Source organism: Achromobacter sp. T5-5, assembly GCF_055397965.1.
Genome location: NZ_AP027919.1, coordinates 4,399,653 through 4,510,219, shown reverse-complemented (window position 1 = coordinate 4,510,219; position 110,567 = coordinate 4,399,653). Strand labels below are relative to the sequence as shown.

Here is a 110,567-nt window from a genome sequence, read left to right as displayed (position 1 = left end):
GCGCCCGATGCGCCGGGGCTGGATCTGCTGTCGGTCTTCGTCGGATCCGAGGGCATGCTGGGCGTGGTGACCGAAGTCACCGTCAAGCTGATCCCCAAGCCCGCCTGCGCGCAGGTCGTCATGGCCAGCTTTTCCAGCGTCGAGGCGGCCGGCAACGCGGTCACGCAGGTGATCGCGGCGGGCATGATCCCGGCCGGCCTGGAAATGATGGACCGCCGCGCCACGCACATGGTCGAACCTTTCGTGCGCGCGGGCTACGACATGGATGCGCAGGCCATCCTGCTGTGCGAATCGGATGGCACGCCTGAAGAGGTGGCGCATGAAATCGCGCGCATGGAAGCGGTATTCCGCGACGCCGGCGCCACGCGTTGCCAGGTGTCCACCTCCGAGGCCGAACGCCTGAAATTCTGGGCGGGGCGCAAGAATGCGTTTCCCGCCGCCGGGCGCGTGTCGCCCGATTACTACTGCATGGACGGCACCATACCGCGCCGCCATCTGGCGCGCGTGCTGGGCGCCATCGAGCAAATGGAAGACGAATTCGGCCTGCGATGCGCCAATGTCTTTCATGCCGGCGACGGCAATCTGCATCCGCTGATCCTGTTCGATTCGAATAAGCCGGACGAGGTGGAGCGCGCTGAGAAATTCGGCGCCGCCATTCTCGAGCTGTGCGTGCAGGTGGGAGGAACCGTGACTGGAGAGCACGGTGTGGGAATGGAGAAGATAAATCAAATGTGCGTGCAATTCTCTCGCGAAGAACTCGACGCGTTTCTGGCGGTAAAGCGGGCCTTCGATCCGCCGTGCCTGCTCAATCCTGAAAAAGTCATCCCAACGCTGGCCCGCTGCGCCGAATACGGCAAGATGCACGTCCATGCGGGAGAACTGCGCTTCCCCGATCTCGCCCGTTTCTAGGACGCTTTCCTTATGGATTTTGTCCTGTCGGAATTGTGCGACCAGGTCATGACGGCGCGTGCCGGACACAAACCCCTGTTCGTGATGGGCGGTGGCAGCAAGCGCTTCTATGGCAATTACCGGCCGGTGCGGCCGCAGGATGGCCACTGTCTGCTGGACATGACGCCTTACCGCGGCATCGTCAGCTACCACCCGTCCGAACTCGTGGTGACCGTGCGCGCCGGCACGCCGCTGGCCGAACTGGAGGCCGCGCTTGCCGAGCACGGCCAGATGCTGGCGTTCGAACCGCCGCATTTCGCGCCGTCGGCGACGGTGGGCGGATGTGTGGCCGCCGGACTTTCGGGGCCACGCCGCATGAGCGCCGGCGCCTTGAAAGACTTCGTGCTGGGCGCGCAGTTGCTGGATTCGGAAGGCCGCATCCTGTCGTTCGGCGGCGAGGTCATGAAGAACGTGGCCGGCTACGACGTGTCCCGCCTGCTGGCCGGGTCGCATGGCATCTTCGGCGCCATCCTCGAGGTGTCGCTCAAGGTCGTGCCCAGGCCGATGGAAGAAATCACGCTGGCGCTGTCCGCCACGCAGCCGCAGGCGCTTGCCAACTTTGCCTTCTGGCGGGGCAAGCCGCTGCCCATCTCGGCCACGAGCTGGACCGGGGAGGGCGATGGCGGTGAAGGGATGACGAGGGTGCGCCTGTCGGGCGCGCCGCCGGCGCTGGCGAGCGCGCAGGCGCTGATCGGCGGCGACGTCCTGGCGCCCGACGCCGCCGCGGCATGGTGGCAGTCGCTGCGCGAGCAGACCGATGCTTTCTTCGCACCGGACCGCCCCTTGTGGCGCCTCGCCCTGCCGCCCACCACCCCCGACCTGGAGTTGGGGCCGACGCTGCTGGAGTGGGGCGGCGGCCAGCGGTGGCTGTCCGGCCCGCACGATGCGGCAGCGCTGCGCGCGACCGCGGCCCGGCACGGCGGCCACGCGACGCTGTTCCGGCCCGCCGGCGCCACGCCGCCCGCCGATGGCGTGTTTCATCCGCTCGCGCCGGGCGTCGGCGCGATCACCCGCCGGCTCAAGCAGGAGCTCGATCCCGCGGGTCTCTTCAATCCTGGCCGCCTGGTCCTGGAGCTATAGGGCATCATGCAAACCAATCTGGCATCCTGGGCGAGCGGCACCGAACTGGGCGAAGAAGCGGACGCCATCCTGCGCCGCTGCGTGCACTGCGGCTTCTGCACCGCCACCTGTCCAACCTACCAGGTCCTGGGCGACGAGCTGGACAGTCCGCGCGGACGCATCTATCTCATCAAGCAGGTGCTGGAGGGCAAGGAGCCCACGCAGTCCACGCAGCAGCACCTGGACCGCTGCCTCACCTGCCGCAATTGCGAGACCACCTGCCCCTCGGGCGTGGAATACGGGCACCTCGTCGATATCGGGCGCAAGATCGTGGACGAGCGGGTGGAGCGGTCATGGGCGGACAAGACCAAACGCACGCTGCTGCGCCGGACGATGCTCTCGCCCCTGTTTGCGCCGGCCATGCGCCTGGGCCAGAGCCTGCGCGGCATGCTGCCGCAGGCGCTCAAGCGCAAGGTGCCGGAACGCCGCGACGCCGGCCCGCTGCCGCAGGTGGCGCGGCATGAGCGCCAGGTGCTGATGCTGACCGGATGCGTGCAGCCAGCCATGATGCCCACCATCGACGCCGCCACCATCCGCGTGCTGGATGCCGTCGGCATCGGAGCGCGCCTGGCGCCGGGCGCGGGCTGCTGCGGCGCAGTGAGTTTCCACCTGGATGCGCAGGACGAGGCCCTGGCGCAGATGCGCGCCAACGTCGATGCGTGGTGGCCGCTGGTGCAGGACGCCAAAGTCGAGGCCATCGTCATGAATGCGTCGGGCTGCGGCGCGATGGTCAAGGAATATGCGCACCACCTGCGCCATGATCCGGCCTATGCGCAAAAAGCCGCCGACATCGTGGCGCTGGTCAAGGACGTGGCCGAGATCGTCGCGCCGCATGCCGGGTTGCTGCGCGCGCGACTGCCGGCTGGCACCCGGGCAGCATTCCATCCGCCTTGCACCCTGCAGCACTGGCAGGGGTTGAGGCCGCTGTCGGAGCAACTGCTGGCCGACCTGGGATTCGACCTGCAGCCGTTCGCGGACAAGCATTTGTGCTGCGGATCGGCGGGCGCGTATTCGGTGTTGAACCCGGACATCGCGATGGAACTGCGTGACCGCAAGCTGGGCGCCATTGCGGCAGCAAGCCCGGATGTGATCCTGTCGGCCAACATCGGATGCATCGGCCATCTGCAAAGCGGCACCGAAACGCCGGTGCGCCATTGGGTCGAGGTGGTGGACGAACAGTTGCGCAAGGCTGCGCAGCCCTAGGGCCGCGCAGCGCCTGGCTTGCCGGCTATTCGACGGCCTTCACCATGTCTTCCAGCACCTTCTTGGCGTCGCCGAAGACCATCATCGTGCGGTCCATGTAGAACAGTTCGTTGTCCAGCCCGGCATAGCCCGAGGCCATGGAACGCTTGTTCACGATGACCGTGCGCGCCTTGTAGGCTTCCAGGATGGGCATGCCGGCGATGGGCGACTTGGGATCGTTCTTGGCGGCGGGATTGACCACGTCGTTCGCGCCCAGCACCAGCACGACGTCGGTCTGTCCGAACTCGCTGTTGATGTCTTCCATTTCGAAGACCTGGTCGTAGGGCACTTCGGCCTCGGCCAGCAGCACGTTCATGTGGCCGGGCATGCGGCCGGCGACCGGGTGGATCGCGTATTTGACGGTCACGCCGCGGGCGGTGAGCTTTTCGGCCAGTTCCTTCAGGGCGTGCTGCGCGCGGGCCACGGCCAGGCCGTAGCCCGGCACGATGGTCACGCTTTCGGCGTTGGTCATGAGGAACGCCGCATCGTCGGGGCTGCCTGACTTGACGCTGCGCTGCTGGGCGTCTCCCGCCGCGGCGCCGCCGCCCGACTGCCCGCCGAAACCGCCCAGGATCACGTTGAAGAACGACCGGTTCATGGCCTTGCACATGATGTAGGACAGGATCGCGCCTGAAGAGCCCACCAGCGAACCGGCGATGATCAGCATGGGGTTGTTCAGCGAAAAGCCGATGCCCGCCGCCGCCCAGCCGGAGTAGCTGTTCAGCATCGACACCACCACCGGCATGTCCGCGCCGCCGATCGGAATGATGATCAGCACGCCCAGCACGAAGGCGATGAGGGTCATGATGATGAAGGGCGTCCATTCCTGCGTGAGCATGAACCAGAAGCCGCACCCCAGCATCAGCAGCGCCAGCGCCAGGTTCAGCAGGTGCTGGCCGGTGAACACCACGGGCGCGCCCTGGAAGAGCCGGAACTTGTACTTGCCCGACAGCTTGCCGAAGGCGATGACCGAACCCGAGAACGTGATGGCGCCCACGAAGGTGCCGATGAAGAGCTCGAACCGGTTGCCGGTCGGGATGGCCATGCCGGCGGGCGCGATGCCGAAGGCGTGGGGTTCGGCCACGACGGCCACCGCGATCGCGACCGCCGCCAGGCCGATCATGCTGTGCATGAAGGCGACGAGTTCCGGCATCTTGGTCATTTCGACGCGCTTGGCCATCAGCGTGCCGACCGAGCCGCCCACCAGCAGTCCCAGCACCACCCAGCCCAGCCCGATCGTGGCCGTGCCGCTGCGCGCCAGGCCGATGATGAGCGCGGCGGTGGTCAGCACGGCGATCGCCATGCCAGCCATGCCGAAGGCATTGCCCAGGCGCGAGGTGGTGGGGTGGGACAGGCCCTTGAGCGCCTGGATGAAGCAGACCGAAGCGACGAGATAAAGCAGGGTGACGAGGTTCAGCGAGATCATTTCGCTTCCTCCTTGCCCGGCTTGCGGTCCTTTTTCTTGAACATTTCGAGCATGCGCCGCGTGACGAGGAAGCCACCGAACACGTTGACGGCGGCCAGGGCCACGGCAAAGACGCCCATGCCGCGCGCGAGTCCGCCTTCGGTCAGCGCGGCGGCCAGCATCGCGCCCACGATGATGATCGCGGAAATGGCGTTGGTCACCGCCATGAGGGGCGTGTGCAGCGCGGGCGTGACGTTCCAGACGACGTGGTAGCCGACATAGATGGCCAGCACGAAGATGATGAGGTTCATCAGGGTGGGGTTGATCGCTTCCATGGTCACGTCCTCCGCATCACATTGCCGCCTTCGCACATCAGGCAGGCGGCCACGATTTCATCGTCGCGCTGGATCGCCAGCGCGCCGTCCGCATTGATGATGAGCTTCAGGAAATCCAGGATGTTGCGCGCATAGAGCGCCGAAGCGTCGGTGGCGACCAGGCCGGGCAGGTTGGTCAGCCCGATGATGGTCACGCCGTGCTTGTCGACGATTCGGCCTTTTTCGGACAGCGGGCAGTTGCCGCCGCGTTCGACGGCCAGGTCCACCAGCACCGAGCCCGGCTTCATGGCCGCGACGGTCTCCTCGGAGACCAGCGTGGGGGCGGGGCGGCCGGGGATCAGCGCGGTCGAGATGACGATGTCGGCCTGCTTGCAGCGCTCGGACACCAGCGCGGCCTGGCGGGCCATCCATCCGGGCGGCATGGCCCGGGCGTACCCGCCCGTGCCTTGCGCGATCTCGCGTTCTTCGTCGGTTTCGAACGGCACGTCGATGAATTTGGCGCCCAGGGATTCGACCTGTTCGCGCGCGGCGGGGCGCACGTCGGAGGCCTCGACCACCGCGCCCAGCCGCTTGGCCGTGGCGATGGCCTGCAGGCCGGCCACGCCCGTGCCCAGCACGACCACGCGGGCGGCCTTCAGGGTGCCGGCGGCGGTCATCATCATGGGGATCAGGCGGCCGTAGTGATGGGCGGCCAGCAGCACGGCCTTGTAGCCGGCCAGGTTGGCCTGCGATGACAGCACGTCCAGGCTTTGGGCGCGGGTGATGCGGGGGGCGGCCTCCAGCGCGAAGCCGGTCAGGCCGGCGGCGGCCAACTGCGCCAGGCCTTCCTCGTCGAAGGGATCGAGCATGCCCACCACCACGGCGCCCGGCTTCATGTGGGGCAGTTCATCGGGCGAGGGCGCGCGAACCTTCATGACGAGTTCGGCGCCCAGGGCCTCCTGGGCGGAACCGAGCGTGGCGCCCGCGGCGACGTAGGCGTCGTCGAGATAGCGGGCGGCGCTGCCTGCCCCGCGCTCCACGACCACTGTGTGCTTGCCGCCCACATACTTCTTGACGGTCTCCGGTGTTGCTGCGACACGGGTTTCCCCGTCTCGGGTTTCCTTGGGTATCCCGATGTGCATCGACGCCTCTCCTCAGAAGGTTCGCCGTAGTTATACACGGAATGTGCGTTCTCACGCTCCCCTCGTTTGGTCCGCTTGTGCGCGGGCAAAAAAAACCCCATGGCGAACCATGGGGTGCGGGTCTTGCAACCCGAATGCTCCGGCCAGTCAGACCACGTCGCCGGCCGGCACCAGCGCGCAGACGTCCGGCGTCAAACCGTCTGTGCGCGAGTCCAGAGGATCAGCGCGGCGGTGAGGTCGCGCAGATCGGCCTTCAGGCGGCCGTAGTTCTCGCTGGGACGAAGCGACACTTCGTCCATGTACAGCTTGCGGTTGATTTCGATCTGCAGGCTGTGGCGGCCTTCTTGCGGGCGGCCGAAGGCGCGGACCAGTTCCACGCCCTTGTAGGGGTCGTTCACCGTGACGTCATAGCCGCGTTCGCGCAGCCAGGCCGCGATGAATTCGCGGAAGGCCGGGTCGCTGGTGCTGCCGTCGCGGTCGCCCAACACGAAGTCGGGGTGGACCAGGCCGGGGCGGTCGGTGGCGAATTCGCCGGCCACGCTGGGCATGGAGTGGCAGTTGATGTGCCAGACCTTGCCGAACTTGCGGTGTGCGTTGTCCAGCACCTGGCCGAGCGCGGCGTGGTAGGGCTTCCAGCAGGCGTCGATGCGGTGGCGCACTTCCTGGACCGTCAGCTTGCGGTCGTACAGGGGCGTGCCGTCATCGAGCATGCGCCAGATCAGGCCCTTGCCCAGCTTGACCTTGGGCGAGGCGTTCAGCGCGTCGGGCCACGCCTCGTCCAGCAGCAGTTCGTCGATTTCGTCGGGCGCGCGGTTGGCGTCGATGTAGGCGCGCGGAAAGGCCGCGGCAATCATCGGCACGCCCATCTCGATGGCGTCGCCCCACAAGTCGTCAACCCAGGTGTCCTCGGCGGTGCGCAATGCGCCAAAGTCCACCGCGGCAGCGAAATCGGGGGGGTAGGCGGTGCCGCTGTGCGGGGAGTCCAGCACAAGGGGAGCCGAAATTTCCGAATCGGGGTATTGCTGCGGAAGGTCGAGGCGGTAGGACAGGGGTTGGGTAATTCGCATAAGGGGGTACTGCGTTCGTGAATCGGAGGTCCCCGCGCGCCAGGACGCGCGGGGACCGAAGACCGGTTAGTCGATCTTCACGTTGGCTTCTTTGGCGATGCGCTTGTTCTTGGCGATTTCAGCCGAGATCTGCGCGCCGAATTCGGCCGAGGTGTTGGCGGCCGGCGAGGCGCCCAGGGCAGCCAGGCGCGACTTGACGTCTTCTTCGGCGCTGACCTTCTGGACGGCGGCGTTCAGCTTGGCCAGCACGGGGGCGGGCAGCTTGGCCGGAGCGACCAGGCCGAACCAGGACGCGTCGTTGACGGCCGGCAGGCCGGCTTCGGCGAACGTGGGCACGTCGGGCAGGGCGGCCACGCGCTTGGGCGAGGCGACGGCCATGGCGATCAGGCGGCCGGACTGGACGTGCGGCAGCGTGGAGGGCAGGTTGTCATACATGACGTCGACCTGGCCAGCCAGCGCGTCGTTCAGCGCCGGGCCCACGCCGCGGTACGGCACGTGCATCAGGTCGGTGCCCGACGCCATCTTGAACAGTTCGCCCATCATGTGCGAGACCGAGCCGTTGCCGGCCGACGCGTACGTCAGCTTGCCCGGCTGGCTCTTGGCCAGCGTGATGAATTCGGCGATGTTCTTGGCCTGGACCTTCGGGTTGATGGTCATGATGTTCGGCACGGCAGCCAGGTTCGAGATGGGCGTGAAGTCCTTCTCGCCATCGAACGGCAGGTTCGGGTAGATGGCCGGATTGATGCCGTGCGTGCTGACGGTGGCGATACCCAGGGTATAGCCGTCCGGCGCGCTGCTGGCAACGAACGCGCTGCCGATCGAGCCGCCGGCGCCGCCGCGGTTTTCCACGACGACGGTCTGGCCCAGTTCCTTGCCGAGCTTGTCGGCGAACAGGCGGCCGACGATGTCGGTGGTGCCGCCCGGCGGGAAGGGGACGATTAGGCGGATGGGCTTGCTGGGATACGCGTCTTCAGCGTGCGCGATACCCGAGGTCAGCGGCGTGGCCAGCGTCGCGGCGGCGACACACAGGCCCAGTACTACATTACGGCGTTGCATGGATTCCCCTACTAATGAATGGAAAGCGGTTGCGCAAAGGCAGTCGCAAACGCAACGATTCTTTCCTGGCGGCCGGGTTTGCGCAAACGAAAGTTTCTCCGTAAGCTATGACTTTTTTTCATACCTCTTTTTCGGCCAGCCTCGATTGGCGTTACTTTTATGTAACGTTTGCGTCTCGCGCAGGCCGTCGTCAGGCCCGCAGGGCAGGGAGCCCCACCTTCAGTGGGGACTACAGATGAGGCGTTTCTGTCCCTCTTTAACCGATCTTCAAGCCTTCGAGGTGGCCGCCCGCCATAGCAGTTTCACCCGCGCTGCCCAGGAGCTTTGCGTAACGCAGGGCGCCGTGAGTAAACAGGTGAAACATTTGGAGGAGTTCGTCGGGGTAGAACTATTCCTGCGGATCAGGCAAGGCCTGGTCCTCACCGAAGCCGGCCGCAGTTATCTCACGAAGATCCAGGCAGGGCTCGGCCAGATCGAGGCGGCCACGGTCGAGCTGATCGCGCACCAGGGGCGAGGGGGCACGCTGAATCTCACGTGTATGCCGACCTTCGGGGCGCGCTGGCTGATTCCGCGGCTGACCGCGTTCATGCGCCTGCGCCCCGATATCCATGTCGAATTCCTGCCGCATCGGCAGGGCTACGATTTTTCCACGCCGGAGCTGGATGCCGCGGTGCGGTTTGGCGAGGGCCTCTGGCCCGGCAGCGGCGCGGACTACATCGTCGGCCGCGAAATCCTGCCCGTCTGCAGCCCGCGCCTGATCCCGGGCGGCTGCAAGTCGCCCGAAGACCTGCTGGCGTATCCGCTGTTGCACCATACCTCGGCCCTGGAGGGCTGGCGCGACTGGTTCGAGCAGGCCGGCTGCGATACGCGGCGCAGCCTGGAGGGCGCGCGCTTTGACCAATACGCGCTGCTGTCGCAGGCCGCGGCGGCGGGGTTCGGGGTGGCGCTGATTCCGCGCTGCCTCATCGAGGACGAGCTGCGGGACGGCAAGCTGGCCATTGCCATTCAGTTGCCGATCCGGGCGCGCATGGGCTATTACCTGTGCTACCCCGAGCAAAAGGCCAACCTCCCCACCTTGCAGGCCTTCCGCGCCTGGCTGATGGAAGTGTCGCGGGCCGCCGAGCCGCAGCCGCGGGAAGACACCGTGTCCGATCTAAAATAGCCGCATCATGAGTCAAACATCCACCAAGAAAGGCCGCGTTGTCGTCGGCATGTCCGGCGGGGTCGATTCTTCGGTCACCGCCTGGCTGCTCAAGCAACAGGGCTACGAGGTCGTCGGCCTGTTCATGAAGAACTGGGAAGACGACGACGATTCCGAATACTGCTCCACCCGCCAGGATCTCCTGGACGCCGCCAGCGTGGCCGACCTGGTCGGCGTGGAGTTCGAGTTCGTCAACTTCGCCGCCGAATACAAGGACCGCGTGTTCGCGGAATTCCTGCGCGAGTACTCCGCGGGCCGCACGCCCAACCCGGACGTCCTGTGCAACGCCGAGATCAAATTCAAGGCCTTCCTGGACCATGCCATGGCGCTGGGCGCGGAGCATATCGCGACGGGGCACTACGCCCGCGTGCGCGAAGTGCCCGCCGAGGGCGGCGGCACGCAGTTCCAGCTGCTCAAGGCGCGGGACGGCTCCAAGGACCAAAGCTATTTCCTGCACCGCCTGAACCAGGCGCAGCTTTCGCGCACGCTGTTTCCCCTGGGCGAGATCCACAAGACCGAGGTGCGGCGCATCGCGCACGAAATCGGCCTGCACAATGCCGCCAAGAAGGATTCCACGGGCATCTGCTTCATTGGCGAACGCCCGTTCCGGGAATTCCTGAACCGTTACCTGCCCACCGAGCCCGGCCCCATCCTGACCCCCGAAGGGCAGCAGGTGGGGCGCCACGAAGGACTGTCCTTCTACACGCTGGGGCAGCGCAAGGGCCTGGGCGTTGGCGGCGTCAAGGGACGCCAGCGGGAAGACGGCACGGCCGAGGCCTGGTACGTGGCGCGCAAGGACCTGGCGCGCAACGTGCTGTACGTGGTGCAGGGGCACGATCATCCGTGGCTGCTGTCCGGCAGCCTCACGGCGCAGGACGCGAGCTGGGTGGCGGGCCATCCGCCGGCCCCGGGCGCCTACGGCGCCAAGACGCGCTACCGGCAGGCCGACGCGGCGTGCCGCCTGGGCAACGCCGCGGATGGCGCGTTTTCGCTGGAATTCACCGAGCCGCAGTGGGCGGTGACGCCCGGCCAGTCGGCCGTGCTATACGATGGCGAGGTTTGCCTGGGCGGCGGCATCATTCTCTAGGATGCGCCGCCGCTCGTAACCAAGGCCCCCCGGGCGCGATGCCCGAGGGGCCTTGTTCATGACAATGTTCATCACAATAAAAGAGAGGAGATGGCTGTGGATGTGACGATGGTGATATGCCTGCTGGCGCTGGGCGGCGTGGTCGGGTTTGCCGCGGGCTTGCTGGGCATCGGCGGCGGGATGCTGCTGGTTCCGTTCTTGACGATGCTGTTCACCTGGCAGCGCATGCCGGCCGACCTGGTGGTGCATGCCGCGATCGCCACGTCCATGACGTCGATCCTGTTCACCTCCATCTCCAGCGTCCGCGCCCACCAGCAGCGGGGCACCATCAAGTGGGGCATTGTGGCGGCCATGGCGCCGGGCATCATCGTCGGCGGGCTGCTGTCGGGCGGCGCGGTGTTCGCGGCGCTCAGCACGCTGTGGCTGTCGCTGTTCTTTGCCCTCTTTGTGGGGTATTCCGGCTGGAGCATGCTGCGCAACAAGAAGCCCAAGCCCACGCGCCAGATGCCGGGCGTCGTCGGCACCAGCGCGGCCGGAGCGGGCATCGGCTTCCTGTCGGGCCTGGTCGGGGCCGGCGGCGGCTTCCTGTCGGTGCCGTTCATGGTCTGGTGCAACGTGGCCCTGCACAACGCGGTGTCGACCTCGGCGGCGCTGGGCTTTCCCATCGCGCTGGCCAACAGCGTGGGCTATATCGTCTCGGGCCTCAATGAAGCCGAAACCTATCCCGGAATGCTCGGATTCATCTACTGGCCGGCGCTGCTGGCGCTGGTGTGCACCAGTGTCCTGACCGCGCCGCTGGGCGCGCGCATGGCCCATCGCCTGCCCGTGCAGACGCTCAAGCGCGTATTCGCCGCGCTGCTGTTCGCGCTGGCCGCGTACATGCTGTTCAAGGCCTGGCAGACCTGGGCAGCTTGATCGGGATAAGGAAAACCGGCCGCGGAGAGCGGCCGGCGCAGCGCACGCCCGGTCAGGCCGGGCGCTTCTGGAGGCCCGTCAGGCCGTCTTGGGTACCGTGTCGATGAACGACTGGCGCTGGGACAGCTTGTCGTACAGGCGGGCCAGATTGGGTTGGCCGGTGCGCCAGTCCAGGGTGGCAAAGCGCAGGTCCAGGTAGCCCAGGGCACAGCCGACGGCGATGTCCGCCAGGCTGTAGTTGATGCCCATGCAATGGGCGTTTTCACCCAGGCTCTTGTTCATGGCGTCCAGGCTGGCGTGGATCTTGCCGTGCTGGCGTTCGATCCATTCGGGGCTGCGCTGGGCCTCGGGGCGCTGGTTTTCCTTGACGATGGTCACGCACGCGTCCAGGACGCCGTCTGCGATGGCTTCCCAGCACTTGACGGCCGCGCGGTCGCGTCCCGGCTGGGGAATCAGCCGGGCGACGGGAGACAGGGTGTCCAGGTATTCGACGATGACGCGCGAGTCGAACAGGGCGCCGCCATCTTCCATGACCAGGCAGGGCACCTTGCCCAGCGGGTTGTACGTTTGGATCTGCGTGTCGGCGGACCAGACGTTTTCGAGTTCAAGCCGGTAGTCCAGCTTTTTCTCGGCCATGACGATGCGCACTTTGCGCACGTAGGGACTGGTAAGCGAGCCGATCAGTTTCATGGAGTCACAAGCGGAGTCGGAAAGCGGCCGAAGTATAGCAGGCCGCATGACGGTCGGAATTGTCCGCAGGCCGGAATCTTCGTCAGTTTGCCACAATGTGGGGCTGGCTCGGATGATAAAATCGTCGGGTTTTCCCATCCGTAGCTTTTTCTCTCCCAGACCATGCAAATCGCCGATCAGCTGAGCCAACTCAATGCCCTTTCGCCACTGGATGGCCGCTACGCTTCACGGGGCGACGCGCTGCGCGGTCTGCTGTCCGAGGCCGGCTTCATGGCGCACCGCGTGGAAGTCGAGGTCGCCTGGCTCGTCGCCCTGTCCGACGCCGGCCTGCCCGAGCTGCCCGCCTTCTCCGAAGGCGCCCGCGCCCGCCTGGCCCAACTGGTCGCCAATTTCTCCGAAGCGGACGCCGGCCGCATCAAGGACATCGAGCGCGTCACCAATCATGACGTGAAGGCCGTCGAATACTGGCTGAAGGAAAAGGTCGCCGATGACGCCGAACTGGCCCGCGCGGCCGAGTTCATCCACTTCGCCTGCACTTCTGAGGACATCAACAACACGTCGCACGCGCTGATGCTGTCGCGCGCCCGCGACCAGGTCGTGGTGCCGCGCCTGCGCGAAGTGGCCGCCAAGCTGAATGAACTGGCCGTGGCCAACGCCGATCAGCCGCTGCTGTCGCGCACGCACGGCCAGCCGGCCAGCCCCACCACGCTGGGCAAGGAATTCGCCAACGTGGCCGCGCGCCTGAACCGCGCCATCGCCGCCGTCGAGGCCGTCGAGCCGCTCGCCAAGCTCAATGGCGCGACGGGCAACTACAACGCCCACCTGTCCGCCTATCCCGAGATCGGCTGGCCCGAATTCAGCAAACGCGTGCTGGCCGGCCTGGGCCTCACCCAGAACCGCCACACCATCCAGATCGAACCGCACGACTGGATGTCGGCCCTGTTCGACGCAATCACCCGCGCCAACATCATCATCCTGGATCTGGACCGCGACATCTGGGGCTATGTGGCGCTGGGCTACTTCAAGCAGCGCCTGAAGGAAGGCGAGGTCGGCTCGTCGACCATGCCCCACAAGGTCAACCCGATCGACTTCGAAAACTCCGAAGGCAACCTGGGCCTGGCCAACGCCGTGCTGCGCCACCTGGCCGACAAGCTGCCCATCTCCCGTTGGCAGCGCGACCTGACCGATTCCACCGTCCTGCGCAACCTGGGCGTGGGCCTGGGCTACTGCCTGGTGGCGTGGGATGCCTGCATGCGCGGCCTGGGCAAGCTGGAAGTCAACGCGGCCGCCATCGACGCCGACATCGACGCCTGCTGGGAAGTGCTGGCCGAGCCGGTGCAGACCGTCATGCGCCGCTATGGCCTGCCGCAGCCGTACGAACAGCTCAAGGCCTTGACGCGCGGCAAGGGCATCACCGAAGAGGCTCTGCGAGAATTCATCCAGGGCCTGGCGCTGCCTGAAGAGCCGAAGGCCCGCCTGCTGGCGATGACCCCGCGCTCCTACATCGGCCTGGCAGCCGAGCTGGCCCGGGCGGTATAGTCGCCATGCCGCGCGCGCCATGCGCGCGGCGTTCACGTTGTACCTACGGGAGAAAGCAATGAAGAAGTTGTCCACGCTTGCTGCGCTGGCCTGTATGACGGTGGGTCCGCTGCTCGCGACGTCCGCCTCCGCGCAGTTTGCCAAGCCCGAAGATGCGGTCAAGTACCGCCAGTCGGCGCTCTCGCTCATCGCCTCGCATTTCGGCCGCATGGCGCCGGTGGTCAAGGGCCAGGCGCCCTACGACGCCGCGCAGATCAAGGCGAACGTCGAGGTGCTGAAGACGCTCTCGGCATTGCCCTGGACGGCTTTCGGTCCGGGCACGGAAGGCGGCGACGCCCGTCCGGAGATCTGGAGCGATGCCGCGGGCTTCAAGCAGAAGCAGCAGGCGTTCCAGGACAACATCGTGAAGCTGTCGGCCGCGGCCGATGCCGGCGATCTGGACAAGCTGCGCGCCGCGTTCGGCGACGTGGGCGCAAGCTGCAAGGCCTGCCACGACGCGTATCGCAAAAAGAAGTAAGCAAGGCTGAGGCTGCGCGCCTCGCGTCTTCCAAAGAACAAGCCCCGCACTGAAAGACCTCGAAGTCGGATTCAAGTCCGGCGTTCGGGGCGGTTCAGGCGGGGCTGTTTCTTGCGCGCTCGCGACGGCGCGTATGTGAGAAAGGTCTGCGAGAAAGGTCTACGAGAAAGGTCTACGAGAAAGACATGTCCGATACGATCTCCAGAGACCGTATCCACAGCACCAGGCCGGTGACGCAGGCGCCCAGCACCAGGGCGCGCAGCCAGACGGCCAGCCCGTCTTGCGTGGGCGGCGTGCCCGGAGGAATGTCCTTGGCGTCGACGTTGCCGGTGATGATGGCGCGCACCAGCCGTTTGCGTCGCACGACGGCATACCAGGCCACGGCCAGCACATGCAGCGCGACAAGGCCGATGATGACCCACTCGTTGAGTTTGTGCCACGAGGTCATGGCGCTGGCGGTGGCTTCCGACACGTATCCGAACAGCGGGCCCTGCGTCATGATGTCGTCGGTGGTGAAAAGGCCGCTGACCGCCTGGAAGCCCACGACCAGCAACAGCGCCATCACGGACAGGGCTCCCAGTGGATTGTGGCCGGCTGGCGCCGCCGCGCCCTTGAGGTAGCGGGCGATCGACGATGGGCCTCGCACGAAGTGCGCGAACCGGACGTAGCGCGGGCCGACAAAGCCCCACAGCAGGCGAAAGAGGATCAGGCCCAGCGCCGTACAGCCAAAGCGCACGTGCCAGTCCATGTACAGGCCGCCCAGCTTCACGCTGACGAACGCGCCGACGATACAGACGACGAGGGCCCAATGAAAGAGTCGAGTGGGAAGGTCCCAGATGCGGACCGCGAGACGATTGTTCTGCATGTCGATATCGCCAGGGCTGGAATTGCCGCGACTTTAGCACGCACAAAAGCAAACCGCCGCGTATGAAACGCGGCGGTCTTGACCCAGCTCAGCGAGCGTTGCGGCGCACCGGTTCGATGCGATGAACGTGTTCGTGGCGGAAGCGGATGCGCTGGCCGGGCGCCTTTTGCGCGGCCGCACCGCACGGCACCACTTCGGTCGTGTAGGTGGTCGTGCCGTTGATCGGCGCATTGAAAATGACGGTTGCGCGGATCTCGGGGCCGTTGGCCGGCTTCAGGTAGACGATGTCGCCGATATGGATGGGCATGTCGTCGAGCTGGGTGTGGGCCGGGCGCTGGATCAGGTCGGTGGTGGTGAAACGAGTATTCATGTTGTGTTCTCTTTAGGTTCTAGTTATTGGAAAAGCTGCGTATTGCCAAGTGGGGCGCAAGGCGGCGTTGAGGCCGGGCATTTGCACCTGTGCCGTGCCCGCCGGGTTGTATTGGACAGGCATTACATGACACTAACGCATTGTTGCCGCCATCTCTTTGCGCATTCTCATGTTTCTGCGCGTCGTTTCGATGGCGTGATGCGGCGGTGATGCCATCTTCCAGTCCTGGATGGCATCGGTTCGGGTCCGCGTGGCTTGGATGTACAAGACTTCCGCTTGCGCGATTGCCTGCGCGGTTGCTTGCGCGTTTGTCTGCGCCCGTGCGGCCCGAGATCATGCAGAGCGGCTAGGCTCTTGCATTCGCGGTCATTGCCCGCGATATGTGTTGCTGCTTCCGATAGGGCAGCTTTGGGATGATTGCGGTGGCTTCAGGCCGATCCGGAACTGACGGGTCGGCTAAGGCGGTGCTGCGACCTGGCCCTGCGTTTGCGTTTTTCGCTTGTTTTTCGCTATATACGTCGCAATGACGCAGGGGCTTACAGGCGTTGGCTGGAACGGCGGGAGTGATCCCGCTTCGGTTCCGGTGTGCTCCCAGATGGGTAGGGTCTGGGAAGACGTTGGTGACTGTACGGTGTTGCCCGTACAGCGGTATTCTTACGTTGGTCTTTGCAGCCGGTTGTTTTAAGCCGCAAGATTTAAGCCGCAAGAGCCAACTGACGATAATATCCGGAGTTGCCCGATTTTGCAAGCGGTTTCTGTGCAAAGGGCATAAGCGGGGCGTGCCGTACTCTCAGTGCGCTGCGGGACGGGCCTGACGCTGGGCCTCGATGATGAGCCCTTCAAGGCGCGGCGACATGCGCAGCGCCACCTGGGCAGCCGTCGAGCCGTCGGGTTGCGGGGCGGTTTCCAGGGCGAGTTCGATGCGCTCGTTGTCGAACGCTTCCGGCGCGGCCTCGATTTCCACATAGCGGTCGAGCAGGGCGTCGACGGCCTTCTGGGCGTCCGCCAGGGCTTCGTCCGACAGCTTGCCATTGCCCAGGTACTGATTGACCACGCGCGCCAGGTCGTTCATGAAAAGGAGCAGGGCATTCGCGCCGCGGCAGTCCGGATGCGTGAAACCCCAGGCCTGGGAGGAAGCGTTCTGATTCATGTCGTCAGCCAAAATGCGATGTTGCGGGCGGCCGCCGGCCGCCGGATCCGTGATTTTAGAGGAAGCCGGCGTCGATCCGTCGCGCGGGCGCGAGGGCCCGCTCCCCTGTGTCAACTCGCTTCGATGGCAACAAAATCCGCCCCTCGGGATGCGGGGACGGCCCATGCCGGATAATCTGCCGGAAATGCCCGCCGCGGCGGGCGCCGGAATCTGCAAAATCGGAGTGCGAAAGGATGCGCATGGTCTTGGTTCGCGCGTGCGTGACAGGCATGGCGGTGGTCTCGTTGCTGTTGATGACGGCCTGCGTAAATAAAGAGCCGCAGGAGCGCGCCGCGTTCATACAGTTGCTGCAGGCCCGGATGAACAACGTGACGCTGGTGCCGATCGGCATGCTGAGCAAATCCGAAAAGGAAGCCATCGGCGATTACGACGACGCCTACGAGGTGATCACGGACTTCCAGGACGCGATGGCCAAGGCGGCCTCGCCGCTGCGCGAGGTGCTGGCGGTCGAGACGATCCGCTCCGTGGGCGAGATCGTGGAGCGCAGGGCCAGCTTCGAGGCCGCCCGCAAGACCTTGGCCGACGCCGCCGCGCAGGTCCAGGAGGCGCGCGGCAAGGCTGACCGGGCGCGCACGGACCTGGCCCTGCCCGCCGACCTGGCGCCGGTGTACGACGGGGTCTACGACGAAGCCGTGAGTGCGCCGGCTGCCGAGTTGATGGATGCGGCGGCCAAAATGGATTCGGTCGCGCGCGACGCGCTGGGCATCGCCGACCTCGTGGCGGCCAACGCCGCGGACATCCTGCTCGTGGACGGGCAGGCGCGCGTCGCCAAGCCCACGCTGCAGCAGGAATTGAACTTGCGCCTGCAGGGATTGAACGCGCAGTCCGATGCGCTGGAGGCGGCGCGCGCGACCCTCCTGCAGGCGGCCGGCGCAGGCCCGGCGGCGCCATAGCCATGCGACAGACCCCTCGCGACCCGAGCGCCGCCCGGCCGCGCTTTGTACAATGCGGCTCTTGCGGCGATTGCCGTGCCTTGGACGGACTATGAGCCAATCTTCCGGCGTGCACTACAAAACCTTTCTGCTTCTGCTGGTGGCGGTCACCATCGCGTTCGGATGGTTGTTGTGGCCTTTCTATGGTGCCGTTTTCTGGGGCTCCATTCTCGCCATTCTCTTCGCTCCCTTGCAGCGCCGCCTGGTGATGCGCGTCGGGGGACGGCGCAATCTGGCTGCGCTCATCACCTTGCTGCTGGTGCTGCTGCTGGTGATTCTTCCGCTGGTCGTGATCAGCGGATCGCTGGTGACCGAAGGCGCCAATCTCTATCAAAGCATCAAGTCCGGCCAGATCAACTTCGGGGCCTACTTCCAGCAGGCCATGGAGGCGTTGCCGCCGTCGGTGCATGCCTTGCTGTCACGCTTCGACCTGGCCGACATTCCGAGCCTGCAGGAAAAGCTGAGCGCCGGCGCGATGCAGGCCAGCCAGTTTCTGGCGACCCAGGCATTGAGCATCGGACAGGACACGTTCCAGTTCGTGGTCAGCTTCGGCATCATGATGTACCTGCTGTTCTTCCTGTTGCGCGACGGGCCGCAGTTGTCCGCGCGGCTGCGTCGCGCCGTGCCCCTGAGCGACGGCCACAAGCAGCACCTGTTCCGCAAGTTCACGACCGTGGTGCGCGCCACCGTCAAGGGCAACGTCGCGGTGGCGGCGGCGCAGGGCGCGCTGGGCGGCATCATCTTTTCCATTCTCTCGATCCAGGGCGCGCTGCTGTGGGGCGTGATCATGGCCTTCCTGTCGCTGCTGCCGGCGATCGGCGCGGGCCTGATCTGGGCGCCGGTGGCGATCTATTTCCTGCTGACGGGCGCCGTGGTCAAGGGCGCCGTGCTGATCGCCTTTGGCGTGCTGGTCATCGGGATGGTCGACAATGTCCTGCGGCCCATCCTGGTGGGCAAGGACACCAAGATGCCTGACTACGTCGTGCTGATCTCCACGCTGGGCGGCATGGCCCTGTTCGGCCTGAACGGCTTTGTGATCGGTCCGCTGATCGCTGCGCTGTTCATGGCGAGCTGGGATCTGTTTTCGTCCGCGACAAGCGACGCGGCGGTTGTCCCCGAGGCAAGCGCATCCGTGACGGATGGCGCTGCGGCCGGCGGCCCTGTGGCAGGCACGCCGGCGGCTGCCCGACGGGCCCGTCCCGAATAGCCTCGCCGGGCTCCCCGGGAGCGCCTGGCCGGGTGTATGGTGTAGCAGCGCCGGCGGCTTTGCCGCCGGCCGTTCGTGTCAACCTCGCCAACCAGGAGCGCATGGAATATGGAATGGAAACTGCATCGGTCGGGCTGGATCGAAGAGCGCAATTTCGACATCGAATTCGCGGAAACACCCGAGGGCTACCACGTCCGTGCGCGGGTCTTCGGCTTTCCTGTGCTTGAAGACACCAAGCACGTGTTTCCCAACGAGGCGCTGGCTGAAAAAGGGGCGTTGACGCTCCTCAAGAGCCAGTTCGCGGGGACGCCGGACCTTGAAGACAGCTAGCGCGGAAAAAACGGGGAAATCAGCAGGCACGGCGGCAGGTTCGGGACGCGCAGCCCCGGCGGCGCGCCGCGCCCCGGCTGACGGCGACGAACCCGGTGGCGCGCGCCCGCGCCAGCCGCGCCGCTATTCCATGAAGACGGGCCTGCTGGTGCTTGTCTTTGCCTGCATCACCCCGGCGCTGATCGTGGCGACCGTTGCCGTCTACGAAAGCTACGTCGTACAGAAGGACCGGATCTACCGCGACACGATCTTCCTGGCGCGCAATCTCACGGCCATCCTCGACCGCGAGCTCACCGGCGTCGAGGCTGGCCTGCAGATGCTCGCCTCGTCTCCCGACCTGGTGGGCGGGGACCTGGAGGGATTTCATCGGCGCGCGCGCGACGCCGTGCGATTCCAGATCGCCGACAGCTACGTCCTGACCGACAAGGAAGGACGCCAGATCCTCAACACGCGGGTGCCCTATGGCGCGGCCTTGCCGGCGGGCAGTGCCCCCAAGGAACTGCTGCGCGTCTTCCAGTCGCGTGCCCCGGTGCTCACCGGCCTGTTTGTCGGCGGCCTCACCAAAAGGCCCACCATTGCGCTGGGCGTGCCCGTGCTGCGCGACGAAGAAGTGGTCTATAGCCTGAATGTAGCGCTGTCGCCCGAGAGCATCGCCGACGTGCTGGGCCGGCGTGCGCTGCCCGAGGGCTGGGTGGCGGCGGTGCTGGACGAGTCCGGCACCATCGTCGCGCGGACCCGGGACACGTCCCGGTTCGTGGGCCAAAAGGCGGTGCCCGCGCTGGCACGCGCCATGCAGCAGGATAGCGAGGGTTCGCTCGAAACCATCACCAAGGAGGACTCACCGGTCTACACGGCGTTCAGCCGGTCGTCGCTGTCGGGCTGGACGGTCGTGGCCGGCGCGCCCACGCAATTGTTGACCACGGGCCTGTACCGCTCCATTGCGTGGATCGCGCTGGGCACGCTGTGTGTGTTCGGCCTGGGATTGTGGTTGGCGCTGCGGCTGGCAAGCCGGCTGACGTCGGCTGTGCACGGGCTGGTCGCGCCCGCCGTGGCGCTGGGCGAGGGCCGCACGGTGGAACTGCCGGCCACACGCGTGAAGGAAGCCCAGGAAGTCGGGGCGGCCATGTTGCAGGCGTCGCGCATGCTGGCGCGCGCGCAGCACCTGGCGCACTACGATCCCCTGACCGGCCTGTGCAACCGGGTGTTGTTCGGCGAACTGGTGATGCGGGAACTGGCGGTGGCGCAGCGCAGCGGCGACGCGTTCTCGATCCTGGCAATCGATCTGGACGGCTTCAAGGCGGTGAACGACATGCACGGCCACGCCGCGGGCGATACGGTGCTCAAGGAGGCGGCAGACCGCATGGCGAGCGCCATCCGGGTGTCCGACGTGGCGGCAAGATTGGGGGGCGACGAGTTCGCGGTGCTGCTGCTGGGCGCCAGCGGAGAGCATGCGCGGCATGTGGCCGAGGCCCTTGTCGAGAGCCTGTCGCTGCCGTATCCGGGCGTCCGCGTCGCCGTATCGGCAAGCATAGGCATCGCCGAGTATCCGCGATCGGGCACGACCATGATGCAGCTCCTGGAGCGCGCGGACGTGTTGCTGTATCGGGCCAAGGGCCTGGGCAAGCGGCGGGTGGCCCTGGACCCCTGAGGCCGGGCCTCGCCGCGCGCCCGTCAGATGTCGTGGCGCGGCGGCGGCAGGGCGGTCAGGACTTCACCCGACCTCAGGCGGTAGCGCCTGTCGTCCAGCGCAATCACATGGTCTCCCTCGGAAGTCCTGAGGATGTAGCGCGAACCGGCGCGCGGCGCGGCGCCGGCCTCGGGCTCGTCCGCCTGCAAAAACACTTCGATGCGGTAGAGACGGCCCGAATCCGTGCTTGCCAGTACGTCGCTCATCCTGCGTATTGAAATGGCCATGCAGCTTATTCTCCATTCGGTTTTCGCTAAACTTGCCGCCTTGGCGCCGCGCCGGCCTGCGGGCGGGCAGGTGCGGCGGGCAGGTGTGGCAAGCAATTGGAAACGGTAATGCAATGGACTCCTGGCCGTAACGCGGCCACTACCCTGGGTTTGCTGGCGGTGCTGCTGTGGGGCACTGTCGTCGGCCTGATTCGCGGCGTCAGTGAAAATTTTGGACCGATAGGCGGCGCCGCGCTGATTTATACGGTGGGTGCGGCGTTGCTGGTGTTGTTGCTCGGCTTTCCCAAGCTGCGCGCATTTCCCCGGTCTTATCTCGTGGTGGGCAGCGTGCTGTTCGTCGCCTATGAGATATGCCTCTCGCTGTCGCTGGGTTTCGCGGTCGATCGTGGGCAAGCCATCGAACTGGGCATCGTCAATTACCTCTGGCCGTGTTTGACGGTGATATTTGCCATGCTCATCAACGGCCAGCGGGCAAGCGTGTGGGTGGCGCCGGGCATCTTGTTGTCGGTCTGCGGCATCGTGTGGGTCGTGGGTGGATCCGGCGGCCTGTCGTTCGAACGCACCGCCGCCAATGTGTCGAGCAATCCTTTGAGTTATGGCCTGGCCTTCAGCGGCGCCATCATCTGGGCCGTGTACTGCAACGTGACGAAGCGTTTTGCTGATGGCAAAAATGGCGTCGCGCTGTTTTTCATGCTGACCGCCGCGGTCCTGTGGATCAAGTACCTGCTCAGCGCGGAACCCTCGCTGGTGTTCACGGCGCCCGCCACCCTCGAACTATGCGTGGCCGGGGGCGCGATGGCCGCCGGCTATGCGTTCTGGAACGTGGGGATACTGCGAGGCAACCTCACCCTGCTGGCCACGGCGTCATACTTCACCCCGGTTTTCTCCACCTTCTTCGCCGCCGTGTGGCTGTCGACGCCGCTCACCCTGTCGTTCTGGCAGGGCGTGGCTATGGTCACCGCCGGCTCGCTGGTGTGCTGGGCGGCGACGCGCGGCAGGCCGGCCCGCAACGGTTAGTCCGGGCCTGGCCTTCAGAAGGGGGATTACTCGATGAGCATCGTCAGGGCGACCGCGAATCCCAACGGGACCAGCAGCAACGATGCAAAGGTGGAACTGACGATCGCCGCCGATATCTTCAGCCAGGGCTCGGGCCCTGCGCTGCGTATCGTTTGAATCACCAACGCGACGATACCCATAACCATCAAACAGCTCATGAAAACTGCCAAGTAAGTCATGTTGTCTCCGTCCTCGCCTGATTAAAGGGATGCGGCGCCGCTGAGCGGTCTCTCTGTTTGTGTCGATTGTGCGCCTGTATTTGCGGACTGCACCCTAGGGTTTTCCTGCTGCGGCAAGCGCTTTGTGGCGTATTTGCCTCGGGGTCTGCAGCATGAAAAACATGTGCGGGCGCAGCATTTTCGGCGAGGCGGGAGCGGCTCGCGACGGCGGGGCGGATTGCGCTACGATGGCGTCATCGAAATACCGAAAAGGCCGCAAGATGACGCAAGAATTGCGTCCCGGCACGCGCGCCACCCTGCAGGTCCGCCAGCTTTCTCCCGGCGAATTCGCCTGGATCATCACGCTGCTCGATCCTGAATCGGGAAATGTGCGCAGCACCAATTACTCCGACAAGCGCTACGCCAGCCTGGACGAGGCCTCGGCCGCGGGCAAGTCTGCCGTCATGGCATTCCTGGGCGGCGAGGCGCCGCAGCCGTCCGCTGCGCAAGGCGGGGGACGGCGCAAGGACTGACGCGCCGCGCGTTTGTGACCAGGGCAGATGCCCAAGGCCGCTCAACGTTGCACGACACGGGCAGGGCGCCGGGAACGCGGTTTGCTGAAGCTCAGGCAAGGCGCATGAGCGCCGCTTGAGGAGATGCAACCATGTCCCAATTCCCGCACCGCGAACCCGGCCAGCCGGGCGATCTTCAACCCGACGATCCGGCTCTGCCCGGCAATCCGCCCGAGGACGATCCGCTTCCGGATCCGGGCCGTCCCACGGACAACCCCGACGTCATTGATCCCACGCCGCCCGCGCCGGATCCTCGCGCCCCGGGCACCATCGACCTGGCCTGATTGCGGCCTGCGTCGCGCGATCCCGATTCCATCATCGAAACAAGGAGGTTTCCATGCGCTCCATCTTGCTGTGGCTGCTAGGCGTGCCCATCCCCATCATCATCCTGCTGGCATTGTTCTGGCACTAACCGCTGACTCGTTATCCGCCGCGTTCATGCGGTTGCATAAGACTATGAACAAGGATCGATCATGGAAAATTCGTCTTCATTGAGCCAACCCTACGCCGACGGCCTGCCTGTCCGCGAATCGGCCATTTCGGCTGTTTCGTGGGCGGCGGTCTTCGCCGGCGCGGTGATCGCCGCCGCGCTTTCGCTCGCGCTCTTCGCCGGGGGCACGGGTCTGGGCTTCCTGTCGGTGTCGCCGTGGGGCGATGAGGGCATGTCGGCCCCGGCCATCGGCATTGGCATCATCGTCTGGATGCTGTTCACCCAGATCGTTTCCTACGGCATCGGCGGCTACGTCGCCGGACGCCTGCGGACCAAATGGGTCGACGTGCACTCGGACGAAGTCTACTTCCGCGACACCGCGCACGGCTTTCTGGTGTGGGCCCTGAGCGCGATCGTCAGCGCAGCGCTGCTGGGCTCTGCCCTGGCATCCATGGCGTCAGGTGTGGCCAAGGCTGGCGCCTCGGTGGCGGCCACGGCAGGCACGGCTGCCACGGCCGCTGCGGCGGCCGGGGCGAGCGGGGGCGGCATGGAACGCGCCACCGACTATCTGACCGACAGCCTGCTGCGCTCGGATCGTCCGGAGGCAACGGCGGATCCCGAGGCGGCGCGCGCCGAAGTCGGCCGTATCGTGGCGATGAGCGTCACGCGCGGCGACATGACGCCCGAGGACCGCGACTACGTCGTGAAGGTGGTTGCGGCGCAGGCGGGCGTGGAACCCGCGGTGGCGCAACGCCGCGTCGATCAGGCCATCCAGAACGCCAAGAAGGCGGCCGAGGACGCCAAGCAGAAAGCCAAGGAAGCGGCCGACACCGCCCGCAAGGCTGCCGCGGCGTTCGCGTTGTGGGGCTTTGCGTCGATGCTGATCGGCGCGTTCGTGGCCAGTCTGGCGGCAACCTGGGGCGGTCGTCGCCGGGATGCGGTGTATCGGGTTTGATATCCGGCTCTGATATCCGGGGTTGATGTCCGGCGTTGATATCCCGGAGTTGATATCCAGGAGTTGAAATGCAAAAGGCCCCTGCAGCCACCCTCCAGTTTTGAACTGCCCAATTTACTGGGGAAGGTCACCATGAAAACCCCCCGAAGGTTGGATTTCGTCCAACTTTCGGGGGGGGCAGTTCAACCGGGCCTTGAAATTCATGGTGGCGCATCCCTGATTCGAACAGGGGACCTGCGGATCATGATTCAGTTCTATTGAACCGCATTAGGACATCATTGCCTTGGCAATCAAAGACTTAGGGCGTCCTGTCTTCGCTATGGTTACGCTTTGTTCCGCTATGGTGTTGACGCTATGTTGACAGCCTGATTGCCATTGAAGATCTCCGCTTCTCCATGCGGAGCCGGGATTGACGCTGTCTCAGACAGCACTGATCGACTCCGGGTGGGCGTTTCGTGACATTTGTCACTCTGTCAAAGATGGGGTGTACAAATGGACGAACAATCGAGCATTAGCGTCGTGCTCACGCCGGTGCAACTCGCGGCAATTCTGGAAGGCGATTCGATCAGCAGTGAATCGACACTCTCAAATCGGCTTTGGGGTGGTCTGACGCTTGTTGCGGGCGTAGCGGAAATGGTCGGCGGTGCAGCCCTGTGCGCAGTGCCGGAACCGACCGGTGCGACAAAGGTTGGTTGTGTGGTTCTGGGCGGCCACGGAATTGATACCGCGTCAACCGGTCTGCAAAAGGTTTGGACTGGACGCGAGATCCGAACGCTTACGGATCGCGGTTTTGCCGAACTCGCTGGCAGACTCGGTGCCACACCTGGTTCGGGTCGGGCGCTTGGCCTGGCTGCCGAGGTTGGAGTGCCGGTGGGGTTCGCGGGTGCTATCAAAGCCGCCCGCGTATCGAGCATCGTTGCCGGGCGGATCTCTCTATCCAGGCATGAAGCGGTGGTAACCGGTGGGATTGGAGGTCACACACTTGCCAAGCATGTCGGTAAAACAAAGGAGTTTCTTGAGGCCCGTCTGCGTGCGAACCCAAAACTGGCAGCAGCGTCGACCTTTCATTCGGTCGCGGATGCGGAGCATGCAATAAACACGCTTATGCGTCGGGAGACAGCGCGCGTGGAGACGTGGGCATCTCTGACATCTGGCAGCAAAAAGCTAACTTTGTACGGGAGAGTGGCCGGCGATATCGGATTTGTGCTTAACCGCGGCGCTAAAGAAGTGGTCAGAGGAACGGAGCTTGTGATCGTCCTGAAAAGACAAATCTACAATGGCATGCCGTACTTCATCTTAACCGCCTATTTGGACTGATTCTATGATCGTTTCTCGTGGTCAGTATCCCGAACTCGAGCAGTTCATGGGTGGCTGGTTTCATCAAGATTGGGGTGACAATGGCGAAACCATCGAAGAAGTTGTTCGAGATTACAAGGACGGGTCCAGCGCGGAGCAAGTTCGCAAGGTGTGTTTGGAAATGAACGCCTTTGTGGCCAACTACGGTGCCGATTCTGACGAGGCCTTCCGAAAGCTATGGAGATCTGTGGACCCAATGCTCTTGGGGCACACCGCCGCGTCCTTCTTCGAAGAGGTCAAGCGGATTCTCGCCTGCTGATAGCCCGTTGGGGGCTACGCTTCGGCTAAATTTGGCGGCCCACAAGAACCCTCCGATGCGGACTGTTGACGGTGTCAAGGTCCTATCGCGTGCTTGCACGCAATTTCTATCTCATAGCTAAATGAGGTCTTTGCTGCTCGTGTTGGTGCTCGGCATCACGCTGTGCGCGCGTTCGGATGCGCCGAGAGGGCGATGGGAAGTCGTTGAACGCGTCCGCGCCAAGTACATACAGCCATGCACCGCTGTTGACATTCGGTTGAAAGATGGCAGACCAAAAACAAAAACGCCACCTGTAAGGGTGGCGTTTTTGTCCTGATTTCTCAGAGAATTCTTTGGTGGCGCATCCCTGATTCGAACAGGGGACCTGCGGATTATGATTCCGTCGCTCTAACCGGCTGAGCTAATGCGCCATCCTTTTCTCGCTGGTCAGTTTGCGCTGCAAGTGCTGATCAACGAAGAACGAAATTCTAGCACGAAGTTTTTTGCGAGTGCAAGCGGCCGGGCTTGGATTTTTTTGGGCGCCTTGACTCGCACCTTTCTGCGTGCAGGCGCGGCTTCCCGAACGCTCCGTCAGGCGTCGCGCGCAAGACGGATGCCGGAAAACTGCCAGCGCGCCTCGGGAGGGAAAAAGTTGCGGTAGCTGGCGCGGATGTGGTCTCGCGGCGTGGCGCAGGAGCCCCCTCGGAGCACGAACTGGTTGCACATGAATTTGCCGTTGTATTCGCCCACGGCGCCGGCGCTGGGTTGGAAGCCCGGATACGCGTCGTAGGCGCTCGAGGTCCACTCCCAGGCATCGCCGAAGAGTTGCACCGGACCGCCCTGGCCATCGCGCGCGGGGGCGGGGCGCGGGGCCAGGTGGCCGTTTTCCAGCATGTTGGCGCGCGCGGAGAATGTGCCGTCCGGCAACTGGCGCGCGGCGTGTTCCCATTCGGCTTCGCGTGGCAGGCGCGCGCCCGCCCAGCGCGCGTACGCGTCGGCTTCGAAATAGCTGACGTGGGTGACGGGCGCCTGCAGGTCGGGGTCCTGCATGCCGCGCAGGGTGAAGATGCGCCATGCGTCGCGGTCGCCCTCCCAGTAGAGCGGGGCGCGCCAGCCCTGCGCGCAGACCATGTCCCATCCCAGCGATAGCCACAGTTCGGGCCGCTGGTATCCGCCATCCTGCATGAAGGCCAGGTACTCATGCTGTGTCACCAGGCGGTCGGACAGTTGAAAGGGCGTCAGCAGCACGTCGTGGGCCGGTCCTTCGTTGTCAAAGGCAAAGCCGTGGCCGTCGTGGCCGATGCGCGTGATGCCTCCTTCGTAGCGGGTCCAGCCCGCGGGCGTGGCCGGTGGCATCGCGGGCGGACCCGGCGCCACGTAGGCCGGCTTGAGCGGATTGGCCGACAGCATGTGCTTGAGGTCGGTCAGGATCAGTTCCTGGTGCTGTTGCTCGTGATTCAGGCCCAGTTCGAGCAGCGCATCGAAATCCGGATCATTGCCGCCCAGCCGCGAGATCAGCGCGTGCATCGCGTCGTCCACATGCTGGCGGTACTGCAGCACTTCGGACAGCGGCGGTCGCGACAGCAGGCCGCGTTGCGGCCGGGGATGCTTGGCGCCGACGGCGTTGTAGTAGGAGTTGAACAGCATCCGGTACTGCGGATGAAATGGCGGGCGGGCAGCATCGAAGCGCGCCAGCAGGAAGGTTTCAAAGAACCACGTGGTGTGCGCCAGATGCCATTTGACGGGGCTGCAGTCCGGCATGGATTGCACCTGGCAATCTTCCGGACTCAGCGGGGCCGCCAGGGCCGTGGTGGTGGCGCGCACAGCGTCGTACCGGTCGTGTTGTCCGGCCTGTCCGCTGGCGTAAGGCCCGAGGGCGGGGTGGGTCAGCAGGCATGCGGGGTCCATGTCGATCCTCAAGATGCGGGGTGGGCGGTCGCGCGTCAGGCGCGGGCGCTGAAAACGGAAAACCAGCCGCGGGTGTCGGACCAATGCGCGACATCGCGAAAGCCCGCGCGGTGGAGCAGGTCGCTGAATGCCTGCGGGGTGAACTTGTAGGAGTTTTCCGTGTGGATGCGCTCGCCGCGCTTGAATTCCCGGTGGCCGCCGGGCCAGGTGACGTGCAGCGCGCGCTGGGCTTCGAGATGCATTTCGACGCGCGAGCGTTCGCTGTTGAAGACGGCTACATGCCGCCAGTCCTCGACATTGAAATCGCTGTCGAGCACCGCGTTGACGTGGCGCAGCAGATTCAGGTTGAACGCCGCCGTCAGGTGCAGGGCGTCGTCGTAGGCCGGTTCCAGCACACTCCGGGGCTTGACGCGGTCCACGCCCACCAACAGTCCTCCGCCGGGACAGGCCTCGCGGATCCGGCACAGCATGGCATAGGCGTCATCCGGGCCCAGGTTGCCAATGCTCGACCCTGGGTAGAAGCACAGCCGCTGCTCGGCGGGAACGTCGGCGGGCAATGCGAGTTCGTGGGAGAAGTCCTGTCCCACCGCCGTGATCCGCAGGTCGGGATACGACAATTGCAGCCGGCGCACGGCCGTCTGCAGATAATCGGCCGAGATGTCGACCGGCACATAGTGACTGGGCCGCAGGCTGGGAAAAAGCCGCTCGGCCTTGACGCAGTCGCCCGCGCCCAGGTCGATCATCGCCTGCACCGGCCCGATGTGGCGCGCGATATCGGCCCCGTGACGCTGAAAGATTTCATCTTCGCAGCGGGTGGGGTAGTACTCGGGCAGTTGCGTGATGGCCGTGAAGAGCGATGAGCCGAGCGCGTCGTAAAGGAACTTGGGATCGATGTGCGCGGGTCGGTCCAGCAGCCCGTCATGCAGTTCGATCTGTTCGGCGCTGGGATGCTGCGGCTCGGACGCGAGGAATTCAGGGGCGGCGGCGGCAAAAAGTGCAGAAGGAGAAACCATGCGTTCAGTTCCTTTTGGGGCGGTTGAAGCGCATTGAGAAGACCTATTGTGGCGGTTGAGGGGGTTTGCGTGTCAAGCGCCAAGCCTCTGAATGCAATGGACTTTTACGAAATCGAAATCAGGTTTTGCGGAGAACGGCGAGGGATGCGGCGCGACCCCGCCCAGGTGCCGCCCCTTGCGATCAGCAAGTTTCGCTCCGCTGAAATATCGGTTTACGGCTGGTTGCGAAAGCTCGGGCAGTGCCGGCCGATGGTGTGGACAATGGGGCTTCGGCCATGCGGAAGTCGTTTCCGCGGCCCATGGCGATGCTGCGTTGCATCAGGCGATGCGGGCGCTAGCCGGGGCGGCCCCAAAAATAAAGGAGCTACCATGAATCGAAAGCACCAGCGCGCTGAAATGGCTTTGCATCGTGAACGTGTGAATGACAGCTTGCACGAGCTGCTCGCCGGTACGGAAGACCTTCTGCGTTCGACGGCTTCGTACACGGGCTCCGAAATCGATGCGGCGCGTTCGCGCCTGAAGCGCCAGCTTGCAGAGGCGCGTGAGTCCGCCGGCCTGTGGGAAGGCGCTGCCCGCGAGCGCGCACGTCGCGCCACGGCCTACGCGGACGAATACGTGCATGAGCATGCCTGGAAGTCGGTCGGCGTGGCGGCCCTGGTGGGCGCCGTGCTTGGCTGCATCCTCGTGGCGGGCAATCGACGCTAACGCTGCATCATGAGTCCATGTCCGGCCTTGAGCCGGGTTGGGCCGCGCAGTGGCTGGCGGACGATGGCGTCCGGTGCGTGCCGATGGGCGCGCACGGCCCTGCTCGTGTGCGTCGCATCCGCGCTGGCCGCCTGTGCCAGCGTGCCGGACACGCAGGAGCGCAAGGCGCGCGCGGCGCAGGCGGGCCTGTCCGCCGACGCCGCGCAGGACAGCTATCGCCGCGGGCAAGGCATTGCGGCGGACCCGCAGACCCCGAAGGATGATTTTCTCGCCCGTCACCTGGCGGTAGAACAGGCCGTCAGCGGCGCGCCGCTGGTGAAAGGCAACCGCGTGCGCCTGCTGGCGGATGGGCCCAGCACGTACAAGGCGATGCTCCAGTCCATCGGCCAGGCGCGCCGGTATGTCCACATGGAAACGTACATCTTCGACGACGACGCCGAAGGGGCGCGCTTTGCCGAGGCGCTGATGGCGGCTCGCGAGCGGGGCGCCGAGGTCTCGTTGATGGTCGATGCCGTGGGCACGATCAAGACGCCCGATGAGCTGTTCCAGCGCATGCGCGATGCCGGCATCCAGGTGGCGGTCTTCAATCCCGTCAATCCGGCGCGGGCGCGCGCCGGCTGGTCGCCGAACCAGCGCAATCACCGCAAGGTGCTGGTCGTGGATGGCAAGGTGGGATACCTGGGCGGCATCAACGTCAGCAGCGTGTACGAATCGTCGTCGCTGTCGGGCGGCGGTGGTTCCGGCGTGGGGTCCGGCTCAGGCGGCGGCTCGGGCGATGACAAGGCCGGCGACCCGCCCAAGGACGCGGAATCCGCGCCGTGGCGCGATACGCACCTGCGCATCGAAGGCCCGGCCGTGGCGCAGCTTGAACAGGTGCTGCAGGCGGGCTGGGCCTCGCAGGCGAAGGAGCCGATCAAGTGGGGCGACTCGCATGTCGCGCCGCCCGTCGGCGACACCACCGTGCGTATCCTCGCCAACCAGCCCGACCGCAGCGATGGCTACACGGTGTACCTCACGCTGATGTCCGCCTTCGAAAGCGCGCAGAAGTCCATCCACATCACGATGGCGTACTTCGTGCCGGACCCGGCCTTCATCGAGGTGCTCGAGTCCGCGGCGCGGCGCGGCGTGGATGTGGTGCTGGTGCTGCCGGGCTTCAGCGATTCGTCGCTGGTGTTCCACGCGGGGCGCTCGCACTACACCGATCTGCTGCGCGCCGGCGTCAAGATCTACGAGCGGCGCGACGCGCTGCTGCATGCGAAGACGGCGGTGGTCGACGGCGTCTGGTCCACCGTGGGCTCCAGCAACATGGATTGGCGCAGCTTCGCGCTGAACTATGAGGTCAATGCGGTCGTGCTGGGCCCCGAGTTTGCGGCCGAGATGGAGGCGCTGTTCCAGCGCGACGTGGCCGATGCCGTCCAGATCACGCCCGAGGCCTGGAAAGAGCGCGGCCTGGACGACCGCTTCATGGAGTCTTTCTCGCGCATTTTCGAGCGCTGGCTGTAGGCGCAGTCGCGCGCGGCGTCATGAGGTGCCCGCGGCGGCGGCCTGCGCCGCGTGTTCCCGCGCCAGGGCGGTGGTGATGTCATGGGTGGGCTGGAACGAATGCGCCTGCGCCATGGCCCAGCCCGCGCGGAACACCTGGTGCCGGAACTCGCCGCGCAAGAGTTCGCCGGGCGCCAGTTCGGGGAACAGGGCCGACAGCAGGCGGATTTCGCTGGGCGAGATGCGGCGCGCGATATGGTGCGGACGCAACTGGCCGGGGTGCGTCAATCCCGCCGCCGCCAGCAGTTCGGCCAGCGCATGCAGTGTGTTCTTGTGGAAGTTGGCCACCCGCTGCGACTTGTCCGGCACGACCAGCGCGCGTTGCCGCAGCGGGTCCTGCGTGGTCACGCCGGTGGGACACTTGCCGGTATGGCACGCCTGGGCCTGGATGCAGCCGATGGCGAACATGAACCCGCGCGCCGCGTTGCACCAGTCCGCGCCCATCGCCATCACGCGGGCCATGTCGAAGGCGGTGATGATCTTGCCCGACGCGCCCAGCTTGATGCGGTCCCGCAGGTTCACGCCGATCAGCGTGTTGTGGACCAGCCGCAGGGCTTCGCGCAGCGGCGTGCCCACGTGATCCACGAACTCGACCGGCGCCGCCCCGGTGCCGCCTTCCGCGCCATCGACCACGATGAAGTCCGGCGTGATGCCGGTTTCCAGCATGGCTTTGACGATGGCGAACCATTCCCAGGGATGCCCGACGCAGAATTTGAAGCCGATCGGCTTGCCCCCCGACAGTTCGCGCAGGCGCGCCACGAATTTCATCAGCCCGATGGGGCTGTCGAATGCCGAGTGGCTGGCGGGGGAGTTGCAGTCCTGCCAGGGCGCCACGCCGCGCGCCTCGGCGATCTCCAGCGTGACCTTGCCTGCGGGCAGGATGCCGCCGTGGCCGGGCTTGGCGCCTTGCGACAGCTTGATCTCGATCATCTTGACCTGCGGCGTACAGGCATTGCGCACGAACGCCTCTTCGGAGAACGCGCCCTGCTCGTCGCGGCAGCCGAAGTAGCCCGAGCCGATGTTCCACACCAGGCTGCCGCCGGGCTGGCGATGGTAGCGGCTGATGCCGCCTTCGCCGGTGTCATGGGCAAAGTCGCCTTGCCGCGCCCCTTCGTTCAATGCCAGCACGGCGTTGGCCGACAAGGCGCCAAAGCTCATGGCCGAGATGTTGAACACCGACATGGAATAGGGCTGCGTGCAGTCGGGGCCGCCCACGGTGACGCGAAAGTCGGTGTCGTTGATATGCGAGGGCGACATCGAATGATTGATCCATTCGTAGCGGTCGCCGTAGACGTCTTCCTGGGTGCCGAAAGGGCGCTTGTCGATTTCCCGCTTGGCGCGCTGGTAGACGATGGAGCGCTGGGCGCGCGAAAAGGGCGCGGCCTCGGTGTCGTCTTCCAGGAAATACTGGCGGATCTCGGGGCGGATGAACTCGAACAGGAAGCGCAGGTTGCCCAGCACCGGATAGTTGCGGCGGATGGCGTGGCGCGGTTGGATCAGGTCATACACGCCGAGCGCGCCCAGCAGCGCCAGCGGCACGGCGGCCGCGAGCCACCACAAGGACGCCGTCGCGGCCAATAGCGCGGTGACCGCCGCGCCGGCCAGGGTCAACAGAAAGGCCGCGTAGCGGCCGGCTATCCAGTTCATGTCCATCTCCGTTTCGGAATGGAGCAACCATACACCAGGGCAGCCGTAGGGCGGATGAATGAAACGCCGAGTGCGCGGGCGGCCGCGCGGCCGTCGCGCCGGTCCGCTGTGGGCCGAAAATGGCGTATTCACAGGGTTTGCGGACAGACGAAAAAATGGCCTCCGGGATCGGAGGCCATTTTCTGGAACAGTGTTTCTCAGCAGCTGGACGCTGAAGGCGTCTTTTCGACGGCCAGGCCGAAGATCGGGCGCAGGCGCACGCCCAGCGCGCTGCCCGCGAACGCGGCCGGCAGCCACAGCCAGGCGTGCAGGCTGCCCGACAGGATGCCGCTGAAGTAGGCGCCGATGTTGCAGCCGAATGCGAGGCGCGCGCCATAGCCGAGCAGCAGGCCGCCGGTGACCGCGCCGGCGAGCGAACGTGCCGGCACCTTCCAGACGGGGGCGAACTTGCCCGCTGCGCTGGCGGCGGCAAGCGCGCCCAGCATCAGGCCAATGTCCATGACGGTCGTGACGTCCTGGCGCAGCGGCGCGGCGAGCGACGGCTGCTTGGCCCAATAGGCCCAGGAGGCCACGTCGCCGCCCAACGCGTCCAGCGTCTTGGCGCCCCACAGCGCGAACGCGGACGTGATGCCCCACGGGCGTCCGGCCAGCGCCAGCGTGGCGAAATTCAGCGCCACCAGCGCCACGCCGCCCCAGATGAGCGGCCAGGGACCCTGCAGCAGCGAGACCGGGCGCGCGGTGCGCGACGCGAACGAAATCACGTGGCCATGACGGCGCTTTTCCAGCACGGTCGCGACCCAGGCGATCAGGGCAAAGACCGCCAGGTTGGCGATGAGAGCGGGCGCGAGGCCCCAGGTCTTGATGAGCGAGGTGGGCGCCAGCGCCGGCAGGTTGGACCACCAGCCGAAATGGGCCGTGGCGATGACCGAGCCCACGATGAAGAACAGCAGCGTCACCACCATGCGGGTGTTGCCACCCCCCACGGCGAAGAGCGTGCCCGACGCGCAGCCCCCGCCCAGTTGCATGCCGATGCCAAAGAGGAATGCGCCCAACACGACCGATACGCCGGGGGGCGACACAAAGCCGTTCACCGGCTGGCCGAACAAGGTGCCGGCGGCGAGGAACGGGAAGAAGAGCAGCACGCCCACGCCCAGCATCAGCATCTGCGCGCGCAGGCCCGCGCCGCGGCGATCCGACACGAACACGCGCCAGGCCTGCGTGAAGCCGAAGGAAGCGTGGTACAGCGTGACGCCGAGCAGCGCGCCGACCACCCACAGCGCGCCTTGGCGCCAGCTTACGGTCTGGTTGAGGTACAGCGCGCCCGCCAGCACCAGCAGCGCCGCAATCCAGAGCGGCTTGCGGTTGATCTGGATGGGGGGCAGGGCCGAGGGCAAGGGCAGGGAGGAGGCGTTGGCGCTCATGGGAATCCCGAAGATCAAAACGTAAATGCAAACGGGTGCGCAGTCGCACCCGTGGAAATAGCCGTCAGTCTAGACCGGCTGGCAAATCTCTCAAACCACAGATTCGTGCTTGATTAATAACTTGAAGTTATATGAATGCATGAAGCGTAGCCGGCCGTTCCGACGCGAAGCGATGACGCGCGCGCGTCCGGCATGGGTCCGGCATGCGCTGGGGTCAGGAGACGGGATGGGCGCTGATCCAGGCCACGAGCAAACTGACCGTCAGCACCGAAGCGACAGTGCTCACGAGGATGGCGCGCGAGGTGGTGCGGGCATCGCGCCCATACATCTTGGCCAGCATGAACGGGCCGGTGCCGATGGGCAATGCGCTCATCAGCACGGCGGTCCAGGCCCACAACGCGGGCATGGAGAAAACATAAAAGGCCAGCACCGCCGTGGCGGCCGGCTGCAACAGCAGCTTGCCCAGCACGAGGCGCAGCACGCCGGGGCCGGCGCTGGCCGTTTCCGTCTGCGCAAGAAAGAGGCCGATGGTGACCAGCGCGCACGGACTGGCCGAAGCGCCCAGCAGGGCAACATAGCGGTCCACGCCATCCGGCAGTGCCACGCCGGTGGCCGCCCAGGCCAGCCCCAGCACCGGCGCGGCAAGCAGCGGATTGCGCGCCAGCGCGCGTCCCACCTTGAGCAGCGTGGCGGGCAGGTTGGGCGTCTGCTGGCGGTCGAACTCGATGAGCGCGATGGCAAATCCGAAGAGCACGCTGGCGGTGAGCAGCGTGGTGAAGGTGGCGGGCGCGAGGCTGTCCGCGCCCAACAGCGCGAGGCACAGGGGGATGCCCATGTAGCCGGCGTTTGCGTAGGACGCTGCCAGGCCTTCTATGCTGCGGTCGGTCAGCGTGTGCGGCCCTCGCTTGCGCGGCAGGAAAGACGCCAGGAACGTGATGGCGATGCCGCCCGCGAAGGCGCCCACGAATCCCCAGTGCGCCATGTGCGCCAGGTCCACCTGCGTCATCGCCCGAAACAGCAGCGCGGGCAGGGACAGGTAGACCACATACCGGTTCAGGGCGTCGGTCGCGTGGGTGCCCAGGATGCGCCAGCGCGCGGCCAGCCAACCGGTCAGTATCAGCGCAAAGACTGGCAGGGCGGCGGTGACGACGGCGTTCATGGGCGGGGGCGCGAGGTCGGAAAGGCGCTCATTCTACTTGGCCGCGCCGCGCGCCCTGCGCGTGACGAGCAGAATGCCCAGCGCCGCCAGTCCCATCCCCGGCCAGGCGAGTGCCGGGATCGGCTCGCCCAGGATCAGCAGTGCAATGACCGCCGTGCAGGGCGGCACCAGGAAGAACAGCGCGGACACGCGCGAGGCTTCCCCGTGGCGGATCATGGTGAGCAGCAGGGTGATCGCGACCAGCGAATTGCCCACCACCAGATAGGCCAGGGAGGCAAGCAGGGGTGCGGTCCATTCGATGTGCATCGGTTCCAGCCAGAACGCCAGCGGCGCGGAGACGGCAAGCCCGACGCTGTATTGCGCCAGGTTGGACGCGACCGGATGAATCTGCGTGCCGAATCGCTTTTCGTACAGCGTGCCTCCCGTGATGCAGAGCAGGGCGCCCACCGCGAACAGCAGTCCCCACGGCGCCAGCACATCGATCGAGGCCTTGGCCACGATGACGAGCGCGGCGCCGGCCACGCCCAGCGCCAGCCCGGCCCAACGCCGGGCATCGACGCGCTCATGCGCGATGGCAGGCGCCAGCAGGCCGATCAGGATGGGCTGCAGGGATGTGATTAGGGCCAGTCCGCCGGCGGACATCCCCTGCTTGAGCGACAGGTAGGTAAAGCAGAAGTAGCCTGCCTGCAACAGCAGGCCCACCATCGCCAGGTGCCCCCACGTGCGCGGGTTGCTGGGCAGCGGCGGGCGCAGCGCAAGCAACAGCGGCGCCAGGATGAGAACGACGCAGGCATAGCGCAAGGCCAGGAACGTCAGCGGATCCGCGTAGGCCAGGCCCACCTTGAGCACCACGAAGCCGCTGGACCACAGCGCGAGAAAGAGCGCGGGCGCGGCCTTCAACCAGGCGGGAGGAGCGGCAGGCGTCATGGCGGAACCTGGGCGGCAAGGGCAAGCCGCGATCGTACCCCTTTTCGCGCCGCCTTCATCCCTGCGAGAATGCGGCGTAGGATTTCGTTATTCATTTGCTGCAACGTAGGGGAAGGACATGTCGGCCAATAAACAAGCAACGGTGCGTATCGCCCTGGGTACGTGGGATCGCCTGCGCGAGGACGCGTATTCCGTGCGTCATGCGGTGTTCGTGGTCGAGCAGAAGGTGCCGCCCGAAGTCGAGTTGGACGACGACGACGCGGTGTCCGTGCATGCTGTGGCCTACGGGCCCGACGGCACGCCCATGGGCACGGGACGCCTGCTGCCCGACGGCCATATCGGCCGAATGGCCGTTCACAAGCGCGCGCGCGGGATGGGCGTGGGCGGCCAGTTGCTGGATGCGCTGATCGGCCAGGGTCACGGCGATGGCCATCGCATGCTGGTGCTGCACGCGCAGACGCATGCCGCCGGTTTTTATGAAGCGCATGGCTTCAAGGCCGAGGGCGAGGAATTCGTCGAGGCCGGCATCCCGCACGTGGTGATGACGCGCACCCTGGAGTAGGGCGCTTAGGCTTTACGGTCGCCTTCCAGCCGGTTTGCCCGCCGGCCGTTCTGCGCCGCTGCGGGCAATCGGCCGGGGATCGATTATTGCGCATCGATCATTGCGCATCGATCAAAAAGCAAAACCCGAAAAAGCAAAAACCCCGAACGCTTTCGCGTACGGGGTTTTTCTTTGGCGCATCACGACAGGTACCTCGTGATGTATTAATTGGTGCCCAGGAGAGGACTCGAACCTCCACACCTTGCGGCACATGGACCTGAACCATGCGCGTCTACCAATTCCGCCACCTGGGCGCTGTTGCTTCACAGAGCTGGTTGCTTTCGCTTCCGGTTCGTGTTCAGCAGCAGAGGAACGAGATTATGCATACTTTTTTTGAAGTGTGCAAGTCGTGCTGCATTTTTTTCACTTTTTTTTTGCGTTGCCGCTTTCGATATAGTGTCGCCCATGTCCCGAGCCCTCTGCACCCGTTGCCTGCGTCCGCTGTCGCATTGCCTTTGCGCCTTGATTCCTTCGTTGTCCTGTCGCACGAGCGTGGTGGTTCTGCAGCATCCCAGCGAAGCGCGCCACGCGTTGAATACGGCGCGGCTGGCCGTGCTGGGTCTTGCGGGCGCTCGCCGCGTGGTGGGCGAATATTTTTCCGAGGCCGATTGGGCGGCGCCCGGTCACGCGCCGCGCCTGCTGTTTCCCGGGGAGGGCGCCGATGTGCTGACGCCGGGCTACGGGCAGGACATGGACGTTCCCGTCCGGCTGATCGTGCCCGACGGAACGTGGGGGCATGCGCGCAAGCTGTTGCATATCAATCCCGCGCTTGCCGCGCTGCCGCGCGTGATGCTGCCGCCGGGCCTGGCCACGCGCTACCGGGTGCGCCATGCGGATGTGCCGGGCGCGTTGTCCACCATCGAGGCCGTGACGCATGCGCTGAACGCCATCGAGGCGCCGCGCAATTTCGATGCGCTGCTCGCGCCGTTCGAGGCGCTCATCGACGGGCAGATCAACGGCATGGGCGCCGATCTTTATGCCCGGCATCACCTCAATCGCAAAGTGCCCTGGCGATAATGTCCATACCGGGTGCGTATCCCGAGGCCCCGTCCCGTGCCCCAAATTCGGGCCCCAAATTCGGGCGCGCAAAGCAAAAGCCCCGGAAACCTTTCGATTTCCGGGGCCTTCAGCCTTTGCAATCAAATCAGTAAATACTGATTCGATTTGAATTCCGTGGTGCCCAGGAGAGGACTCGAACCTCCACACCTTGCGGCACATGGACCTGAACCATGCGCGTCTACCAATTCCGCCACCTGGGCACTGAAAGATACTGTCAGAAGTCTGTGCTACCCTGCCTTCCGTTGCATCGTTCAATTCAACTTTTGAACTAAACCATGCGTCAGGATGCAGTTGGTTTTACAATGCGGCTTTATCAGCGCTTTATCAGCATCTCTGACCCGCACTTCTGACCATTTCTGCTTCAGTGTTCAGCCTTGGGCGAACCACAGAAGCTGCGCATTATATACGGAAAATTTAGCTTTGGCAAAACGATCGAATAACGAATCGAATAACAACAGATCAACTCCCTTGCCCGAAGCGCCGCCGGACTTCGATCCTGATGTTCCGTCCCGTGAAGCCATTCTGACGGCGCTGCGCGCCGCCGGTTCGCCCTTGTCTCCGGTTGAGCTGGCCGAGCGCATGGGCATCGAGCGACCCGCGACGATGGTGGGATTCGAGCGCCGGCTGGGCGCCATGGAGCGCGACGGCCAGTTGATGCCCAACCGCAAGGGGGTGCTGCTGCTCGCGACCAAGCTCGACTTCGTGGCGGGCAAGGTGCTGGGTCACCGCGACGGCTTCGGCTTTCTGCTGCGCGACGACGGCGGGCCCGATCTGTTCCTGTCGCCGCGCGAAATGCTCAAGGTGCTGCATGGCGACCGCGTGCTGGTCAAGCCGACGGGCGAATACCGGGGCAAGCCGGAAGGCACCATCGTCGAAGTCATCGAGCGCCGCACCAACAAGCTGGTCGGACGGTTCCTGCACGAGCATGGTCTGTCCATCGTCGTGCCCGAGGACCAGCGTATCAAGCATGACATCCTCATTCCCCCCAGCGACACCAACGGCGCCCAGCACGGGCAGGTGGTCGCGGTGGAAATCATGGAGCAGCCCACCCGCCATACGCAGCCGCTGGGCCGCGTGGCCGAGGTGCTGGGCGAGATTGACGATCCCGGCATGGAAATCGAGATCGCCGTGCGCAAGTTCGACGTGCCGGTCGATTTCAGCGAAGCCGCCTTGAAGCAGGCGGCGCGCCTGCCCGACTCCGTCCGCAAGTCGGATCTGAAAGACCGCGTGGACCTGCGCGACGTGCCGCTCATCACCATCGACGGCGAAGACGCGCGCGACTTCGACGATGCGGTGTATTGCGAGCCGGTCGAGCTGGGCTCGGGGCAGCGCAAGCGTCCCGGCTGGCGCCTGCTGGTGGCCATTGCCGACGTCAGTCATTATGTGCGGCCGGGCGATGCGCTGGACGACGACGCGATCGAGCGCGGCACCAGCGTGTACTTTCCGCGCCGGGTCATTCCCATGCTGCCGGAGTCGTTGTCCAACGGCCTGTGCTCGCTGAATCCGGACGTCGACCGCCTGGTGCTGGTCTGCGACATGGTCATTCCGGCCAGCGGCGCGAAGGCCGGCACGGTCACTGCCTACCAGTTCTACAACGCGGTCATGCATTCGCATGCCCGCACGACCTACACGAATATCTGGGCCGCCCTGCAGCAGCCGGGCGGTCCGGCGGCGCATGCCATGCAGAGCGTCATGCCTCAGATCCAGCATCTGTATGAGCTGTTCCAGTTGCTGGCGCAGGGCCGCAAGAAGCGGGGCGCCATCGATTTCGACACGGTCGAAACCAAGATCGTGTGCAACGAGCTGGGACGCATCGAACAGATCGTCCCGTCCGTGCGCAACGACGCCCACAAGCTGATCGAAGAGTGCATGCTGGCCGCCAACACGTGCGCGGCCGACTTCATGGTGCGCAGCAAGCATCCCGGCCTGTACCGCATCCATGAGGGGCCGACGCCGGAACGCCTGCAGTCGCTGCGCGAATTCCTGCGCACCATGGGCTTGTCCCTGGGCGGAGGCGAATCGCCGACGGCCAAGGACTACGGGGATTTCCTCGATTCCGTGCGCGGGCGTCCCGACTACCCGCTGCTGCAGACCATGTGCCTGCGCTCCATGCAGCAGGCCGTGTACAGCCCCGACAACATGGGCCACTTCGGCCTGTCCTATCCGGGCTACAGCCACTTCACCTCGCCGATCCGCCGTTATCCCGACCTGCTCACGCATCGCGTGATCAAGGCCTTGCTGGCGGGGCAGCGGTACGTGCCCAGCCTGGACGACCACGCCGTGGTCATTGGCCGCACGCAGCGCGAACACGAGCACGCCATCTGGGAAAAGATGGGCCTGGTGCTGTCGGCCAGCGAACGCCGCGCGGACGAGGCGTCGCGGGACGTCGAGGCCTGGCTCAAGTGCTGGTTCGTCAAGGAGCGCGTGGGCGAGGACTTCAGCGGCACCGTCACCGGCGTGGCCAGCTTCGGCATCTTCGTCACGCTGGATACGCTGCACGTCGAAGGCCTGGTGCACGTCTCCGAGCTGGGCGGCGAGTACTTTCAGTTCAACGACGCCCTGCACGAACTGCGCGGCGAGCGCACGGGCATGCGCTACCGCCTGACCGACAAGGTGCAGGTGCAGGTGTCCCGCGTGGACCTGGAGGCTCGCCGCATCGAGTTCCGGCTGGTGCAGGGCACGAGCTTTGACGCGCTGCGCAAGGCGGCGGCCCGTGGGCCGGATGAGCCGATGCGCCGGGTCAAGAAGGCTGCGTCGCCCAAGCCTGCCGGCTTGAAGGGACAGACCGCCAAGGAAAGGCGCGCCGAAGCCAAGAAGGCCAGCAAGCCACCCAAGGCCGCCAAACGGGCCGCGCCCGCCAAGAAGGCCACGCGCAGCCGCCACTGACGCGCCGACGGGCGCCGTCTGAACCTCAAGGCCGGGCCGTCGTTTGGCGGCGCGGCCTTAAGGGGTAACATTGCGTTTATTGCCGGTCTGTCCGGTGGCCCGCCCCCTCTGGGGCGGGTATTCGTTTATCTAAAGGTATTGTTTTATGGCGTCGACCCAAGTCCTGGCCGGGTTTCACGCGGTCGTTGCGCGGCTGCGCCACGCGCCCGAGTCGATCAAGGAAATCTACGTCGAGGCCTCGCGCCGCGACAAGCGCATGCAGACATTCATCGAGCAGGCGGAAAAGGCGGGTTGCCGCCTGCATCCCGTGCCGATGGAGCGCCTGGACGGCCTGTCGCGCGGCACCCGCCATCAAGGCGTCGTGGCGCTGGCCGATGAGCGCCAGCTCGCGGTCGATGTGGACGAAGTGCTTGATGTGGTGGAGGGGCCGCCGCTCCTGCTGATCCTTGACGGCGTGACCGATCCGCACAATCTGGGCGCCTGCCTGCGCACGGCGGATGCGGCGGGCGTGCACGCGGTCATCGCGCCGCGCGACCGGGCGGTCGGCCTGAACGCCACCGTGCAGCGCGTCGCCTGCGGCGCGGCGGACACCGTGCCCTATCTGATGGTGACCAACCTGGCTCGCACGATGCGCGGTCTGAAGGACCGCGGCGTGTGGCTCGTCGGGACGGACGACCAGGCCGCCGACAGCATGCACAAGATCGACGCGCGCCAGCCGATGGCATGGGTCATGGGGGCCGAAGGCGAGGGCATGCGCCGCCTGACGCGCGAAACCTGCGACCAGCTCGTCAACATTCCCATGCTGGGTTCGGTGGAAAGCCTGAACGTCAGCGTCGCCAGCGCCGTCTGCCTGTACGAGACCGTGCGCCAGCGTCAATCCTGATCCTGCCTGCCTTGTAGGTTCCCTTTTCTTGCGTCAGCTCATCATGCACCAGAACGGCTTTACCACCACGATTCTCCATTCCGACCGCAATCAATCCGTCGAGCACGGAGCGGTGCACAAGCCGATGCATCCGTCGTCCGAGTTCGCGTACGACGACGCGCGCGAGCTGGCCGCCGTGTTCCAGGGCAAGGCGGGCTTCACCTACGCGCGCCAGGGCACGCCGACCACGACCGCGCTGGAAGCCAAGATCACGCAGATGGAAGGCGGCAAGGGCACGGTCAGCTTCTCGACCGGCATGGCCGCGCTGGCGGCGATCTTCACCACGCTGCTGCGCCGTGGCGATCATCTGGTGTCCAGCCAGTTCGTGTTCGGCAATACCAACAGCCTGTTCGGCACGCTGCAGGACCTTGGCGTGGAAATCACCTTCGTCGACGCGACGGACTCGGCGCAGGTGCGCGCCGCCATCCAGTCCAATACGCGCATGGTTTTTACCGAAACCATCGCCAACCCGGGCACGCAGGTCGCCGATCTGGCCGTGATTGGCGAGATCTGCCGCGAAAAGGGGCTGGTCTATGTGGTGGACAACACGCTGACTTCGCCCTGGATGTTCCGGCCCGCGACCGTTGGCGCATCGCTCGTGATGAATTCGCTGTCCAAGTACATCGGCGGCCACGGCAACGCGTTGGGCGGCGCGGTCACCGATACCGGGCTGTTTGACTGGGCCGGCAGCGGCAACATCCACGAACCCTATCGCAAGGGGCCGTCGACCGGCTGGGGTCTCACGCAGATCAAGAAAAAGGGACTGCGCGACATGGGCGGAACGCTGGCGGCGGAGCCCGCCCACCGCATCGCGGTCGGCGCCGAGACCCTGGCCCTGCGCATGGCCCGGCACTGCGCCAACGCGCTGGCGCTGGCGCGTTTTCTCGAAGAGCATCCCGGCGTGGCGAAGGTGCATTATCCGGGGCTGGCAAGCCACGCGCAGCACGCGCGCGCCGCGGCGCTGTTCGGATCGCGCTTCGGCGGCCTGCTTGGTGTCGAGCTCGCGGACGGCGTGGATTGTTTCGATTTCCTCAATCGCCTGCGCGTCGTGCTGATGGCGACGCACCTGGGCGACACGCGCAGCCTGGCGTTGCCCGCGGCCCATACCATCTATTACGAGATGGGCGCCGAACGCCGCAAGCAGATGGGCATTGCCGACAGCCTGATCCGCGTTTCGGTGGGCATCGAAGACGAAGCGGATTTGCTGTTTGATTTCGATCAGGCGCTCAATGGGTGCCTGAAGGGATAATTCGGCAGACGCGACTTGTGCAAAGGTCGCGCCGGCAACGCAATCGGGTCGGAACCCATGCTTATACAGATCGCAGAAATTTTTACGCCCGAGGAAGCGGCAGCCATCCGCCAGCGGCTGGATGCTGCCGATTGGGTCGACGGCAAGGTGACGGCGGGCCACCAGTCGGCCGAGGTCAAGCGCAATCGGCAATTGCCGGAGCAGCATCCGCTGGCTCAGGAGCTGGGCGCGCTGATCCTGCAGCGCTTGTCGGCGAACAATCTCTTCATGTCGGCCGCCTTGCCCCGCAAGATTTTCCCGCCGCTCTTTAACCGCTACGAAGGCGGTGAAGCCTTCGGCTATCACGTGGACAATGCCGTGCGGGGTATCGCCGGCACGGCGGAGCGCGTGCGCACGGACCTGTCCGCGACGCTGTTCTTTTCGGATCCGGACAGCTATGACGGCGGCGAGCTCGTCATCGACGACACCTATGGTCCGCGCGCCGTGAAGCTGCCGGCCGGGCACATGGTCCTGTATCCGGGCACCAGCCTGCACAAGGTCAACCCCGTGACGCGCGGAGCGCGCGTGAGTTCGTTCTTCTGGATGCAGAGCCTGGTGCGCGAAGACAGCCAGCGCGCGCTGCTGCTGGACATGGACGTGGCCATACAGCGCTTGAACCAGGATGTGGCGGGGCATGCGTCGATCGTGCAGCTCACCGGCATTTATCACAATCTGCTGCGCCGATGGGCGGACGTTTGATGAAGCCTAAAGTGTTTTTTCGGGGTGTCGCGCAAACCCCGAAATGCGCGTTTTTGTTTATTGCGAAAACGCCTAAAAGCTAGTATTGACGCGGGTTGCCGTGAGGTTTTCGCTTGACAGCCGCTCTACGCCAAGGCCTAATACACGTCTGCGTCGCTGACGGTTTGCAGGCATTGGTCCAGCAAAACCTAGGCGGCGCAGCAGTTTAAAAGTTGTGCTTTGCAGCGCAAGAAAAAAGTTTATCCACTGTCTGTTCGTCGTTTGCCTGGTCTCGCGTCCATTTGTGGCATCCATCCTGACGGCCATGAACTCCGCCCCCGGCAGACTCCACACCTTGTGAGGGGTACACCTGCATGAACAAAACCGAACTCATCGATCACATCGCCAGCAAGGCCGATATCTCCAAGGCTGCTGCCGGCCGTTCGCTCGACGCCCTGATCGGTGCCGTGAAGACCACGCTGAAGAAGGGCGGTACGGTCACGCTGGTTGGTTTCGGCACGTTTGCCGTGTCGGCTCGCGCCGCGCGCACTGGCCGTAACCCGCGCACCGGCGAAACCATCAAGATCAAGAAGGCCAAGGTGCCGAAGTTCCGTCCGGGCAAGGCCCTGAAGGATGCCGTCAACTGATGAACGGCAGGCGATCGCAAGGCGCTGCGCGCCGCGATTTGCCCACTAGTACGCGGTCCGGTATACTCCGGCCCGCGTATTGCTTTTGAGTACCCCGATTGGCAGTTGTCATGCACGGTTTTCCTGTCAGGAAATTTGCGCGGCAGCTGCACCGAAAGGGTGCTTAGCTCAGTTGGTAGAGCGGCGCCTTTACACGGCGTAGGTCACAGGTTCGACCCCTGTAGCACCCACCAGAAGCACAACATATCGGTTCGGCCGGCACATCGTGCGACAGACCCGAACGCACATCGAACCCGCACACGACATCGTGGCGGGTTTTTTGTTTTCCGAAGCGGGCAGCGGCGGGATGGAGCCTCAGGCAAATCCCCTTTGCCTCGGGCGCATCGCGCCTTGGTGCAGGCTTTTTCGTAAGCGTTCCATTGATTCCGCTTTGATCCGGATCAGAAATGGTACGCTGTTCCAGACGAAATACAACGTGCGAATCATTCGCATTTGAGATACTATGACGGGCTTGTACCGGTCAGCCGGCGGCGCCATCGTGTGCGCGTCGATTCTCTGGCTGGCCGGAAAGTCACTGCACCCTGGCTGATTCATGCCTAGTCTTCAACCCGGTTGGAATTCTTCTTCGCGGTCTTCTTTTGGTATACGCGCAGGCGCTGGCCTGGCGGTCGTCGCATTGCATGCGGCGGTGATCGGCGCCATTTTCCTGGCGCCGGAAAGTCGTCCTGAATTGGAGGAACCCGAGGCGATCATGGTGAGCGTGGTGGATGCTCCCGTGCCCCAGATCGCCAAAGCCGAACCCATTCCCGAAGTGCAGCAGCCCGTGGTCGAAACGCCGCCCGAGCCTGAGCCCGAGATCGAACCCGAGCCGGAACCCGAGCCCGAGCCGGAATTGAAGCCCGAGCCCGAGCCGGAACCCGAGATCGAACCTGAGCCGGTGGTTGAAAAGCCGCCGATGCCTGCGCCCAAGCCGCCTCCGCCCAAGCCGAAACCCAAGCCCAAGCCCAAGCCTCAGCCCAAGAAGGAAGTGAAGCCTGAGCCCAAGCCGGAACCGCCGCCTCAGCAGACGCCGCCCAGCGGCGCGCCGGAAGGCACGCAGGCGCCTCAGGGCCCGCAGCAGGGGCCGCCGCCCGATCAGCCCGTGCTGGTCTCGAGCATCGAGTTCCAGGGCGCGCGTCCGATGCCCAACTACCCGATGGCGTCGCGCCGCATGCGGGAGGAGGGCCGGGTCGTGGTGCTGGTGGAAATCAATACCCAGGGCCTGGTCGAGCGGGCAACCATCGACGCGTCGTCGGGTTTTCCGCGCCTGGACGAATCGGCATTGGCAGCCGCCCGCAAAGGCCGTTTCAAGCCCTATACCCGCAATGGCGTGGCCTATCCCGCCAAAGCAAAAATTCCGTTCGATTTCGTCATGAGGAACTGAGATGTCCAACGCACTGCATAGCGCCACCCTGGTGGCGCAGGCGACCACCAGCCCGGCCGCGCCGGCTGCCGCGGCCGCGCCCGCAGCCCAGCAAGCCGCCACGACCGGCGGCGACGTCGCCCAGCAAGCCGCGGGCGCCGTCCAGCAGGCCGCTGGCGCCGTCCAGCAATCGGCGGACGTGCTGCACAGCGCCGCCTCGTCGCTGCCCGCAGCGCCGGCTCCGGCGCCCGACATGGGTTTTCTGCACTTTGTCGCCCAGAGCGACTTCGTGGGCAAGAGCCTGTTCGTCATCCTGATCCTGATGTCGCTGGTGACGTGGTACCTCATCCTGGTCAAGGCCGGCAGCAATGTCAGCATGCGCAAGCGTTCGGCCGACTTCCTGAACAAGTTCTGGAACGCCAGCTCGCTGGAACAGGTCGAGCACGAAATCAACACGCACGGCGCGCGCGATCCGTTCTCGCACCTGGCCAGCCATGCCATGCATGCGCAGGCGCACCACAACAAATTCGGCGCGACCAAGCTGGAAGAGTCGGGCAGCAACTCCGATTTCGTCACGCGCACCATGCGCAAGGTGATCGACGAGGAAACCGCCAAGCTGGAAAACGGCCTGACCGTGCTGGCCTCCGTGGGTTCGACGGCGCCGTTCGTCGGCCTGTTCGGTACGGTCTGGGGCGTGTACCACGCGCTGGTCGGCATCGGCATGGCCGATGGCATGACCATCAACCGCATCGCGGGTCCGGTGGGCGAGGCCCTGATCATGACGGGCCTGGGCCTGGCGGTGGCCATTCCCGCCGTGCTGGCGTACAACATGTTTGTGCGCAACAACCGCGTGTACCTGTCGCGCCTGGATGCGTTTGCGCATGATCTGTTTGCGTTCCTGACCACGGGTCAGCAAGTTGCGCTGTCTGATGGCAAGGTGCGCGCGCTGCGTCGCCAGAACGGCCACGCGGTTCAACGCGGGAGCGAATAATGGCCTTTGGCAGCTTCGAGGGTAAAGGGTCCGGAAGCCATGCGGTGTCCGAGATCAACATGGTGCCCCTGATCGACGTCATGCTGGTGCTGCTGGTGATCTTCATCATCACGGCGCCGCTGCTGGCGCATTCGATCAAGATCAACATGCCCCAGGTGGCCGCCGAGCAGATCGAGGAAGAGCCCAAGACCGTGGACCTGGCCATCGACGCCAGCGGCGCGCTGTTCTGGGACGAGAAGCCGGTCAATATCGACGACCTGCCGAACCGCTTCAAGTCGATCGCCGGTACCAAGCCGCAGCCCGAGATCCGCATCCGCGCGGATCAGAACACCCGTTACGAAACGCTGGCCAAGGTCATGGCCTCGGCCCGCCGCTCGGGCATGACGCGCATCGGTTTCGTCACGACGCCACCGTCCACCAGCGCTCCCGCACCGGGCGCCCCGGCTCCCGCCGCGGCACCGTCCGGCGGGTGAACGAATCCAGGCAGGGGGCGCATTTCGCGCCCCTTTTTTTTTGGATCGCGCTAGAATCGCGGCATGCGAGTTCTGGTAATCGAAGACGACACCACCCTGGGCCATGCGCTCCAGGAATTTCTGGCCGACCAGGGGTATGCGGTCGACTGGCTGACTGACGGCGACCGGGTCCTGGGCGCGTTGGCGGGCCAGCCCTACGACTTGATGCTGCTGGACCTCAACCTTCCCGGCATGAGCGGCCTGGATGTGCTGCGTCAGCTGCGCCAGGACGGCAACCAGGTTCCCGTGCTCATTCTCACCGCCCGCGATGGCATCGAAGACCGCGTCGCCGGTCTGGACGCCGGCGCGGACGACTACGTCACCAAGCCTTTCGAACTGCCCGAGCTGGCTGCCCGCGTCCGCGCGTTCGGCCGCCGCCGCGCCGGCCAGGCCCAGCCCCTGATCGAAGTGGGGCCGCTGGTGTTCGACACCGTCGGCCGCGAAGTCCGCGCCAATGGCCAGCGCCTGTCGCTGTCGGTGCGCGAGCTCTCCGTCCTTGAAATGCTGATGGCCCGCGTGGGTCGCGTCGTGACCAAGCGCCAGATCGTGAACTCCCTGTCTGCGTGGGACGCGGACTTCAGCGAAAACGCGGTCGAAGTCTACGTGTACCGACTGCGCAAGCGCCTGGAAGGCACGGGCGCCAGCATCCAGACGGTACGCGGCTTTGGCTACATGCTGGATGTGGAAACGGCCTGACGGGCCGGCTGCGGCCGCCTTGCTCCGGCCGCACGCATCCATTCGCCCTAGCGAAGGCGTTGCGCCATGACGCAGGAACGCATCCCTCAACCGTCCCCGGCTTCGCGCCCCTTGCTCCCCTCCCGTTCGCTTGCCCGGCATCTGGTGATCCACCTGATGCCCCCGATCCTGCTGCTCGTCCTGCTGGACCTGGCGGCCACCTGGGTCATCACCCACAAGATCGACATGTCGCTCTGGATGCTGGAAGACTTCTTCTGGCTGATGGTGGTGGGGCAGGTGGCGTTGATCGGCCTGTTCACCTGGGTGGTGGTGCAGGGCGTGCGATCCGGGCTGCGGTCCGTGAATCATCTATCCGAAGAGATCCGGCAGCGCTCCATCGACGACATGCAGCCGCTGGAGGTGGCGGGCGTGCCGGTCGAGATCGAGCCGCTGGTCACCCACACCAATGACCTGCTGCTGCGGCTGGATGCGTCCCTGGCCGCGCAGCGGCGCTTCATCGGCCATGCGGCCCACCAGTTGCGCACGCCGTTGTCGGGCCTGCGGCTTGAATCCGAGCTCATGCTGGCGCGTCCCTTGCCCGATGACGTCCGGGCCCGCGCCGAGCGCATCAAGGCCGTCAGCGACCGCATGATCCGGCTGGGCCAGCAGCTTCTGGTGCTGGCCCGCGCCGATCCCAATGCCCGTCCCCAGGACAGCTTCGTGCGCGTCGACCTGTGCGAATGGGTGCGGGCGCATGGCGCCGAGTGGTTCCCGCGCGTGCGCGAGGCGCACTACGAGCTGGACCTGGTGGCGCCCGAGCGGCCCATCTGGATCGACGCCGACCCTTTGCTGCTCGCCGAACTGCTGGGCAACCTGATCGACAATGCGCTGCGCTATGGCAACCCCACGGGGCGCATCACGCTCATCGTGGGCGCCAATCCTCCTTCACTGACCGTCGAAGACGACGGCCCCGGCATTCCGCCCGAAGAGCGCGACCGCGTGTTCGAGGCGTTTTACCGGTCGCCCACCGCGACGGCAGGCGGCTCTGGACTGGGGCTGGCCATCGTGCGGGAGATCGCGCACGCGCACGGCGCCTGGTGGAAGCTCACGAGCCGGCCCGATTTTTCCGGGACACGCCTGTCCGTCGTATTCCCCGGCCCCCGCAAAGGGGCCCAACTCACTCGCCAAGAACCCGCATCATGAGCCAAGGCACGGTCAGCACACCTATTTCGCCCACAGGCGCGGCAGGCGCGGCAGGCGGGGCGCACGCGCCGTCATCGCGTGCCGCGCTGATCCTGGGCGCCCTGGGCGTGGTTTACGGGGACATCGGGACCAGCCCCCTGTACACGCTGCGCGCCTGCCTGACCGGCCTGAGCGTGCATACAGACCTCGAGCCGGCGCATCTGCTGGGCGTGCTGTCCATCCTGTTCTGGATGCTGATGGTGGTGGTGTCCTTCAAATACGTCACCCTGGTGCTGCGGGCGGACAACCGCGGCGAGGGCGGCACGCTGGCGCTGCTGGAGCTGGCCGTGCGCGCGCGCGAGGGCAAGCTGCGCTGGGTGTTGATCGTGCTGGGCATTTTCGGCGCGGCGCTCTTCTACGGCGACAGCATGATCACGCCCGCCATTTCGGTGCTGTCGGCGCTGGAAGGCATCGGCATCGTGTCGCACACGCTGGATCACTGGGTCGTGCCGATCGCGCTGGTGGTCCTGATCGCACTGTTTGCGATCCAGTCGCACGGCACGGGCGCGATGGGCAAGCTGTTCGGTCCGGTGATGTTTCTGTGGTTCGCCACCCTGGCCGCGCTGGGCGGCTGGCAGATCTGGCAGACGCCCGAGGTGCTGGCCGCGCTGAACCCGATGTGGGGCCTGCGCTTCATCGTCGAATTTCCGTGGATCAGTTTCGTGCTGCTGGGCGCGGTGGTGCTGGCGCTGACCGGCGCCGAGGCGCTCTACGCGGACATGGGGCACTTTGGCCGGCCGGCAATCCGCGGCGCCTGGTTCAGCATGGTGCTGCCCGCGCTGACGCTGTGCTATTTCGGCCAGGGCGCGCTGCTGCTGCGCGACCCCACCGCCATCCGCAATCCGTTCTTCCTGATGGCCCCCGAATGGGGACTGGTGCCGCTGGTGGCGCTTGCCACCGTCGCGACCATCGTGGCCTCGCAGGCCGTGATCTCCGGGGCCTATTCCGTGACGCGCCAGGCCGTGCAGCTCGGCTTCTGGCCGCGCATGCAGATCCTGCATACGTCGGCCGTCGAAAAAGGCCAGATCTATCTGCCGCAGGTCAACGCGCTGCTGCTGTGCGCGGTGCTGGTCCTGGTGGTGTGGTTCCGCAACTCCGACAACCTGGCGGCCGCCTACGGCTTTGCGGTGACGGGCACGATGCTCACGACGTCGGTGCTGGCCTTCGCGGTGCTTCCGCGCGGCACGACCGGCGTCAAGCGCATGATGTGGTTCCTGGTGCTGGGCCTGCTGTTGGTGCTGGACGTGCTGCTGTTTTCCGCCAACGTCTTCAAGATCCACGAGGGCGGCTGGTTGCCGCTGGTGGTGGCGATCGTGGTGTTCACGCTGATGATGACGTGGCGCCGCGGCCGTCGCCTGCTGTCCGACATGCAGCAACGCGATCGGCAGCCGCTCAAGGAATTCATGGCGCAGCTCGAGGAATACCCGCCGTCGCGCGTACCGGGCACGGCCATCTTCATGACGATGAATTCGGGCAATGTGCCGCCGGCGCTGCTGCACAACCTGAAGCACAACAAGGTGCTGCACGACCACGTGCTGTTCCTGACGATCCTGGTTGCCGATGTGCCGTACATCGCGCCGGAAGAGCGTTTCGAGGTCACCAAGCTCAGTGCGTCGAGCTGGACGGCGACGGTCAATTACGGCTTCAAGGAAGACCCGGACGTGCCGGAGGCGCTGCGCCTGATCGCCGAGGCCTATCCCGAGCTGGACCTGGAACCGATGCGCACGTCGTTCTTCCTGTCGCGCCAGACGGTGGTGGCGGCCAGGAAGCCCGCGCTGTGGCGGTGGCGGCGCGTGGTGTTTTCGTTCATGGCGCGCAATTCCACGCGCAGCACGAAGTTCTTCAAGATCCCGGCGAACCGTGTCGTGGAAATGGGGATGCAGGTGGAGCTGTAGGCGCCTCGCGTCTGAACCAGCCGTCTGAACCGGGCGGCGCGGGCGGTGCAGGGCGAAAAAAAACCCTCGGCTTTTGAACTGACCCCCGAAAGTTGGACTTTGATCCATCCTTCGGGGGTTTTTTGCATGGCAAAGTACGACGAGCAGTTCAAACTGGACGCTGTCCGGCGGTATCTGTCTGAACAGCATAGTTATGCGGAAGTGGCGCGGGAGGTCGGCGTGGACTATGCGTTGCTGCGGCGATGGGTGGCTGTCTACCAACTGCATGGACGGGCTGGTTTAGTCAGGCCGCGCAAGCGGTATTCGGCGCAATTCAAATTTGAGGTGTTGAAGCGCATCGAGCAGGACGGCTTGTCGGACAGGCAGGCTGTGGCGGTTTACAACTTGGGCGATTCCGGGACCATCGGCAAATGGCGTCGTGGGTATGATGAGGGCGGAATGGGCGCATTGGAGCCCAGACGTCGAGATAGCCCCGCCATGCCACACAAGTATCCACCCGAGCCAACAGCCAAGGACATGACAGAGAAGCAGTTGCGCGAAGAGAACGCGTACCTGCGAGCGGAGCTCGATTACCTAAAAAAACTCGATGCCTTGATCCAAGCGGAACGGACCGAAGCGCTGGTGAAAAAGCGCAAATGGTCCAAGGGTTGAGGCATCGTCATCCGCTGGCGCTATTGCTGAGAGCAGCCAAGCTGTCGCGCAGCACGTTCTATTACCACCTGAAGGCGCTTGGCGCCGTGGACCCGTACGCCGAGCTCAAGCAGCGCATCGACGCGGTCTATGCGCAACACAAGGGCCGCTATGGTTACCGCCGGATCACGGCGGTGCTGCGCCAGGCAGGTGAGCTGGTGAATCACAAGACGGTGCAGAAGCTGATGCAGGCGCTGGGCTTGAAGTCGCTCGTGCGCGCCAAGAAGTACCGGTCCTACCGAGGTCAGTCGCATCATGTGGCGGCCAACGTGTTGGCGCGTCGCTTCGAGGCCGAGCGTCCGAACGAGAAGTGGGTCACCGACGTGACCGAGTTCAACGTGCGTGGCGAGAAGCTGTACCTGTCGCCGGTGATGGACCTGTACAACGGCGAGATCGTGGCCTACGAGACCGCTCTGCGGCCGGTGTTCAAGCTCGTGGGCAGCATGCTGAAGAAGGCGCTGGCGCGGCTGCGGCCGACGGAGCGCCCCGTGCTGCACTCCGACCAGGGCTGGCAATACCAGCAGCCCATCTACCGGCGCATGCTGGCCGCCCGGTCCGTCACGCAGAGCATGTCACGCAAGGGCAACTGCCTGGACAATGCCGCCATGGAAAGCTTCTTCGGCACGCTCAAAGCAGAGTTCTTCCACCTCAACCGCTTCGAGAGCATCGAGCAGTTGCAGGCCGGCATCCGGCAGTACATCCATTACTACAATCACAACCGCATCAAGCTCAAGCTAAAAGGCCTGAGCCCGGTGCAATACCGAGCTCAGGCCTTCGGGCTTTAGTTGACCGTCCAACTTCTGGGGGTCAGTTCATTTTTGCCGAGGGTTTTTGTTTGGCTTTGAAGAATCACTTCTTCTTGGCGGCGTCCTTCAGTTGGGGCAGCGACGTGCCGCTGGAGGCCAGCAGGCCGGTCTTGACGTACGTGAACAGCTTTTCGCGCGTGTCGACGATGTCGAGGTTGCGCATGGTGAGCTGGCCGATGCGGTCCGCCGGGGTGAAGGGGGCGTTTTCCACCTTTTCCATGGACAGGCGCTCGGGCGCGTACGTGAGGTTGGGCGACACGGTGTTCAGCAGCGAATAATCGTTGCCGCGGCGCAGTTCGATGGTGACTTCGCCGGTCACGGCGCGGGCGACCCAGCGCTGGGCGGTTTCGCGCAGCATGATGGCTTGCGGGTCGAACCAGCGGCCCTGGTACAGCAGGCGGCCCAGCTTGCGGCCGTTTTCGCGGTATTGCTCGATGGTGTCTTCGTTGTGGATGCCGGTGACCAGGCGCTCGTAGGCAATGAAGAGCAGGGCCAGGCCCGGGGCTTCGTAGATGCCGCGGCTCTTGGCTTCGATGATGCGGTTTTCGATCTGGTCGCTCATGCCCAGGCCGTGGCGGCCGCCGATGCGGTTGGCTTCGAGCATCAGTTCGACCGGGTCGGCGTATTCGACGCCGTTCAGGGCGACGGGCTGGCCCTCTTCGAAGCGCACGGTGACTTCCTCGGCCTTGACGGCGACGTCATCGCGCCAGAACGCCACGCCCATGATGGGCTTGACGATGCGGATGCCGGAGTTCAGTTGCTCCAGGTCCTTGGCTTCGTGGGTGGCGCCCAGCAGGTTCGAGTCGGTGGAGTAGGCCTTTTCCGCCGACATCTTGTAGTCGAAACCGGCCTGGCGCATGTATTCGGACATTTCCGAACGGCCGCCCAGCTCGTCGATGAAGCGCTGGTCCAGCCAGGGCTTGTAGATCTTGAGTTCCGGGTTGGTGAGCAGGCCGTAGCGGTAGAAGCGCTCGATGTCGTTGCCCTTGAAGGTGCTGCCGTCGCCCCAGATGTTGACGTTGTCTTCCTTCATGGCGGCGACCAGCATCGTGCCGGTGACGGCGCGGCCGATGGGCGTCGTGTTGAAGTACGTGATGCCGGCGGTCGAGATGTGGAACGCGCCGGATTGCAGGGCGGCGATGCCTTCGGCCACGAGCTGTGCGCGGCAGTCGATGAGGCGGGCGTTTTCGGCGCCGTAGGCCATGGCCTTGCGCGGGATTTCGTCGTAGTCGGACTCGTCGGGCTGGCCCAGGTTGGCGGTGTAGGCGTAGGGAATGGCGCCATTGTTGCGCATCCAGAGGAGCGCCGCGCTGGTGTCCAGGCCGCCGGAAAAGGCGATGCCGACTTTCTGGCCGGTGGGCAGGTTCGGGAGGATAGTGGTCATTGTTTGAGGTGAGACGCCAACAGGACTTTGACAGCAACGAGCCGCCAAACAAGAAAAGTAGCCCGCCATTTTAACTCTTTTGAGGGGGGCTGGCCGCGCGGGGCGATCGTCCGGAGCCGCCCGCCTGGCGCTATCCGCCCGGCGCGAACAGGTCGGCAAGGCGCAGGCCGCGGATCAACTGGCCCGTGGCCGCCGCCAGCCGGGTAGCCGGCCGGTGGCGGGCGCTGGCCAGCACCAGGTTGTTGGTGATCGTGGGCGAACCGATATCGCACAGGGACAGTTCATGTTCGGCGGCCGGGCGGCGCGCCGCCGAACGCGGAAGAATGGCGTAGGCATCGCCCTGCGCGGCAAGTTCGACGATGGTCTGGACGGCGTCGACCTCGGCCGCGACCTTGAGCCGCACGCCCTGCGCGCGGCAGACGCTTTCGACCAGGGTGCGGATGGCGTTGGGCAGGCTGGGCAGCACCAGGGGATAGTCGCCCAGGCGCGCAACCGGCACGCGGGCGGGCAGGGGCGGCACATGCCCCGCGGCGGCGGCCAGCACCAGGTCTTCGCGGAACAGGGATTCGTAGGCCAGTTGCGGGGAGGGCGCCGGATCGTAGAGCAGCGCCAGATCCACCCGGCCGGCGAGCAGCCATTCGCGTACCTGGGCGCTCAGGCCCTCGGCCACGGCGATGGAGGCGTCGGGAAAGGCCTGGCGGAAGGCCTGGACGAGCGGCGGGGTGAGGACCCGCGCAATGCGCGGCGGCAGGCCGATCACGACCTTGCCCGTGGGCGTTTCGCGCAGCGTTTGCAGGTCTTCCTTGGCGCGTTCGGCCAGGGTCAGCAGGGCGCGGGCATGTTCCAGGAAACGCAGGCCGGCTTCGGTGGGTTCGGCGCCGCGGCCATTGCGGTAAAGCAGGTGCTGGCCCAGTTCCAGTTCCAGCAGCCGCACCTGGCGGCTGAGCGTGGGCTGGGCGACGTCGAGCATTTCCGCGGCGCGCGAGAAGCTGCGGCGTTCGGCCACGCGCACGAAGTATTCAATCTGCTTGAGGTCCATCGGATATGTAGTTTTTCAATATCAGAAATATAAGGTATAGCATTGTTCGCCTGGCGGCAATCCGGGACCATGGCGCTTTCCATGCAGGAAGCCCCCGTGCCCGATTGCCGTCCTCCGCTCGCCTCGCCCTCCCGTCCCCGCCACGCGCTGCCGCCGGGCGCGTGCGACGCGCATTGCCATGTCTTTGGGCCCGGCGACGTGTTTCCGTACGCGCAAGGGCGGTCCTATACGCCGCCGGACGCGTCGTTCGCCAGCATGGCGGCGTTGCATGCCCATCTGGGCATCGAGCGCGCGGTCGTGGTGCAGGCCAATTGCCATGGCTCGGACCATCGCGCCTTGCTGGACGCGCTGGCGCGCAGTGAAGCGCGGTACCGCGGCGTTGCGCTGCTGGGCGGCGATGCCACCGCGGCCAGCGTCCGGGCGCTGCATGACGGCGGCGTGCGGGCGGCGCGCTTCAATTTCGTGCCGCATCTGGGCGGCGCGCCCGACCCGGCCGTGTTCGACCACGTGGTCGCGCTGATCGCGCCGCTGGGATGGCATCTGTGCCTGCACGTGGACGGCGCGATGCTGCCCGAACTGCTGCCGCGGCTCTTGACGCTGCCGGTGCCGTTCGTCGTGGACCACATGGGGCGGTTGAAGGCGGCGGATGGGCTGGACTCGCCTGCGATGCGGGCGTTGCTCAGCCTGGCCGACGTGGGCAAGGCCTGGGTCAAGGTGTCGGGCATCGACCGCATCGCATCCGGCCAGCGTCCGTTCGCGGAAGGTATTCCCTTCGTGCGCGCGTTGGTCGAGGCCATGCCGGATCGCACCCTGTGGGGCACGGACTGGCCGCACCCGAACGTGGCGGGCGACATGCCGGACGATGGCGAACTGGTCGACACGTTTTTCGAGGCATGCCCGGACGCCGGGCTGCGCCAGCGCGTGCTGGTGGACAACCCGGCACGGCTGTATGGATTTCAGTAGCAGGCAATGACCGCGGAACAGGGGCCTGGAAGCCCCAGCCGCAAGAACATCCCAATCAACGAGGAGACACCATGTTCAAGAAAATCATCTCGGCCGCCGCGCTGAGCCTGGCCGCCGTGGGTGCGGTTCACGCCGAGGGCCCCGTGCGCCTGATCATCGCGTTTCCGCCGGGCGGTCCGGTGGACCTGGTGGGCCGCGTGCTGGCCGAGCAACTGGGCAAGGAGCTCAAGCAGAACGTCATCGTCGAGAACAAGGCCGGCGCCAACGGCAACATCGCGGCCGCCTACGTGGCCAAGGCGCCCGCCGACGGCTCGGTGCTGTTCCTGACCAGCGTCGGCGCCGTGGCGATCAGCCCTGCGCTCTACAAGGACCTGCCCTACGATCCGGCACGCGACTTCGCGCCCGTGTCGCGCGTGGTCAACAACGCCACGGTGTTCGTGGTGAATCCCTCCAACCCCGCCACCGATGCCGCGGACTTCGTGAAGCGGTCGCAGTCGGCGTCGCAATCGGTGGCCATCGGCTCGTCGGGCATCGGCAGCATTCCGCATCTGACGCTGGAAATGTTTGCCGATTCCAGCAAGGCCAAGGTGCTGCATGTGCCCTACAAGGGCGCGGCGCCCGTCATCAATGACGTCATGGGCAACCAGGTCGCGGGCTTCTTTGGCGATGTGCCGGGACTGATCGGCCATATCCAGGGCGGCAAGCTCAAGCCGCTGGGCCTGGCCGCGCCGAAGCGCCATCCGCTGCTGCCTGACGTGAAGACGCTGGCCGAGCAGGGCATTGCCGGCGTGGAATCCAACAACTGGTACGGCATCGTCGCGCCCGCGGCCACGCCGGCCGCCACGGTGGACAAGCTGAATCAGGCCGTGCGCGCCGCGCTGGCCAACGAGGCCGTGCGCGCCCGCCTGGAAAAGTTCGGCGCCGAGGCCGCGCCCAGCACGCCGCAGGAGCTGGCGGCGCTCATCGCATCGGACCGCGAGAAGTGGGCCGCCCTGATCCAGCGCAAGAACATCCGTCCGGAGTGACCATGAGCGCTTGTCGAGTCGAACCCGTCGTGCCGGGCACGCGCCCGGAGCTGGCCCCGATGGAGGCGCGCATCGCCGCCGCGCGGGGCCGCATTTCGCCCCTGTACCAGGTGCTGCTGAACAGCCCGGCCGTGGTGGAAGGATGGGAAGCCATGCTGACCGCGATCCGCCAGAAGACGTCGCTGCAGCCTCGGCTGCGCGAGCTCATCATCCTGCGCGTCGCTACGCTGAACAACGCGCCGTACGAATTCGAGGCGCACGTGCCGCACGCGCTGGCGGGCGGCATGCCGCAATCGGTCATCGACGTGCTGCGCGGCAATCCGGCGCCGGACCGGGTGCCGGGCCTGGAACCGGGCGAGGCCGAGGTGCTGGCCCTGACCGACGCGATGACCCGCGACATCGAGGTGCCGGATGCGGTGTTTGCGCCCCTGCGTGCGCGATACGATGATGCGCAGCTGGTGGAGCTGACGGCGACCGTGGGCGCCTACAACATGGTGTCGCGCTTCCTGGTCGCCTTGCGCGTCGGGCATTGAAAGGAGAGCTGACTGTGCAGGAAACCCTATTGCTGGTGTCGCTGGGCGAGCGCCTCGACGAAGCACGCGCCAAGGAATTGGCGGATCGCCTGACGCACGGGCTGTCGACCGCCCGCGTCACGGCCTTTGCGGCGCAGGAAGCCGACGAGACCTATGTCTATGTGCGCGGCGGCGGCGATGTGCTGTCCGCGGTCCGGGACCGCCTTGCGGCCCAGGCGCCGGGCGCGCGTGGGCGCGTGCTGCACCTTACGCTGGATCTGGCCGGCGCGTCGGCGGGACAGGACGCGCCGTGGCATTACATCGTCGAAACCGATGTGGCGCCGGAGGCGGAGGCCGACCTGAACGCCTGGTACGACCAGGAGCACCTGCCCGGCCTGGCCTCGGTGCCGGGCACCGTGCGCGCGCAGCGCTACGAATGCCGCGATGAATCGCCGCGCTATCTGGCCTGCTACGACCTGCATACGCAGGAAACCTTCGGCAGTCCGCCATGGCTGGCAGTGCGCGCGACCGACTGGAGCAGCCGCGTGCGGCCGTCGTTCCGCAACACGCGGCGCACGATGTTCAGGAAGATCCTGTAGCCGCCTGAAGCTGGCTGCAGCCGCCGGCAGCCGGCAGCCGCTGATGCGGCGCGAAACGAAGGGGCCCGGGCATCGCGCGATGCCCGGGCCCCTTTTTCCTTGGGGAATGGCCTTAGTCGACCTGTCCCAGCAGCAGGAATTCCATCAGCGCCTTTTGGACGTGCAGGCGGTTTTCGGCTTCGTCCCAGACCACACTCTGGGGGCCGTCGATGACTTCGCCGGTGACCTCTTCGCCGCGGTGGGCGGGCAGGCAGTGCATGAAGACGGCTTGCGGGTCGGCCGCGGCCATCATTTCGGCGTCCACGCACCAGTCGGCGAAGGCCGCGCGGCGCTCTTCGTTTTCGGCTTCGTAGCCCATGCTGGTCCAGACGTCGGTGGTGACCAGGTGCGCGCCCTTGCACGCTTCCATGGGGTCCTTGAACTGGCGCAGCACCTTGTCGGACGGCGTGCCGATGCGGGCGGCTTCGAGTTCGTAGCCGGCCGGCGTGGACACGTGCAGCGTGAAGCCGAGCATTTCGGCCGCGTGCAGCCAGGTGTAGGCCATGTTGTTGGCGTCGCCCACCCAGGCCACCGTCTTGCCGGCGATGGGGCCGCGGTGCTCGATGTAGGTGAAGATGTCCGCCAGGATCTGGCAGGGGTGGAATTCGTTGGTCAGGCCGTTGATCACGGGCACGCGCGAGTGCGAGGCGAAGCGCTCGATGCGCGTCTGCTCGAAGGTGCGGATCATGACGATGTCGACCATGCGCGAGATGACGCGCGCGGTGTCCTCGATGGGCTCGGAGCGGCCCAGTTGCGAATCGTTGGAGGTCAGGTTGATGACCGAACCGCCCATCTGGTACATGCCGGCCTCGAAGGACACGCGGGTTCGCGTGCTGGCCTTTTCGAACACCATCGCCAGCGTGCGGTCATGCAGCGGCATATGGGGCTCATAGCGTTTGAACTTTTCCTTGATCAGCCGCGCGCGGTCCAGCACGTAGGCGATCTCGGCGGACGAGAAGTCCTTGAACTGGAGAAAGTGCCGCAGCGGGCCGTTTTGAGTCGTGGGAGGAGTCATGGTGATGTCGCAGGTCATTGGGCCCGGCCGGGCTCGTGGCCCGGAAGGGACGTTGATTATGGTTTTTCGGCCAGGAACTGTTGGATGAGCGGAACCAGGATGGCGACGATGCGGTCGGCCTCGTCCCGGGTCAGGATCAGCGGCGGCAGCATGCGGATGACGCGGTCGCGCGTGACGTTGATGAGCAGGCCGGCCTCCAGGGCGCGTAGCGCCAGGACGCCGCAGGGGCGGGCCAGTTCGATGCCCAGCATCAGGCCGCGGCCGCGGACCTCGGTGACGCCGGGCGTGCCGGCCAGCGCACTGGCCAGGCGGTCTTGCAGGTGAGCGCCCACGGTGCGGGCGTTCTCCAGGAGATTTTCCGATTCCAGCGCGTCCAGCACGGCGAGGCCCGCGGCGCACACCATGGGGCCGCCGCCGAAGGTGGTGCCATGGCTGCCCGGGGTGAAAACCCCGGCGGCGGGGCCGGCGGCCAGCATCGCGCCGATGGGAACCCCGCCCGCCAGGCCTTTGGCCAGCGTCATGACGTCAGGGCGGATGTCGGCCCATTGGTGCGCGAACCACTTGCCCGTGCGGCCGATGCCGGACTGGACTTCGTCGATCATCAGCAGCCAGCTGCGCTCGGTGCACAGGCGGCGCAGTGCCTGCAGGTAGGCGATGTCGGACGGGCGGATGCCGCCTTCGCCCTGCAGGACTTCGAGCAGGACCGCGGCGGTGCGGGGCTCGGCATCGCCAGCCTCGCGCACCGCATCCAGGTCGTTGTACGGGACCTGGATGAACCCGCTGGGCAGGGGCTCGAAGCCCTTGCGCGCCTTGTCGCTGCCGGTGGCCGCCAGCGTGGCCAGCGTGCGGCCATGCCAGGACGAGTCCATGGTGATGATGTGGGCGTGCCTGTTGCCGTGCTGGTAGGCGTAGTAGCGGGCCAGCTTGATGGCCGCTTCGTTGGCTTCGGAGCCGCTGTTGTTGAACGCGACTTCCTGCATGTCCGAGAGTTCCGCCAGCCGGGCGGCCAGCGCCGTCTGCTGGGGGATTTCGTAGATGTTCGAGGTGTGGATGACGCGCGCGGCCTGCTCGGCGATGGCGGCGACCAGCTTCGGGTGGGCATGGCCCAGGCACGAGACGCCGATGCCGGCCAGGGCATCCAGGTACTTCCGGCCGTCCGCGTCCCACAGCCATACGCCCTGGCCGTGCGTGAACGAAACCGGCAGCCGGGCATAGATGTTGGCCAGAGGCGAGCTCATCGCGGATCCTCCTGGGTGAATGGCGTCGAAAGCATGCCCGCTTTCAAGGGGCCGATTCAAGGCGAATCGCGTTTCGAAAGAGGGCAAAGGATCAATCATATACAATTCGCGGCGCGGGGCGGATGTTTGATCACGCCGAAGATCCGGCTTTCGTGAAAGGCGTCCCGCAGTGAAAGAACACATGGCAACTCGCGTCAGACAATTCGTAATTCATGGCGTTACCGAAAGCGGTAGCCGCTTCCGTCCCAGCGACTGGGCAGAACGGCTCGCCGGCGTGATGGCACAGTTCCGGCCCGCCGGCTGTGCTGGTAACCACCTCACTTATTCGCCTTATGTGCTTCCCGTCGTGATCGATGGCGTGCGCGGGATCGTGGTCGACCTGCGCCTGCGCGACCTGGAGCCGCTGGCCTACAAGTTCGTGGTGGACTTCGCCCGCGACAACAACCTCAAGACGGAAGAGCGCGAAATCTAGCCCCCAGAACGAAAAAGGCGCCCCGACCGGGCGCTTTTCTCATTCTGCGTCCCCTGCCGCCTGATGGGCGCGCGGGGCGTCACGCGCCGCGCGGCGGCTGCGGCCCTCGCGGCGCGGCAAGGGTTAGCGATAGCTTGAGGGCCGACGCGGGTCGGGTGCATTGTTGACATACTTTGTATACATGCCCTGACGTGCAGAGGACCCATGCCCCACACCCTGGATTGCCCGACGGCCGAACGGTCGGGCCCCGCTCCCTATCGCCTCCTGGTGGTCAATGGCAACACCACCGCTACGCTGACCGACAGCCTGGCGGGCCAGGCGCGCGCCTTCTTCGGCACCGCCGTTCAGTTGCGCGCCGTCACGGCGCCCTTCGGTCCCCCTTATGTCGCCAGCCGCGCGGACGCGGCCATGTCGGCGCATGCCGTGCTGGCCGCGGTCGAAAGCGAGGCGGCGCAGGCCGAGACGCCCTTTGACGCCTGCGTGCTGGCCTGTTTCGGTGAGCCGGGCATCGGCGCGGTGCGCGAGCGCCTGAATGCGCCGGTGGTCGGGATGGCCGAGGCGTCCATCATGACGGCGATGCAGCGCGGCGACCGCTATGCCATCGTGACGGTGGGACAGCGCTGGCCCGGCATGCTGCGCGAGCAGATCCGGCAGTGGGGGGTGGAAGCCCGTTGCGCGGGGATCCACGCGTTGCCGGGCAATGCGCTGGACTACGCGTCCCGGTCAACGGAATCGGCCGCCGTGGTCGCCAACGCGCTGGATTCGGCCGTGGAGCAGGGCGCCGACGTGGTGATCGTGGCGGGGGCTGCGCTGGCGGGCTATCTGCCCAGCCTGCCGCGAGCGCCGCGCGTGCCGGTCATCGATTCGTACCGGGCCGCGCTGGCGCAGGCGCTGGCCCTCGCGTCGCTGGAACGGGCAAATTACTTTGCATACACCAGGTCGCGCAGCCCCAGCGAAAGTCCCGGCCAGTAGGTGATGAGCAGCAGGCACACGATCACGACGGCGACAAACGGGATCAGCGGCTTGATCAGGCGCTCCAGCGGCAGTTTGGCCACCGCGCTGGCGGCGAAGAGGTTCACGCCGAACGGCGGCGTGATCATCCCCAGCGCCAGGTTGACCACCATGATGATCCCGAAGTGCACCGGCTCGACGCCGAATTTCAGCGCTACCGGCAGCAGCAGGGGCGCCAGCACCACGATGGACGCCGAGGTCTCGATGAACATGCCGATCACGAACAGCGCGGCGTTCATGCCCATCAGGAAGGTGAACTTGGTGTCGAAGATCTGGGACAGCCACACGCCCAGCGCGTCCGGCACGCCGGCGCGGTTGAGCAGGAAACTGAAGACGCCCGCGTTGGCGATCACGAACATGATGACGGCGGTGGACACCACCGACTTGTGCAGCGTGACGGAAAGCTGGCGGAAGCTGAGGCGGCGGTAGATGAACTTGCCCACGAACACGGCGTACACGACGGCCACGACCGAGGCCTCCGTGGGGGTGAAGATGCCGCCGTAGATGCCGCCCAGGATGATGACCGGCATCAGCAGCGCCAGCCAGGCGTTCTTGAAGGCCGGCCACAGCGGCAGGCGGCCCTCGCCGTCGCGCTTGCCCAGGTTGTTGCGCTTGGCATAGAGCCAGACGTAGAGCATCAGCGCCGCGCCGATCAGGATGCCGGGCATGACGCCGGCAATGAAGAGCTCGCCGGTGGAGGTGTCGGTGGACACGGCGTACAGGATCATCGGGATCGACGGCGGGATGATCACGCCCAGTTCGGCCGCGCTGGCCTGCAGCGACGCCGCGAAGGGCGCGGGGTAGCCGTGCCGGACCATGGCGGGGATCAGGATCGCGCCGACCGCGAAGGTGGTGGCCACGCTGGAGCCCGCCACAGCAGCGAAGATCATGCAGGTCAGCACGCAGGCGCACGCGAGCCCGCCCTGGATGCCGCCCACCACGCTCTTGGCGAACTCCACCATGCGTTCCGAGATGCCGCCGGCTTCCATCAGGTTGCCGGCCAGGATGAAGAAGGGAATGGCGACGAGGGGATACTTGTCCAGCGCGGCATACAGTTGCTGGGCGACGACCACCCAGGGCAGGCCGGCGGTGCCGACGCCCGCCAGGCTGGCCAGTCCGATCGACACGGCGACCGGCACGGACAGCCCGAAGAAAATCAGCATCGAGACAATCATTAATTGGGACATGGCGATATCTGCTGCAGGGGTTCTGTAGGGACGGCTCAGCCTTGCGCGTCGTTGCGCAGGGGCACGTCTTCTTCTTGGCCGGCGCACCAGCGGGCCAGCACGGCGATGGCGGCCAGCGTGGCGCCCACGGGGATCGCCAGGTAGATCCAGGAAATCGAGATGTCCAGGCTGGGCACGGTCTGGAAGCGCACGCGGTAGGTCATGTTGCCGCCGATCCAGGCCAGAAAGCCCAGGAAGCCGGCGCAGATCAGGCCGATGACGGCTTCGAGCACGCGGCGGCGCTTGCCGCCCAGCAGGTTGCGCAGCAGTTCCACGCTGATCATGGCGCCGTGGCGGAAGGCCAGGGCCACGCCCAGCAGCACGGTCCAGATCAGCAGCGCGCGGGTGAGGACCTCGCTCCAGTCGGCGGGCGATTGCAGCACGAAGCGGGCGATGACCTGGTAGAACGCGGCGGCCGCGGCGGCCACGAGCAATAGTTGGGCCAGGACCGAGACCAGCCTGAAGAGGCCTCGGTCGAAAGCGCAGAGCAAACGCATGGTAAATCCCGGTGGCGATAGACGCGTAAGAGGCGGGGCGGCCACGCGGCGCGCGCCGGTTCCGCCCGCAGGACGAGCGGCCCCGCTGGGGGGCCGCGCCTGCTTACTTGGTGTCGCGGATCGAGTCGATCAGCTTCTTGTCGAACTTCTTGTAGTACTCGGGGTAGGCCGGTTCCACGGCGGCGGCGAAGGCGGCGCGGTCCACTTCCGTCACCTGCATGCCTTCCTTCTTCAGTTGCTCGACGCCCGTCTTTTCGATGTTGTCGACGTAGGCGCGCATGGCCTGCGCCGATTCCTTGCCGGCCTTGTCGAAGTTGGCCTTGTCGGCGGCCGACAGGCCTTCATAGACGTTGGCGGACATCAGCACCAGGGCTGGGCCGTAGACGTGACCGGTCAGGGACAGGTACTTCTGCATCTGCGACAGCTTGGCCGACGTGATCACCGACAGCGGGTTTTCCTGGCCGTCGATCGTGCCCTGCTGCAGGGCGGTGGCGACTTCGGGCCAGGCCATCGGCGTGGGCAGAATGCCGATCTGGCGGAAGGCGGTGATGTGGATCGGGTTCTCGGTGGTGCGGATCTTCAGGCCCTTGGCATCGGCCGGGGTCTTGACCGGACGCACGTTGTTGGTCAGGTGGCGAAAGCCCTGTTCGCCCCAGGCCAGCGCCACGATGCCGCGGCTGGGGAACTTGGCCAGCATGTCCTGGCCGATCTTGCTGTCCAGCACCTTGCGGGCGTGGTCCAGGTCGCGCAGCAGGAAGGGGATGTCGAAAACGCCGGTCTCGGGAACAAAATTCAGGGTGGCGCCTGTCGAAACGATGGCCAGGTCGATCGTGCCGATCTGCAGGCCTTCGATGACTTCGCGTTCGCCGCCCAGCGCGCTGTTGGCGAATTGCTGGACCTTGAACTTGCCGTTGGTGGAGGCCTCGATGGACTTGGCCATCGCTTCGGCGCCGGCGCCGTAGTGCGACGAGGTCGACAGGGCGTAGGCCATCTTCAGGGTGGTCTGGGCCGCCGAGGGCAGGGATGTGGCGGCCGCGCAGGCGGCCAGAATCGTGGCAGCAAGCCAGGATTTACGCATTGTCTTCTCCGGAATTGGTTATCTTTAGGGGCGGCTTTGCCTCCCGCCCCGGGATGATATCGGGATTCGGACGCCCTACAGGCCCTTAGTTAACATAGATGAATGATGGATTTCCCTGATATGTCACAGGCCAAGCGCCCCGGTTTCTGGTCCACATTGCGCCTGGGCGCCCGGATGATGATGCGCGACGCCCGCGCCGGCGAGCTGCGGCTGCTGGTCCTGGCCCTGGTGGTGGCGGTGGCCGCCGTCACCAGCGTGGGGTTCCTGGCCGACCGGGTCGGGCGGGCGCTGGAGCGCGACGCCGGGCAGATGCTGGGCGCCGATCTGGTGCTGGACGCCGACGAGCCCGTTCCCGCGGCGTTCAAGGACGCGGCGCGCGAGCGGGGGCTCACCGTGTCCAGTACATGGCAGTTTCCCTCCATGGTGGGAGCGGGCGACGGCGCGCAGCTCGCGGCGCTGAAGGCCGTGGAGCCGGGCTATCCGCTGCGCGGCGCCTTGCGCGTCGCGGATGCGCCGTTCGCGCCCGATGCCCCCACGCGCGATGTGCCGCCCGAAGGCGCGGTCTGGGTCGACGGCCAGTTGCTGGCGCTGTTGAACCTGAAAGTGGGCGACAGCCTGAATGTGGGCGACGCCCGCCTGCGCATCGACCGCGTCATCACCTATGAGCCCGACAAGGGCATGCAGTTCGTCAACGTCGCCCCGCGCGTGCTGCTGCGCGCCAGCGACCTGCCGGCCACCGGCCTGATCGCGCCCGGCAGCCGCATCGGCTATGCCATGCTGGTCGCCGGCCAGCCCGACGCCGTGGCCGGGTATTCCACCTGGCTGAAACAGAACCTCAAGCGAGGCCAGAAGGTGGCCACGCTGGAATCGGGCCGACCCGAGGTGCGCCGCACCCTGGACCGCGCGCAGCGCTTCCTGTCGCTGGTCGCGCTGCTGGCGGTGCTGATCTCGGCCGTGGCCGTGGCGCTGGCGGCGGGCCGGTACATGACGCGCCACCGCGACGGCATCGCGGTCATGCGCTGCCTGGGCGCCGTGCAGTCCCAGGTCTCGCGCATGCTGACGCTGGAATTCACGCTGGTGGGACTGTTTTCGTCCGCGGCCGGCTGCCTGGTCGGCTACGCGGTGCACCAGGTGCTGGTGATGCTGCTGGGATCGGTCATCGACACGACCTTGCCGGCGCCGTCGGCCATTCCGGCCCTGCAGGGCGTGCTGACCGGGGTGCTGCTCCTGCTGGGGTTCGCCCTGCCGGCGCTGGCGCAACTGCGGCACGTGCCGCCCGCCCGGGTGCTGCGGCGCGATGCGGACACGATCAGCGCGCGCAGCGCCTTCGGCTACACGCTGGGCGCGGCGGGCTTTGCGCTCTTGATCTGGTGGTTCGCGGGCGACGCCAAGCTGGGCGGGGTGGTGGCCGGCGGTTTCCTGGGGGCGTTCGGGGTGTTCGCCCTGGTGGCGTGGCTGTGCATCCTCGGCCTGGCGCGGGTGCGCCGGCTGGCTGCCGGGCTGCCCGCGCTGCGCTTCGCGCTGGCGGGCGTGGTGCGCCGCCGGGCGGCCACCATCACGCAGGTCTGCGCGCTGGCCGTCGGATTGATGGCGCTGCTGTTGCTGACCATGACCCGTACCGACCTGATCCAGGGCTGGCAGCGCACCATGCCGCCCGACGCGCCCAACCGCTTCCTCATCAATGTGCAGCCCGACCAGCGCCAGGCCGTGACGGACGCGCTGACGCGCGAAGGGCTGGGCCGCATCACGCTGTCGCCGATGGTGCGCGGGCGGCTGATCGCCATCAACGGCAAGCCGGTCGGGCCGGACGATTACGAAGAGCCGCGCGCCAAGCGCCTGGTGGACCGCGAGTTCAACCTGTCCTATGGCGAGACGTTGCCTTCCTCCAACCGCATCGAGCAGGGCCGCTGGCTGGCGCCGGGCTCGGCCGAGGTCTCGCTGGAGTCGGGGCTGGCCCAGTCCCTGCGCATCAACCTGGGCGACAAGATGCGTTTCGACGTGGCCGGCCAGCAGGTCGAGGTGGCCGTGACCAGCCTGCGCCGGGTGGATTGGGATACCATGCGCGTCAATTTTTTCGCCATCCTGACGCCCGCCGCGCTGGCCGACATGCCCCAGAGCTGGATCACCTCGTTTTACCTGCCGCCCGACAAGGCGGCAGTGCTGCCCGCCCTGGTGCGGGAGTTCCCGAACCTGACCGTGTTCGACGTGGGCGCCATCCTGCAGCAGTTGCAGTCCGTGCTGAACGAAGTCGGCCGCGCGGTGCAGCTCCTGTTCATGTTCACGCTGGCCGCCGGCGTGCTGGTGCTGTCCGCGGCGCTGACCGCCACGCGCGACGAGCGCATGCGCGAGGCCGCCGTGCTGCGCGCGCTGGGCGCCACGCGGCGCCAGCTTGCCCGGTCCCAGCGCATCGAGCTGTGGGCCGTGGGCGGGCTGGCGGGCCTGCTGGCTGCCGCGGGCGCCACGGCGATCGCTTGGGCTTTATCAACCCTGGTGTTCGACTTCGCCTTTACGCTCAGCCTCTGGCCCTGGCTGGCGGGCATCGGCACGGGCATGCTGGGCGCCTGGGCCGGCGGGGCGCTGGCCCTGCGCGGCGTCCTGCGCACGCCGCCGCTCGTCACCCTTCGAGAAACCTGATGACGTCCCGCGTCCAATCCATTTCAGAACCCGTGGAAAATTCCCGCACCGTGTTTGACCTTCTTGGCGGCGAAGCCGGCGTGCGCGCCCTCGTCGACCGTTTCTATGACCTGATGGACATGGAGCCCGACCTCAAGGAGCTGCGCGCCGCCCACGGCCCCAGCCTGGATGCGGCGCGCGACAAGCTGTTCTGGTTCCTGTGCGGGTACTTCGGCGGTCCGGACCACTATATAGAACGCTTCGGCCACCCCCGGTTGCGGGCGCGCCACCTGCCGTTCTCCATCGGCGAGGTCGAGCGCGACCAGTGGGTGACGTGCATCGGACGCGCCATGCAAGACGAGGGCATCGAGCCCGTCCTGGTCGAGCGCCTGCTCGAATCGTTCTACGGCGTGGCCGACTGGATGCGCAACCGTGAAGGGTGATGATCGTTCCGGCGCGCGGCGCACGTCCTGGACCGGCCCCTTGGCGGGCGCCATGCTCAGCGATGCCGGCCGCCTGGCGGACGCCGGTCCGGAAATCTTCAATCCCGCGCACTACGGCGAACTGGCGCGTCCGGTGGACGCCGGCGGACGCCAGGCTGCGTGGTTCGTGCAGGGCCAGGGCTGGCAGGGCGTGCTGCGGCGCTACCGCCGCGGCGGCATGATCGCCCGCATCAGCCGCGACGCCTATCTCTGGAACGGCGAATCCCGCACGCGCAGCTTCCGTGAATACCGGCTGCTGGCCGCGCTGCGCGCCCAGGGGTTGCCGGTGCCCGCCCCGCTGGCCGCCGCGTACTGGCGGCAGGGCCCGATCTACCGCGCGGCCATCGTCGTCGAGCGCATTCCCGGCGTGCGCCCCTTGGCGCAGGCGCTGTCCGAGCCCCTCTGGCAGCCCGTGGCCGACGCCATCGCGCGCATGCACCGGGCAGGCGTCTGGCATGCCGACCTGAACGCGTTCAACATCCTCATCGGCAATGACGGCCGGGTCTGGCTCATCGATTTCGACCGGGGCACCCAGGGCGCGCTGACCGACCGGCAGCGCCAGGCCAACCTGGAGCGGCTGCGCAGGTCGTTGCGCAAGGTGGGCGGCGAGGCCGGCGAACGGTTCTGGCTGCGGCTGCGGGACAGTTACTGGACGGCGTGGGGCGTTGGAATCCAGCCCTGACCGGCCGATCGGCTCGCGGACGCAGGCCCGGGGAATGGCGCCATTTACCCCCCAAAGTTGGTCAGGTGATCGCTAAAAAGCTTTATCATTTCGCCTTTTGGTACTTCTGTCGCATACGGCATAGAGCAAGGGGGCTGGTCATAATGAAACTGAAGGCGGGAATGCGCTGGGCGCTCGGCGCGGTGCTGGTTGCGGCGGCCACATCGGCGGCCGTGGCGCAGAATAAGGTCGTCAACGTCTACAACTGGGCCGAATACACGGCGCCGGACACGATCCCGGGTTTCGAAAAGGAAACCGGCATCAAGGTCCGCTACGACGTCTACGACAGCAACGACGCGCTGCAGGCCAAGCTGCTGGCCGGCAAGTCGGGTTACGACGTCGTTGTCCCGTCCACCCATTACGCCTCGCGCCAGATCGAGGCGGGCCTCTTCCAGAAGCTGGACAAGTCCAAGATCCCCAACTGGAAGTACCTGGATCCCGAAATCATGGCGCTCGTCGCCACGGTCGATCCCGGCAATGAACACGCCATTCCGTGGGGCTACGGCACCAACGGCCTGGGCTACAACGTCACCAAGGTCAAGCAGATCATGGGCGACGGCGTGGACCTCGCCAGCTGGGACATGCTCTTCAAGCCCGAGAACGCCGCCAAGCTGAAGGAATGCGGCATCTCCATGCTGGACGAAGCCGCGCAGGTCTTTCCGGCCGTGCTCAAGTACCTGGGCAAGGACCCCAACAGCACCAACGCCGCCGACTACCAGGCCGCGATGGAAGTCCTGAAGAAGATCCGCCCGTACATCCGCCAGTTCAGCTCGTCGGGCTACATCGACGAGCTGGCCGTGGGCGACCTGTGCATGGTCTACGGCTTCTCCGGCGACGTCATGATCGCGCGCAAGCGCGCGCAGGACGCCAAGAAGCCCTACGAAGTGAACTACTTCATTCCCAAGGGCGGCGCGCCCGCGTGGTTCGACCTGATGGTCATCCCCAAGGACGCCCCGCACCCCGAAGAGGCGCTGGCCTTCATCAACTACATCGAGACGCCGAAGGTCCACGCGGCCATCACCAACACCATGTTCTACCCCAACGCCAACAAAGAGGCGCGGCAGTACGTGAACAAGGACGTGGCCGACAATCCCATGATCTACCCGCCGGCCGAGGTCTCCAAGACGCTGTACGTGATCAAGGCGCTGCCCTTGAACATCGCGCGCCTGCAGAACAAGTTGTGGTCCGAGCTGAAGTTGGGAAATTAGTCATCATGAACGACAGCCGTTACTCGGCGCCGCACTCGGCGGACCCGGACGAGTTCGTCCGGGTCTCCGACGTGGTGAAGATCTTTGGCGACGTGGTTGCCGTGCGTTCCGTCAACCTGTCCGTCAAGCGCAACGAAATCTTCGCGCTGCTGGGCAGCTCCGGCAGCGGCAAGTCCACCTTGCTGCGCATGCTGGCGGGTTTCGAAGAAACCACCTCGGGCCAGATCCTGCTCGATGGCGAGGACATCACCAGCGTGCCGCCGTACCGCCGGCCCGTGAACATGATGTTCCAGTCGTATGCGCTGTTCCCGCACATGACGGTCGAGGCCAACGTGGCCTTCGGCCTCAAGCAGGAAGGCGTGGACCGCGCGGAAATCCATGACCGCGTGTTCGAGGCGCTGGACCTGGTGCAGATGGCGGGCTATTCCCGCCGCAAGCCCAACCAGCTCTCCGGCGGGCAGCAGCAGCGCGTGGCGCTGGCGCGCAGCCTGGTCAAGCGTCCCAAGCTGCTGTTGCTGGACGAGCCCATGTCGGCGCTGGACAAGCAGATCCGCCAGAAGACGCAGATCGAGCTCGTCAAGATCCTGGAGCAGGTCGGCGTGACCTGCATCATGGTCACCCACGATCAGGAAGAGGCCATGACCATGGCGCACCGCCTGGCCGTCATGACCGAAGGCCAGATCGTCCAGTGCGGTACGCCCCAGGACGTCTACGCCTTCCCGAATTCGCGCTTCGTCGCCAGTTTCATCGGTTCGACCAACATGTTCACCGGCACCATCGTGGTCGACGAACCCGACCACGTCGCCATCGAATGCGCCGAATTGAGCCGGCCGCTCTACGTGAACCACGGCGTGAGCGAGCCCCTGGGCATGGAAGTGCACGTGTCCATCCGCCCCGAGCGCCTGCTGGTGTCGCGCGAGCAGCCCGACGGTGACTACAACTGGGCGCACGGCATGGTCAGCCACATGGCCTGGATGGGCAGCTACGCGCTCTATCAGATCCGCCTGGATTCCGGCAAGACGGTCGAGGCCAGCGTGCCCAGCCGCCTGCTCGCCCAGATGGATGCGCCGGGCATCGACGAAGAGATCTTCGTGAGCTGGGACGCCGACAGCGCGACGGTGCTTGCGTCATGATCCGCTTTTCGCCCCGCGACTGGCTCCCGTCGGGCCGGGCCCTGGCCGTGGTGCCGCCGTTTGCCTGGCTGGTGCTGTTCCTGCTGCTGCCCTTCCTGCTGGTGCTGAAGATCAGCTTTGCCGAAATGAAATTCGGCATTCCGCCCTACACGTCGCTGGCGCAGTTCCAGGACGAGGCCATCCAGTTCAGCCTGCACCTGCGCGGCTACATCCTGCTGTTCACGGAAGACCAGTACGTCCGGACCTACCTCAGCTCGGTGAAGATCGCCGGCATCACCACGCTGGTCTGCGTGCTGATCGGCTATCCCATCGCGTACTACATCGCGCGTTCCTCGGCGCGGGTGCGCAACCTGTTGCTGCTGGCGGTGATCCTGCCATTCTGGACCTCGCTGCTGCTGCGCGTGTATGCCTGGGTGGGCATCCTGCGCAACGACGGCCTGCTCAACAACCTGCTGCAGGGCCTGGGCCTGATCTCCAGTCCGCTCGAGATCTACCGCACCGACCTCGCGGTGTACATCGGCATGGTCTATGCCTATCTGCCGTTCTTCATCCTGCCGCTGTACGCGACGCTGGTGAAGATGGACCTGCGCCTGCTGGAAGCCGCCTACGACCTGGGCGCCAAGCCCTGGCAGGCGTTCTGGCAGATCACGGTGCCGATGTCGCGCCAGGGCGTGATCGCGGGCGCCATGCTCGTGTTCATCCCCGCCGTGGGCGAATACGTGATTCCGGAAATGCTGGGCGGCGCCAACACGCTGATGATCGGACGCGTGATGTGGAATGAATTCTTCAACAACGCCGACTGGCCGATGGCCTCGGCCGTGACGTGCGTGATGGTGCTGCTGCTGCTCGTGCCGCTGGTTTATTTCCAGTACAGCCAGGTCAGGCAGCAGCGCCAGGCCGGAGGCCGCGCATGAACGGTCCCAACAAGACGCTGCGCGCCCTGGTCCTGGGACTGGGCTACTTCTTCCTGTACGTGCCCATCCTCAGCCTGATGGTGTTTTCGTTCAACGAATCCCCGTCCGTCACGTCGTGGACGGGGTTTTCGCTGCGCTGGTATCACTCGCTGGTCAACGACGACGCGCTGCTGCGCGCGGCATGGCTGTCGTTCCGCATCGCCGTGCTGACGGCCACCGCGGCGGTCATCATCGGCACCTGGGCCGGCTACGTGCTGAGCCGCATGGGGCGCTTTCGCGGCTTTGCGCTGTACGTGGGCATGCTGAGCGCACCGCTCGTGATCCCCGAGGTCGTGCTGGGCATCTCGCTGTTGTTGATGTTCGTGGAACTGCGCGGCACGCTGGGCTGGCCCGAGCAGAACGGCATGTTCACGATCTGGGTGGGACACGTGACGCTGTGCATGGCCTTCGTGGCCGTCGTCATCCAGACCCGCATCCGCGACCTAGACCGCTCGCTGGAAGAAGCGGCGCTGGACCTGGGCGCCACGCCGATCACCGTGTTCTTCAAGATCACGCTGCCGCTCATCGCACCCGCGCTGGCGTCGGCCTGGCTGCTGTCGTTCACGCTGTCGCTGGACGACGTCGTCATCGCGTCGTTCCTGTCCGGCCCCGGGTCCAGCACGCTGCCCATGGAGGTTTTCTCCCGGGTCCGCCTGGGACTCAAGCCCGAGATCAACGCGCTGGCCACCCTGTTCATCCTGGCGGTGGGCACCTGCGTGATCCTCGCCAACCGCATGCAATGGCGCAAGGAGTCCGAATCCAAATGAAGCAAACCACCCTGTATGGCCTGGCCAAGTGCAGCACCTGCGTCAAGGCCCGCGACTGGCTCACCGAGCACGGCGTCGATCACGCCTTCGTCGACTACCGCGACGATCCGGTGCCGGCCGCCACGCTCAAGTCCTGGTCCGAGCAGGTCGGGGGCTGGGAAAAGCTGGTCAACCGCGCCTCGATGACCTGGCGCAATCTGCCCGAAGACCGCAAGACGGCCCAAACCGACGCGCAATGGACCAAGCTGATCGCCGAGTACCCGGCGCTGGTGCGCCGCCCGGTCACGGTGACGCCGGATGGCGAGGTGAGCGTTGGCTTCAGTGAAAAGCGCTACGGCGAACGTTTCGCCTGAGTCCACGGGGCAGGCCGGCCGCGCGCTGCCCGACGCCTTCTTCGACCGCGATGCGGCCCAGCTTGCGCGCGAGCTGCCGGGCAAGGTGATCCGCCACCGGGTCGGCGGCCTGTGGCTGTCGGCCCGCATCATCGAGACCGAAGCCTACTATCTGGAAGAGCGGGGCAGCCATGCCTCGCTGGGCTACACCCACAAGCGCCGCGCCCTGTTCATGGACGGCGGCACCATCTATATGTATTACGCGCGGGGCGGGGATTCGCTGAATTTCAGCGCGGGCGGTCCCGGCAATGCCGTGCTGATCAAGTCCGCTTATCCCTGGACCGATGCGCTGTCCGGGCCCGAGGCGCTTGCCCGCATGCGCGAACTGAACCCCGACGCGCAAGGCCGGCCGCGGCCGCTGGGCGCGCTCTGCGCGGGCCAGACGCTGCTTTGCCGATCGCTGGGCCTGAAGGTGCCGGATTGGGACGCCCGCCGTTTCGATCCTCAAGCGCTGTATGTCGAGGACGTGGGCGAGGCGCCGCCTTACCTGGTGTGCACCACCCGGCTGGGCATTCCGGCCGGGCGCGACGAACACCTGAGCTATCGGTTCGTGGACCCGGCCTACGCCGCCTTCTGCACGCGCAATCCGTTGCGGCGCGGCCAGCGCGCCGGGCATGACTATGTCTGGGTGGACCGCCAGGGCATCATCCTGCCCGAGGCGCCGGCGGGCGGCTAGAAGCCGGCTTCGCGCACGCGCCTGGCCAGCGATTCGCGCAACTGCGCATACTTGCGCTGGATACGCCGGCGATTGAGCCGCTTGCTCCAGGCATACAGCGGAATCAGGGGCAGCACGCCGAAGCCGTCGATTAGATACAGCCCCGGTTTGCCGTCGGCGTTCAGGCCCACTGCGATATTGCTGGCCGACATGTCGTGCACCACGACATGCGCGTCGGCAAGATCGTCGAAGAATTCATCCAGTTGCGCCTTCAGGGCATCGTCCAGCTGGCCCTTGAGTGCCAGGTCGGTCACCGTCGGCGCCATGTTGCCGGCGCCATCGGTGATCTTTTCGACCACCAGGCCCAGGCCCAGCGAGGTTTGCGCAACGCCGACCACGCGCGCCATCGGCACCTGCCATACGCCGGAGGGGCGGGTGGTGGTGGTGACGTATTCCGAGATTTCGTTCAGGTAGACGCGGTAGGCGCTTTCGCGCTGATACTGCTTGTACCAGCGCTTGAACGGCCGGGCATCCAGGTAGATGGCGCGCGCGCGCATGTCCATGACCTTGACGAGCAGGGCCGGCGAATGCGGGTGCTGGAAGATGTGGCGGTCCCCGCCCGTGGCCAGCGGCGTTTCCGAATCCAGGTCCAGCGGTCCGAACACGGATTGGAAGGAAACGTCAGGCGTGCAGGCGGAGCGATCGGCGGAGTTCAATGCGGCGGGCGGATCTGTTGGGCTGGCCGCCAGTGTAATCCGGTTGTCCTTGCCGCGTCTTTCCGCCCGCCGCTGCAATCGGCTGGAACGCGGGGCGGGATGAGTCCTACAATTCGCGCTTTGGAGACGCCTCTTTTGAACGACATTCTGCTTTGGGTCGCCGCCGGCGGCGCCGTGCTGGCCTTTGTGGCCGCGGTGCTGGCGTGGCTGCGTCCGTCCGCTTCCGATGCCCGCCTGGACGCCGTGCTGGAGGGCCTGGAGAGAACCGAGCGCGCGCTGCGCGCAGACATCGCGGAGGGCCAGCGCGGCCTGCGCAGCGAGTTTTCCGACTCCACGCGCGCCCTGCGCGTGGAACTGTCGCAGTCGCATGGCGACTTGCGCGCGGGCCTGTCGCGCGACGCGCAGGCCGCGCGCGCCGAATCGGCCGAATCGCTGGCGCGCTTTGCCGCGGGGTTTTCGGAGCAGTTGCAGGGACTCATCCAGATCAACGAGCGGCGCCTGATGGAAGTGCGCGCCACCGTGGACCAGCGTCTGCAGTCGCTGCAGTCGGACAACAGCGCCAAACTGGACGAGATGCGCCGCACCGTGGACGAAAAGCTGCACGCCACGCTGGAGCAGCGGCTCGGTGAATCCTTCAAGCTGGTCTCCGACCGCCTGGAGGCCGTGCACAAGGGGCTGGGCGAAATGCAGGCGCTGGCGGCCGGGGTGGGGGACCTGAAGCGGGTGCTGACCAACGTGAAGTCCCGCGGCACGTGGGGCGAAGTGCAACTGGCCAGGCTGATCGAAGACAACATGACGCCCGACCAGTATGCCGCCAACGTCAAGCCCGTCCCGGGCAGCGACGCGGCCGTCGAATTCGCGATCCGCCTGCCTGGCCGCGGCGACGGCGGCGATCCCGTCTGGCTGCCGATCGACGCCAAGTTTCCCAAGGAAGAGTACGAGCGCCTCATGGACGCGCAGGAAGCGGCGGACGCCGAGGGCGTGAAGATGGCCGGAGCCGCGCTGGGCAGGGCGGTCGAAGTGCAGGCGCGCCTGATCGCCGGCAAATACATCGCACCGCCCCACACCACCGACTTCGCGATCATGTTCCTGCCCACGGAAAGCCTGTATGCCGAGGTGCTGCGCCGGCCCGGCCTGCTGGACAAGCTGCATGACCTGCGCGTCAATGTGGCGGGTCCGAGCAATCTGGCGGCGCTGCTGAACAGCCTGCAGATGGGCTTCCGCACGCTGGCGATCGAGCAGCGTTCGTCCGAGGTGTGGCAGGTGCTGCGCGCGGTCAAGACCGAATTCGGCAAGTTCGGCGAATCCCTGGCCAGCGTCAAGAAGACCCTGGACACGGCCAGCAACAAGATCGGGCAGACCGAAGTGCGCACCCGCGCGATGCTCCGGAACCTGAAGGGCGTGGAAGCGCTGCCCGAGGCCGATGCGCTGCGCCTGCTGGGCACGGACGCGGCCGACGCGGCGCAGGCCGACGAGGACACCGACGCGCCCCGCGCGCCGTCCGCCGGCGCCGCCTGAAACGGGCGTCCGGAAGATTCGGACCCATTCCCGCCCGGGGGCGCGCTTGTTGCCCGTCCCGGCAGCCGATATCCTCATGCATGCGGCACTTCGCCGTCGATCCCTGGAGCATCGTCAGCATGAGCATCGCAGAACGCCATGATTCCTCTCCCCTCGACGCGACGGCGCTGGGCGCCGACATCGCCCAAGGCGCCACCACGGCGCTGGCTGCCATGCAGCAGGCGCTGGAGCGCGTCGCGGCCCGCAACCCGTCCATCAACGCGGCCTGCGGCGTGCAGGCGGAAGCCGGCCTGCGGCTGGCGCAGGCGCTGGACGACGAACTGGCGTCCCTGTCGTCCGACCAGCGCCTGGCGCAGTTGCGCGACCGGCCGTTCCTGGGCGTGCCCACCCTGCTCAAGGACCTGGGCACCGCCGCCATCGGCCTGCCCAGCGCGATGGGCTCGGTGCTGTACGGCCAGGTGCAGTGGAATGTCGACGCCGACCTCGTCAAGCGCTATCGCCGCGCCGGCCTGATTCCTTTCGGCCGCACCACCAGCGCCGAACTTGGCCTGAGCCCCACGACGGAATCCCCCGTCTACGGACCGGCCACCCAGAACCCCTGGAAGCGGGGCCACAGCGCCGGCGGCTCCAGCGGCGGCGCGGGCGCGGCGCTGGCCAGCGGCATGGTGCGCATCGCGCATGGCAGCGACGGCGGCGGCTCGATCCGCATTCCGGCGTCGTGCTGCGGCGTGCTGGGCCTGAAGCCCTCGCGCGGCCTGATGCCGCTGGGCCCGCTCAAGGGCGAGGGCTGGGGCGGCCTGGCCACCGAACACATGATGACCCTGTCCGTCCGCGACTGCGCGGCCTCGCTCGACATCAGCGCGGGCGCCGACGTGGGCGCGCCGTATGCCGCGCCCGCCCAGCCCCCGGAATCCTTCCGCGCGGTGGTGGCCCGGGTGGCCGCGGATCCGCGCGCGGCGCCCCGGCGGCGCATCGCCTTCGTCAACACCACCTACGAAGGCGGCGCCATCCATCCCGACGTGGCTGCCACGCTGGACGAGGCCGCCGCGTTCCTCGCCGCGCTGGGGCACGAACTGGTGCCGGCCGCGCCGCCCGTGGGCTCCGAGGAAGTCCTGTCGCCCATGCTGCCGCTGATCGCCAGCGCGGCGGCCAATGCCATCGACAGTTTCGTCGCCGCGCGGGGCAGGCGCCTGGCCGCCGACGAACTGCAACCCACCACACTGGGCGCGCGCGAATACGCCCGCGCAATCTCCGGCGCGCAATACGTGGCCTGCGTCGATACCTGCCACGAGATCACCCGGCGCGTCGGGCGATTCCTGCATCGCGATGGCGCCCAGGGCTTCGACCTGTTCCTCAGCCCGGTGCTGGCGCAGCCGCCCGCGCCCATCGGCCGCTACGCCATGGACAACGCCGACTATCTGGCCTACCGTCTGGGCAAGAAGGGCGTCATAGGCTATTCGCCGTTTGCGCCGCTGGCCAACCTGACGGGCATGCCGGCCATTTCCATTCCGTTCGGCATGTCCGCCGACGGGTTGCCGATCGGCATCCAGGTCATGGGGCCGCTCGGCGCCGAGGCGCAACTGCTGGAACTGGCCGCGCAGATCGAGGCCCTGCGGCCCTGGACGCTGACGGCGCCCATGGCTGTCTAGCGCCGGGGCCCGCGGGGCAGGCCGCGCCGCGCATACGGGCATACGGGCATACGGGCATACGTCCATGCGGCGCGGCGGCCGATCGAATCAGGGGGATTCCATGTCATCGTTCGCGACGCACACCGTGTTCAACCAGGTTCCGCCCCTGGAAGACTATTCCCTGTACGACACCGATCCCGCCCTGCGCGAGGCCGTGCGCCGCGAGGGCGCGCAGGCCTGGGCGGGCGACCTGAACGCCCACGGCGCCTGGCTGGGCCGCGCGCAGACGTTGGCCGCGGGGGCCGAGGCCAATCGCAGTCCGCCGCGCCTGGTCAGCTACGACCGGGCGGGCCATCGCGTCGACCGCATCGAGTTCCACCCCGCCTGGAACCTGCTCATGACCGGCATCATGGCCCGCGGCCTGCACAGCCGCGCCTGGATGCAGCCCGCGCCGGGAGCGCAGGTGGCGCGCGCGGCCGCCTACCTGATGCAGGGCCAGGTCGAGGCCGGCACCCTGTGCCCCACCACCATGACCTTCGCCGCCGTGCCGCTGCTGCAGCGCGAGCCCGCCGGCGTGGTGGACTTCGCCGGCCAGTGGCTGCCCGCGCTGTATTCGCGGGAATTCGACCCCGCCGATGCGCCGCTCGGCGCCAAGCGCAGCGCCCTGATCGGCATGGGCATGACGGAAAAGCAGGGCGGCTCGGACCTGCGGGCGGTCACGACGCGCGCCATGCCGCTGGGCGCGCCCGGGCGCGGTTGCGCGTATCAGCTCGTGGGGCACAAATGGTTCTTCTCGGTGCCGCAGGCCGATGCGCACCTGGTGCTGGCCCAGACGGACGAGGGCCTCTGCTGCTTTCTCGTTCCGCGCTGGATCCCCGACGGCCCGCGCAACGCCGTGCGCGTGCGGCGCCTGAAGGACAAGCTGGGCAATTGCAGCAACGCCAGCTCGGAGGTCGAGTTCGAAGAGGCCTGGGGTGTCATGGTCGGCGAGCCCGGACGCGGCCTGTCGGTGCTGCTCGAAATGGCGGGCACGACGCGGCTGGACTGCGTGCTGGGCAGCGCCGCGCTGTTGCGCCAGGCGCTGGCGCAGTCGGCGCACCATGCGCTGCACCGCCAGGCGTTTGGCAAGCGGCTGGTCGAACAGCCGCTGATGCGCAATGTGCTTGCGGACCTGGCCCTGGAAAGTGAAGCGGCCATGGCGCTGGCCCTGCGCCTGGCGCGGGCCGTGGACGAACGCGCCGACGCCGGCGCGCGCGCGCTGGTGCGCGTGGGCACGCCTGCCGCCAAGCTCTGGGTCTGCAAGCGCGCGGTGGCCGCCGTGGCCGAGTGCATGGAGGTCTGGGGCGGCAATGGCTACGTCGAAGACGGGCCGATGCCCCGGCTCTATCGGGAAACGCCGGTCAATTCCATCTGGGAAGGCTCGGGCAACGTGATGGCGCTGGACGTGCTGCGGGCGTTGCAGCGCGAACCTGAGGCGCTGCCCGCGCTGGAGGCCGAACTGGCGCGCGCCGCGGGGCAGCACCGCGGTTACGACGAGGCCCTTGGGCGCTGGCGCGCGCTGCTGGCGGACACCGAGCAGGCTCCCTTCCAGGCGCGGCGGATCGCCGGCGGCCTGGCACGCCTGTGGCAGGCCGCCTTGCTCATCGAGCACGCGCCCGCCGCGGTGTCGGACGCCTTCGTGGCCAGCCGCCTGCAGGCGCCGGGGGGCATGTTTGGTGAAATGCCCGCCGGCGCCGACGCGCACGCGATCCTCGCGCGCGCCTGGCCCGAAACCGCCGCATGCTAAATTTCCTGGCTCACGCAACTTTTCCGCACTTCTACCGCCATGCTCTCCCAGCAAGAACTCAAGCAGCAAGCCGCTGACGCGGCCCTGGAATTCGTCGAACAGGTCGCCGGCCCGGACGCCATCATCGGCGTGGGCACCGGTTCCACGGCTGACCTGTTCATCGACGGCCTGGCGCGATTCAAGGGCCGCATCGGCGGCACGGTGGCCAGTTCCGAGCGCAGCGCGGCCCGTCTGGCGGGCCATGGCCTGAAAGTGCTGGACCTGAACGACGTCTCCACCATGCCCATCTACGTGGACGGCGCCGACGAGATCAACGCCAACCTGCACATGATCAAGGGCGGCGGCGGCGCGCTGACGCGCGAGAAGATCGTGGCCTCGGTGGCCGAACGCTTCATCTGCATCGCCGACGAATCCAAGCTGGTCCAGACGCTGGGCAAGTTTCCGTTGCCGCTCGAAGTCATTCCGATGGCGCGGGAATCCGTTGCCCGCGCGCTGACTGCGCTGGGTGGACAGCCCCGGCTTCGCGAGGGCTTTGTCACGGACAACGGCAACATCATCCTGGACGTGTCCGGGCTGTCCATCACCGACGCGCCCGCGTTCGAAGCCATCGTCAACAACCTGCCGGGCGTCGTGACCTGCGGCCTGTTCGCGCTGTCGGGCGCCGACGTGGCGCTGCTGGCCACCCAGAACGGCATCCGCCGCCTGGACCGCGCCGGCTGATCAGACGCTGGCCTGCAGGCCCCGCCGATCCGCCTTGCCGGGGGCGGGGCCTCGATTCATAATCCTGTCACACTTGGGTCATAACCTTGCCGGTTGTGCAGGCCCATCTCGTAACCTCTTTTATTTCGGGGCAATGCAATGAGATCAACCACGCAGGGAGCCCGGATGACGGAGCATACAAACAAGCAGTTCGACGCCGATCTGGAGAGCGTCCGTTCGCAATTCTTGCAAATGGGCGGCGTGGTGGAAGCCATGATCCAGGAGGCGATCGACGCGCTGGCCAGCGGCGATATGTCGCTGGTCGATAAGGTTCGCGAGCGGGAAAAGGAAGTCAACCGCCACGAAGTCGAGATCGACGAAAGCATCAGCCGCATCCTGGCCCGGCACCAGCCCACCGCCATCGACCTGCGCATGCTGATGGCCGTGTCCAAGATGCTGACCGACATGGAGCGTTCCGGCGACGAGGCCGAGAAAGTCGCCACCGTTGCCCGCCGCGTCCATGAAGGCGAACTGCGCCACATTCCCGTGATCGAACTGCGCCACATGGCCGCCGCCGTGCGCACCATGCTGCACCAGGCGCTGGATGCGTTCGCTCGCCTCGATCCCATCCTGGCCGCCGCCGTCGTGCGCAGCGACAAGGAAGTGGATAAGGAATGGAAGGGCGCGCTGCGCCATCTGATTACCTACATGATCGAAGATCCGCGCACCATTTCGCGCGCCATCGACATGATCTTCATCGCGCGCGCGCTCGAACGCATCGGCGACCACGCCAAGAACATGTCCGAGCGCGTGATCTACATGGTCAAGGGCGCCGACGTGCGCCACACCGGCGTGAAGAACACCGAGCGCCTGGCGCGCGGTGAAGAAGAGTCCGAGGACACCTCGGACCAGTAAGCGCCCATCGCCTGCCGCCTCAAAGCGGCAGCGCCGATCCCTGGCACAGCCGGGGATCCGGCACACCCGGCTTGCCGCCGTCGATGCGACCGGCAAGTCGGCGTCCGAAGCCCGGCATCGCCGGCGCACCCACCTCCAGGTCGTACCATCCCTCGCAGCCCGCGTACTTGAGCTCGACCGCGCCGCCCGCGGGCACGTGCGCCATGGCGCGCCAGCCGTCCTGCATGTGCGATTCGACCCTGACCGGTTGCGGCGTGTCGCCGTGGTTGACCAGCCGCAGGCGCAGGCCCGAGGTCACGGGCACGAGCTGCGCTTCCAGCATGCCCGCGTCCTGCGCATCGCCGCGGAACTGGCGGTGAAAACCGTCCGGCCCCAGCAGCCACAAGTCATATGCGCCGTTTTCCGCCAGCCGCCAGCCGTCGTCCAGCCGCGCGCCCGCGCCCACCGTGTAGCGCCGGGGCGCCCGCGCCAGCGCAAGACGGTCATAGACGTGCAGCACGGCGCCCGCGCTGCCCGGATTGCGCAGCGTCAGCCGGTAATGTTCGGCATCGGCCGCCATCTTGCCCACGGCCTCCAGCGCGTAGGGCAAAGGACAGGTGTGGCGGTTGCTGTCGGGATGATGCGGCCCCCGGTCGCCCGCGAAATCGAAGGCCGACGTCAGGTCGCCCGCCACCGTCCGGCGCCAGGCGCTGATGTTGGGTTCGGCGACGCCGAAGCGCGCTTCCAGGAATCGGAGCACGGAGGTGTGGTCGAACACCTGCGAATTGACCCAGCCGCCCCGGCTCCAGGGCGAAACCACCAGCATGGGCACGCGCGGACCCAGCCCGAAGGCGCGGCCATGCAGGGCCGCGGGATCGTCCGGCGTGGACGCGCTGGGGCCGTGCCGCGCGTCGTGGTATTCGCCGTCGAGTTCGACGGTGGACAGGCCGCCCGATTCGCCGTCCGGATGGCGCGCGGGCGGCGCGGGCGGCGGCATGTGGTCGAAGAAGCAATCGTTTTCGTCATAGGTGACGAACAGCACGCACCGGCTCCACGTTCCGGGGTCCCGCGTCAGGATGTCCAGCACGCGCTCGGTGTAGGCGCCGCCCTGGCGGGGAGCGGACACTTCGGGGTGCTCCGAATCCGCCGCGGACGCGATGATCCAGGACACGGCGGGCAGCGTGCCCTGCGCCACGTCGCGGGCCAGATCGTCCAGGGTGCGGGTGGCCAGCGCGCGGTCGCGCAGCGGCGCATCGGCCGCCGCGCTCGCGTGCTGGCTGCGGTACTGCCTGAAGCCGGCGAGCGGGTTGTCGTTGTAGTTGTCCGCCATGTCCTGGTAGATGCGCCAGTCCACGCCCGCCGCCTGCAGCCGTTCCGGATAGGTGGTCCAGGCGTAGCCCTCGGTGGCCGGCCCGAGCCGGTCATAGGTGTTGACGAGCGCCGGTCCACCTGCCGCGCCCTGTGGATCGTTGGTCCCCGTCCACAGGAACAGGCGGTTCGGGTTGGTGCCGGCCTGGATCGAACAGTGATAGGCATCGCACACCGTGAAGGCATTGGCCAGCGCCGTCTGGAATGGCACGTCGGCGCCTTGGTAGGCGCCCATGCCGAGCCGGCTCTTGGCGGACAGCCATTGGTCCATGCGGCCGTCGTTCCAGGCGCGCTGCGCGTCGTCCCAGGTGTGCGGCGTGATGTAGCCCACCGGCGTGTCGCTGGCGTACTCCGGCTGCAGGTCGTAGGGACGGCAGCGGGCCTGGCCGTCCGCCTGCGTCATGACCGTGCCCGCCGGGGTGGGGGCCGGATGCGGATCGGCAAAGCCGCGCACGCCCGGCAGCGTGCCGAAATAGTGGTCGAAGGACCGGTTTTCCTGCATCAGGATGACGACGTGGCGCACGTCTCGCAGCGTGCCGGTCGTGCGATCGGGTTCGATCCGCAGGGCGCGCTCGATGACGGGGGACGGGTCAGGTGCGATGGGCAGGCGCGATTCTTCTTTCATGACAGCGTTAATACGGTCAGCGGTCTGTGAATCTTAAGGTCTTGGGGGGCCGAGATCTTGAGGGTGCATGCGAAAAGGCAAAAGCCCCTCGCGGGGCGAGGGGCTTTGCGATGCCGCACGCCGCGGGCGCGGCGTATCGGGTCAGGCCGAGGGCGGGACGTAGCCGTCGGCTTCGACGCTGCCGTCCTCGAACAGGTAGCGTTCCATCTGCTGTTGCAGGTACTTGCGCGCGCGGGCGTCGGCCAGGTTCAGGCGGTTTTCGTTCACGAGGCGCGTCTGCACGCCTTTCCAGTCTTCCCAGGCTTCCTTGGAAATGCTTTGCCAGATGCGCGTGCCGACTTCGCCGGGATAGGGCGGATAGTCCAGCCCTTCTGCTTCACGCTTCAATTTCACACAGTTGACGATACGGGCCATGGTTCGCTGCCGGAAAAATGAATAACGCCACATTTTAGCGGGCTTGGCGCGCGCCGGGCGCCAAGCCCCTTTTATCCTCCGCGGATTGGCGCGGGGAGCGGGTGTCAGAGCTTCTTGATGAAGACCAGGCTGTTGCGGGAGCGGTTGTAGTTGTTCTGCTTTTCGCGGGGCAGGTCGGCGATGCCGCCTTGCACGAAGCCGCGCTTCATGAACCAGTGCGAGGTGCGGGTGGTCAGCACGAACAGCCGCTTGGCGCCCGCGGCACGGGCGCGCGATTCCATGTGGCGCAGCAGGATTTCGCCTTCGCCGGAGCCCTGCCATTCGGGGTGCACGATCAGGCAGGCCATTTCGGCCATCTGCTCGTCGGGGAAGGCATGCAGCGCCGCGCAACCGTAGATGACGCCATCGTGCTCGAGCACGGTGAAGTTCTCGACGTCGCGCTCGACCACGCTGCGCGGGCGCGGCACCAGCGTGCCGTCGGCTTCCAGGGGTTCGATCAGGCTGAGGATGGCGCCCACGTCGTCGATCGTGGCGGGGCGCAGGTCGTCCAGCGTGTCCTCGACCACCATGGTGCCCACGCCATCGTGGGTGAAGATCTCGAGCAGCACGCTGCCGTCCAGTTCGAAGGGCAGCAGGTGGGCGCGCGCCACCCCGCGCTTGACCGCGAGCGAGGCGTATTGCAGGAAGGAATGGGTTTCTTCGTCCAGCTCGCCGCCCGCCAGCAGCGCGTCGGCATCCACGCGCGCCAGCTCGGTGTCCAGCGTGCCGTCGTCGTTCAGCACGCCCTGCGAGCGCGACAGGAAGATCAGTTTTTCGGCGCGCAGCGCCACGGCCACGCTGGTGGCGAGGTCTTCCATGGCCAGGTTGAAGGCGTCGCCCGTCGGCGAGAAACCCAGCGGCGACAGCAGCACGACCGACGAGGCCTTTTCGATGGCGAACTTCAGCGCCTCCACGTCGATCTTGCGGACCTGGCCGGTGTGCTTGTAGTCCACGCCGTCCAGCACGCCCGCGGGGCGCGCGGTGACGAAATTGCCGGAGATCACGCGGATGTGGGCGTGCGACATGGGCGTGTTGGGCAGCCCCTGGCTGAAGGCCGCCTCGATGTCCAGGCGGATCTCGCCGGCGGCTTCTTTGGCGCATTCGAGCGCGGCGGCGTCGGTGGGGGACAGGCCCCGGTCGAACTGCTGCGTATAGCCCTTCAGGCGCAATTGCTCGTTGACCTGCGGCCGCGAGCCGTGCACCAGCACCAGCCGGATGCCCAGCGAGGACAGCAGGGACAGATCCTGGACCAGGGCATTCAGCGCGCCGGCCTGCACCAGTTCGCCGCCAAACGCCACCACGAACGTCTTGCCTCGGAATGCATGCACATACGGCGCCACGTCTCGGAACCATCGCACAAACTGCGCGGCGGCAAATTCAGGGGCTTCAAGGGCGGAGACGGTGTCTGGTTCCAGGTCGGGCATGATGAGTGTTGCTTTGATCCTATGGGTCGCGGGACGGCGCAGGCCGAAGGGCCTGGCCGCGCGCGCCGCCCGAGGGGGCGGCGCTACGCGGAATTATATGGCCGCGCCCGGACGGCCACCGGCGCCGGTCCGCCGCATTGTGGCGGACGCCCCACAGGCGGCCCCCGCCCGGCGTCCGGGGCGCCGGGCCCCGGCCCGCGTTGCCAGCGCCCACGGCCTCAATGCCGGGAAAGCTGCCGGTGTTCCAGCCGGCTGAGTAGGCGCACGACGGGCCACAGCAGCGCCAGGTAGAACAGCGCCGCCAGCACGATGGGCGACGGGTTGTAGACCAGCGACTGGGCGTCGCGCGCCACCCGCAGCAGCTCCGGCAGCGCGACGGCGCTGGCCAGCGTGGTCAGCTTGACCACTTCGAGCGTGTTGCTGATGAGATCCGGCATGACGTTGCGCGTGGCCTGCGGGATCTGCACATGCCACATCGTCTGCCAGGCGGACAGGCCCGTGGACCGCGCCGCCTCGACCTGGCCGCGCGGCACGCTTTCCAGCCCGGCGCGGAAGACCTCGCCGTAGTAGGAGGAATTGTTCAGCATGAAACCCACCGCCACCGCCAGCAGCTTGGGCAGGTCCAGTCCCAGGAACGGCGCGCCGAAGTAGATGAAGATCAGCAGCACCAGCGGCGGCAGGGCGCGGAAGAAATCGATGTAGATGGCCAGCAGCACGCGCGCCCAGCGGGCCTTGAGCGTGACGGACAGCACGCCGATGAGCAGCCCCGACGCCAGCCCCACCGGGATCACCATGGCCGACAGCATCAGCGTGCGGCCCAGGCCCTGCAGCAGGTAGGGCGCGACGTTGGCGTAGACGTTCAGATTGAAGAAATTCTGCAGGATTTCGTCCATGCGGTTCCCCTGGGCCCATTGCGGGCTCCCTTGTTGTGTTTAGCCGGCCTGCGCGGCCTTGCGTGGCCTTGCGTGGCATTGCGTGGCCTGGCGCGGGCCGTGCCGATTGTTTGCGGTCCTTTCCGGCCCGAGGTCCGTGCTTCCAGGTCCGTGCTTCCAGATCAGTGTTTCCAGATCAGTGCTTCCACTTGAACCGCGTTTCGGTCCAGCGTCCCAGCACCACCACCGGCAGGAAAATGAGCAGGCAGGCCACGGCCGCCAAGGTCAGTGGCGTGGCATTGCCGGCATTGCTGCTGGCCGACTGCGCATTGTTGAGCACTTCGCTCAAGCCCACGACCGAGCCCAGCGCCGTGCTCTTGGTGATGGCGATGACGCGGTTGGTCAGCGGCGCGACGGTCAGTCTCAACGCCTGCGGCATCACGACATAGACCATGCTCTGCAGCCAGTTCAGCCCCGTCGAGCGCGCCGCCTCGGCCTGCCCGCGCGGCACCGACAGGATGCCCGCCCAGAAGATCTCCTCGGCAAACGCGGCCAGCACCAGCGACAGCGACAGCCAGCATGCCACGAAGGCGGACATCGACAGGTTGATGTACGGGAACGCGAAAAACAGCACCATGATGACCACCAGCGGCGGCAGCGCGCGCAGGATGTCGGCAAAACAGATGATCAGGAAATTCAACGGCCGGATGCGCAGTGCGCGCACCACGGCCAGCACCAGGCCCAGCGCCACGCCCGTGGCGGCCACGGCCACGCCCAGTTGCAGCGTGACCCACATGCCGGCCAGGATGTCGGGCAGATAGCGCCAGGCGACCTCGGCGTTGAAAAATGAGAACAGCAGGGCTTTCAGATCCATGGAGCGCTCACCGGGCCGCTTACGCGGCATGCTCCGCCATGCGGGCCAGGAAGGCCTGCGTGCGGGGTTGACGGGGGGCGCCAAAGACGTCCTGCGGCGGACCTTGCTCGACGATCACGCCGCCGTCCATGAAGACGACCCGGTCGGCCGCCGCGCGGGCAAAGCCCATTTCATGGCTGACCACCATCATCGTCATGCCGTCGCGCTTGAGTTCGCGCATCACGGCCAGCACGCTGCCCACGAGCTCCGGGTCGAGCGCGCTGGTGGGCTCGTCGAACAGCACGACCTTGGGACGCAGCGCGAGCGAGCGCGCAATGCCCACGCGCTGCTGCTGGCCGCCGGACAACTGGTCGGGGTAGGCCTTTGCCTTGTCGGCCAGTCCCACGCGGTCCAGCGCCTCCAGGCCGCGGCGGTCGGCCTCGGCGCGCGACAGCTTCTGCACCTTGCGCAGCGCCAGCGTGATGTTCGATAGCACGGACATGTGGCGGTACAGGTTGAAATGCTGGAACACCATGCCGATGTTCTGGCGGATGCGATTCAGTTCGGCCGAAGGCGCGGTGATTTCCTCGCCATCGACGTGGATGGTGCCGGCGGACGGCTCTTCGAGCCGGTTGCAGCAGCGCAGCAGGCTGCTCTTGCCCGAGCCGGACGGGCCGATCATGAAGACCAGCTCGCCCTTGCCCACGTCCAGGTCGATGCCCTTGAGGACGGCGTTGTCGCCATAGGACTTGTGCAGCCCGGCGATTTTCAGGATAGGCGTTTCCATTGGAAGCTCCTCGGTGCGCGGGCGCGGGCCGCAAGCGACCCGTCCCATGTCGTTGGCGTTGGCGTCGGGCAATCAGCTGCAGCGCAGCGCGACCGGCTTGGCGTCGTAACCGGGCAGGTTGGGCACGCCCTGGCCGGGCGTCACCGTGACGGCCGCGGAACCGGGGGCGGGCGTGAAGCCGAACCATTTCTGCGCCAGCTTGGAGACCGTGCCGTCCTGCTTCAGGCACTTGAGCGCCATCGACACCCGGTCGCGGCCCGCCGGGTCGTCCAGCCGGAACGCCAGCGCCCAGACCAGGCCCGTCTTGATGGTGTAGCTGGTGCGCACCGCCGGGTTCTGCTTGGCGGCCCACGCCGCCACCGTGTTGCCCGCCAGGTTGGCGTCCGCGCGGCCGGCCTGCACCGCCTGGACCGCATCCGCGTTGGAGGCGTACACGTCATACGAAAAGCCGTACTTGGCCGCGTTGTCGCGTGCCCAGTTCTCGTAGGCCGACCCCTTGTTGACCGCCAGCTTCTTGCCCTTCAGATCCTCCAGGCCCGAGATGTCCTTGGCGTTCTTGCCGATCACGAAGGTGTAGTCGGTGTTCAGGTAGCCCTCGGAGAACAACAGCGCGCGGGCGCGTTCCTCGGTGGCCGTGGTGGGCGCCAGCACGAAGTCGTATTTCTTGGCGTTCAGCCCCGGAATCAGCGCGGCGTATTCGGTGCCTTCGATCTTGATGGTGGTGCCCAGCTGCTTGGCGAGCGCCTGGCCCAGCTCGATGTTGAAGCCGTCCAGGCCGCCGCCCAGCTTGGGCATGGCGTGTGGCGCGAACGTCGCGTCCACGCCGGTCGTGAGGGGCTGGGCGGTAGCGGCCAGGCTGGCGCCGGCCAGGCACAGCGCAAGGCCGCAGCGGCCGGCAATGATCAGGGTGCGGGTAAGTCGGGTCATGGCAGGTCCTTTAGGGAAGAGGCGTCTTGCCCAGGGCGGGGCCGGTGCCTACGCGCTCGAGAATCAGGCCGTAGTGTTCCGGGCGCCGGTGGGCGGCGAAGTTGAAGATGTGCTGCTTGAAGGTGTCTCCCAGCGCCAGATCGGCCTGGCAGAAAATCACCTCGTCCTCCTCCCCCTGCGCCTGCGCCACGATCTCGCCCGTGGGCGCGACAATGGCCGATCCGGCGATCAGGTGGCTGCCGTCTTCCACGCCGGCCTTGCCTGCCGCTGCCACCCAGACCGCGTTCTGGTACGCGGCCGCCTGCAGGCTGAGCAGGTGGTGGAACATGCGCAAGTGGACCGGTTCGTTCCAGTGGATATTCTTTGACGGCGTGTTGTATCCCAGCGCCACGATCTCGGCGCCTTGCAGCGCGAGCACGCGCCAGGTCTCCGTCCAGCGGCGGTCATTGCACAGGCACATGCCGATGCGCGTGTCCATCGTCTCCCAGACGTTGAAGCCTTCGTTGCCGACCTCGAAGAACTTCTTTTCCAGGTGCTGGAACGGCGCGTCGGGCTTGTGGTCGCTGTGGCCCGGCAGATGGATCTTGCGGTAGCGTCCGACGATGCGCGCGTTGGCGTCGACCAGGATGCTGGTGTTGAACCGCCGGCCGTCCGTGGCGATCTCGGCATAGCCCAGGTAAAAGCCGATGCCCAGTTCCCGCGCGGTGTCGAACAGCACGCGGGTCTCGGGACCTGGCATCTCCTTTTCGAAGTAGCGTTCCATCGCCTCTTCTTCCGTCATCCAGTAGCGCGGAAAAAAGGTCGTGAGCGCCAGCTCCGGAAACACCACCATGCGCGCGCCGCGTGCGTGCGCCTCGCGCATCATGGCCAGGAGCCGCGCGACCGCCTGGCGGCGCGACTCCTGCGGTTGCACCGGGCCCATCTGCGCGACCGCCAGGCCGAAGGGACGTTTGCTCATGCCGTGATCCTCATGCGGAAATTCAATCGGCGCTGGTGGCCGAAAAATACTTGCGCACCAGCGCGTTCGGGTTGCCGGTCAGGCGCTGGCGCAGCACGGGCTCGGGCGTGCCGCGCTTGATGAAGCGGCCGCTGCCGCGCGCCACGTGCAATTGCCCGTCCTCGACGGCGACGCGGCCGCGGCTGATGACCACTTCAGGCCAGCCGCGCACGGTCCGGCCTTCGTAGGGCGTGTAGCCCACGTTGTCGTGCAGCATGGCGGCGGAGATCGTCACCTCGCGTTCCGGGTTCCAGATGGCGATGTCGGCGTCCGCGCCCACCGCGATGGTTCCTTTCTGCGGGTACAGGCCGTAGGTTCGGGCGTGATTCGTGGCGGTCAGGGCGACGAAGCGTTCGATCGACATGCGGCCGCCCAGCACGCCCTCGGAAAAGAGCAGGGGCATGCGGACCTCCAGCCCCGGCACGCCGTTGGCCACGTCCTTGAAGGTAGTCGCGTCGCCCTTGGGCAGTTTGCCGCTGGCGTCGAAGCGGTAAGGCGCGTGGTCGGACGAATAGATCTGCAGGGTGCCGTCGACCAGGCCTTGCCAGACGGCCGCTTGCGAGGCGGCGTCGCGCGGGGGCGGGCTGCAGCAGAACTTGGCGCCTTCCAGGCCCGGCGCGTCGATGTCCTCGGCGGTCAGGAACAGGTACTGCGGGCAGCTTTCGGCGTGGATGGGCAGGCCCAGCGCCTGCGACGAATGCACCACCTGCACCGCTTCCAGCCCGGCCACGTGCACGATCAGGATCGGCACGTCCATCAGGCGGGCCAGCGTCACGGCGCGGTGGGTCGCTTCGCTTTCGGCCAGCGGCGTGTGGGCCACGGCGTGGTACTTGGGCGCCGTCATGCCGCGTTCGGCCAGGCGCCGGGCCACCCAGCGGATCATGTCGTTGTTCTCGGCATGCACCATGACCAGCGCGCCTTCGCGGTCGGCAACCTCCAGCACGTCCAGCAACTGGTAGTCGTCCAGCTTCAGGCGGTCGTAGGTCATGAACACCTTGAAGGAGGTGATGCCGTTCTTGATGAGTTCGGGCAGGTCGTGCTTGAGCGCCTGTTCCGTGGGGTCCGACAGGATCAGGTGAAAGCCGTAGTCGATGACCGCCTTTTCCTCGGCGCGGCGGGCGTAGTCGGCCACCACCTCCGGCAGCGCGTTGCCGCGGTGCTGGGCCGCGAACGGAATGATGGTGGTGGTGCCGCCGAACGCCGCCGACACCGTGGCGCTGTAGAAATCGTCCGCGCACATGATGCCCATGCCGGAGAGCTGTTCGACGTGGCAATGGCTGTCGATGCCGCCCGGCAGTACCCAGCGCCCCGCCGCGTCGATGTCGCGCGCGCCGGGCGGCAGGCCCTGGCCCAGCGCGGCGATCACGCCGTCGCGCACGCCGATGTCTGCGTAAAAGGTGTCGGTGGCCGTGCTGATGCGGCCGTTGCGGATCGTCAGGTCGAAAGCTGCGGTATCGGTCATGGGATGGGATTGGTGCGCAAAAGGTGGGTCAGAGCGTGCCGGGATAGATGCCGCCGTCCAGGACGAGGTTCTGCCCGGTCATGAAGCCGGCCCGGGCGCCGCACAGGAAGGCGCAGGCGTCGCCGAATTCGGCGGGGTCGCCATAGCGTCCGGCAGGGATGCCGGCCAGGCGGGCGGCCAGGACGTCGTCCACCGTCTTGCCGCTGTCGCGCGCGCCGCGTTCGGCCGTCTGGCGCAGGCGGTCGGTCAGGAACGGGCCCGGCAGCAGGTTGTTGATCGTGACGCCATGGCGCACCGTCTGGCGCGCCAGTCCGGCGACGAAACCCGTCAGCCCGGCGCGCGCGCCATTGGACAGGCCCAGGATGTCGATGGGCATCTTCACGGCGGCGGAGGTGATGTTGACGATGCGGCCGAAGCGGCGCGCGATCATGCCGTCCACCGTGGCGCGGATCAGCGCGATCGGCGTGAGCATGTTGGCGTCCAGCGCGGCGATCCAGTCCTCGCGCGACCATTCCCGGAAATCCCCGGGCTTGGGTCCGCCGGCGTTGGTGACCAGGATGTCGGGTTCGGGGCACGCCGCCAGCAGCGCCTGCCTGCCGGCCTCGGTGGTGACGTCGGCGGCCACCGTGACGACGGTGGCGCCGGTTTCGCGGCGGATCGCGTCCGCCGCCGCGTCAAGCGTGGACGCGGTGCGCGCCGCCATCACCAGCTCCACGCCCTCGCGCGCCAGCGACAGCGCGCAGGCGTAGCCCAGGCCCTTGCTCGATGCGCACACCAGCGCGCGCCTGCCTTTGATTCCGAGATCCATGCGCTTGCTCCTCTCAGCCCTGCACGGGTTGGCGGCCGGTGGCGGCCAGCGACAGCCCGACGCGCGCGACCGTGGCTTCCAGTTCGGCCGCGGTCACCGGGTCGATGCGCATCCCGGGCGCGCGCAGCGCGTGGCTCTTGATGGCGCCGCGGCGCTGGTAGATGTACTTGCGCAGCGCCAGGCCGATCTTGGGCTGGAACTCGTAGCGGATCAGCGGGCAGTAGCGGTCGAAGATCGCGGCGGCGCCGGCGTGGTCGCCGCTGGCGTAGCGTTCGTAGATGGCCACCAGGATTTCGGGGAACGCAAAGCCGGTCATGGTGCCGACCGCGCCGCGCTGCAGTTCTTCCAGGAAGTACACGCCGCCCAGTCCGCCAAAGATCGCCATGTCCGCATCGGGCACCAGCTCCCGGATGCGGCTGATCTTCTGGCCCACCGGCGGTTCTTCCATCTTGATCATGTGCACGCCGCCTTCGCGCCCCAGCCGGGCGACCACTTCGGGGCGGATTTCGGTGCCGAAGGAATCCGGGAAGTCGTGGATCACGACCGGAATCGACACGGCCTCGGCAACCGCCTTGTAGTAGTCGAACAGCAGCGCGTCGCCGGCGTTGTCCAGGGGCGCCGCGAACACGGCGGACGCGCCCAGCTCCTGCGCTTCGCGGGCCTGTTCGATGGCGCCGGCGATGCCATGGGCGCGCACGCCGACCCAGACCGGCACGCGTCCGTCCGTGTGCTTGACGAAGGTCTCCAGGACCAGCCGGCGCTCGGCGTTGGACAGCTTGTGCAGCTCGCCCAGAAAGCCCAGGATGGCCAGGCCGGTCACGCCGGTCTCAAGCAGAAAATCGACCAGGGTGCGGATGCTGTCGGCATCGACCCGCAGGGCGTCGTCGAACGGCGTGGGGCAAATGGTGAAGACGCCTTTGGCGTCGATGGAGGCTGCCATCTTTTCTCCGTCAGGATGCGTGAAAACCGAAATCGGGAACGACGTTTCGGTGTCATCCTAAGCCGGAAGTTTTAGAACTCCACTTGCTTTTTTATTGCCTTGGTATAACAGTCGGTTAAGTCAAGGTTTACCCTTGGCAGGGTTTGCCTGGGCCTGCCCGGACAGCTCGAAACCCTGCTCGCGCAGCGTGTGGCGCAGCACGTCCACGAAGGCTTGCGCAAGCTGCGACAAGGGCTCGAAGCGCGACTGCACCAGGCTCGCGGTGAGGATCTTGGCCTGGTCGATGGGGCGCACCACGAAGTCGCCCTGCGTGCGGCTCTTGACCGAGAATTCGTCGACGATGGCGATGCCCGCGCCGGCCTGCACCAGCGAGCACGCGTTCTGCGGCGAACTCACTTCCACCGCCAGCCGCCGGGTCTGTCCGGCCTCCTGGTACATCTGCTCGACCAGCATGCCGAACGGCGTGTCGCCGCCGTACGAAATCAGCGGGTAGGGCAGCAGATCGTTGATCGACAGCAGCGAGCGATGGGCGAGCGGATGGTTGTAGGGGCAGATGCACACCAGCCGCGCCTGCCCGATGGGCTGGGTCAGCAGGTTGGGGTGCTGGACCGGCAGGATCACCACGCCCAGTTCGGCCCGGTTGTCCAGCAGCATCTGCGTCAAGGGCTGCTGGGTCAGCGGCTGGAAGGTGATCTTGACGTCGGGATGTGATTCCCGGAAGCGCGCGATCGTCAGCGGAACCAGCATGTGGCCGATGCTGGGGCTGGAAACGAGGTGCAGGATGCCGCTGCGGCGCTCGGACAGTTCGGCGGCAAGTTCGCCCACGCGCCGCACGCCGGCATAGACGGCCTCGACCTCGCGAAACAGCTGGCGGGACTCGGGCGTGGGGTAGAGCCGGCCCTTGATGCGCTCGAACAGCGCAAAACCCAGGCGCTGCTCCGTGTGGGACAGGAGGCGGCTGACCGCGGGCTGGGAGACGAAGAGCAGCTTGGCCGCCCCGCTGATCGAACCCGTGGTCATGACCGCCCGGAAGACTTCGATTTGCCGCAGATTCAGTTGCATCGCGCCCGCTCCGAATTGACGCGAAGAGCATAACAAAGGGTTAAGGGCAGCGCACAAATTGACAATGTATGCTCAGGCCGCTGGCGGCTAGACTGGCGCCGTACCTTGCCCCGGGCCGCGCTCCTGCGCGGCGTCGGCGTCGCCACCTCCAGGACGGACGAATGGAACAGACCCTTTTCGTGATCAATCCCAATTCCACCCAGGCCGTGACGGACGCGTTCGACGCCGCGCTCGAACCGTTGCGCATGGCCGGCGGCCCCCGCATCCAATGCCTGACGCTGGCCGAAGGGCCGGCCGGGGTGCAGACCCAGCTCGACGTCGAAAGCGTGACCCTGCCGCTGGCCAACCTGGTGCGCAGGCTGGACGCCGAGCACGGCGCCGCCGCCGCGGGCTACGTCATCGCCTGCTTCAGCGACCCGGGCCTGCACGCGGTGCGCGAAGCCACCCCCAAGCCGGTGCTGGGCATCAGCGAATGCGGGATGCTCACCGCCCTGACGCTGGGCCAGCGCGTGGGCGTGATCGCGATCCTGCGCCAGTCGCTGCCGCGCCATGGACGGATGTTCGGCGCGATCGGCCTGGCCGGCCGCGTGGCGGCCGAGCTGCCGCTGGACCTGGGCGTGGTGGAGCTGTCCGACGTCGCCCGCACGCGCGAGCGCCTGCTGCAGGTCGGCAAGCGGCTGCGCGACGAGCACCAGGCCGACGTGCTGGTGCTGGGCTGCGCCGGCATGGCCGCCTATCGGGGCTGGCTGCAGGGCGAGCTGGGCCTGCCCGTGGTCGAGCCGACCCAGGCCGCCGCGGCGATGGCGATCGGCCGCATCCGGCTCAACTGGCACGGCGCCTGAGGTCCCCATGCGCAACCATGAACTGATCGAGCGGCTGTCGCACCTGGTCGGCGACGGCGGACTGGTGCTGGATGCCGAAGGCCAGGCGCCCTACGTGCGCGACTGGCTGGGCAAATGGCAGGGCAGCACCCCCGTCGTGGTGCGGCCGCGCAACGCCACCGAAGTGTCGGCGGTCATGCGGCTGTGCCACCAGACGCGCACGCCGGTCGTGCCGCAGGGCGGCAACACGGGCATGAGCGGCGGCGCCACGCCGGACGGCAGCGGCGCGCAGGTGATCCTCAGCCTGAATCGCATGAAACGCATCCGCGAAGTGGATCCGGTCAACAACACGCTGTGCGCCGACGCCGGCGTACTGCTGGCCGACGTGCAGGCCGCGGCGCGCAACGTGGGCCGCTTTTTCCCCTTGAGCCTGGGCGCCGAGGGCAGTTGCACCATCGGCGGCAACCTGGCCACCAATGCCGGCGGCACCGCGGTGCTGCGCTACGGCAACACGCGCGATCTGGCGCTGGGCCTGGAGGTGGTGCTGCCGGACGGGCGCGTCTGGAATGGCCTGCGCGGCCTGCGCAAAGACAACACCGGCTACGACCTGAAAAGCCTGTTCATCGGCTCGGAGGGCACGCTGGGCATCATCACGGGCGCGGTCCTCAAGCTGTATCCGGCGCCGGCGGGCCGCGTCGCGGCCTGGGTCGGCGCCGACACCCCCGCCCAGGTGGTGGACCTGCTCAGCCGTCTGCAGGCCGCCTGCGGCGACCGCCTGACGGCTTTCGAGATGATGTCCGCGCGCTGCCTCGATCTGGTGGTGGCGCACGTCAGCGGCGCGGCCAGCCCGCTCGCCGGCCGTCATGCCTATCATGCCTTGCTGGAACTGTCGGACACCGAGCCCTCGGGCCTGTCCGCGGCGCTGGAAAAAGCACTGGGCGCGGCGCTGGAGGCGGGGTTGATCCAGGACTGCGCCTTTGCCATGAACGACACGCAAGTGCAGGCCTTGTGGCGGCTGCGCGAGGGGATCTCGCAGGCGCAGGTGCGCGCGGGCAAGGCGGTCAAGCACGACATCGCGCTGCCCATCTCCCGCCTCGCGGCGTTCGTCGAAGAGGCGGACCTGGCGCTGGTCTCCGAATTCCCCGGCCTGCCCATCGTGAACTTCGGCCACATCGGCGACGGCAACCTTCACTACAACGTGCTGCTGCCGCCCGACGTGACGCCCGCGGAATACGCCCGCCTCACGGCGGCGCTGAACCGCCGCGTGCACGACCTGGTCGCGCAGCGCGGGGGCAGCATCAGCGCCGAGCATGGCGTCGGCCAACTGCGGCGCGATGAACTGCGGCGCTACAAGTCGCCCGTGGAAATGGACCTGATGCTGATGATCAAGCGGGCGCTGGACCCGAATCAACTGATGAATCCGGGCAAGCTGCTGTAGCGGGGCAAAGCAGCTGGGGGGGCGCAGGCCGGGGCTGTGCGCGCGAAGTCCGCCGGAAATTTATAATGGCGGGCTAATCGGATAAATCCTACATGCCTGAATCCTCCAGCCCGCGGGCGCCGAAACCTCCGGCGCCGCGCGCCAGTGACCGGGAAGCATCCCGCCAAGCAGCCCGGGAAAATGCCCAGGAAGCGCCCCGGGAAGCCCTGCCGGAAGCGCGCCGGGCACGGCCCGAAGGCCGCCCCGCCGCAGCACCCCGGCCCGAACGGCCCATTCCGGCCGTCACCTACCCCGAAGACCTGCCCGTCAGCGCGCGGCGGCAGGAGATCGCGCGCGCGATCGCCGGCCATCAGGTCGTGATCGTCAGCGGCGAAACCGGCTCGGGCAAGACCACCCAGCTTCCCAAGATCTGCCTGGAGCTGGGCCGCGGCCGCCAGAAGATGATCGGCCATACCCAGCCGCGCCGCCTGGCGGCGACCTCGGTGGCCAAGCGCATCGCCGAGGAACTGAACACGCCGATGGGCGAAGTCGTCGGCTACCAGGTGCGGTTCAACGACCGTACGGGCCCCAACGCGTCGATCAAGCTGATGACGGACGGCATCCTGCTGGCCGAGTCGCAACGCGATCCGCTGCTGCGCCGCTACGACACCATCATCATCGACGAGGCGCACGAACGCAGCCTGAATATCGACTTCCTGCTGGGCTATCTGAAGCAGCTGCTGCCGCGCCGGCCGGACCTGAAACTCATCATCACGTCGGCCACCATCGACGCCGAACGCTTCGCCAAGCACTTCGCCGCGTCCGAGGACAAGCCCGCGCCGGTCATCGAAGTCTCCGGCCGCCTGTATCCGGTGGAGGTGCGCTACCGGCCCGTGCGCGAAGAGCCGGCCGCGGACGAGAACGCGCCGCAGCCCAGCAAGCCGGGCCGCGACCGCGAGCGCATGTCCGGCGACGAAGAGCGCGACCTGATCGACGCCATCGTCGACGCCGTCGACGAATGCGCCCGCCACGGCCCCGGCGACGTGCTGGTGTTCCTGCCCGGCGAACGGGAAATCCGCGAGTCCGCCGAAGCCCTGCGCAAGCGGCATCCGGCCGGCACCGAGGTGTTGCCGCTTTTCGCGCGCCTGTCGCAGGCCGAACAGGAACAGATCTTCCGCCCGCGCGGCAACGCGCGGCGCATCGTGCTGGCCACCAACGTGGCGGAAACCTCGCTGACCGTGCCCGGCATCCGCTTCGTCGTCGACAGCGGCCTGGCCCGCATCAAGCGGTATTCATGGCGCAACAAGGTCGAGCAGCTGCGCATCGAGCCCATCAGCCGCGCCTCGGCCAACCAGCGCGCCGGCCGTTGCGGCCGCGTGGGGCCCGGGGTCTGCATCCGGCTCTATGACGAGCAGGATTTCAACAACCGGGCGCCGTTCACGGATCCGGAAGTGCTGCGTTCGTCGCTGGCCTCGGTCATCCTGCGGATGAAGTCGCTCAAGCTCGACGACATCGAGCAATTTCCCTTCGTCGAGGCCCCGCCGGGGCGGGCGGTGGCCGACGGCTACCACCTGCTGCAGGAACTGGGCGCCATCGAGCTGGCCTCGGCCGCCGACGAGGACCCGGACGCCGGACGCACCGGCGCGGCCTTCGTCCTGACCCACACCGGCGTTGAGCTGGCCAAGCTGCCCGTGGACCCGCGCATCGGCCGGATGATCCTGGCCGCGCGCGAGCACCAGTGCCTGGCCGAAATGCTGATCATCGCCTCGGCGCTGTCGGTGCAGGACCCGCGCGACCGGCCCATGCAGGAGCGCGAGGCGGCCGAAGCGGCGCACGCCAAGTTCGGCGACGACAAGTCCGAGTTCATCTCCTTTCTGAAACTGTGGCGCTGGTATGGCGAGCAGGTGCAGCACAAGGCGTCGCAACGCAAGCTGGTGGGCCTGTTGCGCCAGAACTTCCTGTCGCCGGTCCGCCTGCGCGAATGGCATGACGTGCACACCCAGCTTGCGGCGCTGGTGGGCGAGCAGGGCTGGCGCGTCAACCAGACTGAAGCCACCTACGAACAGCTTCATATGGCGCTGCTGTCCGGCCTTCTGGGCAACATTGGCTTCAAGAGCGAAGAAGGCGGCATGTACCAGGGCGCGCGCGAGATCCGCTTCCACATCCATCCGGGCTCGCGCCTGGTGAAGAAGGCCGGCCGCTGGATCATGGCGGCCGAGCTGGTCGAGACCACCCGCCTGTACGCGCGCTGTGTGGCGCGCATCGACCCGGTGTGGCTCGAAAAAGTGGGCGCGCATCTGATCCGCAAGAACTGGTCCGACCCGCGCTGGGAGAAAAAGGCCGGGCAGGTCGTGGCCAACGAGCGCGCCACGCTCTACGGGCTGGCCATCTACACCGGCCGGCGCGTGCAATACGGCCGCGTGAACCCCACGCATGCCCGCGAACTCTTCATCCGCCAGGCGCTGGTGCCCGGCGAAATCGACACGCGCCTGCCGTTCGTGGCGCACAACCGCAAGCTCATTGCCGGCATCGAAAAGCTGGAACACCAGACGCGCCGGCCGGACATCCTGGTGGACGATGAGCTGATCTACGCGTTCTACGACCGCCAGCTTCCCGCCGACATCTCGCAGACCGCGACGCTGGAGAAGTGGGTGAGCGGCCTGGACAAGGCATCGGCCGCCAAGCTGATGCTGACCCGCGACGAACTGATGCGCCACGAGGCGGCCGGCGTCACGACCGATGTCTTCCCCAAGAAGGTGGAATGGCAGGGCGTGTCGATGGCGCTGGATTACCACTTCGAGCCGGGTTCCCCGCGCGACGGCGTGACCTTGTCGGTGCCGCTCTTCGCGCTGAACCAGATCGATCCGGCGCGCTGCGAGTGGCTGGTGCCCGGCATGCTGAAGGAAAAGGTGCATCTGCTGCTCAAGTCGCTGCCGCAGAAGCTGCGCCGCCATTGCGTGCCCCTGCCGGACTATGCGGCCGGTTTCTACGACCGCTGGTTCGAACGCCTGGCCGACCCGCAGCAGGGCCTGGTGGACGCCCTCATCGCCGACATGTGGGACCAGGTGCAGGTGCGTCCGGCGGTGGGCGACTTCAAGCTGGAGACGCTGCCGGCGCACCTGTTCATGAACTTCCGCGTCGTGGACGAGCACGGCCGCATGCTGGCCGCCGGGCGCAACCTGGCGCAGCTGCGCGCCGAATTCGGCAAGCAGGCCCAGGCCACGTTCCAGCAGCTGGCCGCCAGCGACACGCAGGTCGCGCAGGCGCTGGCGCACGAAAACCTGACCTCCTGGTCGTTCGGCCCCTTGCCCGAGATCATGGAGATCAAGCGGCGCGGCCAGTCCGTCATCGGCTATCCGGCGCTGGTGGACCGGGGCGCGCATTGCGACCTGGACGTTTTCGACGATCCCGACGAGGCCCGCAAGCATCATCGCGCGGGCCTCTTGAAGCTGTTCCGGCTGGGCCTGCGTGAGCAGGTGAAGTTCCTGGAAAAGAACCTGACGGACCTGACGAAGATCAGCATGCTCTACATGACGTTGGGCACGCAGGAAGAACTGCGCGACCAGATCATCGACTGCGCGCTGGGCCAGGCCTGCCTGGCCGAACCGTGGCCGGTCAACGAGCAGCAGTTCGAAGCGCGCCGCGCCGAGGGCAAGGGGCGGCTGGGTCTGCTGGCGCAGGAGGTCGCGCGGCTGGCCGGCGCGGTGCTGACCGAGTACGCCGCCCTGCAGCGCAAGCTGCCGCAGGCCAAGCCGCATGCGGCCGCCTACGCGGACCTGCAGCAGCAATTGGGCGCGCTGATGCCAAAGTGGTTCATCCGCGACACGCCCTATGCGCAGCTCTCGCATTTCCCGCGGTATCTGAAGGCGGCGGTGGCGCGCATCGACAAGCTGCGCGCCGATCCGGCGCGCGATGCGAAGCTGGTGGCCGAGATGGCGCCGCTGGTCACGCAATACCAGCGGGCGAGGGCGGCGCTGAAAGGTGCGCCCGACCCCCGGCTGGATGAGTTTCGCTGGCTGCTCGAGGAGCTGCGGGTGGCGCTATTCGCCCAGGAGCTGCGCACGCCCATGCCGGTGTCGGTCAAGCGCCTGATGAAAAGCTGGGAATCCCTGCAGCGCTAACCGGCGCCGCATGAAAAAAGGGCCGCAACGCTTGACGCTTGCGGCCCTTGTTCTATCCGGCTGGCTTACAGGGCCAGGAACCCGGCGATCACCAGCAGGATCAGGGCGTACTTGGTGGCCTTGTACGCCGTGCGGTTCCAGTTCTTGAAGGCCTTGCGCTTCTGGTCGATCACCCAGTGCGCATGGGTCAGCCGGTTGATGGCGCCGGTCTGGTCGCCGCCGTCGTTGGGCGAACTGGCGGCGGACATGACCTTGCGGCCGAACCAGCGGTTGAAGGCTTCGGCCCAGCGCCACTTGAGTGGGCGCTCGATGTCGCAGAACAGGATGATCCGGTTCTCGCCCGTCTTGTTGTAGGCCTCGTGCACGTAGGTTTCGTCGAACACCACGCTTTCGCCGTCGCGCCAACTGTAATGCTCGCCGTCCACGATGATGTGGCAGCCGTCGTCGTTCGGCGTGGCCAGGCCCAGGTGGTAGCGCAGCGATCCGGCGAACGGGTCGCGGTGCGGGTTCAGTTGGCCGCCCGGGGGCAGCTCGGCAAACATCGCGGCCTTGACCTTGGGCAGGCCCTTCAGGATGGCGACGGTCTTGGGGCAGAGTTCTTCCGCTGAGGGGTGGCGGGCGTCATACCACTTCAGGTAGAACCGCTTCCAGCCGTACTTGAAGAAAGAGTTGAAGCCGATGTCGTTGTGGGCCTCGGCCGCCTTGATCCGGCGAAGCTCGGCCATTTTTATGGCTTCTTCGCGTATCGTCTCCCAGTTGTCGTCCAGCACCTTCAGTTCGGCGATCTCGCTGGTCGTCAGGTAGGGGGTGGTCGGCACCCGGGAGGCCAACACCATGAAGGCATTGATCGGGGCCAGCAGTACGGAATGATCCAGCAGTTGGCGTCCCAATGGCAGTTTGACGCGGCCGCGGAAGTGCGCAAACAGGATGGCGGCAAGCCAGATCCCGGGTACTAACCATTTCATAGGTATATCTCGTATTGCTACGGGTGGTGCGAAAAACCCCGGTATTGTCCCACAAGCCCCTTGGCGGCCTCCCGCCGGACCGGGGCGCTGGGTACAATTCCGCTATGTCCGAAGCCGTAACGACCCCGACCCCCTTTGTCCACCTGCGCGTCCACTCCGAGTTCTCGGTCGTGGATGGCACGGTGCGTATTCCCGATCTCATCAAGCGCGTGGCCAAGCTGGGGCAGCCCGCCGTCGCCCTGACCGACCTGTCCAACCTGTTCGGTCTGATCAAATTCTACAAGGGCGCGCGCGGCGCGGGGGTCAAACCCATCGCGGGCTGCGACGTCTGGATCTCCAACGACGAAGATCCCGCCAAGCCCTTCCGCCTGTTGTTGCTCGTGCGCAACCATCAGGGCTATCTGAACCTCTGTGAACTGCTGTCCAAGGCCTTCCTGACGAATCAGGGCAAGGGCCGGGCGGAAATCCGCCGCGAATGGCTGCAGGGGCAGGCCGGCCTGATCGCGCTGTCCGGCGGCCGGGGCGGGGACGTGGGGCAGGCGCTGGAAGCCGGCAATGCCGTGTCGGCGCTGGCGCTGGCCCGCCAGTGGGCCCATGTGTTTCCGGGCAGCTACTACATCGAACTGCAGCGCGCCGGCATGGACGGCGACGAAGGCTACTGCCAGGCCGCCATGCGGCTGGCTGCCGAGGCCGGCCTGCCGGTGGTCGCCACCCATCCCGTGCAGTTCCTGGACGAATTCGAATTCCAGGCCCACGAGGCCCGCGTCTGCATCGCCGAAGGCGAAATCCTGGCCAACCCGCGCCGCGTGCGCCGGTTCTCCAAGGAACAATACCTGCTCAGCTCCGAGGAAATGGCGCGCCGGTTCGCCGACGTGCCCTCGGCCCTGGCCAACACGGTCGAAATCGCCAAGCGCTGCAACCTGAGCCTGGTGCTGGGCAAGCCGCGCCTGCCCAACTTTCCCACGCCCGATGGCGTGACGCTGGACGATTACCTCGTCCAGTTGTCCGAACAGGGCCTGGAAAAGCGCATGGAGTTCCTGTTCCCGGACCCGGCCGAGCGCGAGTCCAAGCGTGAGCAGTATTACAACCGCCTGCGCTGGGAGTGCAAGACCATCATCCAGATGGGCTTTCCCGGTTACTTCCTGATCGTGCAGGACTTCATCAACTGGGGCAAGAACAACGGCGTGCCGGTGGGACCGGGCCGCGGTTCGGGCGCCGGGTCGCTGGTGGCGTACGCGCTGGGCATCACCGACCTCGATCCCATCCGCTATGACTTGCTGTTCGAGCGATTCCTGAATCCCGAGCGGGTCTCCATGCCCGACTTCGATATCGACTTCTGCCAGGACAACCGCGAACGGGTCATCGACTACGTCAAGGAAAAATACGGCCGCGCGGCCGTGAGCCAGATCGCCACCTTCGGCACGCTGGGCGCCAAGGCCGTGGTGCGCGACGCCGGCCGCGTGCTGGACATGCCCTATATGTTCTGCGATGGCCTCTCCAAGCTGATCCCGTTCAATCCGATGGATCCCTGGACGCTGGAGCGCACGCTCAAGGACGAGCCCGCCTTCAAGGACCGCTACGAGCAGGAAGAAGAGGTCCGTTCGCTGGTCGACCTGGCCAAGCCGCTCGAGGGCCTGACCCGCAACATCGGCATGCACGCGGGCGGGGTGCTGATCGCGCCCGGCAAGCTCACCGACTTCTGCCCGCTGTATTGCCAGCCGGGGCAAGAGAACAGCGCGGTCTCGCAGTTCGACAAGGACGACGTCGAAGCCGCCGGCCTGGTGAAGTTCGACTTCCTGGGCCTGCGCAACCTGACCATCCTGGACTGGGCCGTGCGCTACGTGCGCCAGTTCAACGCGGACAAGCGCGACTTCGACGTCATGGCGCTGGCCCTGGACGATCCGGCGGCCTACAAGATCCTGTGCGACGCCAACACCACCGCCGTGTTCCAGCTGGAATCGCGCGGCATGAAAGAGCTGCTCAAGAAGCTGCGGCCCAACACGTTCGAAGACATCATCGCCATGCTGGCCCTGTACCGTCCGGGGCCGCTGGAATCGGGCATGGTGGACGACTTCGTCAACCGCAAGCACGGGCGCGCGGCGGTGGACTACTTCCACCCGGACCTGGAAGCCACCCTCAAGAGCACCTACGGGGTCATCGTCTACCAGGAACAGGTGATGCTGATCTCCCAGATCATCGGGGGATACTCGCTGGGCGGCGCCGACCTGCTGCGCCGCGCCATGGGCAAGAAAAAGCCCGAGGAAATGGCCAAGCACCGCGTGCTGTTCGAGCAGGGCGCCAAGGAAAAGGGCCATGACCCGGACCTGGCGGTCAAGCTGTTCGACCTGATGGAGAAGTTCGCGGGCTACGGCTTTAACAAGTCGCACTCGGCCGCGTACGCGCTGATCTCCTACCAGACCGCCTGGCTGAAGGCCTACCACCCGACCGAATTCCTGGCCGCCACCATGTCGTCCGACATGGACGACACGGACAAGGTCCAGATTTTCTGCCGCGACGCCCAGGACAACGGCGTCGAGGTGCTGCCGCCCGACGTCAACCATTCCGGCTACCGCTTCGAGCCCGTCGCCGACAAGCACACCGAAAAAGGCAAGCCGCCGCGCACCATGCGCTACGGCCTGGGCGCCGTCAAGGGCACGGGCCAGGGCGCCGTCGAAGACATCCTGCGCGCGCGCAAAGAGGGCGGCCCGTTCCTCAACCTGTTCGACTTCTGCCGCCGCGTCAGCAAGCAGGCCGTCAACCGCCGCACCATCGAGGCCCTGATCAAGGCCGGCGCGTTCGATACCATCGAACCCAACCGCGCCGCCATGCTGGCTTCCGTTCCCACCGCCATGGAAGCCGCCGAACAGGCCGCCCGCAGCGCCAACCAGGCTTCGCTGTTCGGCGACGACAGCGGCGACGTGGTGGCCGGCGAGCTGGCCAAGGTCGCGCCCTGGGACCTGCACAAGAAGCTGACGGAAGAAAAGTCCGCGCTCGGCTATTACTACAGCGGCCACCTCTTTGACGCCTGGCGCGACGAGGTGCGGCGCATCGTGCCGATGCAGCTTGCGCGCGTGGAGCCGCAGCGCGACCTGCAATGGATGTGCGGCGTGCTGGCCAGCGTGCGCGTCATGATGACCCGCCGCGGCAAGATGGTCTTCGCGGTGCTGGACGACGGCACGGCGCAGGTCGAGATCTCGGTGTTCAACGAGCTCTTTGAGAAGCACCGCAACCGCCTGCGCGAAGACCAGCTCGTCATCGTGCAGGGCAAGGTCAGCAACGACGATTATTCCGGCGGCATGCGCATCGTCGCCGAACAGCTCTACGACCTGCAGCTGGCGCGCGAGGCGCGCGCCAAGTCCCTGCGCGTCAAGCTCAACGGCACCGCCGACGCGGCCCGGCTGCGCCAGATGCTCAATCCGTTCCGCGCCGAACCCGAGAACGGCATTGCGGGCGTGCCCGTCGACATCGTCTATACCAAGAACAATTTCCTGTGCACGGTCAGGCTCGGGGAAGAATGGCGCGTGCGTATGGCCGACACGCTGCTTGCCAACCTGAACGACTGGACCAAGCCGGACGGCGTGGAGGTCACTTACTGATGATGCCCCCCCTGCGTATCGTGCATTCGGAGGCCGCCACCAGCTTTGGCGGACAGGAAGGACGCATCTTCAAGGAAATGCATGCCATGCGCGCGCGCGGGCACCATGTCGAAGCGATATGCCAGCCGCACGCGCAGCTGACGGAACGCCTGCGCGATGCGGGCTTTACCGTGCATGCCGTCGACATGGCGGGACCCGTGAACTACGTGAAGGGCGTGGCCGCCGTGCGCCGCATCCTGAAGGCTGGCCGTTTCGACGTGCTCAATACCCACAGCCGCCGCGACACGGTGATCGCTGCCCTGGCCGGGCGCATCGCCGGCACGCCGTTGATCGTCCGTACCCGCCACCTGTCCAACAAGGTCGGGTCGATGTGGTCCTACACCATCCTGCCGCACCGCGTCACCACCGTCAGCGACCACGTGCGCCATTACCTCATCAGCCGCGGCGTGGCGGCGGACAAGGTCGCGACCGTGTATTCGCCCATCGTGCTGCCCGCGCCGGTCGAACACTCCACCTTGCGCGGCGAGCTGGGTCTCGCCGACGACGACATCGTCGTGGGCTGCGTGGCCGTCATGCGCGCCACCAAGGGGCACAAGGACCTGATCGACGCCATCGCGCCGCTCATGGCCGTGCGCCCGAAGCTGCACCTGGTGTTCGTTGGCGCCGGCTCGCCGGTCTTCGAGCAGACCCAGGCCTACGTGGCCCAGCGCGGCCTGCAAGACCGCATCCACCTGATGGGCACGCGGCGCGACGTGCCCAACCTGCTGGCGGGGTTCGACTTTTTCGCGCTGGCCACGCAGCAGGAAGCGTCGGGCACGGTCTATGTCGAGGCGCAGGCCAGCGGCCTGCCGGTGGTGGGCACCAATGTCGGCGGCGTGTCCGAGATGTTCCGCGACGGCGTGACCGGCATCCTGGTCCCGCCCAAGGATCCGGCGGCGCTGACCGCGGCGCTCGAACGCCTGATCGACGATCCGGCGCTGCGCCGGACCATGGGCGAGGCCGGCCGCAAGATGGTCTGGGAAGAAGGGGTGTTCTCACCCGCGCGCCTGGCGGAATCCACCGAAGCCATCTACACGCGCTGGCTGGCGGAGCGCCGCCCATGAACGCGCCCAACGTCCCGGTGCTGATGTATCACCACGTCACGCCGGCTGGCGGCATGATCGCCGCCACGCCCGACGTCTTCGAGACCCAGGTCGCGCGCCTGGCCCGCGCTGGCTACCAGTCGCTGACCGCCGCGCAGTTTGCCGCCTACCTGGCGGGCGGCAGCGTGCCGGAGCGGTCCGTGCTCATCACGTTCGACGACGGCTACCTGAACAACTGGGTGCATGCGCATCCCGTCCTGGCGCGCCACGGCATGCGCGCGGTGCTGTTCACCATCACCGGCTGGATCGGCGACGGTCCCGTGCGGCCGCACGCGGGGCAGGCGGGACCGCTGCCCGCCACGCCCGACCACAACGCCTGCAAGGAACTCGTGGCCGCGGGCCGCGCCGACGAGGCCATGCTGCGCTGGAGCGAAATCGAGGCGATGCAGGCCGCCGGCACCTTCGAATTCCATTCCCACACGAACACGCATACGCGCTGGGACAAGGTCTGCGGCGCGGACGTGAACGCCAAGCGCGAGCGCATCGCGCAGGACCTGCAGGATTCGCGCGACGCGCTGGTGCGCCGGCTGGGCGCGGTCAGCGACCACCTCTGCTGGCCCCAGGGATATTTCGACGCGGACTACGTGGCGGCCGCCCGGCAGGCCGGTTTCCGGCACTTGTACACTACCGACCCTTTCGGCCAGAACACCCCGGGCGCCGATCCCGGACACATCTATCGCTTCGCGGTGCGCAATCAGGGCGGATCCTGGCTGAACCGCCGGATCTGGCTGTCGCGCGACCCGTTCTGGGGCCCGCGCTATCACGCCTGGAAAGCCTGGAAAAAGCGTCTTAGGAATCGCGGATGAAGTTATCAGTCATCATCATCACCAAGAACGAGGCCGCGAATATCGCGGCCTGCCTCAAATCCGTGTCCTTCGCCGACGAATTCATCGTGGTGGATTCGGGCAGCACCGACGGCACCGTGGAGCTGGCGCAGGCCCTCGGCGCCCGGGTCGAGGTGACCGCCGACTGGCCGGGCTTCGGCCCCCAGAAAAACCGCGCGCTGGACCTGGCGACTGGCGACTGGGTCCTGTCGATCGACGCGGACGAGCGCGTCACGCCCGAACTGGCCCAGGAAATCCAGGACGTGCTGCGCGCGCCGCAGGCCGACGCCTATGAAATCGCGCGGCTCTCCAACTTCTGCGGCCGCGACATCCGCCACAGCGGCTGGTGGCCCGACTACGTGCTGCGCCTCTTCAAGCGCGGCACGGCGCGCTTCACCGACGCCGCCGTGCACGAACGCGTGGTGCCGGCCAGCGGCCGGGCGCTGCAATTGCGCGGCTATTTCCACCACTACCCCTACGACAACCTGGACGCGCTGATCAACAAGGTCAACCGCTATTCCTCCGACGCCGCGGCCATGATGTACGCCAAGGGCAAGCGCACCTCGGTCTTCGGAGCGCTGGGCCACGGGTTCTGGACCTTCGTGCGCATCTACCTGATCCGGCGCGGTTTCCTGGACGGGCGCCATGGACTCGTCCTGGCGGTGACGGCGGCAGCCGGCAGCTTCTTCCGCTACTCGAAGCTGATGTTCCTGGCGGAAAACAAAAAGTGAAGATCCTCTATACGAACTTCCACACCGGTAACGGTGGGGGGCACGTCACGTACATCATCAACCTGGCCAAGGCGCTGGCCCGGGATCACCAGGTCACCGTGGCGGCGCCCGGCACCAGCCGCCTGCATCGCTATGCCAAGGCCATTGCGGGCGTGACGGTGGTGGACATGCGCTACACGACGCGCCCGTCGTCCTGGTTCCAGGACCGCGCGCGGCTGCGCCGCCTGATCGTGGACGGCAAGTTCGACATCATCCACGCCAACGGTTCGGCCGATCACAAGCAGGTCATGCTGGCCACCCTGGGCATGGCGCGCCGGCCGCGCATCGTGTTCACCAAGCACAACGATCACCCGCTTTCCAGCTTTGGGCACAAGCTGCGCGTGGCGCTGGCGACCGACCACGGGATCGCGGTCAGCGACTACATCCGCGGCATGATGGAACAGTCGCCCTACCGCAAGCGTCCCATCACCACCATCCGCCACGGCATCGACACGAATTTCTTCGCGCCGCCGCCGCCCGAAAGCCTGGACAAGCTGCGCGAAATCTTCTTCGGCGCGGACTGGCGCGGCAAGTTGCTGCTGGGCAGCGCCGGGGGCACCGACTACGACAAGGGCTGGCTCGACCTGGTGGCTGCTGCGGCGGCGTTGCCGCCGGCCGACAAGGCACGCGTCTTGCTGATGGTCGCGGGCGATCCGCCGTCCGAGGCCAAGCTGGCGCGCGTGCGTGAACTGGGCATGATCGACCAGGTAAAGTTTCCCGGCCTGCTCGACGACGTGCGGGCGGCGCTGGCGGCCTGCCATGCGGGCTTCGTCTTGTCCTACCGCGAGGCGCTGTCGTTTGCCTGCCGCGAGATGATGGGGCTGGGGCTGCCGGTGCTGGTCAGCAACGCGGGCGGCCTGCCGGAAAACGTGACCGACGGCGTGGATGGCTGGATCGTGCCCATGCGGGATGTCCCCGCCATGACCGCGAAGCTGCGTTTCATGCTGGACAACCCGGACGCCGTGCGGGCGATGGGCCAGAAGGCGCGTGAAACCAGCCTGCGCGACTTCAACCTGGAACGTTTCGCCGCGGCCACGCTGGACGTCTACCAACGAACGCTGGCCGGACACTGAGTCCTATAATCCGCTCCTATGTCTATCCCAATCCTCATGTACCACCAGATCGGCGAGCCCAATCCCAAGGGCACGCCGTATCGCGGCCTGACGGTGCACCCCGACAGCTTCGCGCGCCAGATGCGCTGGATGCGCCGGCTGGGGTACCGCGGATTGTCCATGCGCGACGTCATGCCCTACGTGCGGGGCGAGCGCCAGGGCAAGGTGTTCGGCATCACGTTCGACGACGGCTACCGCAATGTGCACCACAACGCGATGCCGGTCCTGAGCGAGCTGGGATTCACCGCCACCAATTATTTCGTCGCGCGCCAGTTCGACGGCGGCAACGTGTGGGACCTGCAGAAAGGCATTCCCTTCTCGCCCCTGATGAGCGTGCAGGAAATGCGCGAATGGGCCCAGGCCGGCAACGAGGTCGGGTCGCACACGCTGGACCACGTCCACCTGCCGGAACTGCCGCCCGACGAAGCGCGGCGCCAGATCGTCCAGTCCCGCCAGGAACTGGAGCAGGCGCTGGGCGCGCCCGTCACGGCCTTCTGTTATCCCTATGGCGACCACGGCCCGGAACACCAGGCCATGGCGCGCGAAGCCGGCTACGACAACGCCACGCTGACCAAGCGCGGACTGGCGGCGGCGTCCGACGATCCCTTCGGACTGCCGCGGGTGACGGTGGCGCGCTCCACCAACATCATCCGCTTCCTCCAGAAGTGCCTCACCCGGTATGAAGACCACCGCCGGCGCCCGTGATCGCAGGCTCCGCATTGCGTTGCTGGTCGACCGCTTCGGCAATCGTTTCGGGGGCGCGGAGGCCTATGGCGTAGAGCTGATGCGGGTGCTCGGCCAGCGGCACGACGTGGCCGTCGTCGCGCGCGATTTCGACAGCGACCTGCCGTTTGAATACCTGCCCGTGCGCTTTCCCGGCTGGCTGCCAAGCTGGATGCGGGTGCTGTACTTCGCCTGGCGCGCGGATCGCCTGACGCGCGGCCGCTTCGACATCGTCCACTCCCATATGAACGGCTGGGCGGGCGAAATCCAGGTCATGCACGTCACGCCCGTGCGTTACAACCGCGTCACCCGCGTCAAGCCGCTGCATCGCGTGACCGCCTGGCTCAGTCCGCGGCTGGTCACCTATCTGCTGCTGGAAAAACTGCGTGTCCGCAGGACGCCCCGGCGGCGCGTGGTCGCGGTGTCCGGCCTCATCATGGACCAATTGCACCGCAGCTATGGCGAACAGCTTCAGGTCGACATCATCGCGCCCGGCGTCAAACTGCCTCCCCCTGACCGGGACGGCAGGCGGGCCGCGACGCGCGCGCGGCTCGGCTGGGACGCCCACACCATCGGCTGCCTGCTGGTGGCGCGCAATCCCTTGCGCAAGGGCCTGCCGGCGTTGCTGGACGCGCTGGCGCAGCTTCCGCCGCACTACACCCTGCTGGTCGTGGGCGCGGACGCGTCCACCCGCGAGCGCGTCCGTGCCGCGGGTCCCGTCGCCGGTCGCGTCACGCTGATCGACCCCACGCCCGACGTGGCGCAATACTTCGATGCGGCCGACATCTATGCGCACCCGACGCTGAACGACAGCTATGGCATGGCGCCGCTCGAAGCGATGTCGCACGGCCTGCCCGTGGTCGTCAGTTCGCCGGTCTACTGCGGGTTTGCCCAATACCTGACGGACGGCCAGGACGCGTTCATCCTGCAGGATCCGCGCAACGGCGCGCAGTTGGCGCAGGCGCTGGAACGCCTGGGGTCGGATCCTCAACTGCGCGCGTCGCTCAAGACGCGCGGGCTGGAGATCGCCCGCGAACAGAGCTGGGAAACCGTGGCTTCGCGCTACGAGGCGCTGTACGAAAAGGTGCTGCGGGAACGCAATTGAAGGCGGCGTGGCGCCGCCCCGGCGTCAGTGACCGGGTGCAGTCGCCCGTTCCAGGTCGGCCAGCCAATGGATCGCGTGCGCGCGGTCCGGCCCGCACATGTCGCGCTGGGGCTGCAGGCCGCCGCAGAAGTCCGGACGGGAAGGGTGGCCGAAAATCGCGCACCGCATGTCCGGCAGCAATTGAATACAGGGCACGCCGGCAGGCTTGCCCTGCGGCATGCCCGGAATGGGCCGCGTGATCGACGGCGCGATGCAACAGGCGCCGCATCCCGGCCGGCAGTCCAGCGCCGCGTCGGCCTGGCTCAGACCCATCCGCGCAGCCAGTAGACGAACAGCCCGGCGTATTCCTTCAGGATCGAGCGGCTGGCGTCGAACGTGCGCTCGTCGGGCAGCCACAAGGGCAGGGAACCGTCCGCCGGCAGCACGATCTGCGGGGGCGCGGGGGCGGCGATGACTTCCACGCCCTGCTTGGAGAACGCCGCCATGGCGCGGGGCATGTGCAGCGCGGAGGTCACGAGCAGGACCTTGCCGATCCCGCGCGCCTTGAGCTGGTCTTCGGTCAGCGTGGCATTCTCATAAGTGGTGCGGCTGGCGTTTTCCAGGATCAACGCCGATTCCGGCACGCCTTGCTGGCGGATCGCGTGCGCCATCCCGCGGGCTTCGCTGACATCGCCTTCCA

At 66.6% G+C, this 110,567-nt stretch carries 104 protein-coding genes and 4 tRNA genes (2 of these 108 cut by a window edge); 65 read left to right on the top strand and 43 right to left on the bottom strand.

The annotated features are described in order from the left end of the window. The 3 genes in view from ACZ50Q_RS20460 to glcF are tightly spaced (at most 12 nt apart) and all read left to right on the top strand, a layout consistent with a single transcriptional unit that may run on beyond the window. Positions 1-909, top strand: partial view of an FAD-linked oxidase C-terminal domain-containing protein gene (locus tag ACZ50Q_RS20460; protein WP_076519765.1) — the 3' portion only. Its footprint begins 591 nt before the window's first position; the window shows 909 of its 1,500 coding nt (coding positions 592-1,500); the start codon falls outside the window, past its left edge; it ends in the stop codon at positions 907-909. A gap of 12 nt (positions 910-921) precedes the next feature. Further along, complete coding sequence (gene glcE, locus ACZ50Q_RS20455; RefSeq protein WP_464079412.1) at positions 922-2,028, top strand: glycolate oxidase subunit GlcE; 1,107 nt, start codon at positions 922-924, stop codon at positions 2,026-2,028. A 6-nt stretch (positions 2,029-2,034) separates the two neighbouring features. Then, the gene (gene glcF, locus ACZ50Q_RS20450; protein WP_092581665.1) at positions 2,035-3,270 is read left to right on the top strand and encodes a glycolate oxidase subunit GlcF; all 1,236 of its coding nucleotides are present in this window, start codon (positions 2,035-2,037) and stop codon (positions 3,268-3,270) included. Positions 3,271-3,295: 25 nt separating this feature from the next. On the opposite strand, the gene ACZ50Q_RS20445 is transcribed toward glcF, so the two are convergent. From ACZ50Q_RS20445 to ACZ50Q_RS20425, 5 genes are all read right to left on the bottom strand, one after another. Beyond that, positions 3,296-4,735: an NAD(P)(+) transhydrogenase (Re/Si-specific) subunit beta gene (locus ACZ50Q_RS20445; protein WP_076519768.1), complete on the bottom strand. Its 1,440-nt coding sequence runs from the start codon at positions 4,733-4,735 to the stop codon at positions 3,296-3,298. Further along, entirely contained in the window at positions 4,732-5,049 is a 318-nt protein-coding gene (locus ACZ50Q_RS20440; protein WP_006224972.1) for an NAD(P) transhydrogenase subunit alpha part 2, read from the bottom strand. The genes ACZ50Q_RS20445 and ACZ50Q_RS20440 overlap by 4 nt, the downstream gene beginning before the upstream one ends. A 2-nt stretch (positions 5,050-5,051) precedes the next feature. Next, positions 5,052-6,170 carry a Re/Si-specific NAD(P)(+) transhydrogenase subunit alpha gene (locus ACZ50Q_RS20435; RefSeq protein ID WP_464079411.1) on the bottom strand — a complete coding sequence of 373 codons (1,119 nt, stop codon included), beginning with the start codon at positions 6,168-6,170 and terminating at the stop codon, positions 5,052-5,054. Positions 6,171-6,361: 191 nt separating this feature from the next. After that, positions 6,362-7,237, bottom strand: coding sequence for an N-formylglutamate amidohydrolase (locus ACZ50Q_RS20430; RefSeq protein ID WP_076519770.1), 876 nt, complete (start codon positions 7,235-7,237; stop codon positions 6,362-6,364). Positions 7,238-7,303: 66 nt separating this feature from the next. After that, complete coding sequence (locus tag ACZ50Q_RS20425; protein WP_076519771.1) at positions 7,304-8,293, bottom strand: Bug family tripartite tricarboxylate transporter substrate binding protein; 990 nt, start codon at positions 8,291-8,293, stop codon at positions 7,304-7,306. Between the two features lie 235 nt (positions 8,294-8,528). Between ACZ50Q_RS20425 and gcvA the strand changes: the two genes are divergently transcribed. The 3 genes from gcvA to ACZ50Q_RS20410 all read left to right on the top strand — a co-directional run bounded on the left by gcvA (position 8,529) and on the right by ACZ50Q_RS20410 (position 11,496). Then, on the top strand, positions 8,529-9,455 hold the full coding sequence (gcvA, locus tag ACZ50Q_RS20420) for a transcriptional regulator GcvA (RefSeq protein ID WP_076519772.1): 927 nt from the start codon (positions 8,529-8,531) through the stop codon (positions 9,453-9,455). Positions 9,456-9,462: 7 nt separating this feature from the next. Next, positions 9,463-10,581 carry a tRNA 2-thiouridine(34) synthase MnmA gene (mnmA, locus tag ACZ50Q_RS20415; RefSeq protein WP_464079410.1) on the top strand — a complete coding sequence of 373 codons (1,119 nt, stop codon included), beginning with the start codon at positions 9,463-9,465 and terminating at the stop codon, positions 10,579-10,581. A gap of 96 nt (positions 10,582-10,677) precedes the next feature. Next, entirely contained in the window at positions 10,678-11,496 is an 819-nt protein-coding gene (locus ACZ50Q_RS20410; protein WP_092581660.1) for a sulfite exporter TauE/SafE family protein, read from the top strand. 78 nt (positions 11,497-11,574) lie between these two features. On the opposite strand, the gene ACZ50Q_RS20405 is transcribed toward ACZ50Q_RS20410, so the two are convergent. Next, positions 11,575-12,186, bottom strand: a complete 612-nt coding sequence (locus ACZ50Q_RS20405; protein ID WP_092581659.1) for a glutathione S-transferase — start codon at positions 12,184-12,186, stop codon at positions 11,575-11,577. Between the two features lie 162 nt (positions 12,187-12,348). On the opposite strand from ACZ50Q_RS20405, the gene purB reads away from it, so the two are divergent. After that, complete coding sequence (gene purB, locus ACZ50Q_RS20400) at positions 12,349-13,725, top strand: adenylosuccinate lyase (protein ID WP_464079409.1); 1,377 nt, start codon at positions 12,349-12,351, stop codon at positions 13,723-13,725. Positions 13,726-13,783: 58 nt separating this feature from the next. After that, complete coding sequence (locus ACZ50Q_RS20395) at positions 13,784-14,242, top strand: c-type cytochrome (protein WP_092581658.1); 459 nt, start codon at positions 13,784-13,786, stop codon at positions 14,240-14,242. Between the two features lie 172 nt (positions 14,243-14,414). Here the strand turns inward: ACZ50Q_RS20395 and ACZ50Q_RS20390 are convergent, their stop codons facing one another. The 3 genes from ACZ50Q_RS20390 to ACZ50Q_RS20380 all read right to left on the bottom strand — a co-directional run bounded on the left by ACZ50Q_RS20390 (position 14,415) and on the right by ACZ50Q_RS20380 (position 16,627). Continuing rightward, entirely contained in the window at positions 14,415-15,107 is a 693-nt protein-coding gene (locus tag ACZ50Q_RS20390; RefSeq protein ID WP_092581657.1) for a cytochrome b/b6 domain-containing protein, read from the bottom strand. Between the two features lie 88 nt (positions 15,108-15,195). Beyond that, on the bottom strand, positions 15,196-15,477 hold the full coding sequence (locus ACZ50Q_RS20385) for a hypothetical protein (RefSeq protein WP_076519779.1): 282 nt from the start codon (positions 15,475-15,477) through the stop codon (positions 15,196-15,198). A gap of 790 nt (positions 15,478-16,267) precedes the next feature. Next, the gene (locus ACZ50Q_RS20380) at positions 16,268-16,627 is read right to left on the bottom strand and encodes a hypothetical protein (RefSeq protein ID WP_076519780.1); all 360 of its coding nucleotides are present in this window, start codon (positions 16,625-16,627) and stop codon (positions 16,268-16,270) included. A gap of 239 nt (positions 16,628-16,866) precedes the next feature. Here ACZ50Q_RS20380 and ACZ50Q_RS20375 point away from each other — a divergent pair, with 239 nt between their 5' ends. The 4 genes from ACZ50Q_RS20375 (at position 16,867) to ACZ50Q_RS20360 (ending at position 20,804) form a co-directional block, all read left to right on the top strand. Then, positions 16,867-17,580 (top strand): DUF3053 family protein, encoded by a 714-nt coding sequence (locus tag ACZ50Q_RS20375; RefSeq protein WP_092581713.1) that lies wholly within the window; start codon positions 16,867-16,869, stop codon positions 17,578-17,580. Positions 17,581-17,671: 91 nt separating this feature from the next. Then, positions 17,672-18,826: an AI-2E family transporter gene (locus tag ACZ50Q_RS20370; protein ID WP_464079408.1), complete on the top strand. Its 1,155-nt coding sequence runs from the start codon at positions 17,672-17,674 to the stop codon at positions 18,824-18,826. 108 nt (positions 18,827-18,934) lie between these two features. Next, positions 18,935-19,156: a hypothetical protein gene (locus ACZ50Q_RS20365; RefSeq protein ID WP_092581656.1), complete on the top strand. Its 222-nt coding sequence runs from the start codon at positions 18,935-18,937 to the stop codon at positions 19,154-19,156. Between the two features lie 130 nt (positions 19,157-19,286). Next, entirely contained in the window at positions 19,287-20,804 is a 1,518-nt protein-coding gene (locus tag ACZ50Q_RS20360) for a sensor domain-containing diguanylate cyclase (protein WP_464079407.1), read from the top strand. Between the two features lie 23 nt (positions 20,805-20,827). On the opposite strand, the gene ACZ50Q_RS20355 is transcribed toward ACZ50Q_RS20360, so the two are convergent. Further along, a complete protein-coding gene (locus ACZ50Q_RS20355; RefSeq protein ID WP_076519783.1) occupies positions 20,828-21,070 on the bottom strand; it encodes a 6-phosphofructokinase in 243 nt (80 codons plus the stop codon). A 108-nt stretch (positions 21,071-21,178) separates the two neighbouring features. Here ACZ50Q_RS20355 and yddG point away from each other — a divergent pair, with 108 nt between their 5' ends. Then, positions 21,179-22,087 (top strand): aromatic amino acid DMT transporter YddG, encoded by a 909-nt coding sequence (gene yddG / locus ACZ50Q_RS20350; protein ID WP_464082020.1) that lies wholly within the window; start codon positions 21,179-21,181, stop codon positions 22,085-22,087. Positions 22,088-22,113: 26 nt separating this feature from the next. On the opposite strand, the gene ACZ50Q_RS20345 is transcribed toward yddG, so the two are convergent. Next, complete coding sequence (locus tag ACZ50Q_RS20345) at positions 22,114-22,305, bottom strand: hypothetical protein (RefSeq protein ID WP_076519785.1); 192 nt, start codon at positions 22,303-22,305, stop codon at positions 22,114-22,116. Between the two features lie 260 nt (positions 22,306-22,565). Here ACZ50Q_RS20345 and ACZ50Q_RS20340 point away from each other — a divergent pair, with 260 nt between their 5' ends. The 5 genes from ACZ50Q_RS20340 to ACZ50Q_RS20320 all read left to right on the top strand — a co-directional run bounded on the left by ACZ50Q_RS20340 (position 22,566) and on the right by ACZ50Q_RS20320 (position 25,856). Continuing rightward, entirely contained in the window at positions 22,566-22,817 is a 252-nt protein-coding gene (locus ACZ50Q_RS20340; RefSeq protein ID WP_464079406.1) for a hypothetical protein, read from the top strand. 131 nt (positions 22,818-22,948) lie between these two features. Next, positions 22,949-23,140 (top strand): hypothetical protein, encoded by a 192-nt coding sequence (locus tag ACZ50Q_RS20335; protein ID WP_076519786.1) that lies wholly within the window; start codon positions 22,949-22,951, stop codon positions 23,138-23,140. Between the two features lie 189 nt (positions 23,141-23,329). Then, entirely contained in the window at positions 23,330-24,241 is a 912-nt protein-coding gene (locus ACZ50Q_RS20330; RefSeq protein WP_464079405.1) for a hypothetical protein, read from the top strand. A gap of 492 nt (positions 24,242-24,733) precedes the next feature. After that, entirely contained in the window at positions 24,734-25,558 is an 825-nt protein-coding gene (locus tag ACZ50Q_RS20325) for an RNase A-like domain-containing protein (RefSeq protein ID WP_464079404.1), read from the top strand. 4 nt (positions 25,559-25,562) lie between these two features. Next, the gene (locus ACZ50Q_RS20320; RefSeq protein ID WP_464079403.1) at positions 25,563-25,856 is read left to right on the top strand and encodes a contact-dependent growth inhibition system immunity protein; all 294 of its coding nucleotides are present in this window, start codon (positions 25,563-25,565) and stop codon (positions 25,854-25,856) included. 333 nt (positions 25,857-26,189) lie between these two features. On the opposite strand, the gene ACZ50Q_RS20315 is transcribed toward ACZ50Q_RS20320, so the two are convergent. From ACZ50Q_RS20315 to egtD, 3 genes are all read right to left on the bottom strand, one after another. Then, positions 26,190-26,266: transfer RNA gene (locus tag ACZ50Q_RS20315), tRNA-Met, on the bottom strand. A gap of 160 nt (positions 26,267-26,426) precedes the next feature. Continuing rightward, the gene (gene egtB / locus ACZ50Q_RS20310) at positions 26,427-27,743 is read right to left on the bottom strand and encodes an ergothioneine biosynthesis protein EgtB (protein ID WP_464079402.1); all 1,317 of its coding nucleotides are present in this window, start codon (positions 27,741-27,743) and stop codon (positions 26,427-26,429) included. A 35-nt stretch (positions 27,744-27,778) separates the two neighbouring features. Further along, positions 27,779-28,756, bottom strand: coding sequence for an L-histidine N(alpha)-methyltransferase (egtD, locus tag ACZ50Q_RS20305; protein WP_092581651.1), 978 nt, complete (start codon positions 28,754-28,756; stop codon positions 27,779-27,781). Between the two features lie 369 nt (positions 28,757-29,125). Between egtD and ACZ50Q_RS20300 the strand changes: the two genes are divergently transcribed. Both ACZ50Q_RS20300 and ACZ50Q_RS20295 read left to right on the top strand, forming a co-directional pair. Next, complete coding sequence (locus ACZ50Q_RS20300) at positions 29,126-29,461, top strand: ElaB/YgaM/YqjD family protein (RefSeq protein WP_076519790.1); 336 nt, start codon at positions 29,126-29,128, stop codon at positions 29,459-29,461. A gap of 63 nt (positions 29,462-29,524) precedes the next feature. Further along, positions 29,525-30,964: a phospholipase D-like domain-containing protein gene (locus ACZ50Q_RS20295; RefSeq protein WP_464079401.1), complete on the top strand. Its 1,440-nt coding sequence runs from the start codon at positions 29,525-29,527 to the stop codon at positions 30,962-30,964. Between the two features lie 18 nt (positions 30,965-30,982). Here the strand turns inward: ACZ50Q_RS20295 and ACZ50Q_RS20290 are convergent, their stop codons facing one another. The 4 genes from ACZ50Q_RS20290 to ACZ50Q_RS20275 form a co-directional block, all read right to left on the bottom strand. Next, positions 30,983-32,650: an FMN-binding glutamate synthase family protein gene (locus ACZ50Q_RS20290; RefSeq protein WP_092581649.1), complete on the bottom strand. Its 1,668-nt coding sequence runs from the start codon at positions 32,648-32,650 to the stop codon at positions 30,983-30,985. Positions 32,651-32,847: 197 nt separating this feature from the next. Then, positions 32,848-34,071: a YeeE/YedE family protein gene (locus tag ACZ50Q_RS20285; protein ID WP_464079400.1), complete on the bottom strand. Its 1,224-nt coding sequence runs from the start codon at positions 34,069-34,071 to the stop codon at positions 32,848-32,850. A 214-nt stretch (positions 34,072-34,285) separates the two neighbouring features. Then, positions 34,286-35,230 (bottom strand): AEC family transporter, encoded by a 945-nt coding sequence (locus tag ACZ50Q_RS20280; RefSeq protein WP_076519793.1) that lies wholly within the window; start codon positions 35,228-35,230, stop codon positions 34,286-34,288. A gap of 33 nt (positions 35,231-35,263) precedes the next feature. Continuing rightward, entirely contained in the window at positions 35,264-36,157 is an 894-nt protein-coding gene (locus tag ACZ50Q_RS20275; protein WP_464079399.1) for a DMT family transporter, read from the bottom strand. 118 nt (positions 36,158-36,275) lie between these two features. Between ACZ50Q_RS20275 and ACZ50Q_RS20270 the strand changes: the two genes are divergently transcribed. After that, on the top strand, positions 36,276-36,719 hold the full coding sequence (locus ACZ50Q_RS20270) for a GNAT family N-acetyltransferase (protein WP_092581647.1): 444 nt from the start codon (positions 36,276-36,278) through the stop codon (positions 36,717-36,719). Positions 36,720-36,927: 208 nt separating this feature from the next. On the opposite strand, the gene ACZ50Q_RS20265 is transcribed toward ACZ50Q_RS20270, so the two are convergent. Further along, positions 36,928-37,012: transfer RNA gene (locus ACZ50Q_RS20265), tRNA-Leu, on the bottom strand. Positions 37,013-37,163: 151 nt separating this feature from the next. Here ACZ50Q_RS20265 and ACZ50Q_RS20260 point away from each other — a divergent pair. Further along, positions 37,164-37,775, top strand: coding sequence for a tRNA-uridine aminocarboxypropyltransferase (locus ACZ50Q_RS20260; RefSeq protein ID WP_464079398.1), 612 nt, complete (start codon positions 37,164-37,166; stop codon positions 37,773-37,775). Positions 37,776-37,932: 157 nt separating this feature from the next. On the opposite strand, the gene ACZ50Q_RS20255 is transcribed toward ACZ50Q_RS20260, so the two are convergent. After that, a tRNA-Leu gene (locus ACZ50Q_RS20255) sits at positions 37,933-38,017 on the bottom strand. Positions 38,018-38,237: 220 nt separating this feature from the next. Here ACZ50Q_RS20255 and rnr point away from each other — a divergent pair. The 13 genes from rnr to ACZ50Q_RS20190 all read left to right on the top strand — a co-directional run bounded on the left by rnr (position 38,238) and on the right by ACZ50Q_RS20190 (position 52,430). Beyond that, on the top strand, positions 38,238-40,703 hold the full coding sequence (gene rnr, locus ACZ50Q_RS20250) for a ribonuclease R (protein ID WP_076519797.1): 2,466 nt from the start codon (positions 38,238-38,240) through the stop codon (positions 40,701-40,703). Between the two features lie 145 nt (positions 40,704-40,848). Further along, positions 40,849-41,586, top strand: coding sequence for a 23S rRNA (guanosine(2251)-2'-O)-methyltransferase RlmB (gene rlmB / locus ACZ50Q_RS20245; RefSeq protein WP_464079397.1), 738 nt, complete (start codon positions 40,849-40,851; stop codon positions 41,584-41,586). A gap of 43 nt (positions 41,587-41,629) precedes the next feature. After that, a complete protein-coding gene (locus ACZ50Q_RS20240) occupies positions 41,630-42,874 on the top strand; it encodes a cystathionine gamma-synthase family protein (RefSeq protein WP_076519799.1) in 1,245 nt (414 codons plus the stop codon). Between the two features lie 57 nt (positions 42,875-42,931). Beyond that, a complete protein-coding gene (locus ACZ50Q_RS20235; RefSeq protein ID WP_092581645.1) occupies positions 42,932-43,612 on the top strand; it encodes a Fe2+-dependent dioxygenase in 681 nt (226 codons plus the stop codon). Between the two features lie 353 nt (positions 43,613-43,965). Further along, positions 43,966-44,238, top strand: coding sequence for an HU family DNA-binding protein (locus ACZ50Q_RS20230; protein WP_003812968.1), 273 nt, complete (start codon positions 43,966-43,968; stop codon positions 44,236-44,238). Positions 44,239-44,395: 157 nt separating this feature from the next. After that, positions 44,396-44,471: transfer RNA gene (locus ACZ50Q_RS20225), tRNA-Val, on the top strand. A 359-nt stretch (positions 44,472-44,830) separates the two neighbouring features. Next, complete coding sequence (locus ACZ50Q_RS20220) at positions 44,831-45,661, top strand: energy transducer TonB (RefSeq protein ID WP_092581644.1); 831 nt, start codon at positions 44,831-44,833, stop codon at positions 45,659-45,661. Between the two features lies 1 nt (position 45,662). Beyond that, positions 45,663-46,631 (top strand): MotA/TolQ/ExbB proton channel family protein, encoded by a 969-nt coding sequence (locus ACZ50Q_RS20215; protein ID WP_464079396.1) that lies wholly within the window; start codon positions 45,663-45,665, stop codon positions 46,629-46,631. Continuing rightward, positions 46,631-47,104, top strand: coding sequence for an ExbD/TolR family protein (locus tag ACZ50Q_RS20210; protein ID WP_464079395.1), 474 nt, complete (start codon positions 46,631-46,633; stop codon positions 47,102-47,104). The genes ACZ50Q_RS20215 and ACZ50Q_RS20210 overlap by 1 nt, the downstream gene beginning before the upstream one ends. A 63-nt stretch (positions 47,105-47,167) precedes the next feature. Further along, positions 47,168-47,839: a response regulator transcription factor gene (locus ACZ50Q_RS20205; RefSeq protein WP_024068289.1), complete on the top strand. Its 672-nt coding sequence runs from the start codon at positions 47,168-47,170 to the stop codon at positions 47,837-47,839. A 66-nt stretch (positions 47,840-47,905) separates the two neighbouring features. Beyond that, on the top strand, positions 47,906-49,021 hold the full coding sequence (locus tag ACZ50Q_RS20200) for a sensor histidine kinase (protein WP_464079394.1): 1,116 nt from the start codon (positions 47,906-47,908) through the stop codon (positions 49,019-49,021). After that, positions 49,018-50,955, top strand: coding sequence for a potassium transporter Kup (locus ACZ50Q_RS20195; RefSeq protein ID WP_464079393.1), 1,938 nt, complete (start codon positions 49,018-49,020; stop codon positions 50,953-50,955). The genes ACZ50Q_RS20200 and ACZ50Q_RS20195 overlap by 4 nt, the downstream gene beginning before the upstream one ends. Positions 50,956-51,081: 126 nt before the next feature. Then, positions 51,082-52,430, top strand: a protein-coding gene (locus ACZ50Q_RS20190; RefSeq protein ID WP_464079392.1) for an IS3 family transposase whose coding sequence is annotated in 2 segments (ribosomal slippage) — positions 51,082-51,529 and positions 51,529-52,430 — 1,350 coding nt in all. Because the reading frame shifts where the segments join, the coding sequence is not laid out codon by codon here. A gap of 64 nt (positions 52,431-52,494) precedes the next feature. Here the strand turns inward: ACZ50Q_RS20190 and argG are convergent. After that, positions 52,495-53,835, bottom strand: coding sequence for an argininosuccinate synthase (argG, locus tag ACZ50Q_RS20185; RefSeq protein ID WP_076519805.1), 1,341 nt, complete (start codon positions 53,833-53,835; stop codon positions 52,495-52,497). A 130-nt stretch (positions 53,836-53,965) separates the two neighbouring features. Further along, positions 53,966-54,874: a LysR family transcriptional regulator gene (locus tag ACZ50Q_RS20180; RefSeq protein WP_464079391.1), complete on the bottom strand. Its 909-nt coding sequence runs from the start codon at positions 54,872-54,874 to the stop codon at positions 53,966-53,968. Between the two features lie 96 nt (positions 54,875-54,970). Here ACZ50Q_RS20180 and ACZ50Q_RS20175 point away from each other — a divergent pair, with 96 nt between their 5' ends. The 4 genes from ACZ50Q_RS20175 (at position 54,971) to ACZ50Q_RS20160 (ending at position 57,973) form a co-directional block, all read left to right on the top strand. Further along, positions 54,971-55,837: an amidohydrolase family protein gene (locus ACZ50Q_RS20175; protein ID WP_464082019.1), complete on the top strand. Its 867-nt coding sequence runs from the start codon at positions 54,971-54,973 to the stop codon at positions 55,835-55,837. A gap of 71 nt (positions 55,838-55,908) precedes the next feature. After that, the gene (locus ACZ50Q_RS20170; protein WP_076519807.1) at positions 55,909-56,862 is read left to right on the top strand and encodes a Bug family tripartite tricarboxylate transporter substrate binding protein; all 954 of its coding nucleotides are present in this window, start codon (positions 55,909-55,911) and stop codon (positions 56,860-56,862) included. 2 nt (positions 56,863-56,864) lie between these two features. Next, complete coding sequence (locus tag ACZ50Q_RS20165) at positions 56,865-57,395, top strand: carboxymuconolactone decarboxylase family protein (RefSeq protein WP_464079390.1); 531 nt, start codon at positions 56,865-56,867, stop codon at positions 57,393-57,395. A 14-nt stretch (positions 57,396-57,409) separates the two neighbouring features. Beyond that, positions 57,410-57,973 (top strand): hypothetical protein, encoded by a 564-nt coding sequence (locus ACZ50Q_RS20160; protein ID WP_464079389.1) that lies wholly within the window; start codon positions 57,410-57,412, stop codon positions 57,971-57,973. Between the two features lie 112 nt (positions 57,974-58,085). On the opposite strand, the gene argF is transcribed toward ACZ50Q_RS20160, so the two are convergent. Both argF and ACZ50Q_RS20150 read right to left on the bottom strand, forming a co-directional pair. After that, complete coding sequence (gene argF / locus ACZ50Q_RS20155) at positions 58,086-59,027, bottom strand: ornithine carbamoyltransferase (protein WP_076521990.1); 942 nt, start codon at positions 59,025-59,027, stop codon at positions 58,086-58,088. 56 nt (positions 59,028-59,083) lie between these two features. Further along, complete coding sequence (locus tag ACZ50Q_RS20150; RefSeq protein ID WP_464079388.1) at positions 59,084-60,265, bottom strand: acetylornithine transaminase; 1,182 nt, start codon at positions 60,263-60,265, stop codon at positions 59,084-59,086. A gap of 181 nt (positions 60,266-60,446) precedes the next feature. Between ACZ50Q_RS20150 and ACZ50Q_RS20145 the strand changes: the two genes are divergently transcribed. Next, positions 60,447-60,737, top strand: a complete 291-nt coding sequence (locus tag ACZ50Q_RS20145) for a DUF3579 domain-containing protein (RefSeq protein WP_013392635.1) — start codon at positions 60,447-60,449, stop codon at positions 60,735-60,737. Positions 60,738-60,941: 204 nt separating this feature from the next. Next, positions 60,942-61,709, top strand: coding sequence for an aspartate/glutamate racemase family protein (locus ACZ50Q_RS20140; protein WP_464079387.1), 768 nt, complete (start codon positions 60,942-60,944; stop codon positions 61,707-61,709). On the opposite strand, the gene ACZ50Q_RS20135 is transcribed toward ACZ50Q_RS20140, so the two are convergent. The 3 genes from ACZ50Q_RS20135 to ACZ50Q_RS20125 form a co-directional block, all read right to left on the bottom strand. Then, positions 61,658-62,935: a TRAP transporter large permease gene (locus tag ACZ50Q_RS20135; RefSeq protein ID WP_464079386.1), complete on the bottom strand. Its 1,278-nt coding sequence runs from the start codon at positions 62,933-62,935 to the stop codon at positions 61,658-61,660. The two genes, ACZ50Q_RS20140 and ACZ50Q_RS20135, sit on opposite strands and share 52 nt — an antisense overlap. 35 nt (positions 62,936-62,970) lie before the next feature. Next, positions 62,971-63,471, bottom strand: a complete 501-nt coding sequence (locus tag ACZ50Q_RS20130; protein ID WP_092581635.1) for a TRAP transporter small permease — start codon at positions 63,469-63,471, stop codon at positions 62,971-62,973. Positions 63,472-63,574: 103 nt separating this feature from the next. Continuing rightward, the gene (locus ACZ50Q_RS20125) at positions 63,575-64,549 is read right to left on the bottom strand and encodes a TRAP transporter substrate-binding protein (protein ID WP_076519814.1); all 975 of its coding nucleotides are present in this window, start codon (positions 64,547-64,549) and stop codon (positions 63,575-63,577) included. Between the two features lie 102 nt (positions 64,550-64,651). Between ACZ50Q_RS20125 and ACZ50Q_RS20120 the strand changes: the two genes are divergently transcribed. From ACZ50Q_RS20120 to ACZ50Q_RS20080, 9 genes are all read left to right on the top strand, one after another. After that, positions 64,652-67,183 (top strand): ABC transporter permease, encoded by a 2,532-nt coding sequence (locus tag ACZ50Q_RS20120; protein ID WP_464079385.1) that lies wholly within the window; start codon positions 64,652-64,654, stop codon positions 67,181-67,183. Further along, the gene (locus ACZ50Q_RS20115; RefSeq protein ID WP_464079384.1) at positions 67,183-67,605 is read left to right on the top strand and encodes a group II truncated hemoglobin; all 423 of its coding nucleotides are present in this window, start codon (positions 67,183-67,185) and stop codon (positions 67,603-67,605) included. The genes ACZ50Q_RS20120 and ACZ50Q_RS20115 overlap by 1 nt, the downstream gene beginning before the upstream one ends. Beyond that, the gene (locus ACZ50Q_RS20110; RefSeq protein WP_076519816.1) at positions 67,595-68,326 is read left to right on the top strand and encodes a 3-deoxy-D-manno-octulosonic acid kinase; all 732 of its coding nucleotides are present in this window, start codon (positions 67,595-67,597) and stop codon (positions 68,324-68,326) included. The genes ACZ50Q_RS20115 and ACZ50Q_RS20110 overlap by 11 nt, the downstream gene beginning before the upstream one ends. 143 nt (positions 68,327-68,469) lie before the next feature. Then, positions 68,470-69,573: a polyamine ABC transporter substrate-binding protein gene (locus tag ACZ50Q_RS20105; RefSeq protein WP_092581632.1), complete on the top strand. Its 1,104-nt coding sequence runs from the start codon at positions 68,470-68,472 to the stop codon at positions 69,571-69,573. Positions 69,574-69,578: 5 nt separating this feature from the next. Continuing rightward, positions 69,579-70,706, top strand: a complete 1,128-nt coding sequence (locus tag ACZ50Q_RS20100) for an ABC transporter ATP-binding protein (RefSeq protein WP_092581631.1) — start codon at positions 69,579-69,581, stop codon at positions 70,704-70,706. Next, positions 70,703-71,620, top strand: a complete 918-nt coding sequence (locus ACZ50Q_RS20095; RefSeq protein WP_464079383.1) for an ABC transporter permease subunit — start codon at positions 70,703-70,705, stop codon at positions 71,618-71,620. The genes ACZ50Q_RS20100 and ACZ50Q_RS20095 overlap by 4 nt, the downstream gene beginning before the upstream one ends. Then, positions 71,617-72,426 (top strand): ABC transporter permease subunit, encoded by an 810-nt coding sequence (locus tag ACZ50Q_RS20090; RefSeq protein ID WP_092581630.1) that lies wholly within the window; start codon positions 71,617-71,619, stop codon positions 72,424-72,426. The genes ACZ50Q_RS20095 and ACZ50Q_RS20090 overlap by 4 nt, the downstream gene beginning before the upstream one ends. Continuing rightward, positions 72,423-72,779, top strand: a complete 357-nt coding sequence (locus ACZ50Q_RS20085; RefSeq protein WP_464079382.1) for an arsenate reductase — start codon at positions 72,423-72,425, stop codon at positions 72,777-72,779. The genes ACZ50Q_RS20090 and ACZ50Q_RS20085 overlap by 4 nt, the downstream gene beginning before the upstream one ends. Further along, positions 72,748-73,494, top strand: a complete 747-nt coding sequence (locus tag ACZ50Q_RS20080) for a DNA-3-methyladenine glycosylase (protein WP_464079381.1) — start codon at positions 72,748-72,750, stop codon at positions 73,492-73,494. Before ACZ50Q_RS20085 ends, ACZ50Q_RS20080 begins: the two co-directional genes overlap by 32 nt. On the opposite strand, the gene ACZ50Q_RS20075 is transcribed toward ACZ50Q_RS20080, so the two are convergent. Continuing rightward, on the bottom strand, positions 73,491-74,189 hold the full coding sequence (locus tag ACZ50Q_RS20075; RefSeq protein ID WP_254792081.1) for a PhoP regulatory network YrbL family protein: 699 nt from the start codon (positions 74,187-74,189) through the stop codon (positions 73,491-73,493). The two genes, ACZ50Q_RS20080 and ACZ50Q_RS20075, sit on opposite strands and share 4 nt — an antisense overlap. Before the next feature lie 99 nt (positions 74,190-74,288). Between ACZ50Q_RS20075 and ACZ50Q_RS20070 the strand changes: the two genes are divergently transcribed. The 5 genes from ACZ50Q_RS20070 (at position 74,289) to phoU (ending at position 80,735) form a co-directional block, all read left to right on the top strand. Beyond that, complete coding sequence (locus tag ACZ50Q_RS20070; RefSeq protein ID WP_371467447.1) at positions 74,289-75,707, top strand: DNA recombination protein RmuC; 1,419 nt, start codon at positions 74,289-74,291, stop codon at positions 75,705-75,707. Positions 75,708-75,826: 119 nt separating this feature from the next. Further along, positions 75,827-77,356 (top strand): amidase, encoded by a 1,530-nt coding sequence (locus ACZ50Q_RS20065; protein WP_464079380.1) that lies wholly within the window; start codon positions 75,827-75,829, stop codon positions 77,354-77,356. Between the two features lie 100 nt (positions 77,357-77,456). Continuing rightward, complete coding sequence (locus ACZ50Q_RS20060) at positions 77,457-79,121, top strand: isovaleryl-CoA dehydrogenase (protein WP_464079379.1); 1,665 nt, start codon at positions 77,457-77,459, stop codon at positions 79,119-79,121. Between the two features lie 39 nt (positions 79,122-79,160). Further along, positions 79,161-79,841, top strand: coding sequence for a ribose-5-phosphate isomerase RpiA (gene rpiA, locus ACZ50Q_RS20055; protein ID WP_092581626.1), 681 nt, complete (start codon positions 79,161-79,163; stop codon positions 79,839-79,841). A 165-nt stretch (positions 79,842-80,006) separates the two neighbouring features. Next, positions 80,007-80,735: a phosphate signaling complex protein PhoU gene (gene phoU, locus ACZ50Q_RS20050; RefSeq protein WP_076519826.1), complete on the top strand. Its 729-nt coding sequence runs from the start codon at positions 80,007-80,009 to the stop codon at positions 80,733-80,735. A 19-nt stretch (positions 80,736-80,754) separates the two neighbouring features. Here the strand turns inward: phoU and ACZ50Q_RS20045 are convergent, their stop codons facing one another. From ACZ50Q_RS20045 to ACZ50Q_RS19990, 12 genes are all read right to left on the bottom strand, one after another. Next, the gene (locus tag ACZ50Q_RS20045; RefSeq protein WP_464079378.1) at positions 80,755-82,707 is read right to left on the bottom strand and encodes a phosphocholine-specific phospholipase C; all 1,953 of its coding nucleotides are present in this window, start codon (positions 82,705-82,707) and stop codon (positions 80,755-80,757) included. 141 nt (positions 82,708-82,848) lie between these two features. Further along, a complete protein-coding gene (locus ACZ50Q_RS20040) occupies positions 82,849-83,121 on the bottom strand; it encodes an oxidative damage protection protein (RefSeq protein WP_008164523.1) in 273 nt (90 codons plus the stop codon). A gap of 104 nt (positions 83,122-83,225) precedes the next feature. Then, positions 83,226-84,584, bottom strand: coding sequence for an amino-acid N-acetyltransferase (gene argA / locus ACZ50Q_RS20035; protein WP_076519828.1), 1,359 nt, complete (start codon positions 84,582-84,584; stop codon positions 83,226-83,228). A 218-nt stretch (positions 84,585-84,802) separates the two neighbouring features. Beyond that, on the bottom strand, positions 84,803-85,477 hold the full coding sequence (locus tag ACZ50Q_RS20030; RefSeq protein ID WP_076519829.1) for an amino acid ABC transporter permease: 675 nt from the start codon (positions 85,475-85,477) through the stop codon (positions 84,803-84,805). A gap of 175 nt (positions 85,478-85,652) precedes the next feature. Then, a complete protein-coding gene (locus ACZ50Q_RS20025; protein WP_464079377.1) occupies positions 85,653-86,330 on the bottom strand; it encodes an amino acid ABC transporter permease in 678 nt (225 codons plus the stop codon). A gap of 19 nt (positions 86,331-86,349) precedes the next feature. Continuing rightward, positions 86,350-87,096 (bottom strand): amino acid ABC transporter ATP-binding protein, encoded by a 747-nt coding sequence (locus ACZ50Q_RS20020; protein ID WP_464079376.1) that lies wholly within the window; start codon positions 87,094-87,096, stop codon positions 86,350-86,352. A gap of 72 nt (positions 87,097-87,168) precedes the next feature. Next, on the bottom strand, positions 87,169-88,023 hold the full coding sequence (locus ACZ50Q_RS20015; protein ID WP_464079375.1) for a transporter substrate-binding domain-containing protein: 855 nt from the start codon (positions 88,021-88,023) through the stop codon (positions 87,169-87,171). Between the two features lie 10 nt (positions 88,024-88,033). Continuing rightward, positions 88,034-88,981: an N-carbamoyl-D-amino-acid hydrolase gene (locus tag ACZ50Q_RS20010; protein ID WP_092581621.1), complete on the bottom strand. Its 948-nt coding sequence runs from the start codon at positions 88,979-88,981 to the stop codon at positions 88,034-88,036. Positions 88,982-89,003: 22 nt separating this feature from the next. Continuing rightward, positions 89,004-90,482: a dihydropyrimidinase gene (gene hydA, locus ACZ50Q_RS20005; protein ID WP_092581620.1), complete on the bottom strand. Its 1,479-nt coding sequence runs from the start codon at positions 90,480-90,482 to the stop codon at positions 89,004-89,006. A 28-nt stretch (positions 90,483-90,510) separates the two neighbouring features. After that, entirely contained in the window at positions 90,511-91,290 is a 780-nt protein-coding gene (locus tag ACZ50Q_RS20000) for an SDR family oxidoreductase (RefSeq protein ID WP_464079374.1), read from the bottom strand. Positions 91,291-91,303: 13 nt separating this feature from the next. Further along, positions 91,304-92,230, bottom strand: coding sequence for a dihydrodipicolinate synthase family protein (locus ACZ50Q_RS19995; RefSeq protein ID WP_076519835.1), 927 nt, complete (start codon positions 92,228-92,230; stop codon positions 91,304-91,306). A gap of 120 nt (positions 92,231-92,350) precedes the next feature. After that, on the bottom strand, positions 92,351-93,292 hold the full coding sequence (locus ACZ50Q_RS19990) for a LysR substrate-binding domain-containing protein (RefSeq protein ID WP_464079373.1): 942 nt from the start codon (positions 93,290-93,292) through the stop codon (positions 92,351-92,353). Positions 93,293-93,453: 161 nt separating this feature from the next. Here ACZ50Q_RS19990 and ACZ50Q_RS19985 point away from each other — a divergent pair, with 161 nt between their 5' ends. The 3 genes from ACZ50Q_RS19985 (at position 93,454) to hrpA (ending at position 99,651) form a co-directional block, all read left to right on the top strand. After that, a complete protein-coding gene (locus ACZ50Q_RS19985; RefSeq protein ID WP_464079372.1) occupies positions 93,454-94,134 on the top strand; it encodes an aspartate/glutamate racemase family protein in 681 nt (226 codons plus the stop codon). Between the two features lie 7 nt (positions 94,135-94,141). After that, complete coding sequence (locus tag ACZ50Q_RS19980; protein WP_464079371.1) at positions 94,142-95,551, top strand: FAD-binding oxidoreductase; 1,410 nt, start codon at positions 94,142-94,144, stop codon at positions 95,549-95,551. A gap of 92 nt (positions 95,552-95,643) precedes the next feature. Next, complete coding sequence (gene hrpA / locus ACZ50Q_RS19975) at positions 95,644-99,651, top strand: ATP-dependent RNA helicase HrpA (protein WP_464079370.1); 4,008 nt, start codon at positions 95,644-95,646, stop codon at positions 99,649-99,651. Positions 99,652-99,716: 65 nt separating this feature from the next. On the opposite strand, the gene lpxO is transcribed toward hrpA, so the two are convergent. Next, on the bottom strand, positions 99,717-100,616 hold the full coding sequence (lpxO, locus tag ACZ50Q_RS19970) for a lipid A hydroxylase LpxO (protein ID WP_092581615.1): 900 nt from the start codon (positions 100,614-100,616) through the stop codon (positions 99,717-99,719). Positions 100,617-100,720: 104 nt separating this feature from the next. Between lpxO and dnaE the strand changes: the two genes are divergently transcribed. From dnaE to ACZ50Q_RS19935, 7 genes are read left to right on the top strand one after another with little or no spacing between them, the layout of a single operon-like run. Beyond that, positions 100,721-104,212, top strand: a complete 3,492-nt coding sequence (gene dnaE / locus ACZ50Q_RS19965; protein WP_092581614.1) for a DNA polymerase III subunit alpha — start codon at positions 100,721-100,723, stop codon at positions 104,210-104,212. Positions 104,213-104,214: 2 nt separating this feature from the next. Continuing rightward, positions 104,215-105,315, top strand: a complete 1,101-nt coding sequence (locus ACZ50Q_RS19960) for a glycosyltransferase family 4 protein (RefSeq protein ID WP_092581704.1) — start codon at positions 104,215-104,217, stop codon at positions 105,313-105,315. Then, complete coding sequence (locus ACZ50Q_RS19955) at positions 105,312-106,160, top strand: polysaccharide deacetylase family protein (protein WP_076519842.1); 849 nt, start codon at positions 105,312-105,314, stop codon at positions 106,158-106,160. The genes ACZ50Q_RS19960 and ACZ50Q_RS19955 overlap by 4 nt, the downstream gene beginning before the upstream one ends. Then, a complete protein-coding gene (locus ACZ50Q_RS19950; protein ID WP_092581613.1) occupies positions 106,157-106,909 on the top strand; it encodes a glycosyltransferase family 2 protein in 753 nt (250 codons plus the stop codon). Before ACZ50Q_RS19955 ends, ACZ50Q_RS19950 begins: the two co-directional genes overlap by 4 nt. Next, complete coding sequence (locus ACZ50Q_RS19945) at positions 106,906-108,021, top strand: glycosyltransferase (RefSeq protein ID WP_092581612.1); 1,116 nt, start codon at positions 106,906-106,908, stop codon at positions 108,019-108,021. The genes ACZ50Q_RS19950 and ACZ50Q_RS19945 overlap by 4 nt, the downstream gene beginning before the upstream one ends. Before the next feature lie 18 nt (positions 108,022-108,039). Next, positions 108,040-108,765: a polysaccharide deacetylase family protein gene (locus ACZ50Q_RS19940; RefSeq protein WP_464079369.1), complete on the top strand. Its 726-nt coding sequence runs from the start codon at positions 108,040-108,042 to the stop codon at positions 108,763-108,765. Next, the gene (locus tag ACZ50Q_RS19935; RefSeq protein ID WP_464079368.1) at positions 108,740-109,888 is read left to right on the top strand and encodes a glycosyltransferase family 4 protein; all 1,149 of its coding nucleotides are present in this window, start codon (positions 108,740-108,742) and stop codon (positions 109,886-109,888) included. Before ACZ50Q_RS19940 ends, ACZ50Q_RS19935 begins: the two co-directional genes overlap by 26 nt. Positions 109,889-109,912: 24 nt before the next feature. On the opposite strand, the gene ACZ50Q_RS19930 is transcribed toward ACZ50Q_RS19935, so the two are convergent. Then, positions 109,913-110,200: a YkgJ family cysteine cluster protein gene (locus ACZ50Q_RS19930; protein WP_076519847.1), complete on the bottom strand. Its 288-nt coding sequence runs from the start codon at positions 110,198-110,200 to the stop codon at positions 109,913-109,915. Continuing rightward, positions 110,191-110,567: the final stretch of a YdcF family protein gene (locus tag ACZ50Q_RS19925; RefSeq protein ID WP_076519848.1), read on the bottom strand. The gene runs 388 nt beyond the window's last position; the window shows 377 of its 765 coding nt (coding positions 389-765); its start codon lies beyond the right edge, outside the window — the gene reads right to left on this strand; the stop codon is at positions 110,191-110,193. The genes ACZ50Q_RS19930 and ACZ50Q_RS19925 overlap by 10 nt, the downstream gene beginning before the upstream one ends.

What these genes read in the sequence shown, in the direction of transcription:
- glcE (WP_464079412.1), top strand. Translation starts at nt 922, where the DNA reads ATGGATTTTGTCCTGTCGGAATTGTGCGACCAGGTCATGACGGCGCGT.
- glcF (WP_092581665.1), top strand. Translation starts at nt 2,035, where the DNA reads ATGCAAACCAATCTGGCATCCTGGGCGAGCGGCACCGAACTGGGCGAA.
- ACZ50Q_RS20445 (WP_076519768.1), bottom strand. Translation starts at nt 4,735, where the DNA reads ATGATCTCGCTGAACCTCGTCACCCTGCTTTATCTCGTCGCTTCGGTC.
- ACZ50Q_RS20440 (WP_006224972.1), bottom strand. Translation starts at nt 5,049, where the DNA reads ATGGAAGCGATCAACCCCACCCTGATGAACCTCATCATCTTCGTGCTG.
- ACZ50Q_RS20435 (WP_464079411.1), bottom strand. Translation starts at nt 6,170, where the DNA reads ATGCACATCGGGATACCCAAGGAAACCCGAGACGGGGAAACCCGTGTC.
- ACZ50Q_RS20430 (WP_076519770.1), bottom strand. Translation starts at nt 7,237, where the DNA reads ATGCGAATTACCCAACCCCTGTCCTACCGCCTCGACCTTCCGCAGCAA.
- ACZ50Q_RS20425 (WP_076519771.1), bottom strand. Translation starts at nt 8,293, where the DNA reads ATGCAACGCCGTAATGTAGTACTGGGCCTGTGTGTCGCCGCCGCGACG.
- gcvA (WP_076519772.1), top strand. Translation starts at nt 8,529, where the DNA reads ATGAGGCGTTTCTGTCCCTCTTTAACCGATCTTCAAGCCTTCGAGGTG.
- mnmA (WP_464079410.1), top strand. Translation starts at nt 9,463, where the DNA reads ATGAGTCAAACATCCACCAAGAAAGGCCGCGTTGTCGTCGGCATGTCC.
- ACZ50Q_RS20405 (WP_092581659.1), bottom strand. Translation starts at nt 12,186, where the DNA reads ATGAAACTGATCGGCTCGCTTACCAGTCCCTACGTGCGCAAAGTGCGC.
- purB (WP_464079409.1), top strand. Translation starts at nt 12,349, where the DNA reads ATGCAAATCGCCGATCAGCTGAGCCAACTCAATGCCCTTTCGCCACTG.
- ACZ50Q_RS20395 (WP_092581658.1), top strand. Translation starts at nt 13,784, where the DNA reads ATGAAGAAGTTGTCCACGCTTGCTGCGCTGGCCTGTATGACGGTGGGT.
- ACZ50Q_RS20390 (WP_092581657.1), bottom strand. Translation starts at nt 15,107, where the DNA reads ATGCAGAACAATCGTCTCGCGGTCCGCATCTGGGACCTTCCCACTCGA.
- ACZ50Q_RS20385 (WP_076519779.1), bottom strand. Translation starts at nt 15,477, where the DNA reads ATGAATACTCGTTTCACCACCACCGACCTGATCCAGCGCCCGGCCCAC.
- ACZ50Q_RS20380 (WP_076519780.1), bottom strand. Translation starts at nt 16,627, where the DNA reads ATGAATCAGAACGCTTCCTCCCAGGCCTGGGGTTTCACGCATCCGGAC.
- ACZ50Q_RS20375 (WP_092581713.1), top strand. Translation starts at nt 16,867, where the DNA reads ATGGTCTTGGTTCGCGCGTGCGTGACAGGCATGGCGGTGGTCTCGTTG.
- ACZ50Q_RS20370 (WP_464079408.1), top strand. Translation starts at nt 17,672, where the DNA reads ATGAGCCAATCTTCCGGCGTGCACTACAAAACCTTTCTGCTTCTGCTG.
- ACZ50Q_RS20365 (WP_092581656.1), top strand. Translation starts at nt 18,935, where the DNA reads ATGGAATGGAAACTGCATCGGTCGGGCTGGATCGAAGAGCGCAATTTC.
- ACZ50Q_RS20360 (WP_464079407.1), top strand. Translation starts at nt 19,287, where the DNA reads ATGAAGACGGGCCTGCTGGTGCTTGTCTTTGCCTGCATCACCCCGGCG.
- ACZ50Q_RS20355 (WP_076519783.1), bottom strand. Translation starts at nt 21,070, where the DNA reads ATGGCCATTTCAATACGCAGGATGAGCGACGTACTGGCAAGCACGGAT.
- yddG (WP_464082020.1), top strand. Translation starts at nt 21,179, where the DNA reads ATGCAATGGACTCCTGGCCGTAACGCGGCCACTACCCTGGGTTTGCTG.
- ACZ50Q_RS20345 (WP_076519785.1), bottom strand. Translation starts at nt 22,305, where the DNA reads ATGACTTACTTGGCAGTTTTCATGAGCTGTTTGATGGTTATGGGTATC.
- ACZ50Q_RS20340 (WP_464079406.1), top strand. Translation starts at nt 22,566, where the DNA reads ATGACGCAAGAATTGCGTCCCGGCACGCGCGCCACCCTGCAGGTCCGC.
- ACZ50Q_RS20335 (WP_076519786.1), top strand. Translation starts at nt 22,949, where the DNA reads ATGTCCCAATTCCCGCACCGCGAACCCGGCCAGCCGGGCGATCTTCAA.
- ACZ50Q_RS20330 (WP_464079405.1), top strand. Translation starts at nt 23,330, where the DNA reads ATGGAAAATTCGTCTTCATTGAGCCAACCCTACGCCGACGGCCTGCCT.
- ACZ50Q_RS20325 (WP_464079404.1), top strand. Translation starts at nt 24,734, where the DNA reads ATGGACGAACAATCGAGCATTAGCGTCGTGCTCACGCCGGTGCAACTC.
- ACZ50Q_RS20320 (WP_464079403.1), top strand. Translation starts at nt 25,563, where the DNA reads ATGATCGTTTCTCGTGGTCAGTATCCCGAACTCGAGCAGTTCATGGGT.
- egtB (WP_464079402.1), bottom strand. Translation starts at nt 27,743, where the DNA reads ATGGACCCCGCATGCCTGCTGACCCACCCCGCCCTCGGGCCTTACGCC.
- egtD (WP_092581651.1), bottom strand. Translation starts at nt 28,756, where the DNA reads ATGGTTTCTCCTTCTGCACTTTTTGCCGCCGCCGCCCCTGAATTCCTC.
- ACZ50Q_RS20300 (WP_076519790.1), top strand. Translation starts at nt 29,126, where the DNA reads ATGAATCGAAAGCACCAGCGCGCTGAAATGGCTTTGCATCGTGAACGT.
- ACZ50Q_RS20295 (WP_464079401.1), top strand. Translation starts at nt 29,525, where the DNA reads ATGGCGTCCGGTGCGTGCCGATGGGCGCGCACGGCCCTGCTCGTGTGC.
- ACZ50Q_RS20290 (WP_092581649.1), bottom strand. Translation starts at nt 32,650, where the DNA reads ATGAACTGGATAGCCGGCCGCTACGCGGCCTTTCTGTTGACCCTGGCC.
- ACZ50Q_RS20285 (WP_464079400.1), bottom strand. Translation starts at nt 34,071, where the DNA reads ATGAGCGCCAACGCCTCCTCCCTGCCCTTGCCCTCGGCCCTGCCCCCC.
- ACZ50Q_RS20280 (WP_076519793.1), bottom strand. Translation starts at nt 35,230, where the DNA reads ATGAACGCCGTCGTCACCGCCGCCCTGCCAGTCTTTGCGCTGATACTG.
- ACZ50Q_RS20275 (WP_464079399.1), bottom strand. Translation starts at nt 36,157, where the DNA reads ATGACGCCTGCCGCTCCTCCCGCCTGGTTGAAGGCCGCGCCCGCGCTC.
- ACZ50Q_RS20270 (WP_092581647.1), top strand. Translation starts at nt 36,276, where the DNA reads ATGTCGGCCAATAAACAAGCAACGGTGCGTATCGCCCTGGGTACGTGG.
- ACZ50Q_RS20260 (WP_464079398.1), top strand. Translation starts at nt 37,164, where the DNA reads ATGTCCCGAGCCCTCTGCACCCGTTGCCTGCGTCCGCTGTCGCATTGC.
- rlmB (WP_464079397.1), top strand. Translation starts at nt 40,849, where the DNA reads ATGGCGTCGACCCAAGTCCTGGCCGGGTTTCACGCGGTCGTTGCGCGG.
- ACZ50Q_RS20240 (WP_076519799.1), top strand. Translation starts at nt 41,630, where the DNA reads ATGCACCAGAACGGCTTTACCACCACGATTCTCCATTCCGACCGCAAT.
- ACZ50Q_RS20235 (WP_092581645.1), top strand. Translation starts at nt 42,932, where the DNA reads ATGCTTATACAGATCGCAGAAATTTTTACGCCCGAGGAAGCGGCAGCC.
- ACZ50Q_RS20230 (WP_003812968.1), top strand. Translation starts at nt 43,966, where the DNA reads ATGAACAAAACCGAACTCATCGATCACATCGCCAGCAAGGCCGATATC.
- ACZ50Q_RS20220 (WP_092581644.1), top strand. Translation starts at nt 44,831, where the DNA reads ATGCCTAGTCTTCAACCCGGTTGGAATTCTTCTTCGCGGTCTTCTTTT.
- ACZ50Q_RS20215 (WP_464079396.1), top strand. Translation starts at nt 45,663, where the DNA reads ATGTCCAACGCACTGCATAGCGCCACCCTGGTGGCGCAGGCGACCACC.
- ACZ50Q_RS20210 (WP_464079395.1), top strand. Translation starts at nt 46,631, where the DNA reads ATGGCCTTTGGCAGCTTCGAGGGTAAAGGGTCCGGAAGCCATGCGGTG.
- ACZ50Q_RS20205 (WP_024068289.1), top strand. Translation starts at nt 47,168, where the DNA reads ATGCGAGTTCTGGTAATCGAAGACGACACCACCCTGGGCCATGCGCTC.
- ACZ50Q_RS20200 (WP_464079394.1), top strand. Translation starts at nt 47,906, where the DNA reads ATGACGCAGGAACGCATCCCTCAACCGTCCCCGGCTTCGCGCCCCTTG.
- ACZ50Q_RS20195 (WP_464079393.1), top strand. Translation starts at nt 49,018, where the DNA reads ATGAGCCAAGGCACGGTCAGCACACCTATTTCGCCCACAGGCGCGGCA.
- argG (WP_076519805.1), bottom strand. Translation starts at nt 53,835, where the DNA reads ATGACCACTATCCTCCCGAACCTGCCCACCGGCCAGAAAGTCGGCATC.
- ACZ50Q_RS20180 (WP_464079391.1), bottom strand. Translation starts at nt 54,874, where the DNA reads ATGGACCTCAAGCAGATTGAATACTTCGTGCGCGTGGCCGAACGCCGC.
- ACZ50Q_RS20170 (WP_076519807.1), top strand. Translation starts at nt 55,909, where the DNA reads ATGTTCAAGAAAATCATCTCGGCCGCCGCGCTGAGCCTGGCCGCCGTG.
- ACZ50Q_RS20165 (WP_464079390.1), top strand. Translation starts at nt 56,865, where the DNA reads ATGAGCGCTTGTCGAGTCGAACCCGTCGTGCCGGGCACGCGCCCGGAG.
- argF (WP_076521990.1), bottom strand. Translation starts at nt 59,027, where the DNA reads ATGACTCCTCCCACGACTCAAAACGGCCCGCTGCGGCACTTTCTCCAG.
- ACZ50Q_RS20150 (WP_464079388.1), bottom strand. Translation starts at nt 60,265, where the DNA reads ATGAGCTCGCCTCTGGCCAACATCTATGCCCGGCTGCCGGTTTCGTTC.
- ACZ50Q_RS20145 (WP_013392635.1), top strand. Translation starts at nt 60,447, where the DNA reads ATGGCAACTCGCGTCAGACAATTCGTAATTCATGGCGTTACCGAAAGC.
- ACZ50Q_RS20140 (WP_464079387.1), top strand. Translation starts at nt 60,942, where the DNA reads ATGCCCCACACCCTGGATTGCCCGACGGCCGAACGGTCGGGCCCCGCT.
- ACZ50Q_RS20135 (WP_464079386.1), bottom strand. Translation starts at nt 62,935, where the DNA reads ATGTCCCAATTAATGATTGTCTCGATGCTGATTTTCTTCGGGCTGTCC.
- ACZ50Q_RS20130 (WP_092581635.1), bottom strand. Translation starts at nt 63,471, where the DNA reads ATGCGTTTGCTCTGCGCTTTCGACCGAGGCCTCTTCAGGCTGGTCTCG.
- ACZ50Q_RS20125 (WP_076519814.1), bottom strand. Translation starts at nt 64,549, where the DNA reads ATGCGTAAATCCTGGCTTGCTGCCACGATTCTGGCCGCCTGCGCGGCC.
- ACZ50Q_RS20120 (WP_464079385.1), top strand. Translation starts at nt 64,652, where the DNA reads ATGATGGATTTCCCTGATATGTCACAGGCCAAGCGCCCCGGTTTCTGG.
- ACZ50Q_RS20115 (WP_464079384.1), top strand. Translation starts at nt 67,183, where the DNA reads ATGACGTCCCGCGTCCAATCCATTTCAGAACCCGTGGAAAATTCCCGC.
- ACZ50Q_RS20105 (WP_092581632.1), top strand. Translation starts at nt 68,470, where the DNA reads ATGAAACTGAAGGCGGGAATGCGCTGGGCGCTCGGCGCGGTGCTGGTT.
- ACZ50Q_RS20100 (WP_092581631.1), top strand. Translation starts at nt 69,579, where the DNA reads ATGAACGACAGCCGTTACTCGGCGCCGCACTCGGCGGACCCGGACGAG.
- ACZ50Q_RS20095 (WP_464079383.1), top strand. Translation starts at nt 70,703, where the DNA reads ATGATCCGCTTTTCGCCCCGCGACTGGCTCCCGTCGGGCCGGGCCCTG.
- ACZ50Q_RS20090 (WP_092581630.1), top strand. Translation starts at nt 71,617, where the DNA reads ATGAACGGTCCCAACAAGACGCTGCGCGCCCTGGTCCTGGGACTGGGC.
- ACZ50Q_RS20085 (WP_464079382.1), top strand. Translation starts at nt 72,423, where the DNA reads ATGAAGCAAACCACCCTGTATGGCCTGGCCAAGTGCAGCACCTGCGTC.
- ACZ50Q_RS20070 (WP_371467447.1), top strand. Translation starts at nt 74,289, where the DNA reads ATGAGTCCTACAATTCGCGCTTTGGAGACGCCTCTTTTGAACGACATT.
- ACZ50Q_RS20065 (WP_464079380.1), top strand. Translation starts at nt 75,827, where the DNA reads ATGAGCATCGCAGAACGCCATGATTCCTCTCCCCTCGACGCGACGGCG.
- ACZ50Q_RS20060 (WP_464079379.1), top strand. Translation starts at nt 77,457, where the DNA reads ATGTCATCGTTCGCGACGCACACCGTGTTCAACCAGGTTCCGCCCCTG.
- rpiA (WP_092581626.1), top strand. Translation starts at nt 79,161, where the DNA reads ATGCTCTCCCAGCAAGAACTCAAGCAGCAAGCCGCTGACGCGGCCCTG.
- phoU (WP_076519826.1), top strand. Translation starts at nt 80,007, where the DNA reads ATGACGGAGCATACAAACAAGCAGTTCGACGCCGATCTGGAGAGCGTC.
- ACZ50Q_RS20045 (WP_464079378.1), bottom strand. Translation starts at nt 82,707, where the DNA reads ATGAAAGAAGAATCGCGCCTGCCCATCGCACCTGACCCGTCCCCCGTC.
- ACZ50Q_RS20040 (WP_008164523.1), bottom strand. Translation starts at nt 83,121, where the DNA reads ATGGCCCGTATCGTCAACTGTGTGAAATTGAAGCGTGAAGCAGAAGGG.
- argA (WP_076519828.1), bottom strand. Translation starts at nt 84,584, where the DNA reads ATGCCCGACCTGGAACCAGACACCGTCTCCGCCCTTGAAGCCCCTGAA.
- ACZ50Q_RS20030 (WP_076519829.1), bottom strand. Translation starts at nt 85,477, where the DNA reads ATGGACGAAATCCTGCAGAATTTCTTCAATCTGAACGTCTACGCCAAC.
- ACZ50Q_RS20025 (WP_464079377.1), bottom strand. Translation starts at nt 86,330, where the DNA reads ATGGATCTGAAAGCCCTGCTGTTCTCATTTTTCAACGCCGAGGTCGCC.
- ACZ50Q_RS20020 (WP_464079376.1), bottom strand. Translation starts at nt 87,096, where the DNA reads ATGGAAACGCCTATCCTGAAAATCGCCGGGCTGCACAAGTCCTATGGC.
- ACZ50Q_RS20015 (WP_464079375.1), bottom strand. Translation starts at nt 88,023, where the DNA reads ATGACCCGACTTACCCGCACCCTGATCATTGCCGGCCGCTGCGGCCTT.
- ACZ50Q_RS20010 (WP_092581621.1), bottom strand. Translation starts at nt 88,981, where the DNA reads ATGAGCAAACGTCCCTTCGGCCTGGCGGTCGCGCAGATGGGCCCGGTG.
- hydA (WP_092581620.1), bottom strand. Translation starts at nt 90,482, where the DNA reads ATGACCGATACCGCAGCTTTCGACCTGACGATCCGCAACGGCCGCATC.
- ACZ50Q_RS20000 (WP_464079374.1), bottom strand. Translation starts at nt 91,290, where the DNA reads ATGGATCTCGGAATCAAAGGCAGGCGCGCGCTGGTGTGCGCATCGAGC.
- ACZ50Q_RS19995 (WP_076519835.1), bottom strand. Translation starts at nt 92,230, where the DNA reads ATGGCAGCCTCCATCGACGCCAAAGGCGTCTTCACCATTTGCCCCACG.
- ACZ50Q_RS19990 (WP_464079373.1), bottom strand. Translation starts at nt 93,292, where the DNA reads ATGCAACTGAATCTGCGGCAAATCGAAGTCTTCCGGGCGGTCATGACC.
- ACZ50Q_RS19985 (WP_464079372.1), top strand. Translation starts at nt 93,454, where the DNA reads ATGGAACAGACCCTTTTCGTGATCAATCCCAATTCCACCCAGGCCGTG.
- ACZ50Q_RS19980 (WP_464079371.1), top strand. Translation starts at nt 94,142, where the DNA reads ATGCGCAACCATGAACTGATCGAGCGGCTGTCGCACCTGGTCGGCGAC.
- hrpA (WP_464079370.1), top strand. Translation starts at nt 95,644, where the DNA reads ATGCCTGAATCCTCCAGCCCGCGGGCGCCGAAACCTCCGGCGCCGCGC.
- lpxO (WP_092581615.1), bottom strand. Translation starts at nt 100,616, where the DNA reads ATGAAATGGTTAGTACCCGGGATCTGGCTTGCCGCCATCCTGTTTGCG.
- dnaE (WP_092581614.1), top strand. Translation starts at nt 100,721, where the DNA reads ATGTCCGAAGCCGTAACGACCCCGACCCCCTTTGTCCACCTGCGCGTC.
- ACZ50Q_RS19960 (WP_092581704.1), top strand. Translation starts at nt 104,215, where the DNA reads ATGCCCCCCCTGCGTATCGTGCATTCGGAGGCCGCCACCAGCTTTGGC.
- ACZ50Q_RS19955 (WP_076519842.1), top strand. Translation starts at nt 105,312, where the DNA reads ATGAACGCGCCCAACGTCCCGGTGCTGATGTATCACCACGTCACGCCG.
- ACZ50Q_RS19950 (WP_092581613.1), top strand. Translation starts at nt 106,157, where the DNA reads ATGAAGTTATCAGTCATCATCATCACCAAGAACGAGGCCGCGAATATC.
- ACZ50Q_RS19940 (WP_464079369.1), top strand. Translation starts at nt 108,040, where the DNA reads ATGTCTATCCCAATCCTCATGTACCACCAGATCGGCGAGCCCAATCCC.
- ACZ50Q_RS19935 (WP_464079368.1), top strand. Translation starts at nt 108,740, where the DNA reads ATGAAGACCACCGCCGGCGCCCGTGATCGCAGGCTCCGCATTGCGTTG.
- ACZ50Q_RS19930 (WP_076519847.1), bottom strand. Translation starts at nt 110,200, where the DNA reads ATGGGTCTGAGCCAGGCCGACGCGGCGCTGGACTGCCGGCCGGGATGC.